The sequence below is a fragment of the Sinorhizobium sp. B11 genome (assembly GCA_039725955.1).
Lineage (GTDB): Bacteria > Pseudomonadota > Alphaproteobacteria > Rhizobiales > Rhizobiaceae > Rhizobium.
Map to the genome: position 1 here is coordinate 341,322 of CP091035.1, position 113,147 is coordinate 454,468.

General features: G+C 58.8%; 109 protein-coding genes and 10 pseudogenes (1 of these 119 only partly in view). 65 read left to right on the plus strand and 54 right to left on the minus strand.

Annotated elements, in window-relative coordinates; all coding sequences use genetic code 11:
• A protein-coding gene (locus LVY75_34785; GenBank protein ID XAZ25958.1) for an SDR family oxidoreductase crosses the window boundary here: on the plus strand, window positions 1-364 show its 3' end. It extends 503 nt beyond the left edge of the window; the window shows 364 of its 867 coding nt (coding positions 504-867); its start codon lies beyond the left edge, outside the window; its stop codon occupies window positions 362-364.
• Window positions 365-600: 236 nt separating this feature from the next.
• Window positions 601-876, plus strand: a complete 276-nt coding sequence (locus tag LVY75_34790; GenBank protein ID XAZ25959.1) for a hypothetical protein — start codon at window positions 601-603, stop codon at window positions 874-876.
• Window positions 877-1,040: 164 nt separating this feature from the next.
• Here LVY75_34790 and LVY75_34795 read toward each other — a convergent pair whose 3' ends face one another.
• From LVY75_34795 to LVY75_34805, 3 genes are all read right to left on the minus strand, one after another.
• Entirely contained in the window at window positions 1,041-1,190 is a 150-nt protein-coding gene (locus LVY75_34795; protein XAZ25960.1) for a hypothetical protein, read from the minus strand.
• A 151-nt stretch (window positions 1,191-1,341) separates the two neighbouring features.
• Window positions 1,342-1,548 (minus strand): hypothetical protein, encoded by a 207-nt coding sequence (locus LVY75_34800; protein XAZ25961.1) that lies wholly within the window; start codon window positions 1,546-1,548, stop codon window positions 1,342-1,344.
• A gap of 1 nt (window position 1,549) precedes the next feature.
• A complete protein-coding gene (locus LVY75_34805) occupies window positions 1,550-1,750 on the minus strand; it encodes a hypothetical protein (GenBank protein ID XAZ25962.1) in 201 nt (66 codons plus the stop codon).
• Window positions 1,751-1,841: 91 nt separating this feature from the next.
• Here LVY75_34805 and LVY75_34810 point away from each other — a divergent pair.
• Window positions 1,842-1,979, plus strand: a pseudogene (locus LVY75_34810) (NADH-quinone oxidoreductase subunit B).
• A gap of 250 nt (window positions 1,980-2,229) precedes the next feature.
• Here LVY75_34810 and LVY75_34815 read toward each other — a convergent pair.
• Window positions 2,230-2,712 carry a DUF2243 domain-containing protein gene (locus tag LVY75_34815; GenBank protein ID XAZ25963.1) on the minus strand — a complete coding sequence of 161 codons (483 nt, stop codon included), beginning with the start codon at window positions 2,710-2,712 and terminating at the stop codon, window positions 2,230-2,232.
• Window positions 2,709-2,912, minus strand: a complete 204-nt coding sequence (locus LVY75_34820; protein ID XAZ25964.1) for a hypothetical protein — start codon at window positions 2,910-2,912, stop codon at window positions 2,709-2,711. Before LVY75_34820 ends, LVY75_34815 begins: the two co-directional genes overlap by 4 nt.
• A gap of 331 nt (window positions 2,913-3,243) precedes the next feature.
• On the opposite strand from LVY75_34820, the gene treY reads away from it, so the two are divergent.
• The 4 genes from treY to LVY75_34840 all read left to right on the plus strand — a co-directional run bounded on the left by treY (window position 3,244) and on the right by LVY75_34840 (window position 8,774).
• The gene (gene treY, locus LVY75_34825; protein XAZ25965.1) at window positions 3,244-5,781 is read left to right on the plus strand and encodes a malto-oligosyltrehalose synthase; all 2,538 of its coding nucleotides are present in this window, start codon (window positions 3,244-3,246) and stop codon (window positions 5,779-5,781) included.
• Window positions 5,782-6,034: 253 nt separating this feature from the next.
• A complete protein-coding gene (locus tag LVY75_34830) occupies window positions 6,035-6,856 on the plus strand; it encodes a mechanosensitive ion channel (GenBank protein XAZ25966.1) in 822 nt (273 codons plus the stop codon).
• Window positions 6,857-7,164: 308 nt separating this feature from the next.
• Window positions 7,165-7,548: a succinate dehydrogenase, hydrophobic membrane anchor protein gene (sdhD, locus tag LVY75_34835; protein XAZ25967.1), complete on the plus strand. Its 384-nt coding sequence runs from the start codon at window positions 7,165-7,167 to the stop codon at window positions 7,546-7,548.
• Between the two features lie 464 nt (window positions 7,549-8,012).
• Window positions 8,013-8,774, plus strand: coding sequence for an alpha/beta hydrolase (locus LVY75_34840; protein ID XAZ25968.1), 762 nt, complete (start codon window positions 8,013-8,015; stop codon window positions 8,772-8,774).
• Window positions 8,775-9,092: 318 nt separating this feature from the next.
• Here the strand turns inward: LVY75_34840 and malQ are convergent, their stop codons facing one another.
• Together malQ and LVY75_34850 are read right to left on the minus strand one after the other, a co-directional pair.
• Window positions 9,093-10,922: a 4-alpha-glucanotransferase gene (gene malQ, locus LVY75_34845; protein ID XAZ25969.1), complete on the minus strand. Its 1,830-nt coding sequence runs from the start codon at window positions 10,920-10,922 to the stop codon at window positions 9,093-9,095.
• Window positions 10,923-11,002: 80 nt separating this feature from the next.
• The gene (locus tag LVY75_34850) at window positions 11,003-11,194 is read right to left on the minus strand and encodes a hypothetical protein (GenBank protein XAZ25970.1); all 192 of its coding nucleotides are present in this window, start codon (window positions 11,192-11,194) and stop codon (window positions 11,003-11,005) included.
• A 195-nt stretch (window positions 11,195-11,389) separates the two neighbouring features.
• Between LVY75_34850 and LVY75_34855 the strand changes: the two genes are divergently transcribed.
• Together LVY75_34855 and LVY75_34860 are read left to right on the plus strand one after the other, a co-directional pair.
• Window positions 11,390-11,662: a hypothetical protein gene (locus LVY75_34855; GenBank protein ID XAZ25971.1), complete on the plus strand. Its 273-nt coding sequence runs from the start codon at window positions 11,390-11,392 to the stop codon at window positions 11,660-11,662.
• 375 nt (window positions 11,663-12,037) lie between these two features.
• Window positions 12,038-12,226, plus strand: coding sequence for a hypothetical protein (locus LVY75_34860; GenBank protein ID XAZ25972.1), 189 nt, complete (start codon window positions 12,038-12,040; stop codon window positions 12,224-12,226).
• 143 nt (window positions 12,227-12,369) lie between these two features.
• On the opposite strand, the gene LVY75_34865 is transcribed toward LVY75_34860, so the two are convergent.
• Entirely contained in the window at window positions 12,370-12,987 is a 618-nt protein-coding gene (locus LVY75_34865; protein ID XAZ25973.1) for a prolyl oligopeptidase family serine peptidase, read from the minus strand.
• Between the two features lie 868 nt (window positions 12,988-13,855).
• Here LVY75_34865 and LVY75_34870 point away from each other — a divergent pair.
• The gene (locus tag LVY75_34870) at window positions 13,856-14,176 is read left to right on the plus strand and encodes a low affinity iron permease family protein (GenBank protein XAZ25974.1); all 321 of its coding nucleotides are present in this window, start codon (window positions 13,856-13,858) and stop codon (window positions 14,174-14,176) included.
• 717 nt (window positions 14,177-14,893) lie between these two features.
• Here the strand turns inward: LVY75_34870 and LVY75_34875 are convergent.
• Complete coding sequence (locus LVY75_34875; protein ID XAZ25975.1) at window positions 14,894-15,097, minus strand: hypothetical protein; 204 nt, start codon at window positions 15,095-15,097, stop codon at window positions 14,894-14,896.
• 340 nt (window positions 15,098-15,437) lie between these two features.
• Between LVY75_34875 and LVY75_34880 the strand changes: the two genes are divergently transcribed.
• Window positions 15,438-16,256, plus strand: coding sequence for a manganese catalase family protein (locus tag LVY75_34880; GenBank protein ID XAZ25976.1), 819 nt, complete (start codon window positions 15,438-15,440; stop codon window positions 16,254-16,256).
• Window positions 16,257-17,201: 945 nt separating this feature from the next.
• On the opposite strand, the gene LVY75_34885 is transcribed toward LVY75_34880, so the two are convergent.
• Together LVY75_34885 and LVY75_34890 are read right to left on the minus strand one after the other, a co-directional pair.
• Entirely contained in the window at window positions 17,202-18,275 is a 1,074-nt protein-coding gene (locus LVY75_34885; GenBank protein XAZ25977.1) for a DNA topoisomerase IB, read from the minus strand.
• Window positions 18,276-18,947: 672 nt separating this feature from the next.
• Window positions 18,948-19,133 carry a hypothetical protein gene (locus tag LVY75_34890; GenBank protein ID XAZ25978.1) on the minus strand — a complete coding sequence of 62 codons (186 nt, stop codon included), beginning with the start codon at window positions 19,131-19,133 and terminating at the stop codon, window positions 18,948-18,950.
• Window positions 19,134-19,376: 243 nt separating this feature from the next.
• Between LVY75_34890 and LVY75_34895 the strand changes: the two genes are divergently transcribed.
• From LVY75_34895 to LVY75_34905, 3 genes are all read left to right on the plus strand, one after another.
• Window positions 19,377-19,628: a hypothetical protein gene (locus LVY75_34895; GenBank protein XAZ25979.1), complete on the plus strand. Its 252-nt coding sequence runs from the start codon at window positions 19,377-19,379 to the stop codon at window positions 19,626-19,628.
• A gap of 220 nt (window positions 19,629-19,848) precedes the next feature.
• On the plus strand, window positions 19,849-20,091 hold the full coding sequence (locus LVY75_34900) for a hypothetical protein (GenBank protein ID XAZ25980.1): 243 nt from the start codon (window positions 19,849-19,851) through the stop codon (window positions 20,089-20,091).
• 46 nt (window positions 20,092-20,137) lie between these two features.
• Window positions 20,138-20,362: a hypothetical protein gene (locus LVY75_34905; GenBank protein ID XAZ25981.1), complete on the plus strand. Its 225-nt coding sequence runs from the start codon at window positions 20,138-20,140 to the stop codon at window positions 20,360-20,362.
• Between the two features lie 146 nt (window positions 20,363-20,508).
• Here LVY75_34905 and htpG read toward each other — a convergent pair whose 3' ends face one another.
• Window positions 20,509-22,410: a molecular chaperone HtpG gene (htpG, locus tag LVY75_34910; GenBank protein XAZ25982.1), complete on the minus strand. Its 1,902-nt coding sequence runs from the start codon at window positions 22,408-22,410 to the stop codon at window positions 20,509-20,511.
• A gap of 110 nt (window positions 22,411-22,520) precedes the next feature.
• Window positions 22,521-23,666: an MFS transporter gene (locus LVY75_34915; protein XAZ25983.1), complete on the minus strand. Its 1,146-nt coding sequence runs from the start codon at window positions 23,664-23,666 to the stop codon at window positions 22,521-22,523.
• A 518-nt stretch (window positions 23,667-24,184) separates the two neighbouring features.
• On the opposite strand from LVY75_34915, the gene LVY75_34920 reads away from it, so the two are divergent.
• The gene (locus tag LVY75_34920) at window positions 24,185-25,033 is read left to right on the plus strand and encodes a DUF1206 domain-containing protein (protein XAZ26386.1); all 849 of its coding nucleotides are present in this window, start codon (window positions 24,185-24,187) and stop codon (window positions 25,031-25,033) included.
• Window positions 25,034-25,154: 121 nt separating this feature from the next.
• On the opposite strand, the gene LVY75_34925 is transcribed toward LVY75_34920, so the two are convergent.
• Window positions 25,155-25,316: a hypothetical protein gene (locus LVY75_34925; protein ID XAZ25984.1), complete on the minus strand. Its 162-nt coding sequence runs from the start codon at window positions 25,314-25,316 to the stop codon at window positions 25,155-25,157.
• Between the two features lie 279 nt (window positions 25,317-25,595).
• On the opposite strand from LVY75_34925, the gene LVY75_34930 reads away from it, so the two are divergent.
• Window positions 25,596-25,943, plus strand: a complete 348-nt coding sequence (locus LVY75_34930; protein ID XAZ25985.1) for a hypothetical protein — start codon at window positions 25,596-25,598, stop codon at window positions 25,941-25,943.
• A gap of 58 nt (window positions 25,944-26,001) precedes the next feature.
• On the opposite strand, the gene LVY75_34935 is transcribed toward LVY75_34930, so the two are convergent.
• Together LVY75_34935 and LVY75_34940 are read right to left on the minus strand one after the other, a co-directional pair.
• Window positions 26,002-26,514, minus strand: a complete 513-nt coding sequence (locus LVY75_34935) for an acyloxyacyl hydrolase (protein ID XAZ26387.1) — start codon at window positions 26,512-26,514, stop codon at window positions 26,002-26,004.
• Window positions 26,515-27,180: 666 nt separating this feature from the next.
• Entirely contained in the window at window positions 27,181-27,378 is a 198-nt protein-coding gene (locus tag LVY75_34940) for an SDR family NAD(P)-dependent oxidoreductase (protein XAZ25986.1), read from the minus strand.
• Between the two features lie 383 nt (window positions 27,379-27,761).
• On the opposite strand from LVY75_34940, the gene LVY75_34945 reads away from it, so the two are divergent.
• Genes LVY75_34945 through LVY75_34955 form a run of 3 tightly spaced genes read left to right on the plus strand, consistent with a single transcriptional unit; the run spans window position 27,762 to window position 29,172 of the window.
• Window positions 27,762-28,316, plus strand: coding sequence for a hypothetical protein (locus LVY75_34945; GenBank protein ID XAZ25987.1), 555 nt, complete (start codon window positions 27,762-27,764; stop codon window positions 28,314-28,316).
• A 55-nt stretch (window positions 28,317-28,371) separates the two neighbouring features.
• Window positions 28,372-28,719 (plus strand): hypothetical protein, encoded by a 348-nt coding sequence (locus LVY75_34950; protein ID XAZ25988.1) that lies wholly within the window; start codon window positions 28,372-28,374, stop codon window positions 28,717-28,719.
• Between the two features lie 9 nt (window positions 28,720-28,728).
• The gene (locus LVY75_34955; protein ID XAZ25989.1) at window positions 28,729-29,172 is read left to right on the plus strand and encodes a hypothetical protein; all 444 of its coding nucleotides are present in this window, start codon (window positions 28,729-28,731) and stop codon (window positions 29,170-29,172) included.
• 816 nt (window positions 29,173-29,988) lie between these two features.
• Here LVY75_34955 and LVY75_34960 read toward each other — a convergent pair.
• On the minus strand, window positions 29,989-31,476 hold the full coding sequence (locus tag LVY75_34960) for an SDR family NAD(P)-dependent oxidoreductase (GenBank protein XAZ25990.1): 1,488 nt from the start codon (window positions 31,474-31,476) through the stop codon (window positions 29,989-29,991).
• A gap of 1,036 nt (window positions 31,477-32,512) precedes the next feature.
• The gene (locus tag LVY75_34965) at window positions 32,513-32,953 is read right to left on the minus strand and encodes a hypothetical protein (GenBank protein ID XAZ25991.1); all 441 of its coding nucleotides are present in this window, start codon (window positions 32,951-32,953) and stop codon (window positions 32,513-32,515) included.
• 409 nt (window positions 32,954-33,362) lie between these two features.
• Here LVY75_34965 and LVY75_34970 point away from each other — a divergent pair, with 409 nt between their 5' ends.
• Complete coding sequence (locus LVY75_34970) at window positions 33,363-33,641, plus strand: hypothetical protein (protein XAZ25992.1); 279 nt, start codon at window positions 33,363-33,365, stop codon at window positions 33,639-33,641.
• A gap of 445 nt (window positions 33,642-34,086) precedes the next feature.
• Here LVY75_34970 and LVY75_34975 read toward each other — a convergent pair whose 3' ends face one another.
• Window positions 34,087-36,321, minus strand: a complete 2,235-nt coding sequence (locus tag LVY75_34975; GenBank protein ID XAZ25993.1) for a cation:proton antiporter — start codon at window positions 36,319-36,321, stop codon at window positions 34,087-34,089.
• Window positions 36,322-36,538: 217 nt separating this feature from the next.
• Between LVY75_34975 and LVY75_34980 the strand changes: the two genes are divergently transcribed.
• The 3 genes from LVY75_34980 (at window position 36,539) to LVY75_34990 (ending at window position 37,848) form a co-directional block, all read left to right on the plus strand.
• A complete protein-coding gene (locus LVY75_34980) occupies window positions 36,539-36,733 on the plus strand; it encodes a hypothetical protein (GenBank protein XAZ25994.1) in 195 nt (64 codons plus the stop codon).
• A 16-nt stretch (window positions 36,734-36,749) separates the two neighbouring features.
• Complete coding sequence (locus LVY75_34985) at window positions 36,750-37,190, plus strand: DUF202 domain-containing protein (protein XAZ25995.1); 441 nt, start codon at window positions 36,750-36,752, stop codon at window positions 37,188-37,190.
• Between the two features lie 544 nt (window positions 37,191-37,734).
• Entirely contained in the window at window positions 37,735-37,848 is a 114-nt protein-coding gene (locus LVY75_34990) for a hypothetical protein (GenBank protein XAZ26388.1), read from the plus strand.
• A 322-nt stretch (window positions 37,849-38,170) separates the two neighbouring features.
• Here the strand turns inward: LVY75_34990 and LVY75_34995 are convergent, their stop codons facing one another.
• On the minus strand, window positions 38,171-38,644 hold the full coding sequence (locus LVY75_34995) for an Hsp20 family protein (protein XAZ25996.1): 474 nt from the start codon (window positions 38,642-38,644) through the stop codon (window positions 38,171-38,173).
• A 245-nt stretch (window positions 38,645-38,889) separates the two neighbouring features.
• Here LVY75_34995 and LVY75_35000 point away from each other — a divergent pair, with 245 nt between their 5' ends.
• Complete coding sequence (locus LVY75_35000) at window positions 38,890-39,213, plus strand: hypothetical protein (protein ID XAZ25997.1); 324 nt, start codon at window positions 38,890-38,892, stop codon at window positions 39,211-39,213.
• Window positions 39,213-39,515, plus strand: coding sequence for a hypothetical protein (locus LVY75_35005; protein ID XAZ25998.1), 303 nt, complete (start codon window positions 39,213-39,215; stop codon window positions 39,513-39,515). Before LVY75_35000 ends, LVY75_35005 begins: the two co-directional genes overlap by 1 nt.
• A gap of 231 nt (window positions 39,516-39,746) precedes the next feature.
• Here LVY75_35005 and LVY75_35010 read toward each other — a convergent pair whose 3' ends face one another.
• Window positions 39,747-40,031 (minus strand): zinc ribbon-containing protein, encoded by a 285-nt coding sequence (locus tag LVY75_35010; GenBank protein ID XAZ25999.1) that lies wholly within the window; start codon window positions 40,029-40,031, stop codon window positions 39,747-39,749.
• A 226-nt stretch (window positions 40,032-40,257) separates the two neighbouring features.
• On the opposite strand from LVY75_35010, the gene LVY75_35015 reads away from it, so the two are divergent.
• Window positions 40,258-40,494, plus strand: coding sequence for a hypothetical protein (locus LVY75_35015; GenBank protein ID XAZ26000.1), 237 nt, complete (start codon window positions 40,258-40,260; stop codon window positions 40,492-40,494).
• Here LVY75_35015 and LVY75_35020 read toward each other — a convergent pair.
• Window positions 40,478-40,792, minus strand: a complete 315-nt coding sequence (locus tag LVY75_35020) for a DUF982 domain-containing protein (GenBank protein XAZ26001.1) — start codon at window positions 40,790-40,792, stop codon at window positions 40,478-40,480. The genes LVY75_35015 and LVY75_35020 overlap by 17 nt on opposite strands.
• Window positions 40,793-41,344: 552 nt before the next feature.
• Between LVY75_35020 and LVY75_35025 the strand changes: the two genes are divergently transcribed.
• From LVY75_35025 to LVY75_35035, 3 genes are all read left to right on the plus strand, one after another.
• A complete protein-coding gene (locus LVY75_35025) occupies window positions 41,345-41,644 on the plus strand; it encodes a hypothetical protein (GenBank protein ID XAZ26002.1) in 300 nt (99 codons plus the stop codon).
• A gap of 630 nt (window positions 41,645-42,274) precedes the next feature.
• A complete protein-coding gene (locus tag LVY75_35030) occupies window positions 42,275-42,907 on the plus strand; it encodes a hypothetical protein (GenBank protein ID XAZ26003.1) in 633 nt (210 codons plus the stop codon).
• Between the two features lie 418 nt (window positions 42,908-43,325).
• On the plus strand, window positions 43,326-43,931 hold the full coding sequence (locus LVY75_35035) for a L,D-transpeptidase (GenBank protein ID XAZ26004.1): 606 nt from the start codon (window positions 43,326-43,328) through the stop codon (window positions 43,929-43,931).
• 1,006 nt (window positions 43,932-44,937) lie between these two features.
• On the opposite strand, the gene LVY75_35040 is transcribed toward LVY75_35035, so the two are convergent.
• Window positions 44,938-45,390, minus strand: a complete 453-nt coding sequence (locus tag LVY75_35040) for a ferritin-like domain-containing protein (GenBank protein ID XAZ26005.1) — start codon at window positions 45,388-45,390, stop codon at window positions 44,938-44,940.
• A gap of 898 nt (window positions 45,391-46,288) precedes the next feature.
• Between LVY75_35040 and LVY75_35045 the strand changes: the two genes are divergently transcribed.
• Window positions 46,289-46,663, plus strand: coding sequence for a hypothetical protein (locus LVY75_35045; protein XAZ26006.1), 375 nt, complete (start codon window positions 46,289-46,291; stop codon window positions 46,661-46,663).
• A gap of 149 nt (window positions 46,664-46,812) precedes the next feature.
• Complete coding sequence (locus LVY75_35050) at window positions 46,813-48,666, plus strand: glycoside hydrolase family 15 protein (GenBank protein ID XAZ26389.1); 1,854 nt, start codon at window positions 46,813-46,815, stop codon at window positions 48,664-48,666.
• 290 nt (window positions 48,667-48,956) lie between these two features.
• Here LVY75_35050 and LVY75_35055 read toward each other — a convergent pair whose 3' ends face one another.
• Window positions 48,957-49,352 (minus strand): low affinity iron permease family protein, encoded by a 396-nt coding sequence (locus tag LVY75_35055; protein ID XAZ26007.1) that lies wholly within the window; start codon window positions 49,350-49,352, stop codon window positions 48,957-48,959.
• A 473-nt stretch (window positions 49,353-49,825) separates the two neighbouring features.
• Between LVY75_35055 and LVY75_35060 the strand changes: the two are divergent.
• A pseudogene (locus LVY75_35060) lies at window positions 49,826-50,446 on the plus strand (SDR family NAD(P)-dependent oxidoreductase).
• Between the two features lie 566 nt (window positions 50,447-51,012).
• Here the strand turns inward: LVY75_35060 and LVY75_35065 are convergent.
• Window positions 51,013-51,783: pseudogene (locus tag LVY75_35065) on the minus strand (SDR family oxidoreductase).
• Window positions 51,784-52,258: 475 nt separating this feature from the next.
• Here LVY75_35065 and LVY75_35070 point away from each other — a divergent pair.
• The 6 genes from LVY75_35070 to LVY75_35095 all read left to right on the plus strand — a co-directional run bounded on the left by LVY75_35070 (window position 52,259) and on the right by LVY75_35095 (window position 58,878).
• On the plus strand, window positions 52,259-52,714 hold the full coding sequence (locus LVY75_35070; protein ID XAZ26008.1) for a hypothetical protein: 456 nt from the start codon (window positions 52,259-52,261) through the stop codon (window positions 52,712-52,714).
• 9 nt (window positions 52,715-52,723) lie between these two features.
• A complete protein-coding gene (locus LVY75_35075) occupies window positions 52,724-53,047 on the plus strand; it encodes a hypothetical protein (GenBank protein ID XAZ26009.1) in 324 nt (107 codons plus the stop codon).
• On the plus strand, window positions 53,047-53,244 hold the full coding sequence (locus LVY75_35080; protein ID XAZ26010.1) for a DUF2934 domain-containing protein: 198 nt from the start codon (window positions 53,047-53,049) through the stop codon (window positions 53,242-53,244). The genes LVY75_35075 and LVY75_35080 overlap by 1 nt, the downstream gene beginning before the upstream one ends.
• A 1,388-nt stretch (window positions 53,245-54,632) precedes the next feature.
• Window positions 54,633-54,824, plus strand: coding sequence for a hypothetical protein (locus LVY75_35085; protein XAZ26390.1), 192 nt, complete (start codon window positions 54,633-54,635; stop codon window positions 54,822-54,824).
• Window positions 54,825-55,775: 951 nt separating this feature from the next.
• Complete coding sequence (ligD, locus tag LVY75_35090; protein XAZ26011.1) at window positions 55,776-58,454, plus strand: DNA ligase D; 2,679 nt, start codon at window positions 55,776-55,778, stop codon at window positions 58,452-58,454.
• A gap of 37 nt (window positions 58,455-58,491) precedes the next feature.
• On the plus strand, window positions 58,492-58,878 hold the full coding sequence (locus LVY75_35095) for a hypothetical protein (protein XAZ26012.1): 387 nt from the start codon (window positions 58,492-58,494) through the stop codon (window positions 58,876-58,878).
• 343 nt (window positions 58,879-59,221) lie between these two features.
• On the opposite strand, the gene LVY75_35100 is transcribed toward LVY75_35095, so the two are convergent.
• Window positions 59,222-59,653: a hypothetical protein gene (locus tag LVY75_35100; GenBank protein XAZ26013.1), complete on the minus strand. Its 432-nt coding sequence runs from the start codon at window positions 59,651-59,653 to the stop codon at window positions 59,222-59,224.
• A 179-nt stretch (window positions 59,654-59,832) separates the two neighbouring features.
• On the opposite strand from LVY75_35100, the gene LVY75_35105 reads away from it, so the two are divergent.
• The 4 genes from LVY75_35105 (at window position 59,833) to LVY75_35120 (ending at window position 64,133) form a co-directional block, all read left to right on the plus strand.
• A complete protein-coding gene (locus tag LVY75_35105) occupies window positions 59,833-59,967 on the plus strand; it encodes an entericidin (GenBank protein ID XAZ26391.1) in 135 nt (44 codons plus the stop codon).
• A 2,125-nt stretch (window positions 59,968-62,092) separates the two neighbouring features.
• Window positions 62,093-62,284, plus strand: a complete 192-nt coding sequence (locus tag LVY75_35110) for an XRE family transcriptional regulator (protein XAZ26014.1) — start codon at window positions 62,093-62,095, stop codon at window positions 62,282-62,284.
• A 24-nt stretch (window positions 62,285-62,308) separates the two neighbouring features.
• On the plus strand, window positions 62,309-62,707 hold the full coding sequence (locus LVY75_35115) for a helix-turn-helix domain-containing protein (protein XAZ26015.1): 399 nt from the start codon (window positions 62,309-62,311) through the stop codon (window positions 62,705-62,707).
• A 1,204-nt stretch (window positions 62,708-63,911) separates the two neighbouring features.
• On the plus strand, window positions 63,912-64,133 hold the full coding sequence (locus LVY75_35120; GenBank protein XAZ26016.1) for a hypothetical protein: 222 nt from the start codon (window positions 63,912-63,914) through the stop codon (window positions 64,131-64,133).
• 367 nt (window positions 64,134-64,500) lie between these two features.
• Here the strand turns inward: LVY75_35120 and LVY75_35125 are convergent, their stop codons facing one another.
• The 3 genes from LVY75_35125 to LVY75_35135 form a co-directional block, all read right to left on the minus strand.
• Entirely contained in the window at window positions 64,501-66,174 is a 1,674-nt protein-coding gene (locus LVY75_35125) for a response regulator (protein XAZ26017.1), read from the minus strand.
• 10 nt (window positions 66,175-66,184) lie between these two features.
• Window positions 66,185-72,409, minus strand: coding sequence for a HAMP domain-containing protein (locus LVY75_35130; GenBank protein ID XAZ26392.1), 6,225 nt, complete (start codon window positions 72,407-72,409; stop codon window positions 66,185-66,187).
• 526 nt (window positions 72,410-72,935) lie between these two features.
• Entirely contained in the window at window positions 72,936-73,220 is a 285-nt protein-coding gene (locus LVY75_35135) for a hypothetical protein (GenBank protein ID XAZ26393.1), read from the minus strand.
• Between the two features lie 16 nt (window positions 73,221-73,236).
• On the opposite strand from LVY75_35135, the gene LVY75_35140 reads away from it, so the two are divergent.
• Window positions 73,237-73,620, plus strand: a complete 384-nt coding sequence (locus tag LVY75_35140; GenBank protein ID XAZ26018.1) for a hypothetical protein — start codon at window positions 73,237-73,239, stop codon at window positions 73,618-73,620.
• On the opposite strand, the gene LVY75_35145 is transcribed toward LVY75_35140, so the two are convergent.
• The 8 genes from LVY75_35145 to LVY75_35180 form a co-directional block, all read right to left on the minus strand.
• On the minus strand, window positions 73,590-74,165 hold the full coding sequence (locus LVY75_35145; protein ID XAZ26019.1) for an alpha-ketoglutarate-dependent dioxygenase AlkB: 576 nt from the start codon (window positions 74,163-74,165) through the stop codon (window positions 73,590-73,592). The genes LVY75_35140 and LVY75_35145 overlap by 31 nt on opposite strands.
• A gap of 13 nt (window positions 74,166-74,178) precedes the next feature.
• Window positions 74,179-74,355 carry a hypothetical protein gene (locus tag LVY75_35150; GenBank protein XAZ26020.1) on the minus strand — a complete coding sequence of 59 codons (177 nt, stop codon included), beginning with the start codon at window positions 74,353-74,355 and terminating at the stop codon, window positions 74,179-74,181.
• 528 nt (window positions 74,356-74,883) lie between these two features.
• On the minus strand, window positions 74,884-75,183 hold the full coding sequence (locus LVY75_35155; protein ID XAZ26021.1) for a DUF982 domain-containing protein: 300 nt from the start codon (window positions 75,181-75,183) through the stop codon (window positions 74,884-74,886).
• A gap of 461 nt (window positions 75,184-75,644) precedes the next feature.
• On the minus strand, window positions 75,645-76,718 hold the full coding sequence (locus LVY75_35160; protein ID XAZ26022.1) for an ROK family protein: 1,074 nt from the start codon (window positions 76,716-76,718) through the stop codon (window positions 75,645-75,647).
• 132 nt (window positions 76,719-76,850) lie between these two features.
• Window positions 76,851-77,261, minus strand: coding sequence for a hypothetical protein (locus tag LVY75_35165; GenBank protein XAZ26023.1), 411 nt, complete (start codon window positions 77,259-77,261; stop codon window positions 76,851-76,853).
• A 70-nt stretch (window positions 77,262-77,331) separates the two neighbouring features.
• A complete protein-coding gene (locus LVY75_35170; GenBank protein XAZ26024.1) occupies window positions 77,332-77,742 on the minus strand; it encodes a hypothetical protein in 411 nt (136 codons plus the stop codon).
• 348 nt (window positions 77,743-78,090) lie between these two features.
• Complete coding sequence (locus tag LVY75_35175) at window positions 78,091-78,951, minus strand: DUF72 domain-containing protein (GenBank protein ID XAZ26394.1); 861 nt, start codon at window positions 78,949-78,951, stop codon at window positions 78,091-78,093.
• A gap of 377 nt (window positions 78,952-79,328) precedes the next feature.
• Window positions 79,329-79,610, minus strand: a complete 282-nt coding sequence (locus tag LVY75_35180) for a hypothetical protein (GenBank protein XAZ26395.1) — start codon at window positions 79,608-79,610, stop codon at window positions 79,329-79,331.
• 591 nt (window positions 79,611-80,201) lie between these two features.
• Here LVY75_35180 and dinB point away from each other — a divergent pair.
• A pseudogene (gene dinB / locus LVY75_35185) lies at window positions 80,202-81,292 on the plus strand (DNA polymerase IV).
• A gap of 39 nt (window positions 81,293-81,331) precedes the next feature.
• Window positions 81,332-82,076, plus strand: a pseudogene (locus LVY75_35190) (DNA polymerase III subunit epsilon).
• 404 nt (window positions 82,077-82,480) lie between these two features.
• Here the strand turns inward: LVY75_35190 and LVY75_35195 are convergent.
• The 4 genes and pseudogenes from LVY75_35195 to LVY75_35210 form a co-directional block, all read right to left on the minus strand.
• A pseudogene (locus tag LVY75_35195) lies at window positions 82,481-82,968 on the minus strand (DUF1003 domain-containing protein).
• Window positions 82,969-83,222: 254 nt separating this feature from the next.
• On the minus strand, window positions 83,223-84,113 hold the full coding sequence (locus LVY75_35200; protein ID XAZ26025.1) for a Hint domain-containing protein: 891 nt from the start codon (window positions 84,111-84,113) through the stop codon (window positions 83,223-83,225).
• A gap of 477 nt (window positions 84,114-84,590) precedes the next feature.
• Window positions 84,591-85,022 carry a CREG family protein gene (locus LVY75_35205; GenBank protein XAZ26026.1) on the minus strand — a complete coding sequence of 144 codons (432 nt, stop codon included), beginning with the start codon at window positions 85,020-85,022 and terminating at the stop codon, window positions 84,591-84,593.
• Window positions 85,023-85,578: 556 nt separating this feature from the next.
• Window positions 85,579-85,815 carry a hypothetical protein gene (locus tag LVY75_35210; GenBank protein ID XAZ26027.1) on the minus strand — a complete coding sequence of 79 codons (237 nt, stop codon included), beginning with the start codon at window positions 85,813-85,815 and terminating at the stop codon, window positions 85,579-85,581.
• Window positions 85,816-85,817: 2 nt separating this feature from the next.
• Here LVY75_35210 and LVY75_35215 point away from each other — a divergent pair, with 2 nt between their 5' ends.
• Together LVY75_35215 and LVY75_35220 are read left to right on the plus strand one after the other, a co-directional pair.
• Complete coding sequence (locus LVY75_35215) at window positions 85,818-86,315, plus strand: metallophosphoesterase family protein (GenBank protein ID XAZ26028.1); 498 nt, start codon at window positions 85,818-85,820, stop codon at window positions 86,313-86,315.
• Window positions 86,316-88,073: 1,758 nt separating this feature from the next.
• Window positions 88,074-88,277, plus strand: coding sequence for a cold-shock protein (locus LVY75_35220; protein XAZ26029.1), 204 nt, complete (start codon window positions 88,074-88,076; stop codon window positions 88,275-88,277).
• A gap of 607 nt (window positions 88,278-88,884) precedes the next feature.
• On the opposite strand, the pseudogene LVY75_35225 reads toward LVY75_35220, so the two are convergent.
• Window positions 88,885-89,124 (minus strand): annotated as a pseudogene (locus LVY75_35225) (usg protein).
• Between the two features lie 163 nt (window positions 89,125-89,287).
• Between LVY75_35225 and groES the strand changes: the two are divergent.
• From groES to LVY75_35255, 6 genes are all read left to right on the plus strand, one after another.
• On the plus strand, window positions 89,288-89,602 hold the full coding sequence (gene groES, locus LVY75_35230) for a co-chaperone GroES (protein XAZ26030.1): 315 nt from the start codon (window positions 89,288-89,290) through the stop codon (window positions 89,600-89,602).
• 62 nt (window positions 89,603-89,664) lie between these two features.
• The gene (groL, locus tag LVY75_35235; GenBank protein ID XAZ26031.1) at window positions 89,665-91,293 is read left to right on the plus strand and encodes a chaperonin GroEL; all 1,629 of its coding nucleotides are present in this window, start codon (window positions 89,665-89,667) and stop codon (window positions 91,291-91,293) included.
• A 58-nt stretch (window positions 91,294-91,351) separates the two neighbouring features.
• On the plus strand, window positions 91,352-91,654 hold the full coding sequence (locus tag LVY75_35240) for a hypothetical protein (GenBank protein ID XAZ26032.1): 303 nt from the start codon (window positions 91,352-91,354) through the stop codon (window positions 91,652-91,654).
• A 290-nt stretch (window positions 91,655-91,944) separates the two neighbouring features.
• Window positions 91,945-93,732, plus strand: coding sequence for a PAS domain S-box protein (locus LVY75_35245; GenBank protein XAZ26033.1), 1,788 nt, complete (start codon window positions 91,945-91,947; stop codon window positions 93,730-93,732).
• 239 nt (window positions 93,733-93,971) lie between these two features.
• On the plus strand, window positions 93,972-95,099 hold the full coding sequence (locus LVY75_35250; protein ID XAZ26396.1) for a PAS domain-containing protein: 1,128 nt from the start codon (window positions 93,972-93,974) through the stop codon (window positions 95,097-95,099).
• Complete coding sequence (locus tag LVY75_35255; GenBank protein XAZ26034.1) at window positions 95,096-95,527, plus strand: response regulator; 432 nt, start codon at window positions 95,096-95,098, stop codon at window positions 95,525-95,527. Before LVY75_35250 ends, LVY75_35255 begins: the two co-directional genes overlap by 4 nt.
• A gap of 179 nt (window positions 95,528-95,706) precedes the next feature.
• Here LVY75_35255 and LVY75_35260 read toward each other — a convergent pair whose 3' ends face one another.
• Entirely contained in the window at window positions 95,707-95,958 is a 252-nt protein-coding gene (locus tag LVY75_35260) for a hypothetical protein (GenBank protein ID XAZ26035.1), read from the minus strand.
• A gap of 75 nt (window positions 95,959-96,033) precedes the next feature.
• On the opposite strand from LVY75_35260, the gene LVY75_35265 reads away from it, so the two are divergent.
• From LVY75_35265 to catE, 6 genes are all read left to right on the plus strand, one after another.
• Window positions 96,034-96,912 (plus strand): Ku protein, encoded by an 879-nt coding sequence (locus LVY75_35265; GenBank protein XAZ26036.1) that lies wholly within the window; start codon window positions 96,034-96,036, stop codon window positions 96,910-96,912.
• Between the two features lie 10 nt (window positions 96,913-96,922).
• Window positions 96,923-97,741: a Ku protein gene (locus tag LVY75_35270; protein XAZ26037.1), complete on the plus strand. Its 819-nt coding sequence runs from the start codon at window positions 96,923-96,925 to the stop codon at window positions 97,739-97,741.
• Window positions 97,742-97,973: 232 nt separating this feature from the next.
• A complete protein-coding gene (locus tag LVY75_35275) occupies window positions 97,974-99,179 on the plus strand; it encodes an MFS transporter (GenBank protein ID XAZ26038.1) in 1,206 nt (401 codons plus the stop codon).
• Window positions 99,180-99,239: 60 nt separating this feature from the next.
• Window positions 99,240-99,491: a GlsB/YeaQ/YmgE family stress response membrane protein gene (locus tag LVY75_35280; protein ID XAZ26039.1), complete on the plus strand. Its 252-nt coding sequence runs from the start codon at window positions 99,240-99,242 to the stop codon at window positions 99,489-99,491.
• 714 nt (window positions 99,492-100,205) lie between these two features.
• Window positions 100,206-100,703 carry a ferritin-like domain-containing protein gene (locus LVY75_35285; GenBank protein XAZ26040.1) on the plus strand — a complete coding sequence of 166 codons (498 nt, stop codon included), beginning with the start codon at window positions 100,206-100,208 and terminating at the stop codon, window positions 100,701-100,703.
• A gap of 74 nt (window positions 100,704-100,777) precedes the next feature.
• Window positions 100,778-102,928 (plus strand): catalase C, encoded by a 2,151-nt coding sequence (gene catE / locus LVY75_35290; protein ID XAZ26041.1) that lies wholly within the window; start codon window positions 100,778-100,780, stop codon window positions 102,926-102,928.
• Between the two features lie 187 nt (window positions 102,929-103,115).
• Here the strand turns inward: catE and LVY75_35295 are convergent, their stop codons facing one another.
• From LVY75_35295 to LVY75_35305, 3 genes are all read right to left on the minus strand, one after another.
• Entirely contained in the window at window positions 103,116-103,361 is a 246-nt protein-coding gene (locus LVY75_35295; protein XAZ26042.1) for a hypothetical protein, read from the minus strand.
• 550 nt (window positions 103,362-103,911) lie between these two features.
• Window positions 103,912-104,259 carry a hypothetical protein gene (locus LVY75_35300; GenBank protein XAZ26043.1) on the minus strand — a complete coding sequence of 116 codons (348 nt, stop codon included), beginning with the start codon at window positions 104,257-104,259 and terminating at the stop codon, window positions 103,912-103,914.
• Window positions 104,260-104,610: 351 nt separating this feature from the next.
• Window positions 104,611-105,204 (minus strand): SDR family NAD(P)-dependent oxidoreductase, encoded by a 594-nt coding sequence (locus LVY75_35305; protein ID XAZ26044.1) that lies wholly within the window; start codon window positions 105,202-105,204, stop codon window positions 104,611-104,613.
• A 114-nt stretch (window positions 105,205-105,318) separates the two neighbouring features.
• On the opposite strand from LVY75_35305, the pseudogene LVY75_35310 reads away from it, so the two are divergent.
• Window positions 105,319-105,444, plus strand: a pseudogene (locus tag LVY75_35310) (LysR family transcriptional regulator).
• Between the two features lie 44 nt (window positions 105,445-105,488).
• On the plus strand, window positions 105,489-105,650 hold the full coding sequence (locus LVY75_35315) for a hypothetical protein (GenBank protein XAZ26045.1): 162 nt from the start codon (window positions 105,489-105,491) through the stop codon (window positions 105,648-105,650).
• Here the strand turns inward: LVY75_35315 and LVY75_35320 are convergent.
• Window positions 105,640-105,933 carry a DUF982 domain-containing protein gene (locus tag LVY75_35320; GenBank protein XAZ26046.1) on the minus strand — a complete coding sequence of 98 codons (294 nt, stop codon included), beginning with the start codon at window positions 105,931-105,933 and terminating at the stop codon, window positions 105,640-105,642. The two genes, LVY75_35315 and LVY75_35320, sit on opposite strands and share 11 nt — an antisense overlap.
• Before the next feature lie 350 nt (window positions 105,934-106,283).
• Here LVY75_35320 and LVY75_35325 point away from each other — a divergent pair, with 350 nt between their 5' ends.
• Window positions 106,284-106,472, plus strand: a complete 189-nt coding sequence (locus LVY75_35325) for a hypothetical protein (GenBank protein XAZ26047.1) — start codon at window positions 106,284-106,286, stop codon at window positions 106,470-106,472.
• Between the two features lie 290 nt (window positions 106,473-106,762).
• On the opposite strand, the gene LVY75_35330 is transcribed toward LVY75_35325, so the two are convergent.
• From LVY75_35330 to LVY75_35345, 4 genes and pseudogenes are all read right to left on the minus strand, one after another.
• Window positions 106,763-107,017 (minus strand): SDR family NAD(P)-dependent oxidoreductase, encoded by a 255-nt coding sequence (locus LVY75_35330; GenBank protein XAZ26048.1) that lies wholly within the window; start codon window positions 107,015-107,017, stop codon window positions 106,763-106,765.
• A gap of 56 nt (window positions 107,018-107,073) precedes the next feature.
• Window positions 107,074-107,193: pseudogene (locus tag LVY75_35335) on the minus strand (SDR family NAD(P)-dependent oxidoreductase).
• Window positions 107,194-107,556: 363 nt separating this feature from the next.
• Complete coding sequence (locus LVY75_35340; protein ID XAZ26049.1) at window positions 107,557-107,724, minus strand: hypothetical protein; 168 nt, start codon at window positions 107,722-107,724, stop codon at window positions 107,557-107,559.
• A gap of 154 nt (window positions 107,725-107,878) precedes the next feature.
• Window positions 107,879-108,130 (minus strand): annotated as a pseudogene (locus LVY75_35345) (MgtC/SapB family protein).
• 77 nt (window positions 108,131-108,207) lie between these two features.
• On the opposite strand from LVY75_35345, the gene LVY75_35350 reads away from it, so the two are divergent.
• The 3 genes from LVY75_35350 to LVY75_35360 are packed head-to-tail and all read left to right on the plus strand — an operon-like array spanning window position 108,208 to window position 109,581.
• The gene (locus LVY75_35350) at window positions 108,208-108,759 is read left to right on the plus strand and encodes a response regulator (protein XAZ26050.1); all 552 of its coding nucleotides are present in this window, start codon (window positions 108,208-108,210) and stop codon (window positions 108,757-108,759) included.
• The gene (locus LVY75_35355) at window positions 108,756-108,989 is read left to right on the plus strand and encodes a hypothetical protein (GenBank protein ID XAZ26051.1); all 234 of its coding nucleotides are present in this window, start codon (window positions 108,756-108,758) and stop codon (window positions 108,987-108,989) included. Before LVY75_35350 ends, LVY75_35355 begins: the two co-directional genes overlap by 4 nt.
• Window positions 108,990-109,047: 58 nt before the next feature.
• Window positions 109,048-109,581 (plus strand): YidB family protein, encoded by a 534-nt coding sequence (locus LVY75_35360; protein XAZ26052.1) that lies wholly within the window; start codon window positions 109,048-109,050, stop codon window positions 109,579-109,581.
• Between the two features lie 1,632 nt (window positions 109,582-111,213).
• Here LVY75_35360 and LVY75_35365 read toward each other — a convergent pair.
• The 3 genes from LVY75_35365 to LVY75_35375 all read right to left on the minus strand — a co-directional run bounded on the left by LVY75_35365 (window position 111,214) and on the right by LVY75_35375 (window position 112,982).
• A complete protein-coding gene (locus LVY75_35365) occupies window positions 111,214-111,414 on the minus strand; it encodes a hypothetical protein (protein XAZ26053.1) in 201 nt (66 codons plus the stop codon).
• Window positions 111,415-111,546: 132 nt separating this feature from the next.
• Window positions 111,547-112,539: a PHB depolymerase family esterase gene (locus LVY75_35370; GenBank protein XAZ26054.1), complete on the minus strand. Its 993-nt coding sequence runs from the start codon at window positions 112,537-112,539 to the stop codon at window positions 111,547-111,549.
• The gene (locus tag LVY75_35375; GenBank protein ID XAZ26055.1) at window positions 112,536-112,982 is read right to left on the minus strand and encodes an NUDIX hydrolase; all 447 of its coding nucleotides are present in this window, start codon (window positions 112,980-112,982) and stop codon (window positions 112,536-112,538) included. Before LVY75_35375 ends, LVY75_35370 begins: the two co-directional genes overlap by 4 nt.
• Window positions 112,983-113,147 lie beyond the last annotated feature (165 nt).

A 113,147-nucleotide genomic window follows, 5' to 3' on the forward strand; every position in this document is an offset into this window, starting at 1 on the left:
GCACATGCGGCCAGGAAGCGCCATCATCAACACGACCTCGATCCAGTCGCGCCAGCCCTCGCCGCAACTCCTCGCCTATGCATCCACGAAAGGCGCGGTGCTGAATTTCACCGCCGGCCTGGCTGAAATGGTCGCCGACAAAGGGATCCGGGTAAATGCCGTAGCACCCGGTCCAATCTGGACGCCTCTCATCCCTTCGACAATGCCGGCGGAAAAGGCGGCCAAGTTCGGTGAGCAAACGCTGATCGGCCGCGCCGGCCAGCCTGCCGAACTGGCAGGTGCCTACGTGCTTCTGGCAAGCGACCTCGGCAGCTATATGACGGGTGCCGTCATCCCGGTTACGGGCGGCGAAGTGATGATCTAGCAATAAGGGCCGCAGGTAGGATAATCTGCGGCCCTTCCTGCATCTGAAGGTCCTCTGTTTCCCCTCAGGCCGAGGCGCCTGTCGTAAAAGAGGTCGGGGCCTGAAACGACGCCGTGTCTGGGATAAAACATCGGTCCCACCGCCAACCGCGAGCCGAAACAGGATGGTTGCCCTTTCCGCGATGCACGGCTGCCCTTACGTCTCGCCAGCCAGTCATATTCACACCGGAAGTCATCATGAAAATTATCGCGACCACCATCCTGTGCCTTGGTTGGCTGACTGGGTGCGCCTCGAACCTAAACGGCGAGGGGCTCTCTCCTATTGTCGGCAGCATCACCTACAGGGGCCAGCCCCACGCCAGATTGATCCGTTCCCCGATCGGGTCCACTTTTCCCCACGACTTTACAGACGAATGGGGACGGCGGGTCGAGGAGACCTATGTCATTCGCCGCGACCGGACACTGGCAATCATCGACCGTCATTACCTGCCCGACGTTTTTAGAAACGACTAGGATCTAGCGTGGTCGCATATCGTCAGCGACGAAAAAAGCAGGGAGGGTGTGGCGCATTTCACGCCCGCTCGTGGCTTGCGCGTCGGAATTCCACCTCTCCAGCCGATCTCAAGCCGACCATGGTCTGATCGAAGCTTAAGCTGCTGCTTTCGTGCAGCAGAGGATCATGTGGATGACAAAACCAGCCACATGACCGTTCCAAATATCACGATGAAGCCAAGAGGAAGAGCCAAAAACCGTGCCATTCCAAGGTTGGTGTTGGTCGCTCCGACCCAGGCGAACCACCATTCAGGTCCCTGATTGCCGTCTGACATGAAATGCTCCTGAAAATCCCGCCGAGCCTTGTTTCATAAGTAAAAAGGGATAGCCAAGGCCTGGTGGCAAATCGGTCCAGCCTTGGTGCACAGGACGCTATCGATCTCGGCGCGCATCAGGCCCGCGGCGAGCTGGAAATGGATGTCCGACCTAGCGCATGTCGCCTTCATTCGAACTCGACGGATCGTGATTGACATCCCACTCCTTCACCGGCTTATCGCCCGGCGGGGTCTTGTGGGCGGTCGCGTCCTCGGAGCCGGTGATCACAGTCGGCTTGGCACTGGCAACGCCTGTTGCCCTGCGATCGGCCTGCGATGGTGCGAACTGGCCCTGGGCATCTTTCCTGACATCGGACATATCATTCGCCCTTTTGCTTGTATCCATCCGAGATCTTCTTCACCTCGGGATCTGCATTGGTTTCGCCGTTGGCATCTTCAGACAGGTCCGGATTGTCCTTGGCGGGCAGATAGCCTTTCGGGGTGTTTTCCTGCGGACCTTCCCAGCGCGGCGACTGATCCGTCGTGCCGGGGGCACCATCCTTTGGCTTGTTCATTCCCATGATCGGTCTCCTTTCATCTAGTCATAACATTTATGGACAGGTGATGTTCCCCGCCTCTTCATTGTCTTAACCGCAGCATCTGATCCTGCCGACATTGGTGCGCGGCTGCGACCGCGTCGTGCCCATCGATATCTACGTGCCGGGCTGTCCTCCCACCGCTGAAGCGCTGCTTTACGGCATACTCCTTCTACAAAGAAAGATACGGAGAAACGGCACGATCGAGCGATAACCAACGGCGGGCGGCGCTGCCTGCCTCATGTTCGATGACCCCAGGCGCCTGGGCTGACGCTCGTGATGCGGGCAAGTGGCTGCATTCACCGCTTAAAAGCCGAGACAGCGAAGGGAAAGCCGGTCGGCAAGCGACGGTTTCTGCGAACAGAAAATGGGACCAGACCGGCCGCGTGGCGGCAAGGACCCCGAGGCCGAAGGATGCCCAGATCGACGCTGTCAGCGCCTCTTTCAAAAGGACGGCTCCGATTTCACGCATGGATGTGCCTCCACGACAACAGGCCTATCAGCATCATGGCTCCGCCCCAGGCCAGGAAGGCGATATCCCAGTACAGCCAGTTCGTACGGAGAACGGTCTCATTGACGTGGTGGATGCCCAACATCTGGTGGTCGACAAGGCCTTCGATGAGATTGAAGGTGCCAAATCCGGTCAAGATGGAGGCCGTCAGGCACCGGGTCGACCACCTGAAGTGAACAAGACGCGCCGCGCGCCACAGGCGAAAAAGGCCAGCCAGGATGAACAGATAGGTGACCGAGTGGAACGCGCCGTCCCAGAATGTGTTGAACTGCAGGTCCTCGACCGACGCGATCGGATACCAGGAACTGAAGAGATGGTGCCATTGCAGGAGTTGGTGAAACACGACGCCATCGAAATATCCGCCGAGACCGACACCAAGACAGAATCCTGCGGAGAAGGGAAAGACCGGCGGAATACGGGGGCTGACACTTGTCACGACAGCGCCGAGAGCAGAATGATCATCGTGACGGAGGTTGCGCCAATGAGCATGAAACCTGCCATCAGCCATTCAGCGGCATGGGTTGCGGCCGGATGCCTAACCTCCTTGTGAACGCCGAAGATCGCCGTCGCCCCGGCAGCCATCCAGCTCGCCAGCGTGATAGCTGAAAAGATCGTCATCCAGTATGCCGAATGCATCGTCGTTCTCCTGTCACCTCATCACCGAACCTGAGTGCCCGTGACTGGTTCCCAAAGGCTAACGATCGTTCGCTAGCGTACGCAGCGGCACTTGGCTGGCGAGGCTATGGCGAGCGCGAGGAAGCTTGGCCGCGCGACGGACGACGCCAAAAGCCTCTTCTTAAGGTGCCAACGCCGTCATGCTGATAGCCGGATTGCGACCTGCGACCCACCGCTGCGCGTCGACGTTTCGGCTTTCGCCTGGAAACACCAGGATCGGGAACAAGAGCACGCGCCGAGGGTTTCCTGCGACAGGTTTCAAACCTTCTTCATTCTCATCCGAAGGCCTTCCATGACCATTCCGACAGCTACCTATCGAGTTCAATTTCGCAACGGCATGACGTTTGATCGCGCGGGTGCGCTTGCGCCCTATCTCAGACGCCTTGGCATCAGCCATCTTTACGCCTCGCCGATCTTCAAGGCCGCGTCCGGCTCCACGCATGGTTACGACGTGACCGATGCCAATGAAATCGACCCGGCGATCGGCGGCCGCGACGGATTTGACCGCATGATCGGGGCGCTCAAGGCAGAGGGGCTTGGGCTCATTCTCGACATCGTGCCGAACCATATGGCAGCGTCATTGGAGAATACCTGGTGGCGCGACGTCATCGAGTTTGGCGAGAAGAGCCGGTTTGCCCGCCACTTCGACATTGACTGGTCGCGCCGCCTGACCTTGCCATCTCTAGGCGACAGTTTCGAAAGGGTCATTGCGGCGGGTGATTTGTCGGTAAAAGCCGATCCTCGAAGCGGCAAGCCGGCGCTCGCCTATTTCGACAGCTTCTATCCAATCATCCCGGACAGCTATGCCGGCCGCGAAAGTGCCGTCCTGCAGACATCGGACAAGGCGGGCATCGCCCGGCTCCACGATCAGCAACCCTATCGGCTGATGTCCTGGCGGGATGCGGCTAGCGACCTGTCCTATCGCCGCTTCTTCGAGATCACCGGGCTTGTCGGGCTCCGGGTTGAAGACGAAATGGTCTTTGACGATGCCCATCGCCTCGTCCTGGAGCTGGTTCGTGACGGGGTGGTGGACGGCTTGCGCGTCGATCACATCGACGGACTGGCGGATCCAGCCTCCTATCTGCGCCGATTGCGATCGAAGACGGGGCCCGCCTGCTATATCACCGTCGAAAAGATCCTCGGCCATGGCGAGCGTCTTCCGCGAGACTGGCCGGTCGCCGGCACCACCGGTTATGAATTCATTTCATCCGTCAGTCAGGCGCTGGTCGACGCCATCGGCCTTAGCGAGCTGCGTGACGCTTATGCCCATTCGACGGGCGCGTTGGTGGACCTCAAGCAGGAATTGCGCGAGGCGAAACTGCTGATGGTGGACAAGAATTTCGCCGGCGAGTTCTCCACCCTCCTTGCTCTCGTGCTGGAAATCAGCGCGAAGGAGCCGCCTCATCCGTCTCTATCCGACAGCGCGCTACGGAGGGGACTGCGCGAGCTGCTGGTTGCTTTTCCCGTTTATCGAACTTATGGCAGCTCCCGTGGATTGCCGCCGGAAAGTCGTTCCATGCTCGACCAGGTGCTGGGCGCGGTTCGACGCGAGCCCGGCGATGCCGATCTCGAGACCGTCGCCTTCATCGCACGCATCCTGAAGGAAGATGACGCCCGATTTGCATCGGCTGCAGCTGTGGAGTTTCGCACGCGATTCCAGCAGCTGACCGGACCGTTGATGGCCAAATCGCTGGAAGACACACTGTTTTACCGGCACAGTGCGGTGTTGGCGCTCAACGAGGTGGGTGCGGAGCCGATGCCGCGCAGCTTCTCAGTTGAACGCTTCCATGCTGAGATGTCCGAACGGCTCGCCACCCAACCCGACGGCCTGTCCGCGACGTCGACGCATGACACCAAGCGCGGCGAAGACGCCCGCGCGCGCCTTTACAGCCTCGCCGAGGCTCCCGGCATCTGGGTGGAGGCGCTTGACCGCTGGCGCGGCATGAGCCGGGCCAACGTCCAGCATCTACCCGACGGCCCGGCGCCGGAGCCGGCAGTCGAATGGATGATCTACCAGGCACTCGCCGGGGTCTGGCCTGTCGGCCTTGTCGCGGATGACGACGAAGGCATCCAGGAGCTTCAAGAACGCTTCCTGCCCTATCTTGAAAAGGCGTTGCGGGAGGCCAAACTGCGCACGAACTGGGGTGAGGTGAACGACGCCTACGAGGCAGCCGTCCTCGACTACGCCCGCGCACTCCTGTCCCCCGACAACAGAGGGTTCAGGACCGATTTCGTGGATACGCTGCAACCCTTTATTCGCGCGGGCCTCGCAAACAGCCTCACCCAGACGCTAATCAAACTGGCGGCACCAGGTGTCGCCGACATCTACCAGGGAAGCGAGGGCCACGATTTCAGCCTCGTCGACCCCGATAACCGCCGCGAGCCGGAATTCGAGGCGTTAGAAGAGCAGCTCCCGTCTCACGTTGTCGGATCAGACGGCGGCAATACCGATTGGCAGACAGCCGGTTTCAAGCAGCAACTCGTCTCGGCGCTGCTTGGCCTTCGACATCAGGCGCCCGGCCTCTTCAGAAAAGGTGACTATCTGCCCTTGGCTGCCACTGGGGATGGCGCGCATCGGATAGTGGCCTTCGCGCGGGCCGATTCAGATCATGCCCTGATCGTCGTCGCACCCCGGCTTGTCGTCAACGTGCTGCATGCGCCCGCAACGTCGCAGGTGCTGCGTCTGGCCCAGCCGGAGATTGCTCTGCCGCCGGTCCTTGCGGACCGTACCTATCGCAACCTGTGGAGCGGCGCCAGGGTTCCACTCGCGAAGACCATTACGGTCGATCTGCGGGAGGATGAGCCCTTTATGATTCTATGGGCAGAGTAGCTCCTGCATAGGACGCGCCAACCGGCTTGCGACGGGGTTCTGGAGGCCGTCGAACCCACCTGGTGGGCAGCGGCATTAGCGCTCGAAAACGACCTGCACGCGCAGGCGCTCGGGGTTTCGGGCCGGAACTTTTCGGCGGGCCTTCAAGTTTCTGGCGAGGCATCCGCGCCCTTCATGAAGTTTATCGCAGGGGCGCGCGGCCCTGTTGAGATTAGCGGCAACGCGGCCGCCACGCGAGGGCTGCGTCACGCAGATGGAAAGGCAGATTATGGAAACAACAGCGGAATCAATTGCCGCCACGCCGACCGCGATCGCCCAGTTGGGCACGCTTGCCATACACTATGGTCTGTCACTTGCGGGTGCCCTGGTGCTGCTCGTGGGCGGATGGATACTTTCGGGATTCGTGAGCCGGTGGGCCTACAAGGGCCTCTCACGCATTCACGGCATTGACGAGACCTTGGCCCGCTTCTTTGAAAATGTCCTGCATTACGGCCTCCTGATCCTCGTCTTCGTGATGGTCCTGGGACAATTCGGCGTTCATACCGCCTCTATCGTCGCCGCGCTCGGCGCTGCCGGCCTTGCCATTGGTCTTGCTCTTCAGGGCACGCTGCAGAACATCGCAGCCGGGATCATGCTTCTCGTCCTGCGTCCTTTTCGGGTTGGGGAATATATCGAAACTTCGAACATCAAGGGCAAGATTATCGAAGTGGGGCTGTTTGCCACCGAGCTGCGGACAGCCGATGGTCTATATCTGCTCGCTCCCAACTCGACCTTGTGGAACACGCCGATCGTCAACCACAGCCGGGAGCCGGAAAGGAGGCAGGAACTGTCTATCGCCGTCGGCAACGATGCCGATGTCGATCTCGCGAAACGGACGCTGCTCGACATCATCGCCTCCGACACTCGTGTTCGCCGCGAGCCGTTGCCACGCGTCTATTCCGATGACCTGTCAGCCGAAAAGACGACCCTCAAGGTTGAATATTGGGCGGCAACCGGGGAATGGACGGAAACCCGCCATGACCTGATCGACAGGCTCAAGTCAGGCCTGAAGGATAGGGAGATCGCAATCAAATAGACGTCGGACCTGTCCTGTCGCCATTTGAACGTGCTCAGCCAAGGCACTCGCTGCCGGTTCAGCAACGTCCGGACATATTTCATCCTTGTAGGAGAGCGTCAGTCGCCTTCCTGAGTATTGCTGCGGGATGAGGATACGGACCGAAGGGCGACGTTTATTCGGCCGGCCGCCTGGGAGAATGCTCAGTCTCTCGCTTTGTCGGTCACCTTACGGAAGCGGCGAGGTCATAAAAGAAGGCTTGACGCCTCAGGTGAAGGCGTTTGTCATGCCCACTCCCCAGATTGCGCGGGACGCAAGGGGAGGAGGCGATGACAACACCCCTCGGACGGGTGAGGGGTCTGGGCTCTGCGAAAGGCGGGACGCGATCCTATGTGCTCAAACAGGCGTCCGGGCTCGCCCTTGGCCTTCTGACGCCGTATATGATCGGCGTTGGGATTTTCCTCTTCGGGCGTGACCGAGAGCTCGTGATCGCATCCATGGGCAGTTTCTGGATTGCGCCTACCCTCACAGGCTTCATCGTACTCAGCGCGATCCATATGGATATCGGCATGCGCGCAATCATCGAGGATTATATCCATAGTCACATGCGCAAGCTCGCGCTACTCTTCCTCAACTCCTTCTTTACCTGGTCGGTATGCATCGTCTGCGTGATCGCGATCCTTCGAATGACGTTGCAGAGCGTCCAGGTATGAGGGATATCATGGCCTCCTGCCATCATCTGTGACACCTGATCAGCGTCGAGGATATTGCCGACTTAGATCACGCCGGTGCGGAGCCGACGGCGTGCCTCAGGCACAGACTTTTGCGCGACAACCGTCCAGCCAGCCTTCGCGATTTTCTTGATCCCGCTCTCGCTGGTCGGCACGACCAGGTCGATCGCACGTATGAGCTTTTGCCACCGCATCAGGAACAATCGTAAGACCTCCAGGTTCCGAGAGCGAAACGCCAAGCTGCAGGAGACCGCGTGGACTGCCCCCTTGACCTATCGCAAGAGGATCTGCGACAGGCGCGCCGGTTCAACCGGCTTCTGTCGTGGTTGCCCCGGTTCAAAACGGGCCGCCGCTGGAATGCGCGCCTCGTTGAGATTGCGACGAGAACCTGGCATACACTGACCCCCGATGTCAGGCGCCTACGCTCGCAGGTGTCGGTCCTCACAATGCCGGACCGCCCGCTGTCCATCCGTGTTACCCATCCTTCTGGTCGGGCGCGCGCGCTTGTTGTCCATTTCCATGGTGGCGCCTGGGTCATGGGTGATGCGCGGCTGGAAGATCGGTTGGCGAGCCAGATCGCCGCCGACTGTGGTGCCGCCGTTGCCGTCATCGATTTCCGCAATGCGACGGATGATAATCTTGCGAGAACGCTTGAGGACGCCCTGGCAGCCACTCAGTGGCTAGCGACGGACATTGCTCGTTTCGGCGTTCCACATATCGTGCTTTCGGGTGAGTCATCGGGCGCTCATCTCGCAATGGAAGCCATGTTCCATCTCCGTGCCGTCGGTTGCGGGCATGTGGTCAAGGGATTTTATGCCATATGCGGGGCGTTCGATCTAAAGGGTGCGCCTAGCCTTCGACAAAGCACCCCCGAAAGCCTGCTCATCGATGGACCTTCAGCCCTTGAAAATCTGCGCCGCTTGACGCCATCACTGCCCGAGGAAAAGCGGCGCGGACCGGCTGAGGGCAATTTCGAGGGACTTCCCCAGGCCCTCCTGATCGCAGGCTGCCTCGATCCAATCGCCGATGACAGTATCGAGGTCTTCCGACACTGGAGGCGCGCCGGAGGAGATGTTCGTTGTATCCTCGTTCCTGAAGCGGTGCACGGTTTTAATAGAATGCCGACCGCTCTCGCCGGCAAGACCAACAGGTTCGCCCGTCAATGGATGCGAACGATCATTGCGCCGGTCCCGGAGAAGCCGCCGTGATCGGGACATGGCACGCCTGAGGCGATGGACGGCTCAACATCGCGACCCAGACCCCTGAGACAGCCTCCAGCGCACAAGGAAATTGGCTCTCGCGGAACCAAACGCAAGAGTCATGAGGAGGCGTGCATTCGATGATCCCCTACGACGGAGGCCTTAAGGTCCGGCCGCTAAGGCGCCGGCAGGGTAGCCAGAAGCAAGGCTTCGATATTCCGCTCAGGTATCTCGCTCGGGATCACGCCAGGGTGATGGCAGCGCGTCCGCAAATCCGGCCGACAATCCACCCTCCTCTACTGGCGAGCGCGAGACGATACGAGAGCATCAAATCAGTGTAGGCTCGCCCTTGGATCTCCTGGCATGGCGTGGACGATACCGGTTCATGATTGCGGCGACACGTCGAACGCGCGGATGTTTTTCCAGATCCTCTAGGTCGACCGAGAGCTTCGGCCTCCAGTTCGGATAAGTCCTGTCGGTGCCGGGAATATTGGTCGGTGAGGGTTCATCCGTCAGATCCGCCAGACGAACGGAGGCCAGCATTGAGGGCGTCATGGCGATGAATTCATGCGCGGCCATGGCGAGCTGTTCCAGCTCGCTGGCCCGTGGACCTGCATCTGAGCCGACAAGACCCAAAGCTGAAAAAGCCTCCAGCACCCGTTTGCGCTCTTCGATGCGGTTGTCTTGATGTTGAATGGTCGTTTCTTCCGACACAAGCTCATGTTCCAGTCGAAGCGCGATGTCGGCGCCCTTCCACCATCCGGCGAAGGTCTGATGATCGTGCGTGGAGACGCAGGCAAGTGCGAGCTGCGGGTAGTGTTCCGGAAGAACGAAGCCTTCCTCTGTCTGCTCGTAGGACAGGATGCGATAGGAAAGGACGCCGGCCAAGGCGAGGTCCTCGCGAAGCCCACTTGCAATCTCGCCGAGGTCTTCGCCGATGACCAGGCACTTGTAATGGCGCGAGATGTTCGCCAGCTCTTCCAGCATGTCATCGACGGGATAACGGACATAGGCGCCGTCTGCCGGGGTGGCATTGGTGGGAACGAGATACAGCCTAGCGAAGGCGGCGGCATGATCGATCCTGATGGCGCCAGCATACCGCATCGGAGCTCTCATCAGGCGGGTAAAGGCGGAGGGTTCACCGGCCGTGATCCTATCAGGGTGCAAGGCCGCCAGTTTCCAGTCCTGCCCCTGCGTTGCGAAGGGCTCGGGCGGATTGCCCACAGCTGCCCCAGCCACATAGGAGGTTTCCTCGCTCCAGGTGGCCGATCCGTCCAGTGCTTCGCCAACTGCGATATCAAGATAGAGGCCGATCCGCATATTGGCCTTGCGGCAGCATTCCTGGGCCTCGCATAGCTGCACATGGGCGAGCCACTGCAGCCATTGATGGAACTCGATATCAGCCTGATGCTCCCTTTCGAAAGCAACGACGGCTCTGGTGTGGGGCGATCGATATTCCGATGGCCACGAGGCCCAGCCGGCGCCTGAACCGCGCGCGGACTGAACTAATGACAACGTCTCGAACAGGGCATGAAGACGCAGGCTTTCACCGCCCTTGCTGACGAACTCCTCGAATGCGACGTTAGGGCTTTTTCGACCCGCTTCAAAAATCGTGCGAAGGACGCCGAGCTTCAGGCGTGCCACGGCTTCATAATCGACGAGCGATCTCGCGCGTAATTCTGAAAGCTGCGCCTCGATGGCAGGGTCGTTGACGAAACCGCCTACCTCGTCCACGGCGATATAAAGGGGATTGAGAAACCTGCGATTGGAGGGCTCATAAGGGCTGCACCGAGCGGCATCGTAAAGGAAACCGGCATGCAGCGGATTGAGGCCAACAAAATCCGCGCCGAGCATGCCGGCCATGCCACAGACAGTCCAAAGATCCTTGAAGTCACCAATGCCCCAATTGCGGCCGGAAAGCAGCTCGTAAAGCTGCAAACTGAGCCCCCACGCGGGCTGTTCGACAAGATCAGCAGGCGCATGACACCGGCTATCTGCCCCAGAAGGGACGCCGTCAACAGTTTCGCCGAGCGCAACAAGCATCGTACGCAGATTGTCGTCAGAAACCCGCACTGCACGCCCCTCGGGTGAGGGACGAACGAGCTCGATGCCTTTTTCCCTCGCCAGACGTCGGATCGAGGTGACGGCTTCTCTCATGCTGGACCTCCGATCAGTACATGCGCCTAGCGTTAAAGCCGAATTTCATAAGCAGGAACGGCCGGCAGTGCGCAGCACCATTAAGCACGGCCCTCAAGGGCTTGTTTCATCAAAAGCGTGTAGTCAGGCAGTGACGATTGTCTGCGATCTTGCGCGACTGCGGCATCGGCGACCGCTTGATAGTCGGGATGGCCTCCTTCGGCATATTGCGTCTGAGGTCCTTTGCGCCGTTCTTGCGCTTGGCGGCTCGGCAGCTGATCTTCAACCATCATGGCACTCCGTTATTGGCTCGCAGCTCAACTTCGGGCGACCAAATTCGTTCCGTGTCGATCGGGTGTTACTGCCGCTGAGTTCCGCTGCTCGGTCCGTGAGCTCCTTGGGACGTAGCTTTCGATCCTGATTAACGCACGCTCTGGAACAAGCCCGCCTCACCCATGTTTTGAGCCGGTAACAACTGGAGGGTGGACATGAACTATATCTGGCTTTTCGTCGTGGCAGGAGGCGCAGCCTTGCTTGGGCTTGCCTTGGCCTTTGGCATGATCAGACAGGATCCACGACGATCGGTCGGCGCGATGATCGGGGCCTTCCTTATTGCGATTCTGGCCGTGATTGGCGGGCTCTATGTCTCCAGGGCACCAACCGCGCCGATCGTACCGCCCGATCGTGAAGGCACGGACAACGCACTTCCTGCTGCGCCCGCACAGCCCGGGGCGTTACCGGGGCACCAAAACAGCCAATAGTGTTCATGCTGGCGTCGCGCGCGGCCGGCGCGCTCGACCGCAGCAGCGCTCGCAAGGAGCGCGACTAAGGTGAACCAGCCTCCATCTGACGCATTGTTCTTGCGCAGCGTCCCGAAAACGCGTTCGATGCTCCGCTGTGTCGCTTCGCCGCGAAAGCAATGACTGTCGATCATCGTCGCGGGCTGGCGAGTGCTGCTCCGTTTGGCCAATGGCAATCGGAGCAAACGCACTGTCACTTCCGCCTATCTCGGGTCCGGACGAACCCTCACCTTGGACAGCCGCGGCAGGCAGGGATCTAGGAAGTTGGCGGCATGGCGGCCGGAACGATTTGTTGTCTTCCGCGTTCTCGTGGCGCAGTGCGGAGATCCTATCAAGATGAGTACCCATTTCCATCCCAAGACCATTTTTGCAGGTCGGGCCAACGAGGTTTTGGACGTCAAGCAATTTGCAAGCGACCACAAGCTCGACGACAAACAGACACGTGACCTCCTCCGCCTGTTTGGCGCCTTCGCGACCCGTCATGAGCTGCTCGCCAACTGCGTCTTGCCACGCACTACGGGTTAAGAGCAAGTCGGCTCCGAAATCTCGCCCGCCGATTAGGCGCGGGCCGACGGTAGAGCGAGGCGGTGCCCGTGCAAGTTTCCAGGCGCCTTGGCACGGATCGGAAAAATTGCTGCTTGGTGGACAGTCACAAAGATCGGAACAGTCTAGCGCTTTTGAGCACCCACAGGGAGGAGTGACTTGCGAAGAAAGCTTAACGCTTTTGCAGCTCCCCGCGTGGAAATCGTATGTCCGACACCCTCCTCTACCTCGAGCTCGACCTTAAATCCGGCGGCTCCGAGACGCGCTGCAGCCATCGTCGAGGCAAAAGCCGGTATCGTCTGGTCGGCCTCTCCGTGAACCAAGAGAACCGGCGTCTCGTTGCGCTTGGAAGAGACGGGCGTGGGCGGAAGAAGACCCGAAAACGAAACGAGAGCGCCAATCGTCCAGCGGCCACTGGCAACCGCGTCGAGGGCGACGATCGCGCCTTGCGAGACGCCAACGAATGCGACGCGATGGTGGGCGTTACGAAATCCTTCTCTGTCAATGATCTCGCCAACGACTGTGTCGAAGGCGGCCCGCACAGCCTCGATCCGTTCCGGCTGGAGCTGATAGGCGTCGACGTTGAACCACTGATGGCCACGCGGGTGGGGAAAGGGCGCGTCGAGAGCAACGAAACGCGCGTCTGGAAGAGACGAGCGCCAGGACGAGGCAAGCGGCATCATCTGAGCCCCTGACGCACCGATACCATGGAAGAAAATGACGAGAATATCCCGCGAAGTCATAGGATCCTTGAGAAAGTGCGATGGAAGGTGACTCGGCGCGTGCCGGAACAGATAAGTCCGAGCGAGTCCGCCACTTTACAGCGGCGGGCCATGCCAACCGCTTTTTTTCGGCCACGCCAGTAGATGTGTCTCTACCGCGGTGGCCGCAAGCACCCGGTGTTGCTGCGTACGCTGGGGGACAGAGCACTTCCGTCCCGGTCGCTTTTCTCTCCGCTCTTCAGTAAAGCGTCGGCGCAAGCACATAATCGCTGCAAGTGCGGTAGATTTCCACACGCGGCAGTAGCGCTGGCCGTGCCTCTCTGCGATCGCCTCTCCTGCGGCCAAGCATCGGCCTCCTAAATTTATCGGCCGGTCCAGAGCCCGCGAGAGCACCAAAGCGCGCATAGTCTCCGAAACCTTCAAGGTCGTGCGGCGACCTCGAGGTACCGCGGCGGACCGAGATTGCCGCCGCCGCTCTAAAGCTCCCGGGACACGGGAACCGAGGTCTCGATCAGCATCCCGGGATTAGCGGAGAATGAAATGTGTGAGCGCAATTCAGCGAGTCAGCGAGATGGTCTCGCGTAGACGCGAATCGCTATGGTAGATGGCAGATCAATCTCATTGGCGATGATGGTGGCGCGGTCACCGTTCATTGGGCTGGAGCGAAATCACCGCCGAGCAGCTTCTCGAACGCGGGCGTGCGGAATGGTCCGACTGAACGCCTTCGGCACGCGTGGCGGCCGAAGGTGCCTCAACGCAGATGATGTCGCCAGGAATGGGAATTTCGACCCGGAGCTTCTGCTGGTGAAGTGGCGTTGAGTGTAAACTTGCCGGCTGCAGGAAACTCGTGCTGCTCTTGGAAGTTTCATCCAGAAGAGGAGGACCCCCGATGCGATGGCGATCATGGCTGACAGATCTCGGATCATGGACCGCAAGCCCATATGCGTTTGCCATCGTCGCCGTCTACGGGCTGTCATGGTTATTCTTCAGCCCTGAGACGTTGGAGTGGCACGGCTTTGCCACCCTCGCGACATGGCTGATGACCCTGTTCATCCAACGTGCTGAACATCGTGATACGCAAGCGATACATGCTAAACTTGATGAATTGCTGCACGCTCATGGAGACGCCGACAACGAAATCTCCCGTCTCGACGAGAAGGAACCAGAACAAATCGAGCAATTTCGACAGAACCATACTACTTCGGACTAGGATTCTGCAGGCATCTGGAATTCTTCATCAACTGTTTCGTGCCAAGCCATACGGCTCGCCCGTCTCCATCCGCGCACCCTACCGACGCAAGAGCAAAACAGGCGGGCAAGAGACATTCACACGGCCTCGGTAGGATCTGGAGCATTGCCAAATGCGCTCAAACATGTCAGCGGTAGGTCCTGCGGGAACCGACGACAAAGTCGAGCGGCCTGTCTTTCGACATTATTTTAACCTGTCGCATGTCTACAGTGTCGCCTTGACCAAATGATCTCGGACCACGTCTTCCTATCTCTTGAAACTTCACGCCGGCTCCGGCTTAGGTTCGTCCGGACCATTCCTGGAATGTCGATAGGAGGAAGCGGTCATTGCCTGTCGAATTCACGGACCTTGACGGATGCCCAGCCGAAAATGGGCTTTGCGAAGGTGCTCCGACGCAGCCGCTCGCGACGCCTTCTAATGTTGCGGACGAGTACGCAGGTCGTCGAGCAGTCTTTGCGGCGGCAGAGGCCCTCTCGGATAGGGAAGCCCGACGTGCCGCTCAGTTCGCCCACAGTCTTCGAACAATCTTTGAACGCATGCGGCGCTTCGGGATCGATCAAATTGCAGGTTCAGCTGTAGTAACCTGCGGGCCGTTTCGCATTCCGATCGTCCTTGGCCGGCCCGTGGGACTGCATCATGGCGAGCCGGCCGACCTCGCGTCGGGTGCCTAAGGCCTGGTCACCGCCGTTTTTCTGTCGCTGCAGGTCGCGCCTTGCTGACAGAACTACCAGCCATGCCTTTTGAGACGAGAACGTCACCTTGTCTGCCGGATTTGTCCATATTCAGACTTTTAAGATCCAACCATTCTTCTGCCTTTCTCAACCTGGTGACAGAAGGGGCGGGCAAGTTGGCTTCAGTTTCGGTTTCATTTTCGTTGTCCATCAAATCCGTTCTCCTAAAACACTCAATCAAGCGACCTTCGATCTGGAAGCCGCAGGCAAGTCTCGGTGCTCCGAAGGGCCGCCACTGGCTCGGCGATTGGCGGCTTCGACGGCGAGTGTCGACGTCGTCATCGATCGACGAAATCGCCAAGGTTCGTACGCCGTTCAAACCATGAGGTCTGCCGGAAGTTTCAATGTGGATGCGGATGATGTGTTGGCTGGCGTCCATCTTGAAAGGCCAAAGGCCGGCTGGCATCGATTGTTGGCCAAAGCTCCGATCTGGCGGGAACAATCGCGTGATGGGGTGGTTAAGCGGGCCTCGCCAACCCAAGGAAAAATCAATGTTCTATACAGACAATAAGCTGCAATTTCCCGTGCGTGTCGAAACGCCGGATCCGCAGTTCGCCCGCGCCCTGCAGCAGGCAATTGGCGGCGTCGAGGGCGAAATCCGTGTCGCCATGCAATATTTTTTCCAGGCCTGTGGCGCGCGCGGCAATCCGAAGTTTCGCGATCTTCTCATGAACACTGCCACAGAAGAGCTCGGCCATATCGAGATGCTTGCGACGGCGGTTGCTCTCAACCTTGAAGGTGCTCCGGTTTCGGTCAAGGACGAAGTGGCTGCCGATCAAGTCGCAAGCGCGGTCCTCGGTGGCATCAACTCGAAGAATCTGCTGTTTGCTGGTCTGTCGGCAATGCCGGTGGATTCTGACGGTGTTCCGTTCGACATGTCGCACATTTACGCGAGCGGCAACATCGCCGCAGACATGACGGCTAATGTCGCAGCGGAGTCGACCGGCCGCGTACTGGCAACGCGACTTTACAACTTGACCAACGAACGCGGCATGAAGGAGATGCTGTCCTTCCTGATCGCCCGCGACACGATGCACCAGAACCAGTGGCTGGCAGCCCTCGAGGAGCTTGGCGGATCCACGGGCGTCTTTCCAATCCCCAACAGCTTCCCTCAGGAGCAGGAAAACCAGGAATTCAGCTACGCCTATCTCGGATTTCATCAGGACGGCAGCGCGCCCGCTGCAGGCCGGTGGTCGCAGGGACCCTCCATCGATGGCAAGGGCGAGTTCGTGACCGCCCTTATGAAGCCGCTTGGTCCTGAACCGGCGCTCGGTCCAGCCAATAGCGGTGCACAAAGCGAACAGATGTAACCTTAATGGCGGGCTTCGGCCCGCCATGTCTAGCTGCAGGGCGGGTGGTCGTCCTTGTCTTCTCCGTCTACCATTCAATCACGGCCTCCAGCAATAGCCCCAACGGCATCAAGACAGAGGGGACCAGTCCCAGCCCAGCAGCGGGGGTGAAGGAGCACCAGCGTCGCTGCTGAGGAAGGGCGGCAGATCTAGGTACTCGTCATATGCTTCCTTGCCTATCGTCATCTTCCACGTCTCGTCGAAGATTAGTGCTCGACGAGAGCGCCGCCGGTTTCTCCATAGTGGTGTCGCTTACATGTGGCCTTGAGGTCTTCTGGTCGGACAGTCTGCCAGTCCGCGGCGTTTTGCTCTTTGCTGCGTCACCCGTCCGGCCACGGGCTGGCAGTTTCGGTACGATTGCATACCACCTTACCTCTGCCTGTTGATTTCAGGCGAGAATTGATCAACCTTCGTGCTCCAGTGAGGGAGGGGCGCAGCGCCGGGGGACGACGCCCAAGAGGCGGGGTGGTTCGTGAAGGAACTGCCCCGTCTTTGATTCGGAGCGATGGTTGTTATGTCGACGCCAGTTAATGTCGCTCGCGGACCCGACCAGATCATGTGCTACATGAACCTCAGGGAATTACTGCCCGTTCGCGGTGCTTGCGCCTTCGCATCTCCGCATCGTTCGAGGTCGCGCCCCTACGCGCGGAACAGGCAGCAAGGGACCACAACGTCGTCCGCCTGGCCGGCGCTCTTCCACCGGATCGATCCGCTCCGTGGGTGATGCCGGTCACCCCCCAAACCGTTCTCGTCAACTTGATCCTGGATCGATGTCCCCGGATCGGCGGCGCCAAAACTGTCTGCCGTCGGAGGAGATCTCGATGTCTCGGCGAGCTGGTTCTCAGTCACAGGTCCTTCCTTAAACAAACCGCCGGGCACCATAGACATTTCCGGAAGCAGGCTCGTTTAGCATGTCGGTACAGCCGACCGCTTACCTAGCCATTTCAGCACTCGGATTTCGTCCAAGTCCATCCAATCAAGAAGCCGAGTGCTCCGCGTCCTCAGCTTGAGGACATCGCTCAACGACCCGGCCTCGAAGTCCTCGAAAACCCCGGGATGAATGTAGGACGAGCGGCAGACGGATCGCGTGTTGACGAGTGTTGCGGCGACCCCGTCTATGGCTTGGTTCAGCTGACGCGAGAGCTCGCGTTTGGTAGACGCCGCCTTGATCGACGCAAGCGCGTCAACCGCCAAGCATGTGGCACCCCAGGTTCGAAATTGTCTCGAACTGAAATCCTCTCCGGTAATGTCCTTGATATAGCAGTTCACATCATGTGACGTGATCTGGCGGCATGCACCGTCCTCGCATATATACTGGAACAGGTTTTGCCCCGGCAGTTCCTGAAGTTTGCGCACCACATTGGCGATCCGGCGGTCGCTGTGCGAAAGGTTCCACTCCTTGCCGGATTTGCCTTTGAAGCGGAACCTGACGCTACCCCCTTCGACGACGACGTGACGACTGCGTAGCGTGGTCAGTCCATAGGATTTGTTCGTCTTGGCGTAGGCAGCGTTGCCAATTCGAATGTAAAGATTGTCCAGCATCCACACGACCGTCGCCAATGCCTTGTCCATGGTAAAGCCGCGTGAACGAAGATCGCTATCAACCCTCTCGCGCAGGTCGGGAAGTCGGCGGGCAAACTCGCCGAGGCGATCAAACTTTGCCTTGCCGCGTTCGGCATGCCATTCGGGATGATAGCGATACTGCCGCCTTCCGCGGGCATCGGTTCCGACGGCCTGCAGGTGGGAAAATGGGTTGGTCGAGATGATGACATTTTCATAGGCGGGCGGAATCGCGAGGGCGTTGAGCCGCTCGATCTCCGACGGTTCCGTGATGCGCCTGCCGTCCGGCCTGTAATAGTCGAAGAAATCCCCCCGCTTCTCCCGGGTGATGCCTGTTTCAAGACCGGGGACGTAGACGAGGCCGGAGGCAAGCTTTGCCTCCGCGGTCATGATATCGAAGTCGGTGGCGATCTGGTTCATCTGCCGGTAACTTGAAGACGTCGATTCGGTTCCCTCAGGACGACGCGCCGGTACGGTTCGCTTCGGCTGACGACGTGTAATCTTTGAAATGGCAGGCGAAGTTTTGCCTCTTCGCGAGGCGGTGAGATATCGCGGCATGTCCTTCTCGTTCTGGCACAGTACCGCGTCTTCATCGACAACGCAGCCAGGTACCACCGAAGCAAAACGAAACAAGGATCGTAATTGATCAGCCCTTCTTGATGATTACCGCCCGTGCCTACCAGACCGCGGCTTCAAAACCGGCTCTGCCACGGTGGTGCGAACCCAGGCGAGCGCTCTTGTTCGGACGATAAATTTTCGGCACCGGCAGGGGGCAATATCGCCACCCTTCTCAATCACAGAGCAAATCTCGACGAGCAGCACGACTTGCTCCGGATAAGGCGGTTAAGCTCGCCACCTTTTGGGTGGCGGCACCGCGCGTCAGGCGAAGTCAAACGGGTCGGAACGGACGGTCGAGCGTGCGAGCAAGACAACGGCAAGCCAAGCCATCGCGCGCCAAGGGGCCTTGGCAGAGCCGACTGAACCAGCGGCAATATCGAACCGAAACAGACGGGTGGCGCGTGGTGCGAGTTCGGGGTCAATGGCTGATTGCGGAGTTGGCCGAAAGCACGAAAACGCTGGGCCCGCTTGCTCTCAGAGCTGGCGGGATTGCGCTGCAGCCTGCATACGCGCGAGCCGAAGGCGGGCGGTCTTGGCGTCGCGCTGCCGACGCTCTTCTTCAAGTGCCTCCCGTGCCGCTTGGTTCGTCCGCTCCAGAACATCCATCCTCTGCTCTGCATTCATGGTGTTTCGCTTCCGCACGATGTCAGTGTCTGGCATGGTCGCCTCCTTCTCCAGAGAAGGCTGAATGCGCTTTTGGCGCAGAGGATGCGGTACGCTAGCGGACGCAAGACCAGAGCCTTCCGTCCTGAGCGGGACTTATAGATGGGCGCGCGGCGCGAGTTTGCTTGATGGTGACCGGCGGCCGAATCTGGGACAGGTCTGCACAAGCTTAGACAGGATTGTCACAGGCTTCTTGCCTCCTCGGCAACGGGACCTAAATGGCAATTGATAGGACGGGAGATGATAATGGCAATTCTAAACGACTGGCTGGATGATCGCGTTCAGGAAATCATCGGCACGCCGGGCTTCCACCACCAGAAATCTGATTTCCGGGATCAGGCGAAGCATCTGGTCGACAGAGGCAAGGCAGAAGGCTTCAGCGTTGCAGAGATAAAGGAAGCTTGTGGCGGAGACGTCGAACGTTTCTTGCTGGAGCATCAAAACGCGATGACTGACGTCGAAGCGCAACAGGTCAATCTGGCGAGGCACTAGGCTTACCCGGTCTGCCGGCAGGAGGTTTCAACCGCTCGGCAATGCCGCGTGCTACTGCTCCTATCGGGGACATGGACTAGCGTGTAAGCCGGCGGCCGCTCGCCGCTGTGCAGGTCGCGGCGCGATCCCGTGTTTTTCGCTCGTTCCTGCCGGGCTGTCCGGGCTTTAGGGGAACTCCCTTTCTCTCTGATCGTTCTCGCTAGAAGAAAGGGAGAATGCAATGCCTGTGATTTATCATGTCGCAGAATACGATGAGGGATTTGCCTATCGGATGGAGGACGTCTGGTCGGAGACCTTCGCGTCTCACGAAGAGGCTCTGCAGGCGGCGCGCGCAGCGGCGAGCCGGCAGCGCCTCAGCGGGGAACCAACCGAAATCACCTTTCAGGATGAAACCGGCGCGTGGGAGACCCAGGAGGTCAGCGGCGAGGATCGTCCGTCGACGGATGTCATTGATGACACTTGAGGAGAAAAAGCTCTGCCAGTGTCAGGATCATGATAGGAGGCTTTCGATGTCGAAGATCGAAGCAGAAAAATCCGGTTGGTTGCGAAGCTTCATGACGGAGCTCGGAATTGTCGAGCCCGCGTCGGTCGCCGAGCTTGAAGAGGACCACCGGGAAGTGATCGACGCCTATCGGAACGGGAAGATTACGCAGGCCATGCTGAGAGGCAGCTTGATGAACGACGAACGTGTCAGCGCACAGGTCGAGGCGTCGGCCGCCGAAAGGCAATTCTAGTTCTCCATGGATCGGCCTCGCCGACCGCATCGCGGTTCGCATTGCCCCCCACAGCAACCAACAAAAGGATGCGCTGGTCGCAGGACGTAGCGCTAGCGTAGAAATCATCAGCGCGTCGAAACCTCCTGGCCAGCACTGATCTTGTCTCAGTTGCCGCCCTTTGAGCGCCGTCCCATCGCTAGCGAAAACAGCCGCGCCTGCCTGGTGGCAAAGGCTCGGGGATCGATTGGCCTGTCGCCATCGAGGATGCGGGCCTCATCGAGCAAAAGCCATGCTGCATCCTGCCGGAACACCTTATCCTTCATCGCCGCGATTTCTCGCACCAGTTCGTTTCCAGCATTGATCTCCAGGATCGGCTTTGAAGCGGTCTGCAGCCTGCCGGCACCCTGAAGGATCTTTTCGAGCTGCCGGTCGGGGCCATGTTCAGAGGCAACGAGGCAGACCGCGCTTTCCGTTAAGCGGGCGGAAACACGGACATCGGCCACAGCCTCGGCCAGAGTGGCTCGCGCAGAATCGATAAAGGCGGCGACGTCCGCGGACGACTCGGAACCATTGCCGCGATCATCCCGCGCATCGTCCAGGCCGTCCAGATCGGCTGCTCCTTGAGTTATCGATTTAAAGGTCTTGCCTTCATAGTCAGGGGCGTTTGTTGGCCAGAAGCTGTCGACGGAATCGGTCAGAAGCAGCACTTCAATATTCTTTGCTCGAAAACCTTCCAGCTGGGGCGACGCTTTCAGCTGATCAATCGAGGACCCACTGATATAGTAGATCGCGGCCTGTCCATCTCTCATGTCGGCGAGGTACTCCGCCAGGCTGCGTGTCTCCTGACCGGAAAAGGTGGTGCGGAAGCGTGCGAGCTTGAGCAGCTGCGCGCGCCGTTCGAAATCCTCGTAGATCCCCTCCTTGACGATCGCGCCGAACAGGTCCCAGAACGTCTTGAAGGTCTGGGCGTCATTCTCGGCCATCTTCTCCAGTGCGGCGAGAACACGCCCGGTCACACCCTTTCTGATCGCGGCGACAATCGGGCTTTCCTGGATCATCTCGCGGGAGATGTTCAACGGCATATCCGCCGTGTCGACGATGCCCCGCACAAACCGCAGATAGCGCGGCAGCAACTCGGCCTCGTCCGTAATGAAAACCCGCTTGACGTAGAGCTTCATCCGACCGTGCCGGTCGGGGTCGAAGAGATCGAAAGGCTGCGAGCCCGGGATGAAGGCGAGCGCGGTATAATCCTGGCGCCCTTCGGCGCGGAAGTGCACGGTGTGAAGGGGCTCGTCGTATTGGCCCGACACGCCTCGATAAAAATCGTCATATTCCTGTTTCGAAATTTCGGTCTTGGGCTTGGTCCAAAGCGCCAGGCCGTCCGTGACCTGCTGCGGATCGCTTCCCTCCTTTTCGACCAGGCGGATGGGCACGGGGACATGGCCGGACTGCTCGCGGATGATGTTCTCCACCGTCCACCGCGCGGTATATTTCTGTGCCTCGGCCATCAGGTGAAGCACGACGCGGGTTCCTCTCGTCGGTGCATTACTACCATCGACGCCGACAATATCGTAGCTGCCCTTGCCGTCGGACGACCACCTCCATGCCTCCTTACTGCCGGCCCGCCTAGAAATGACATCGACGCGGTCGGCAACCATGAAGGAGGAGTAGAACCCGACGCCGAACTGGCCTATCAGCTCGGCCTTTTCCCCGCCTTTCGCGGCCTCGATCCGTTCCATGAAGGCGCGGGTGCCCGATCGCGCGATCGTGCCCAGCGCATCGATCATCTCCTCACGGCTCATGCCAATGCCGTTGTCCTCCACACTCAGTGTCTGTTTGTCTTCATCGAGGCGTACGAGGATTTGCAGCTGCGCGCCGTCTGCGCTGAGTTTGGGCTGGGAAATCGACTCGTAGCGGAGTTTTTCGCAGGCATCGGCAGCGTTCGAGATCAACTCACGCAAAAAAACGTCCTTGTCCGAATAGACCGAATGCACCATCATGTGTAGGAGGCGGCTGACATCGGCTTCGAATGGGTGTTGTTCAGGCTGCCGTTCGTCTGCTCTCATCGATCTTCCCTCATGTCTTTCGTCGCACCTCCGGTCTGGCGCAGATTCGATCGAACAACTTAGTTCACCATGCGCAACAGGCAAGATCCTGAGTTTTTTTCCCTCAGCGCTCAGGCCACCGGAACCCGGCTTCTTGCGAGTGCCCTGCTCGATATCAACGCGGCAACGACGACCGGCACGACTGTCCAGTAAGAACAGCGCACGCCGAAATACTCGGCGACGAAGCCGAGCAGCGGCGGCCCTGCGAAAAAAACCAGAAATGTCGTTTGTCCCAGAGCTGCCACATTGACAGACGGCGCTCGATCACCCCTCCCCGCCGCTGCGGAAATTGCCAGCGGATAGACAGCCGAACATCCGATGCCGGTCAATGCGAACCCGGCGAGTGCAACCACAGCATGCGGGGCCGTTGCCACCATGACCAGCCCGGTGGCGGTGATGAGAAGCAGGCTCCTGGCGACGCCAAGCGCATCAAACCGGTCAACGAACCTGTCCATGACGAGCCTGCCAATCGCGATCGTGAGTGAGAATATCGTGACGCCAAGGCCCCCGAGGAAGGGAGATGCCACGAACACGTCGCGCATATAAATCGCCGACCAATCCACGCTTGCCCCTTCGGCGAGCAAGGGTGCGGCGCCGATCAAGCAAAGAGGTAGGAGGCCGATGGTCGGCCGCGCGATCAGGTATTTGCCGATTGTGGCTGTGTTGTCTCGGCGAGGCGCGGTTTGGATCTTCATGAAGATGATCGTTCCACTGATCAGGATCAGCGCTAGCGCTAGCGCCATGTGAATCTCGACTGGTACCGTCGCTTGACGCATGATCGCGCCCACGAGAGCCGTAATGAAGAAACCGGTGCTCCACATGCCATGCGCGCGGCTCATAATCCTTCGCCCGAGCAGGGCTTCGTGGCGATCCGTTTCGATGTTCGCGTTGATCTCGAAGGCGCCGGTCAGGATACCAGCCACAAACAGGACCGGAGCGGCGGCGACCGCTGAAGGCATCCAAGGAACAAGGGCAAATCCGGTGCTTGCTCCGAATACTGTCAGGAAGGCCATGGTGCGGGCGCCGAACCTTTCGATCACGGGAACGGAGAAGGTCAGGCCGAACAGAACCCCTGAGGACATCGACACCAGCAGGATGCCGAGCTGGCCCTCGGAGAGGGCAAATCGGGCCTGGAGGTCGGGGAGGCGTGACAACAAACCTCCGAGCATGAAGGCGACCGCGAACTGGATGAAGAAGATGCGTTGATGTGGCTGCATGAGCGGGTCAAAGCGTCGGGTTGGAGCGATCGAAACGCGGCTGTCAACGAGAAGTGGAAACTCAAGGGACCTCATTCTTGTTCCGGCTCCCCGGCAAGAGGAAGCAGAGATTTGGTCCATCTGCTCGCTACGGGATGGTGGTGCTGACACAACGCTTGCCTGCCGCCTCGGTGAGAGAATATCCTCGCAGCAGGGCCACGATGCCATCTGCTTGCCTCTTATCGGCATCGCAACCTCGTAGAGGCCGGAAACAATCTCCGTGGGCGGCAGCAAAAAGCCCCCGCGATAAGCGAGGGCTCTTTTCCGGTCTTTCTGAACCGGTCACCCGATAGCGGGTTGGGGGCGTGCAATCGAGTGACGCCTTTGAAACCTGCAGCATGACAGAAAGTTCCCACCCGCTTATTCTTTTGAGGAACGGCTCAGCCAAAATCTATCGTTGAAGAACGCCCGGCCGATGATGTGCGTGCTCGGCCGGTGAAACGAAGATGAGGCACAACTTTTTCACGTTCTGTGCGTTGATGTGGCGACTTGGCAATGGAGCACGTCTGGTGACTAGAGTGAATGTTGGAACTTTGGCAAAAGCCGGCTATGCCGCGAGAGGCGTCGTCTTCCTGCTCGTTGCCGCGATGGCCCTCTTCTCGGGGTTGGCCGGCGGCAGGCCAGATACAAAATCAGCTTTGTCGACCCTCCTTGATCAGCCCCTCGGACGGGTCTGGGTCGGCACCATTGGCCTCGGTCTGCTCGGCTTCGTGGCCTGGCGACTTGCGCAGTCGCTTGCAGACAGCGATGGACATGGATCAGGCAGCAAGGCACTGGCCATCAGGGCCGCCCTCCTTGGTAGCGCCTTGGCCTATATCGGGCTGGCGAGTTTTGCGATCAGTCACGCCCTGTCGGCGGGCGGTGGCGGACAGTCCTCAGGCGAGCAAAGTCTTGCGCGTTGGATCATGTCCCAACCCTACGGCGCCTATCTAGCGGTTGTGGTGGGGCTTGGCTTCATCATCGGCGGGGTGATGACGTCGATGAAGGGGCTGACGCGCAAATTCGAGAAATATCTCCACTTGCCGGATAGGAAAGGGTTCATCCGTCTCGTGTGCATTTATGGCCTTGTCGCTCGCGGTATTGTGTTCGCCCTTACGGGCCTGCTTTTCGCGTACGCGGGCATTACGGTAGACCCCGATCAGGCAGGCAGCATGTCGGATGCGCTGACATGGTTGCGACAGCTCCCCTTCGGTGCGCTCCTCTACATTTTGGTTTCTCTAGGCCTTGCCGCATTCGGGCTCTACAATCTCGTCGAGGCGCGTTACCGCGTCGTGCATGGCCCCTCCCTCAACGACGTGAAGAAGGCCGTCGTAATCCCACGGCCGTGACGGCGATCGTCGGCGGCCATCCGGAGCCGTCGTCTGGAGAACAACATGTGGCGCCTCTTTCAGACTGTTTGCGCCTCAAAGAGCTTGGCGTGACCGATCCTGCTCGCGCATCGCGTCCCGATCAGCGGAGCGTCGGCGAGACCCGGTCGGGCTGCGCCGTCTTCATGAAGATGGCAGGTGTGGCGATTGCCAGCGATCTCTGCTCGCCCAGCGGCAGGTTGGACGAAGCGATGAGTTGTTCCAAGCCCCGCATCACCGAGCTCATGAATTGTTCGAAGCGCATGCGCGGATCGCCTGTCTTGCTGACGGGAAAGGTGCTGCTGGGCGATAGGCGCGCTGCCTCAGGGGAACAGGGACAAAGACCTCAAACTGCATGACGCGCGTAATGACCCATCGACGACGTGCGAACAAGCCGGTGCCGAGCGCCTTCCTAGACGCCATAAGCGCGGCGGTTCCTTTACCTTTTCCTAACATCTAAAATACATCATCGGCATGCCGCAGGAGACAATCGCTCGCAAGCTTGAACGCGTAGCGCCAAGACGGCACCTAGACAGGTGAAATCATGAACCGCGTTTTGGCCGCCCTCTCGCTAGCTTTGCTGACCAGTTGCTCCCATACGGATCCGCTCGAAGTAGGAAGCGTGACGTTGGCGCCCCGAGCCGCACCCTCTAGCGACCAAGCGGTCATCGCCGCTGTCGTGGGCACCGGAGAGGTCGGTACTTACGCTCTTGCATGGGCCAACCCGGAAACCGGCAGCGCCGGTGTGATTGAGCGTATCGATCCTGCCAATGGAGTTGCAAACGGGTGTCGGAAATTCGTGACCAGCCGGCAGTCGCTCGAGGGCGAGACACGTTTCGACGGAATCGTTTGCCCCGCCGGCAATGCCTGGAAACTTTCGTCTGGCACATGAAGATTACCGAAACGTCGCCACCTTGCGAGCGCCGGGCGATAAGATCGAGCAGAAAGATTTAGAACTTGTAACCGACCTGCAGGCCGGCCCGTGTCATCCCGTCATTCGGGCTGCACAGGTTGGCGTTTGAAGAGTGCGCGATCTGCGCCGAAAGGTTCCAGTGCTCTGTAAGGCGATAGCCGCCTCCGACATATTCGTGGAACAGAACCCGGCAGCCGAGGTTGGGGCCGCCGTCGTTTCCGTCAAGATCGCCCGTATGGATGACACCGCCAAAGCCCGCTTCGGCGAAGACCTTGTCGCTGAAATCAACCGTCCAGGTAAAACCTGTGAAGAATTGCGTTGCTTCGCCGCTCGACCCGATCGAAGTTCCAAGATGGACTCGCGGAAGCAGAAGCTGCTCTCTCCAGCTGCCGGCAGCTTCGTATCCGAACGGATCAAAAAGCACTGTCAATTCCGGAAAAGCCCCGTCTTCCCCTGACCGGCCGCCTTGAACCGATGTCGAAACGCCGAAACGAAACTCGTCAAAGAGCTGATCTTGAGCTCGTGCGGGAGAACTCTCGAGGCTCCCCATTGCAACAGCCAGGATAAGCAAAAAGCATTTATCTATGCAGGATTTCCGATCCATGCGAATCGACGTCTCCGGGAACCGACAGGAACTGGTAGCACAGCTGTCTTCAATGGAAAGCCCGCCTTTTGAGAACGGCAGGTTTTTTGCGAGGTGCAGCTCAGGCACCGCGCTTTCGACAGGCGGTTCATGAAGAAAGCTCTTGGGGAACCCTCAAGCAAGGCGCACGAGGTGCGGCGCGAAAGACGCTGTGCGCAACGACTAAGGTCCAGCCGACGATTGTATCGAACGCCGGCGTCTGGTCGGCAACCTCCGGGCCGCGGCCAAGGGCAATGATCTTGCCTTCGCAGCAAGCGCGATTGCGAAAACTGCAGCAAGTCCCAAAACGAGCGGACCCGATGCTTGATGGCGCGACCTGAACCTCCCTTCTATATGAGCAGCATCTGTCGAGGGATAGTGAAGACTGCCATCGCTTTTTGCCTTTGCCGGCGACGCCCGCATCACATAGATCGCCATACTTGAGCAGGCGCGCGGCCAAGTTGGGTGCAAGGAGTTGGGAAAGTCTCATCACCCTCGTCATGGATCCGACCATAGTGGTTGGTCGCGGCGATCTTGCGACATGGACGATGGCGTCGGCAACGCGGCGCGCATCAAGGGCGGGCGGTGGGGCGCTCAGCCGCCTGCCAACGAATTGGCGCCATGTCCCAATCCCGGCGTATCGACGAAGGCTGTATAGATGTCGCAGATGTGGATCGACGGTCGGTCAGCTAGCTCAGCGCTCAACGCCTCCGAAAATCCGCGCAGCCCGAACTTGCCGGCGCTATATGCGGTCGCGAAGGGAGCGGCCGCAAAGGCGCCAAGTAAGATCATGTTGATAAAGACCCCCTGCCCTGCCTGAGATAGATCGGCATGGTGGCCTCGTGCTCATTTCACTCAATGCAAACATGCAGTCCCAGGAAGTAGCGAGACAGGATGTTCGCAATCTTCTCCATCTCACTTGCTCGCACCGAGAAAGACAGTTGGAGCCGGAATGATACGCGCCGCAAACGAGCGTAACGACGATTGCAATTTAACAAATCGGGGCCTGAACCCGCATCCCTCTTTTTCGAACCCGCCGGGATCGGACCAAGGTCCGGCATAGCTCCGACTGAAGTCCGTAGTCAGGAACAGCCTGCGCCAACCGTCGTTCGTCTAACAGCCCTGAGGTCGTATCGACCGGGCCATAGCTCAATATTCGATGGAGGAATATTCCCATGTTCAAGGCAACCGGCATCGCCTTCGCCGCAGCTCTTCTTGCCAGCACCGCATTTGCCCAGTCGTCCAGTTCGCTCGGGACGGGCGGCTCATCGGCTGGCGGCGGAACCTCCAGCAGCACAGTCGGAACTGGTGGAAGCTCTGCCGGCGGCGATTGCACCGCGGGTGCTACCAACTGTCCGTCAGGCAGCGCGTCGACCGTTGGCACCGGCGGCTCCTCAGCTGGCGGCGGTACCTCCAGCAGCACAGTCGGCACGGGCGGTTCTTCGGCCGGCTCCGGTTCGGGCTCGTCTTCCACGCTTGGAACGGGGGGCTCATCGGCTGGCGGCGGCACCTCCGGCAGCTCCGTCGGCACCGGCGGCTCCGCTGCAGGCTCCGGTGATGCCGGTTCGGCTTCCTCGATCGGGACAGGCGGATCGTCAGCAGGCGACGGCAAGAGCGCTAGCTCCGTCGGTACAGGCGCAAGCCAGGCAGGCTCCGCGCACGAGAACAACGGAAAGAAGGGCTGCGCTCCCGGCCAAGCCAAGAAGAGCGGCTCCACCCAATCCTGCTAGCTTGTCGTGGCCGGCGCTTTTCAACGCCGGCCATTTTGCCTTCGGAGGCCAGATAATGTCAAACACAGTGAAAGCTTTAATCTACGGGGCCGCTCTTTTGGCCGCGACCCAGGCACGAGCAGAGGACATCAAACTCGACGATGGAACGAGCTGTACCCTGGTTGAGAAGCAGCTCGATACCGGGGGCACGTCCACCACGGTAACGGCCGGAAACGGCAAGGTGACCTCATCAACAACGACGGGAAGCGGATCATCGAGTTCGGCCTCGTCATCCGCGTCAGGCTCGGTGAACGGATCGGGAAGCGTCGACAGCTTCTCGACGGCCAGCATGACGCGGCCGGACGGAACTGTTGTCACCAAGCGATCCGACGGCACCTGTTCGGTAACCAAGCCCAAGAAGTAGGAGAAAACCATGAAGACCACGACATTGGTCAGCGCGATGACACTCGCGCTCCTCTCTCTGACCACCGCCGTGTCGGCGCAGGAGTGTAAGGCTGCCGGAACCATCGGGACGGCAGGAAGTGCGTCGGCGGGTGGCACCTCGGCAAGCTCGGTTGGAACCGCCGGGGCGTGTCAGACCGACGATGGGACGACCTCCTCCATTGGATCTGGCGGCAGTGCCGCAACAGACGACGGCAAGGCGATGAGCAAGACGCACCTCAACGACAATGACGACAGGCTGAAGGCACAGACGAACGCCCAAGCGGTCGACAAGGGCACGTTCAGCAAGTCGAGGACGAAGACCAGCACCGACGGACAGTCGCTGGAGAGCACGACGCGCACCATGTCGCACGTGCCCGGCCAGAAGCCCGTCAAGAGCACAACCGAGCAGAATGTCATCCTGCCCCAGCAGTGAGCAATTAAAGGAAAAACGATGAACAATCTCATCTGGCTTGTCGGCGCTATCGTCATCATCGTGGCAGTGCTGAGCTTCTTCGGCTTTCGATAAGGAGAGCTTCTCAAGTGGCTCTTGAGGCAGACAATGACGTCGGCAGAACGACCGGATCGGCCGCCCGAGGAGGCAGGGTAGAGGCTTCCCGTCCTCTTGATTGAGTCGCAATACATCGACCCCAGAAGTGGAGAATTCAAGAAAGGCTCCGCTCGTGCAGCGCGGGGCTTTTAGATACGCCGACACCGCCGTTGAAGAATGGGGCTCACGCCCAATATGACCGCATCCTGGGCGATCCGCCGACGGCGGTTCACGAACGAGAAAGGGTGGACCGCACGTCCTTGGGGGCCTGGTGCGTTACGGGACAACATAAGCCGGGAGCGCGGTCCGACATCCAGACTTTGAAGCCGCCGGATCGTTCCCGCCGTAACAAGCAATTTTCTGCGGGCCCGGGAAGGCCAGCCCGAACCTTCTGATCCTGTCGAGCCGCTCGCGCCCATCTGCCGCCAATATGACGCGCACAAGCCGAAAGCGCGTTCAGTGCATGGACGGGATGACCGTCTCAAGGCGCTCAACACTGAGGCTGAACACGACCCAGAGGGAGATAGGCACGGGCTTCTGAAAAAGGAGACGACGGCGGCTGGCTCAAAGCGCGCGCCACTCGGTTCGAACGTCCGGATCGCGGGTATCCTTTTGCCGGCCGTCAACCTACCCTGCGCAAACGATTTCACGGCTCCGTCGGCACAACACTTCCATGGCGAGGCGGTAATTGGCGTCTGTCGATCATGGCCGATTTTCCTGGAGCGAATAGATGGCATGCAGAAGGGCGAGGTGGCTCAAGCCTTGCGGCAGATTGCCAAGACCTGCGCCGGTTGCGGGATCAACCATCTCATTAAGTATGCCGAAATTGTTGCCAAGCCGCTCCAGCAGGGTCTTCAGCATCGCCTCGGCCAGATCGACCTCGCCCAGGAAGGCATAAGCTTCGACGAGCCAGCAGGAGCAGGCAACAAATGCACCTTCCTCCTTGTCGACCCCATTGTAGCGGTAGACGAGCGGGCCGACCGCCAGTTCGCGCTCGATGGCATCACGGGTCCGTTTCAGCCGATCATCATGTTCAAAGCCGAACCGGGTCGTCAGCAGCAGCGCCGCGTCGAGCCTGTCGCTGCCGGCATAGAATGTATAGGCCTGTTTCTCCTGCGACCAGCAATGGCTGTCGATCCAGTTGCGAATGCGGCGGCTCTCGGAGAGCCAACGGTTTGCATCGCCGCCGATATGGCCTTCCTTCGTAAGATCAGCCGCATTCGTCAGCGCAAGCCAGCAGCCGATCTTGGAGAAAGTGTAGTGCTGCTTGTCTTGAAGTTCCCAGATGCCACAATCCTTTTTACGCCAGCGGCGGACGCACTGCTCGGCAAGGTTTTCGAGGAGGCGCGCGGCCTGAGGATCGAGGACGTGACCTGACCGCGCAAAAAGTGCCGCCGTTTCGAGCACGTCTCCATAGCAGCTGAGCTGCGTCTGCGCACGGGCACGGTTACCGATCCGCACGGGAGTCGAACCCTTGTAGCCGGGAACGTTGACCATACGCTCCCGCGGTACCTCGCCACCGGACAAAGTGTAGACGACCTTCGGTTCTGGACCGTCGCCGGCAATCGTTCGCACCAACCAGCCGAATGCGCCCATCGGCTCCTGGAGGGCGCCTGCCCGAAGCAGTGCCTTGATCGTGTAGGCTGCGTCACGGACCCAGGCGTAACGATAGTCGTAGTTCTTGTCGCCGCCGATCCGCTCGGGAACACCTGATGTGGCGGCCGCGGCAATTGTCCCGGTCTTTGAATAAACCAAAAATTTCAAGGACAAGGCACACCGCACCAGGTCGCCCTTGAACGGCCCGTCATAGGTCAGTTCATTGGCCCAGCGCCGCCATTCCTCATCGCTTAGCTCGATCCGACGATCAATGATCGCTCTGCGACCCTCAGCTTCGATCAAACTGATGACCTCGTCGGCGTCGCTCTGTTCTTGCGGCAGGTAGTTAATCACGACGTCGGCGCCTTCGCGGGCAAAAGCGATGGCGGCAGCCCGACCAATGCCGGAGTCGCCTCCAGTGACCAGAGCCTTGCGCCCCGCAAGCCGACCGCTGCCCTTATAGGACGTCTCGCCGTGGTCGGGAACAGGCTGCATCTTGCTTGCCAGACCGGGAACCGGCTGCGGCTGCTGGGGAAACTCCGGTTGTGGATACTGGTCGAGCGGGTTTCGCATGTCGAATTGGTTGTTGGCCATTTCTCTGTCCTTTTTTCTCCTGGGACTTTCGAAATCTTGCCGCACCGCAGTTGTTCCGCAACGGACCTCAAAACGCCCAGCAAGGGATCGCAGAAGTTGCAATGGGCAACCTCAGTGCCGTCCAGGCAAGATTCTCGCCAAGCCAGGAACTCCTCCTTCGGCCCGAGGTTGGTCACGTCACACAGAAGGACCGACGACAAGGGCGCGCCATAGGCGGGTTCATCGACCGCCCGCCGGATTCGACGAGCGCCATGAGCGGTCTGTCCTTCTCGATGCTGGGGCGGATCAAGGCGGCGCAAGAGCAAGCTGAAGGTCGAAATCGAAGCGATGGCGCGTGCCAGGTCGAACGGGCGAGGCTCAGCAGGCGCGCTTGAGATGGAAGGAAGGTTAAATATGAACAAGCACAATCGGCGAGGATCGCAATGGAACCCTGATGTCCGGCTGACACGCAGCGGCCTCGAAAATGCGATCGAGCATCATGGGGAAGATCAAGCCTTGCTGGATGGAGGCGTCGCCGTTGTATCGCGAAGAGCGGATCGGAGGCCGTGGAATTGGAGGCGAAGTCGGCGTCGATTGGCGTCAGCGGAGGCCATAGCGACCGTCACCAGCAAGATTAAGCCGGATTGACAACATGGTCTGGCCATGGATCGGTGGGCGCCTTGAAACAGAAAGCGAACGGCCTTAGTCAAACACAACTGAGAGCACAGGTTTTCCCCAGCTTGTCCACAGCTCAATCCCTTGAAAATAAACCCAGATCGGTCGAACGAGAACGTTTGAAGCCCAGCTCTCGCGTCTTCTTTTCTGCCCTCGTTAAATTGATCCAGCCGCGCTGCCAGCTTATGGTGGCCTTCACCCACGCATCGGCGGCGCGACGCCCGGAGACGAGGGAGCGGCCGGTATTTCATCGGCTGCTCCTCTTTCCGATCCGATAATTTTCGGCAAGCGACTTCAGCATATGCTGGCACGGCAGTTGAGCGCGCCACAAGGCCTGCGCGTGGCAAAAGAACAATTTCGGGCAGCAGCGAACACTTACACGCTATCGGTGGTTCGCCCGCCTCTTGCCCTGCAGCCCGGTCCGATATGGCTCGAGTTCTAGAACTACACTTTTCCGATTGATCACATTGTGGCGCAGAAGTATCTGGAAAACAGGATCGCTCTTGGACCGCCCTTCCTGCGTCCGCAGAACCTCCTCAAGCTCTCTCGCCGCGCCGGCACACAGCTCTAGCAGAGTGCCCCGCCAGCCAAAGTCAAAAAGGCTCATCGGCTCCCAAGCCCTGCTTCGAGAGATCACGATAAGCCGACTGGTCAGCTCGTCCCAAGCCGCCTCGGGAATGTTTTCGGTGCGGGCGCCGGCTTTCCTGGCCTGCCGCTTCAGGTCCGCCTTTGCCCAAGCACGCGGATTGGTGAATAGCCGGGCGATGTACTTTCTGCAGGCCCAGGCGCCTGCGAATGCTGACAATATCGTAATCCAAAACATTTTAGGATCCGGCCAAGGCCCGCGCGGGTCGCCAGCCGTTTGAGCTGATGGCGCGGGGTTGAGCGAGGAAGATGGTCCGCGCCAACGGGATTTCAACAATCCAGGGCAATCATTGTTGCTTGAAACGGTCCGCACTTGGACGCTCCAGTCAGAGGTCCCGACGAGCAGAATGGGGCTGCGAGGCTCACCTGCTGTGTGCAAGCAAGCTGTCATCTCGCCAGCCTGGGTGGTTCGACGGGGGGCGCATCCCGGAAGATCGGGACGAAAAGAGGGGCAGACGGAATATTCTGCGTTGCCAAAACCGATCATCATTGCCGGGCGCGACATTTAGGCGTCACGTGTCGCCTCTGGTGGAACCGATCTCCAATCACCAATTTACAAGCTTACTGTCAGCAGAAATGGACGGTCCATGCACAACAACGTACCGAAGTCCTTGTCCAGAGCGAAACTTGACGCTCTTAGGGCGATTGCGAGATATCGCCGACAGCGGCGCGTCGGCAAGGGCTGGATCGTCGGCGACAAGCGCCTCTCGGCCTCGCTCATCGCTCGGCTGGAAGCGGACACCATGGTGAAGGAAATTAGCCTGTCCGGCACGCCTGTTCTCGTCGTGACGGAAGGCGGCAGACATGAACTCAAAGGCTCCCGATTGGCGGACGGCCCGCGTTCTTCGCGACGCCCCTCACGGTGATATTGATCGTCGCTGGCCAGCCGTCGACACGCCTGCGGGTTCTTGGGCGCCCTCGATCGCGATGACGCGATGCGTCACATAAAGCACGACGAGTTGGTTGGACCACTGGTCTTAGACTATGCTCCCGCCGCAAGGGTAATGCGGTCATCAACTCTCCACCACACGCCCGTTGCTTCGTCGCGAATGCCTAGTCCACGGACATTTCGGCACGTTTCTCACTAAAATTTTCGTCGCTATCGCCCGAACCTGGTCCTGCCACGGGATTCACCCGGTCCTAGGCGACCGAGACGATCCTCGAAATCTCGCATTGTCGGGCACCTTAGATCTCGCGGCCGAGTTAAAGATGCGCACGCAGAATGCGGAAGATCACGGTCTCCTGGGTCGCTCGTTGATGCTCCTGCCGGAAGCCCAGGGCCTCAAGAACCGATTAGCCCAACCGGTGGACTTATGTTTCGACGAAGACGAATGAGCGATCGGCCGTTCCGGCCAGCGTATCAGCAACAGATCCGTAGGAAACCTCCTTGCCTGCACGACGGCTCACGCCGAGAATGATGAGGTCGAAACGTCCGCTGCGGGCGTGCCTGAGAATGGCGAGTTCCGGTACGGAAGCCTGTGGGGCAACCTTCTCTACCTCGACCTCATAGAAGGACGCAATCCGATCCAGCTGCTGGAAAGCGGCCCTGTGGGCATTGCCGAGGTCACTGACACGGGAGGGCGAGGCGGCTTCCTTCGGGTCGCGGAAATAAACCGCAGTTGTCGCGGCGCCCGTGGCTTTTGCGATGACGAGCGCGAATTCCGCAGCACGGAGGGAGCGTTCGGTGCCGCTGATCGGCACGAGAATGCGCAAGTTTCGATCCTCTCTTGCGATCATGCCGCGCGACGTGACGATCACCGTCGTGCCGCTGAAGGCATCAATCATCGCCGACAGTTTTTCACTATATTGGGCGCTTTCGCCGCTCGTTGGCTGGATGCCGACAAACATGATGTCATGCCCCTTGTCGGCACTGTCGGCGAGAACGTCTGCCAGCTTGCCGTCCCTGTCGCGGACAGAGACATGGATTGGGTCGTCCTGACCCAGTTCTGCACCCTTATCCTGCGTCTCGACAGCCGTCTCGGCGGTTTCCTTCACGCGCTCGCTGATCTGCTGCGCACGCGGAGTGGCTGCTCGTTCCCGTTCCTGTAAATCGGCCGCAGTCTCCTCCTCCTCCCCGATATCGAGAACCGTCACCGGCATTTTGCGCAGCGCCGCGAAATACCCGCATATGCGTGCCGCCAGATCGCCGCTTGCGGAGTGGTCGGTTGCAAGCAGGATCCGCTCGAATTGCGATACAAAGCTTCGCTCTTCGAACGCTTCGAGTTCGAGGCGCTCCTTTTCTTCCTCGCGCATAGGAAGGCGCGCGAGCGCCCAGCGCAGCGTTGGCGGCATAGCCATCGTCGTTACCACTGCCATCGCGACGATCACGGAAAAAAGCCGCTCGTCGAGCACACCGACGGAAAGTCCAATCGACGCGACGATGACTTCGGTGGAACCCCGAGCATTCATGCCACATCCTAGCGCGACAGCCTCGGCATTGGAAAAGCCTCCGAATTTGGCCCCGACAAAGGCGCCTCCAAATTTTCCGAGGCTCGCGATCACAATCAGCCCGACCGCCAGAACCATTATCGATGGATCGGTAAGAACACTGAGATCGGTGTGGAGGCCAGTGAGGCCAAAAAAGACCGGCATGAAGAGAGCCGTTGTCAGTGCCCTGAGCTGCCCCTCGATCTGACGGGTCAGAATGGGCGACTGGCCGACCAAAATGCCCGCGACGAAAGCGCCGAGCACCGTGTGGACCCCGATGGCGTCGGTGACGATCGCCATTGCCCCCATGATTGCGATAATTGCGCTCAAGACAGGAAGATCACTTTTGAACCTGTCATTGGTCCAGCGGATAATCTCGAAGACCACGCGTCGGCCAATGGTGAAGGAGAAGGCCATGAACAGGATCGTGCCGATGACGCCCTTGGCCAACGTGGCGAGATCGACGGCACCTTCTTTCGCAAGGCTGAAGGTCACGGCGATGATCACCCAACCGATTGTGTCGTCAATGATGGCGGAGGCGACAATCAGCTGACCGACATTGCGGCGCATGAAGTCCATCTCTCGAACGACGGTCGCGACGATCTTGACCGAGGAGATCGATAACGCCGTACCAAGGAAAAGCGATGTGACAAGTCTTGCGTCCGGGTCGGGCAACAAGCTTGCAGGCAGGAGTTCGCCGAGGCCGAAGCCAAGCGTGAACGGCACGACGATGCCTGTCAGCGAAACGCCGGCTGCCGCACGGCGCAGCCGGAGCGCCAGCGAAAGGTCGGTCTCCATGCCGGCGAGCAGGAGGAGAAACAGAATGCCGAGCTGTGCCACCGCATCGGTCATGGCCTTTTGCGTGTCGATCTCAGGAAAGATTGCCGACTGGGCGCCGGGGAGCAGAATGCCGAATACCGAGGGGCCGAGCAGGATACCACCGATGATCTGTCCCATGATCGAAGGCTGACCGATGCGCACCATCGCCTCGCCGAACAATCTACCGACGACGACCAGGACGATGATCTGGACAAGAAAGAGAGCTTCTGAGGGACCTGAAGACTGGCCTTCGGCTGCACAGGCCGGAAGAGACCAGCCGATGAGAAGCCAGGCCGTCATTACCGGCAGCTTCCGGGACGGGAGCTGCGCGGAGTTTGCGTTGATTGTCATGCGTGAGAATTCCGATGATGGCTGTCGCTTGGAAACAAACATGGCGCCTTTGTGTTCCCTCTAGGGGAGGCTTTGCCCACAGGTTGATAACGAAACGTGCCGGGAAGGCGCTGTTCCAGGGAACCCATTCAACCGGGAGGAAGTTTCTCAACGAAGGAGAAGCGCTATGAATGAAAATGAATATGCGGCCGAGGAGCTTGCTGAGAAGTATCAGATAAGCCGGGAGCAGGCTGTCCGTTACATCGCCCGCTTCGGCGCCAATCGCGTCGATCTCGATCATTTCCTCGCTGCCGCGTCGCGAACAGCCCGCCATCGACCGGGGGACGTAAGGCGAACCGCGTCGCAAGTAGCTCTTGGATAGAGGCTCCGCCGGAGCCATGAGCGAAGAAGACACTGAGGGTCCAGACAGGCGTACCGTGCTTGCGGCAGATCGTACGGTCTACGCTGCGGAGCGAACATATGCAGCCTGGATGAGAACGGGACTGACGGCGCTCGCCAGTGGAATTGGTGCAAAAGCCCTTCTCGCCAAGGTCGTACCGGAATTTCTCATAGTGACGACGGGCACTATTCTCGTCCTGTTCAGCGCCTTCTGCTTCATCGTCGCTGTGATCAGGGAGTTCCGCCCTGGCCCGCCACCGCCAGAACCAGATGTCAGGAAGATCCCGAGCCCTGTGCTTCTGGTCGTCAGTGGCTTTCTGGTCATCGTATCGCTTGCCGCATTGGTGTGCGGTTCGGACGGTCCGGGGCGATCAGCCATTAGCAAGCCCGGTATTTCGGAAGCTTTCGCGGCCGGAAGTTGCCGCGAGCCGTCCCCTTGAGCCACAGCCAGGTATAGTGGATCTTGAAAGATCTGCATTTTCGCGACGAGCTCGTGGACGTATGTCGACTTCGCGTCATCGGGTACCGACGGACTCGGTTTTCGCCCTTTGAGCAACAGAGGACCCCTCCCCGAAAACGGGCCGAACGCCCTGCACCTTTTCCTCAAGCAGTGTGCGTCCGGCAGCGCCAGCACCTGCTATATGACGATAAACCGAGTCCACAGTAATGAGTCGGATCGAGAGGACGACGCACTGCGGTGAGAGTCTCGACGACAAAACAGAACACTGCCGAGAAACCGGGTCCCATGAAACCGGAGATCGAGAAACTCCAGATGGAAGAGCTGTGACGACGGGAGCAGGAGTAAAGCCGACGTGATGCACCAGCCGGCGCCACCCCGCACCGTTCTCCTCCCTGATCCGACAGAATGACAGTCGCTAGGCTTGTTTGGATGATCGTCCGGCCCCAACTTCATAGGCAAAACCTCGGTAGGCTCGCCGCGATGAAGGATAAGTCATAAAGATTGGAATAATCGGTGGCGGTCACATTGGCGCTTCTCTCACCCGTCGGCTGGCACGGACCACACGGTCTCCGTTTCAAATTGACGAGGCCCGGAAAGCCTGGCAGATCTTGCCCGCGAAACCGGCGCCAAGGCAGTAACGGTCCGTGACCCGGCCGATGATATTATCGACTTTGGTTTGCGCAGCCCCGTGACACGCCAGTAATACGATTGCGTTGCGCAGCTCCCGCTTGAGACCATTATCCGATCAATATCCCCACAAGCATGGTCCAGCCGAGCTAAGGTTGAAGATGTGGATCGATCTATCGCAAGATTTCTCTTTAATCCGCGCGCCAAGGCCGAAATCATGCCCGTTTAGGGACTCGCACGGCAATTGCAGCGCATTGGGATCTACACTGTATTGCCCACAAACATTTGAGGAGCCTCGGGAAGAAGGGGCGCCTCGATGCGCCCCTTCTAATATCATGCTGCGTTCTTTTCACCCTCGATCTGGAGGGGCGCCTGCGTATTTTCACCGCCTCCGATCGCGATCTTTCGCGGCTTCATAGCTTCTGGAACCTCCCGCTTCAGCTCGATGGTAAGCAGGCCGTTCTTGAGGCCAGCGCTTTCCACGCGCACGTGATCGGCAAGTTCGAACCGACGATCGAAGGCACGTCCGGCGATGCCGCGGTGAAGATATTCGCCTTGATCAGCTTCCTCCGCCTTCTGGGCTTTCACGACCAAGACATTACGCTCCTGCATGATATCGAGATCTTCCGTTCCGAAGCCCGCGACCGCCATCTGAATGCGATAGCTGTCCTCACCGCTCTTGACGATATCGTAAGGCGGCCAGGTTTCGATGGACTGCAAACGCTGGGAGTTTGCCAGAAGATTGAAGACCCGGTCGAAGCCGATGCTGGACCGGAACAAGGGTGCGAAGTCGAATTCGTTTCTCATGACCAAAACCTCCGTAAAGCGAGTTGGAACAAAGGAGCCGATTCCGTCGGCTCCGCCCTGTCGACCCCTCATCAGGCGGCCAACGCAAATTGATCTGGTTTGCCCGATTTTCTGATTCAAGACCGCTGGCCGAAAAAATTTCTGCTGGCTGACTTGACCCTCTTGAACGGAGAAATAGGTGCAACAATCTCATTTGCACCTGGAGATTTTCACTCCCCTGCTGAAGGTTTTTAGGAGGCAAAAATATGCCAATCGAAAGGAACAGATCTCGAAAAGCATCAACATGCGACGCGGTATCTGCGCGCCGCCTCAACACGCAGCAGCGCTACGACCACCCGCGTGACGTGCTCGCCACAGCTCTTGATAAGAGCGAGAAGCGAGCCATTCTGGCGTCCTGGGCGTCAGATCTCTTCGCGGTGGATTCGCGGCCCGACCTTCGGCAGCCACCGGGCGTCAGAGAGCCTATCCGCTGCCAGGATATCCTCGACGCGCTGATGGCTTTAGACGACCGTATGTGCGGCCAGGCCGGCGCGGCTCATGTCAGCCGCAAACATCCATGGAGGCCGTGATGACCGCAAGGCACAAAGGTAGGCTGGCAGCCAGTTCCGAAGGCGCCTGCCAGATAGGCGCACGTATGATGGTGGCCTCCAGATATGTCGAATGTCTTCATCGCCTCGCACGTCAGGCCCAACGCGCCGAGCTGCCTGAGCTGGCGGAGAAGCTTGGCGACGTGGCGCACACCATCGAAGCGATATCGCAAGAGATCGCGTTCGGCGATCAAGGCGCGCTTGTTTTAGGAAGGGCTGGTCGTTTGATCGGGACCGCCGAGGCGCTGGTGGAGAAGTCGGCTCGCCAAGGTCTTTTTCACTGAGATTGCTGACGCGACGCGGACGCTGGCAGGCAGTTCGCCTACGTGATGGCAGTCAGTGTTCCTGGCCTCCTAAGCCCTTCGAGAGTCGTGGATTAGTGGGATCGATACGATGCGGAAACTCCGACATTTCTCGGCTCGGGGGAGCACGGCAGGCGACGATCGTTTGAGCGCGATCGCGCCAAACTGATCGGATCTAGAAGCTTGCGCCGACTTGAGTTCCAAAGGCAGGCGCTAACGCAGGACGTCTTCCGACCATACCGGGACAATGAGAGTGCGCACGCGCGTCAGGCGCCGGATCTTCATGGAGCCGAATTCGCTGCCATGCGGGATGTGAAGGGTCATTCGCAGATGGATCTTCTTGCCGCAGCCTTCGCATTTGAACCTGCCGAGCAGCCGGTCGAGGGACAGGTTTCCACACAGCGTCTCAAGATCACCTGGTAGGTAATTGTAAGTGACCCGGCAGAAGTCGCAGGTGACGACAATGATTTGTCCCTGGGCGGCCGCAGCTCTTACCATCCAAGACCGTAGCCTTTTGAGCGGATGAATCTCAGGCATCGCCGGCCTTCACCGCGGTGTGCTTCCAGCCAGCCCTTGGCGGTATTCCTCCGCCCGCGGCGACCCGAAAATTCAGTTCGATCTGAGCAGCCTTGCGCGCTTCCCTCATGGTCGACGCCCAGATTGACACCAGAAATTTGCGGATCTTGAACGTGTATTTCGTTTTTGGCGGGCGGGCGCCAACCTGATGTCCGACGCGAAAGCAGCGCCGCGCGAAATCGACATCATTATTTTGGCGACGCTTGAGGGGTTGAAGCTCCCACTATGCGTCAAACGCCGTCTTTCTCTTGGCGCGCTGTTGGGTTTTGTTGAGGATCGCGGCCTCCTTCGGTCATCTTGTTTCCTATTTGTTCTACGTCCGGGCAAGTGTCAACAACTCGATAAAGCGGCGATAGCCGAAAGGGCTATCAGCCTTGCACACTAAGACGGTCGCCGGAAAAGGCTTCTTCCAGATTTCTGTCGTGGACCAGAGCGAACGCGGAGATATCGGCTTCCTTGGCCGCTAGAAGCAGCGCCTGTCTCAGTTCCTCCGGGCTCGTTGCGCCGATAAGAGCATCGGCGCAGGCTTTGACGGCGACAACATAGTCCTCGCCGTCGTCCAGGGGCCAGCCCTGCATGAGAATACGCGCCACATCGGCCAGTGTGCGAAGGACAACGAAGGGTCGCTCGTCGCGGAACTTCAATCCGACCGGCGCAAAGGCCGAATTTTTATTCGCTGCCATGCCTTCACCCATGTATTGAAAGTAACTTTATACACGAGGATACGAGCGGCGTATGTCACATAGTTAAAACAACGTTAATTTGCTGAGAGAGTTACAGGAAACCCGTTGGAGCGTCTGACGCAACCTTGCGATCAAGTTCTGGATGTCTCGATGCCGGTCAACCGATCGTCGCGGCTATTCCGAACCTGATCCGCGTCGGCCCCTGATCCGAAGCCAAGAGGACACGGGGCCCCGTCGTTGCAGTTGGCCACCGCTGAGCATCACTTAGTCTCCGGATTGAGGCGTAGGGCTGGTCACCGCGGAAAGCCGGTTCTTCAGCAAAGCCGTTGATCCTCGCCGTAACATCAAGTCCATCGGGGACATGTTGTCGACGGGGATAACTGTCCGTTGCCCACCGCCTGCTCAAGCGTTCAGCGCCAAGACCAAAAAACGAAACCCTGCTCTTCCCTCGCCTGCCCAGACGGCATTTGCCCGCGCCAGCGTTGGCTTCGTCCTTGAGGTTTCAGGTGCCAGCGGCCGGGAACCACGGGCTTGCGTCGTGGTTGGGAAATCATGCCCTATTTGATCGAGATCCTGCTGCCCATCATACGCTCGCGTCGAAGCCGCACAAATCTTCAGACGGTGCGCGACGAACTTACCGAGAGGTTTGGTGGAGCGACGCTCCATGTTAACGCCCCGGCTGAAGGCATCTGGGAGAATGATGGCTACCTTGAACGCGACCATATCGTTGTCGTTGAGTTCATGACAAGCGACATCGATCACGCGTGGTGGCATTCATACCGCAAGGATTTGGAACTTCGCTTTCGCCAACAGGAGATCGTCCTCAGAGCAACGCATATAGACCGCCTCTAGGGCGATATCCCGAAGGAAAGGGAAGAGAGGAGTTCACCTCCTCGCACCTGCGCGGCATAGGATGGCTTTAGTACAAGACACCACCATCGTTGCCGGACCTCGAGCGTCTCGAAATTTTCCGAGGGCGCTCGACCTCGAGGAAGGGAGCGGCCCTCTCACCCCGCGCAGACCGTCACCGCAGAGGCCGGCGGATGCCGCTGCGGAGGTTCGCGTGATGTGGGGTGGCAAGCCTTAGATGGAAGGTCCGACCTCATACCACAAGCCGTGGATCCGGGGCAGTACGATAGCGGACGAATAATCTCGATGCCCCGAAACGGCAATTCCTCCCCATACCAGCTGTCTGAAAGACAAACTTACCGAGGCCGGCGCGGTTAACGCATCGTCAATACCCGGCTTTCCCTCACGTGCGCGGCCGACCATTCACGAGATTGAAGAAACACTTGCGCAGAATATCGAGTTCACGGCGGGTGTTTCGGGCATGTCAACAGACGCGCACCTCCCATCGTCTTAACACCGCGGCAATAACTGCCACGAGTGGTTGGCGCGACGTGACAGAGGCCACGAGATTTTGACAAGGGTAGTTTTGCAATGGCAGTCAATCGTTGGCTCGGCGTCTCCAAGAAGCCCCTTGTGATCGCGCATCGGGGCGGCGCCCTGCTGGCGCAGGAAAACAGCAAGGCAGCTTTTCGCGCCGCCGCGAAGGCAAAAGCCGATGCGATCGAAACCGATGTCCGCATCACCCGAGACGGAATCCTCGTGAACTTTCACGACGCTGACCTGCAACGGCTCTGTGGCGATCGACGAAGTGTGGCCGAGCTCGATCTCCGCACGCTAAAATCCCTCGTTCCGGCGATCATGACATTGGCGGAGGCGATAGCTTCTTCCGCGCCACTTGGATTGTTGCTGGATGTGAAGCTGATGGACAGGACGTATCTGCCTTTAATCCTCGCTGAAATCTCTCGCGCCGACGCGACTGGGCGCACTCTTCTTGGACTTCGTGACATCGCTCTTATCGAAGCAGCCCGAGACATCGCAGCCGACATTGCGATACTCGCGCTTGCAAGCGATCCGGAGCTGCACCAACGCGCCGCGCAGGCGGGCGCCAATTGGTTTCGTCTGTGGCAGGGCGAGCTGCTCGGGGACGTGCGGCTTCGATCAGAGGCGCCGGCATGCGGCTTGCGGTCATGGTGGGGCAGCCGCGTGATGTGCCCTTGCCGGAATATCCGCGCTACCCCGTCGGCCTGGTCGATGCGGAGGGGTTGAAGGAAATCGCCATCGCAGACCCGGACGCGATCATGCTCGACGACCCTTATCTCCTCACCCGACCATGAGCACACATCCGCGAGTGTCAGCGTCAATCTGGCCGACCAGGGGCGGTGAGCGTCGACAAAGCGTCGGTCAAACGTCCCACCGGCTTTTTGTACTAAGGTCGTCGCGAAATCAGAGGAACGAAGGCGCCAAATGGGCCAGCCGCGCCAGACCGCTCCCTCTGGCAGAGCCTCCGCGCGCCTCGCCGCCTGTTGATCCTATCCCACCAACGTGACGTGACCTGACCAGGCGTAGCTGACCGATTCATGTCAATCTTGTCGCCCGGCAACGGCCCAGAAGGCTGCAAGGCGCTGACATAGTCCCGCCACAGAGCTCGTCCTATTAACGCTTGTTTGACAAGTGGATGAGAATTATGAGGCTCCTTGCTATTCTGATCGCTACTCTCTTGCTGAGCGTCGTTCAGTCTGACGCTCAGGTGTATGCGCCTTACGACGGATATGATGACTATGGCGGCTACGGTTACGACGAGCCGTACAGCCCCTACCCACCGCCGCCGATATACGAGCCACGTCCCCGCTACCGAAACCCGCCACCACACCGGGCGCCCATTACCAGATCGGCAGGATCGATCGCGATCGTTACAGGGGAACACGCTCTCTATTACACCACGCCGTGGGGAGAGCAGTACGTCTATCCCATCGCCGTGGGTCGTGAAGGCAAACAATGGTACGGAGTGACCCGGGTAATCTCGAAGAAAGAACATCCGGAGTGGCGACCGACTGCGAGCATGCGTCAGAAGAATCCAAGGCTGCCTGCCGTCGTCAAACCTGGCCCGAACAATCCTCTTGGCACACGGGCGATATATCTTGCCGATGGGCTGCTACGCATCCACGGAACCAACGACCCCTCGTCCATTGGGACCAATGCGTCGAGCGGTTGCTTTCGAATGTATCGCCAAGACGTAGAGGAACTTTACGATATGGTGCAGCCGGGGACACAGGTTATCGTTCACCGTTGACCTTAACCAACGCAACGTTGCCGTGATCGAATAGGCTCCCACTCCGACCGACCTTGCAGACATCGCCGATGCAACCCTCTCGGCGGACATGCCGGTGGAAGCCTGTAGAATTTCTCCCGGGACCAATCCAGCCGGTTCCGCTTGAGTGGAACGAAGATGAATTTCTTTGACAACGACATTGGGTGACCCAGGAACCTTAGTTTGAGTAACGTTTGCTAAGTGCTTCGATCCACTCGTCCAGTTCGCACCCGTTGAACGTATCGAGAGCGAAGGGGGGCGATCCAGCGCAAGCGCCTCCAGTTGGAGAATGCAAGCTGGCGTTAATCTGTGGCATTTAAGCCGCCCATAGCGATCCCCGGGAAAGACCTGACCTTTTTACCAGTTCGGGGCCTGGCGTTGGAGCGGGCTTGCCGAAATTGACGAGTGTCGCATTGACCTGAGTGTTGGCATTATCAGCCGCCTGCCCGGAGCGGTCATCGATTTCTTCAAAGACAATCCTGTCATCGCGTTTTATAGAGGACAAAATGTGCGTCTGGGACAAATTACGTCCGAACTTTCAATGTTGCGACCATCCCGGAGGTCCTCCTCGTTGAGATCATAACCCATCAGGACGCTCAAGGGCCGATGCCTTCATCCTTGACTCGACTTGCCTTAGCAGGGTTTGAAGACGGCGTCCTAGGATCGCTAGCAGCAAACAGCCTTGGGACGTCAAACGAAGACGATGTCGTTCATCCCTGTTGGTGTCGCGATAGATACATTGCTCGGTAGTGGCAGCGGCCGAACTGTTTTTCTGCCGCTGAACCAGAGCACGAAACACTCAAACCGGGCAAGCCGTCTATCCTGCTCACGCAGCGCACGGGTGGGGCCAGGCTCGGCTCCCATGGCAAAGGCAACCCCTACATGATGCTCGCAGCCATTCTGCCCGTGCGTCCCGCAACTAGGCGACCGCGGTCGATCAGGTCGCCGTGCTCGAGCTCGATAAGGGCGTAGTTCAAAAATGGGCCAGTCAAGATAGTCTGTCCGCCGTCGTGCTCATCCATGCCCTATGACGTTCCTCATCCAAGTGTGCACTCATGAAAAACGCCTTCGTGGCCGGGATGGCATCCTCGTGCCGGATTGCACGCTCATACGCCGTGACGGTATCGTCCTCGTTCGTTTTCATCGCCTTAAGGATGGCGGCATCGCCCATAATTTCCGCTAGAGCGATCTTGCCAGTCGTCAGCACCTTCTTCAAATCGCCTCCGGGCGGCGCCTGCAAACCCAATTCGCGGGCCATCGCGGTAAGCACCTTAAGGTGTTGTAGATGGTCCTGTTTGAAGATTGCGAGTTGTGCGCTGAGCTCCTTGTTGTCGAGCCGATCCATGCAGGACTCGTAGGCGGCGATCGCGTCGTGCTCAAGAAAGATCAGATCCGCTACCAGCTCTTCGATACTGGATCCCTCGCCGACCATCGTGACCATGTTGCTTCCTCTCTGCGATGTTTCCCAGCACCAATGGTCGAGGGGCATCGATGTTCCCCAGGCTCGGGGAACTGTTCGCTACCGTACGCAGATCACTGCGCGCGACGTGACAATCAGGTTCAGGCTGCTCGCCACTCCCAGCGATCATTAAGGCGACCGACAGGCGGAAACGCGCAGGGGAACAATTACGCGCAGCAGCCATTAGAGTGTTGGGGAGAGGAGGCTGGATGTTCGTTCTGCTGACAATCTTGAGCGCCCTGATTGCCACATTGTTCGTGGCCTCGGTTGTGGCGACCATTCATGAACTGAAAAGGGAAAGTGCCGACAAAAGTACATCGCGTGGCGCACTTCCATGGTAAAATCGGCAGCAGCCTGCCAAGCGTATAAACAGCTGCACTGAAGAAGGTTTAGTCCTTCTCACACACCGACTTCTGCGAAATCGACCATCAAGCGTGGTTACTGCTCGTTGGTGCTCACGCACCCGTTTGACCATCGGCCACCTTCACCGATTCACTCTGGCAACATCTTACCCCAGGGCCCTCATCGACGACCATGTTGCGAAATCGATCGACGTTCCGGAACAAACTGATCGTATGCAAGTCATTACGATGGGATCGCGTGGCGGGCCTGTTCTCGCCCTTTCCTCTGTTCGCGCTGAGGCCGCGCGGTCCCACCAAGCACTTCCAGCTCAACTAGGCTGAAACGCGTTTTTCAAGCCACATATGGTAATCATTGGCTACTTCTCGTTCAGGCGTTCTGCGGATCTATCGCGTGGGTATTGGGTCATGGACATTCGACACCCTCACCGGAACTTGGTTAAGTCATCGTCATCTTCAAAGATTGCCGACGACTATTGTCGTCGGTTAGTCACAAGCCCTGGCATGAATAGTGACATGCAATGCAGAAGGCGAAACGGTTTATTCAGCAGGTGAATCCGAAGTATTTCATCACGGCCATGGGTGTCGCGGCTCTGGCAGCATGTTCACAATTTGAGCTTCTTGAGACGCCGCTCGCACGGGTGCCGCTGGTTGCGCCGGTGACCGACCAAGCAGTGATCGCAGATACCGTCGGACGTGGTCCTGTCGGCGCAACTGCGCTGGCCTGGGCCAATCCATCAACGGGCAGCGTGGGTGTCATTGAAGAGATCGCTTTCAGCATCGACGGTCCGAATGGATGCCGCCGTTTTGTGACCAGCCGGCAATCGGTCGACGGGACAACGCGCTTCAGCGGCGTTCCCGGCCCGTCCGGTGACAGTTGGAAACCCACTGCCTAACAAGGGTTGATTTCAGCTTAACCCAATCTCTGTGGTCACTCTATGACTGCCTGCTTGGTCAGGTCGTTCTTTCAAATCCGGAATCCAGCCACGATCCCGGGACCCATTTGGTCTATCATGCGTTTTCTCGTGGTTTGCATGGAGCGCTCATGGACCCGCGAACAAAGTCCGATCGGCTGTCGCCGCAATCGCTTAGAGAGGCCACTGTGCCGAGGCCGATTTCGGATCACGGTGTTATCGGCGATCTCGCCACTATGGCGTTGGTTGCCAAGGACGGTGCAATCGATTTCATGTGCTGGCCGAATTTCGATAGCCCTACGATTTTTGCGGGCCTTCTCGACCCTGAGCGCGGCGGCGTCTTTGAGCTTCGCCCCGAAATCGACGACGCGCGGGTCACGCAGCAGTATCTCCCGGATACGAACGTCTTGCTCACGCGGTGGATGGGCAAGGATGCAAGTGCCGAATTGACCGATTTCATGGCGGTAAGGGACAGCGACAGCGATAGACCAACGACGGTTGGGCGCCGGCTTCGGGCAACACGTGGCGAAGTTCTCTTTACGATGCAATGTGCACCGCGTTTCAACTACGCCCGCGAATTGGTGACGCCCGATGTCGACAAAACCGTCGCGTTGTGGCGGCCGTCGCAAGCTCAAGGTTTTCGTCTCTCTGCGAACTTGGCGCTCACAGCCGACGCTACCGCCGTCCGTGCCAGCGGGAGGCTTGTGGCCGGTGAAACGGCCGATTTCATTCTTTCGAGCATCGATGACGAGCAAATCGCAATCCCGGAGATCGATGACTTCGAAAATGCCACCATCGCCTTTTGGCAGGATTGGGCAGCGAAATCCACGTATCGCGGCCGCTGGCGGGAGATGGTCACCAGATCCGCCCTGTCGCTGAAATTGATGACGTCGCGGCGTCACGGCTCTATCGTCGCTGCCGGAACGTTCGGCTTGCCGGAAGCGCCCGGCGGCACTCGAAACTGGGACTACCGCGCAACCTGGATCCGCGATGCTTCCTTCACCGTCTATGCCTTAATGCGGCTCGGCTATAGGCAGGAGGCAGAAGCCTTTAATTCCTGGATCGGCAAGCGCGCCATGAAATGTGGCGCCGGTGGCAAACTCGACATCATGTATGCCGTCGACGGCAGCCGAGTGCCTGACGAGATCAGCTTGGATAGCCTGTCGGGTTATGACGGGTCACGTCCTGTGCGGATCGGCAACGGGGCAGCAGAGCAGTTCCAGCTCGATATTTATGGCGAGTTGATGGATGCGATCTACCTGAGCAACAAATATGGCCACGCTATCTCGCACGATGGGTGGAAAGGCGTGCGCGAAGTCATCGACTACGTCTGCCAACATTGGCAAGACGCGGACGCCGGCATCTGGGAAATGCGGCGCGAGCCGCAGCACTTTCTCCATTCCCGGCTAATGTGCTGGGTTGCCGTTGATCGCGCAATCCGTCTTGCGAGCAAACGATCTCTTGCCGCGCCATTCAGCAGGTGGATCGATGTCCGCAACGATATATACGAGGATATCTGGGCGGGCTTCTGGAACGAGGAGAAAGGGCACTTTGTCCAAACCAGGGGTGGAGACAGTCTCGATGCTTCCCTGCTGCTGATGCCGCTGGTGCGTTTTGTCAGCGCCACGGATCCTCGTTGGCTCGCGACCCTTGATGCCATTGGAAAAACCTTGGCCGATGACGGCGTGGTTTATCGCTACAAAAATGCAGATGGGTTGAGAGGCAGGGAAGGCGCATTCTCAGCTTGCTCTTTCTGGTATGCTGAATGCCTTGCGCGCGCCGGAGACCTGAAGAAGGCCCGCCGCGTGTTTGAATCCGTGCTCAATTACGCCAATGATCTCGGACTCTACGCAGAGGAATTCGATGTTCGCGGAGATCTGCTTGGCAATTTCCCGCAGGCGTTCACGCATTTGGCCCTGATCAGTGCAGCCTATTATCTCGACCGCGAACTTGACCGGCGCAACGATCAGGAATGGCGACCGTAAGATGCACTGGTTCGCCGCTCTAACAGTGCTTCAATCAAGGCAGCTACGCGAGGGTGTCTTGGTTTGTCTCCGACCTGGGCCTTCGTGTTTCCGTCAGGAACCGCCCGGCTTGTTGGCGGCGACGGCTTTTACGATGTCACCTGAGGGAGGAGGGCCTCCGTCGTGCCTGCCATGAAATCGCGGCTGACGAGGTGGTGGCAGGCGATTGGCGCGGAGCGAAATGAAATGTCGTCGCTCTGAGAGGTCTTGCGCGGCCGGGCGTGAACAGGGAGAAACCTTCCACGGGACCGTCAGGCGGGCGTTTGACTGCGTCGGCTTTCTTCAGCCTTGTCATCGGCGGCGTCACCGACGCACTCGGCCCTTTCGGCAAGCTTCTTGCTCATCTCCCGCAGCTGCTGCTCGTCGAGCTTCTCAATGCCAACGAACTTGTTCTGCGCCTGCGAGGTGAGGATGAGCTCGTCAAGCTTCGCCTGCAAGGCTTCCCCGTCACGGTTCTGTGAGTTCTGAAGAACGAAGACCATGAGAAAGGTGACGATCGTGGTGCTCGTATTAATGACCAGCTGCCACGTTTCGCTGAAGCCGACGAACGGCCCGGACACCGCCCACGCAAGGACCGAGCCGACTGCCAATCCGAACGTAGCAGGCCGACCAGACCATTGTTCTCGCAGACGGTTCGGAGACGGCACAGCAACGGCCCGTCGGGCGCAAGGCCCGGTGGGAGCATATGGAGAGCGCGGAGTCCCTGCTTCATCACACAAGCAGGATTGCACGGGGGGAGCACTAACCGGAGCGGTCACAAATGCATTGGAACTTTTGCTGATAGTCGAGGTTCGACGCGCGGATCGTGCGGCGAAGCTGTCTTACCTCAGACCCTCATGGCTGCCTTGCTGCGCGATCCACCCTGTTGTTGTGCTCCTCAACATCTCGCTCCAAAATGAGAAGGATCTCGTGGACAACATCGGCGTCATCGAACACTCCGGATGGCTAGTAGCCGAGGCGTGCAAAGGGCTTGGGCCAGCCAGCATCAGCTCAAGCCTCTCGGGGCCTTGAGTTAGATGAGCGCGACCTCAGAAGACCACCGAGTGATCGTCATTACCGGCGCATCCAGCAGTAAAGGCCGTGCGACGGCCGTCGCATTGCCGCTTGCGGGGATCGACTGATCCTTGCGGCGCGCGATTGTTCGACACTTGAAACTGTCGCCGCTGTATGCACCGAACTGGGCGCGAGCGTCGAGTTCCTATCGACAGATGTCTCGGACGAGAGACAAGTCGATGATCTCGCGTCCCTTGCTCTCACCGCGTTCGGCAGGATTGACTTGTGGATAAATTGCGCGGCAGTCTTGGCGTTCTGACCCTTCGCGGAACTGCCGGCGGATATATTTCGTCGGATCATCGACGTCAACCTCACGGGAACCGTCCATGGATCGCGCGCCGCGATCAAAACGTTTCAGAAGCAGAATAACCAAGGCACGCCCATCAATGTCGGCTCGATGCTGTCAATGTTTGCGGAACCCTATCTCAGCGCCTATGTCGCCAGCAAATTTGCCATCTGCGGGTTTTCGGCAGGCCTGCGCCAGGAGCTCGCGCACCATCCTGATATTCGTGTCTGTACGGTGCTTCCGGTCGCTATTGACACGCCCATCTACCAGAAAGCCGCAAATGTTGCTGTTCAGCCAAGGGCAGAAACGATAGCCGGGGGTACGGATACCTGCTCGATACCGCATGTCGCCTCATCTGGTGTCTTGTGTGAGCACTTGGCTGGCGCCAAAAATGCAGTTTGAACAAGGCTCTGCGACCGCAGGCAACGTGTTCATAAGTCATGGCCCTCGCACCATCGATGGTGGATGGTGGCATTATTGGAAAGAACGGCTGCGGGTCTGCCGGTAAGCGAGATGTTTTTTTTGACGTGGAGCGAGAAGGACAACCATGCCCCGCGCGGGATGAGCGCCGAATTTACGTTCAGACGCTATAGGTGGCATTCGTTGCGTTACTATTAGATGTCGGCACATGGGTGGCCAGCCTCGCATCTTTGGTACGGCCAAGGCCGTTCAATGCGTCACAGCCGTGCTGATGCGGATGGTTTCGATTGCCTCTCATGATGCCGTGACGCGTACCAGTGGCCGTTTTCTTGGCCTCCCGGGCTACTTGATCGGCACTATTCGTTAGATCGCGAAGCTCAGGCCTGCGATCTATAACACCCGGTTTTTGTACACGCAGCGTGCTTCCTGTGAAGGGTGGAGCATGAACCTCGGAATAAGGCATTTTTTGCCGTCGCGCCCTGTCGGGGCTGAGCCGTCAACAAAGCAGCGCGAACCGCGGTCGGAAATCGCGTAGCGAGGACACCTAACTTATCGCAAGCCTGGCCGCCATCGACCCAGACCGGCGAACCGGTCATGTGGCGGGCATCATCTGACGCAAGAAAGGCGATCACGGCGGCGACATCCCTGCTTCTGCCGGGCCTTCCCCCTGTAATCGGGACTTGTCCTTCGGGCCAGACAACCGGTATCGCCATCTCCTCCTCCTTGCGAAGGTCCGTATTGCTTTCGATGTTCGTCTCGATTTCACCGGGACAGACGGCGTTGATCCTGATGTGATGGCGGGCTAGTTCAAGTGCGAGTTGCTGCACCATCGCCACCTGCCCTGCCTTGGTCGCCGTATAGGCCGTTGCGCCGGGCGTCGTAAATGTTCGCGTTCCATTGATCGAGGACACGACGACGATTGCGCCACCCCCCGCACGCTTCAAGTGAGGCACCGTCGTGTGGATCGTCAGGAAGGTGCCTGTGAGGTTGATCGCGATGGTGCGGTTCCATTCCTCGAGCGTCAGATCATCGATCGGCGCCCACACGCCATTGATGCCGGCGTTGGCGACAACAGCATCGAGCCTGCCGGCCTGTGCGACGAGACCGTCGATTGCCTTCCTCATCTCCTGTTCGTTGGAGATGTCGGCCCTTAGCAATATGGCTTCACCCCCGCGTGCGCTGATTTCACGCGTGGTGACAGCGATTTCGGCCTCTGTGTGGCCAAGCACGCCAACCTTATATCCGCGAGAAGCCAGCAGAACGGCTGTCGCCTTGCCAATACCCGATCCTGCTCCCGTCACCAGCGCGACTTTCGTCATTTCCGATCTCCTGCATTCGCCGGGGGGCGCGCCCCGACCTTGATGATGATGCCCTCGTCATGTCTTGAGTGATATCGCCACCGGTTATGCCTTCGCGATCAAGGTCGGCAGAAAGGACCAGATCTCCGCCACACCATTCGCTCATTCAGGATCCAGCCAAGAGATTGAAGCTACAAGAGCGGTGGCCGGTTCCGGTACGAGAACGTACGGTCGCCCGCGAGAGCGCTACACCTTCCTTGAAAGCAGTTATCGTGTCGGATAATTCGATTGAGCATGCTGTCTTTCGTGACGGCTGCGACCCATACCTTTTGCCGGTGCCGTGGATGATGTGACCATCATCTTTGCCGCTCCCGCGGCCTGTTCCATCTCTATGCTCTTCAGCTTCTTTGGAACTCCGCATCGTCAAGGGTGTTCATGACGATGGTGGGACGGCGCTTTTCAACTGCGCCGTCACCGAGCAAGCCAGGAGACACATATGGTCAAAGTTCCAGCGGTCGTTGACTTGGAGCAGGAGGGTACCGAGCAGCGTGCGACACCTGTCGATAAACCTGAAAAAGGCCCGGAAGAGAGTTCCCCGCCATCTGAACCACGATCGCCGAAGGTTCCGTTCCAAGCTGAACCTTTTCAATTCGCACCCCCCGGCAACCTTACCCGCGACGATGACGCTCCCCTCGTCGATCTTGCTCTTGCGAGCGTACGAGATCATGATCGGGTGTCGGCGAGCGTATCGCCGGACGAAGAACTGGAAGCTCTCCGCGCCGAGGTAAGCAGGCTGCGGGAGAGCGTTGCCGAGATCGGTTCCGCGTCCGCCCGCGTCCTGCGCGCAAGAAGCGAAGGCCTGGTGGATGATGCCCGCGCCCGGATTAGGCGACATCCTTTCGGCGCTGTGGGCTGCGCCCTCATCGTTGCTTATTTATTCGGTAGAATATGAGGTTTTGCCGTGTATGAAGACCGCGACCGCTACAATCGAGCTTGGTTGCCGCACAAGAGGCGATCCCAAGGCGTCCGTCGATTGGTCGTTCGAGCGTGCGCCAAGGGCAGGCTCTGGAAGTTTGGAAAAGATATTTCAACACCCGACAAACAGTTGGTGGAGATCGCGGTGAACAAGTCAAAATCGATCGGAGACAAGCCGGAAGAGCATACCAGCCTCGTGCCCCCCATCGAGGAATCGAGCAAGCAACAGGAATTGGCTTCGCGGCCTGACGAGAAGGAGAAGCTCTTGCCGATCGGGAGTCCCGAGATAAAAAAGAAGAACAGGGGTTGATGGCGTTGGTCAACCAGGATCGTGACGACTGGATCGCTAGACGGGCATACGAGTTATGGGAACACGCGGGGCGGCCCTTTGGCCACGAAGCCGATCATTGGGATGAAGCTTCAATCGAATATGACCTGGCCAATCCCTTGCCCGCCAAGAAAGCAGTGACCGATGAAGGGTCGCGCCAACCGACGATCTTTCGTTGACTTTGTTTATTCGCCACGCGAAAGCTGAACGGCGGGCGAGCAAGAGCTCTCGCAAATCCAGAAAGCGAGCGTGCTGCAGCAGACAACAAGGTGCGGGTGGGCCGATCGGGGCGACTGCGCGCAGAAACGAACCAGGTCTGAGGGGATCGTCGTCCGTCCAATGTGGTTTCCAGCCTCAGTTCTGAGCCCCTCCTCCCTCCATCGGGATCCCAGATTGAGAAGGTCCTGCAGGCGCAGGGTCGGTTAGCTGACCCTGTAGCAACGCAACGCAAGCAAACATGGCTCCCACAAAAATGGCCGCGATTGCGACTGCCCAGAGCGAGCGGGCTGTCCCGGCTCGCCCCCCGCGCTTTCCTTGAGCTTCATATTCGGTTGACCTCTCTGTTGATCCGTAAGGGTCATTGTCCGTCACATCACTCTCCTGAAAATCAATGCCGGCAAGAGGATCAATAGGACGAGCGGCTGGTGTTCCCGAGAATCGGCTCTCTAGTAATCCTCCGCTTGCATCTTTGCCTCGTCTTGCGCGCTGATCCGTTGCCAGCCAAGCCGCTTGAATGAGGCGATCCGCACATCCCTGCTTTAGGCAGCCCATCCAGCTTCTGTTTTTCGGGCCGAGCATTTCCATCGATGCTCGCGGCCGACAACGAGAAGGAAACTCGCCGTGCCTCAAAAGGATGCAGTACGGCTCCGTACAGTGCTGGCGGGCCAAGCTTGAAGAGCGACAAGGCCGAACAGCTTGTCAGCTTCGGGGATGGACACCGATGCGCAGGCACGATACGCGGGCTCATTGGCGAGAACCGATCTGGGACAGGATGGTGGAGGGAGGACCGGACGCCACGAGAGAACGCTGTCTTTGCAATTCGAGACACTGGTCCTGGGAAATAAACAGATCAGCGGCGTCTAGTCCCCGCCTCAGTGAAGTTGTACTGGCCGCTCGGCATATTCGTTTCGAGGAACGCGGTCCACTTGTTGATCTGCCCTCACCGCTTTGTGTGCGCGATCGCGCTGCCGGTGGTGGAGCGTACCGCGACTGGCAGCACTTGAGGTGAAGCATGCGGAGCCAAAGTCGAAGCATCGTAACGGGAACTCATCCTCATGCTTCTTGTTCGTGCCGGACGAGGGCGAAGGAGACGATCGACAAGCCGTGCCGTTCGGCGTGGTAGAAACACATGCGGCGTCAGCCTGGGACGACGACCGTCACGGCAGCTCGCCGATGCGAAACCGGACGATCGCCGCGTTTGAGTCGTTAATTGTAAGGCAATCGCCGGTGTAAACGAGAGATGGGAGTAACCGATGTTGAAAGACATACGCTTATCTGGCGGGATCGCAGCGATCATAATCAGCCTTGCGCCTGCGCTGCACAGCCGACGACAAGCTCGTCTGCTGGCATACGACCGCTCCCCGGGAGCCTTACCTACGGGGGCAAGGCTGTCCACTCCCGCTATAAACCTGGAACCGTGGTGAAGAATTCCTTCCTGGGTGAATTTGGATATCGCGTATTCGAACGCTACGTCGTACAGCCTGACGGAACTCTGAAACTCACATACCAGATGATCGGACCCGATTTCCTATGGGACTAATTCCGTTCCTGGCGCGCCCCTGATAGCGACGCATCGCCCAAGCGGCGCTGGGCCTGTCTTTAGTGCCTGACTCGCCTACCCGCGAAACATGCATTTGCCACTCTGAAGATTGGCGTGGTAGCCACATCCTCGCCCGCGCCGTCCCCTGGGCATCCATTCATTCGAACTATTCCAGGATCTCTGAACCGCCGCGACCATTTGGTCATTTTTGGGTTGGGCAGCAGTGGTGGATCAGTCCACTGGTCCGTGCCGTTCCCAACCCCAACTCGGAATGACCAGATTCGCGGAACTTTTCGGCCTTGGCGGGATGCTTAGAAAAGCGAGCGCAGATTGTGGCCAGCCAAGGGAACGGGAGGACGACCTTGCCGGTCGTTGTTGGTCGGTTCATCAACGACCTGCGGCAGCCATTCACGCCGCTCCAGCGCCATGAGATCCGCCGCCCTCTTCCGCCAAGAAAAGGGCGGCAGAGATATCCACGGTTACCGAAAGGCAGGATCATCTCGCTTCTCGTTCCCCTGGAAATCAGGGCGTCGCCTGTCTACGAGCTCGATAACTCCCCATTCAAGTCGAGGCCGCCAGTTGATCATCATCATGGACGAAGAACGCGCTCTTTCGTGCGACGGGACGACGACAGGCCGCTCTTCGAGAGGCTGGAGCTGTTGTGAAAAGCCCGTATCTCACGAATATGCCTTGAGGACTACAATACGAACGGATCGGGGAACAAAGCGAGCCTCGATCGCGAGGTGCGGCCTGTAGCGGAACAAAATCAACCTTTGCACGCTTCTGATAGCGAGGTCGCCGGCCGGGCAGCAGGAACGGACAGGGATGACACGACGCTGCTCAAGGCTTCGTCGCCACCAAGCGCTAGTTGAAATCCTGCCTGTCCTATCCGATCCGCGCCGATCTCTCCTCTACTTTAGAGGCGGACGACGAATTCGTAAGGGAACTACAATGGCCAGCGACAAGCTCTCGACCTACAAGCAGAAGCGAGACTTCAAGAAGACGCAGGAGCCGAGCGGCCAGGCCAAGCTGAGAGCATCAAACCGGAGGCGCTTCGTGATCCAGAAGCACGATGCCACGCGTCTGCATTACGACCTTCGCCTCGAGCTGGACGGGGTCTTCAAATCCTGGGCAATAACGAAGGGCCCATCTCTCGATCCGCAAGACAAGCGGCTGGCTGTCGAGGTAGAGGACCATCCTCTCGACTACGGAGACTTCGAGGGAACCATACCCAAAGGCCAGTATGGCGGCGGCACGGTGATGCTATGGGATCGTGGCTATTGGGAGCCGGAGGGCAACAAGAGCCCGCAACAGGCTCTGGCCAGAGGTGATTTCAAGTTTTCCCTGGAGGGCGAACGTCTTCGTGGCAGCTTCGTCTTGGTGCGCATGCGCAACGACCGTGACGGCGGCAAACGAACCAACTGGCTGCTGATCAAGCATCATGACGATTTGTCTGTCGAGGAGAACGGCGCCGCCGTGCTCGAGGACAATGAGACCTCGGTCGCCTCTGGCCGGACAATGGCAGCGATTGCTGCCGGCAAGGGAAGAAAACCGAAGCCGTTCATGGCGGAAAGCGTTGACGTGCAGGCGGATGCCATCTGGGACAGCGACCGGGGTCTGGCGGCCGAGGAGCGCACCACGGGCGCTAAAGGCAAACGGCAAAAAAAGGCGAAAGAGGCAGCAAAGTCATCCATTTCACCAAAGTCAAACATGCCCGACTTCATTTCGCCGCAGCTATGCGAAACACGCGAGCGCCCGCCTGGCGCTGCCGGGTGGATCCACGAAATCAAGTTCGACGGCTACCGCATCCAGATGCGGGTCAATGACGGAAACGTCACGTTAAAGACACGCAAGGGGCTGGACTGGACAGCAAAGTACTCGGCGATCGCCGGATCCGCCTCTGCTCTTCCAGATGCGATAATCGACGGTGAAATCTGCGCTCTCGATGAAAATGGTGCACCCGATTTCGCCGCGCTTCAGGCAGCGCTGTCTGAGGAAAGAACAGACGAACTGGCGTTCTTTGCCTTTGACATGATGTTTGAGGGCGAGGAGGATCTGCGAGAGCGTCCTTTGGGTGAGCGGAAGAGCCGCCTGCAGAGAATGCTCATCGATGCCGGCGATCCGCGGCTGCGTTTCGTCGAACATTTTGAGACTGGTGGGGACGCGGTCTTAAGATCGGCATGCAAGCTATCCCTTGAAGGCATTGTCTCGAAACAGGCGGGTGCTTTCTATCAGTCGGGACGCACCGAGACCTGGGTCAAGTCAAAATGCCGCGCCGGTCACGAGGTGGTCATCGGCGCCTATGCAAAGACAAACGGCAAATTCCGCTCGCTGCTCGTCGGTGTCAATCGGGGCGACCATTTTGTCTATGTGGGACGTGTAGGGACGGGATATGGTGCAGGCAAGCTCGAGACGCTTCTGCCCAAGCTACGCGCATTGGAAACGACCCGATCACCATTTACCGGGATGGGCGCGCCGAAGAAGGACAAGGAGATCGTCTGGGTGAAGCCGGAGTTGGTGGCCGAGATTGAGTTTGCCGGCTGGACTGCCGACGGGCTTGTACGGCAGGCGGCTTTCAAGGGTCTTCGTGAAGACAAGCCTGCGACGGAGGTCGTCGCCGAGAAGCCCGCCGCGCCCGAGAAGGCAGACACTCCCGATCCGGGGGCGTCTGCGGGACCAAAGCGAGAGCCCGGGCCCCTCCGCAAAGGTGGCAAGGAAGATGTCATGGGCGTCTTGATCTCCAACCCCGACAAGTCCCTCTGGCCGGACGCCAGCGACGGCGAGCCGGTGTCGAAGGCGGATCTCGCCCGCTTTTACGAAGCGGTCGGCTCCTGGATGATCGACCATATCAAGGGACGACCGTGCTCGATCATCCGTGCGCCCGATGGCATTGGTGGCGGGCAATTTTTCCAGCGCCACGCGATGCTCGGCACCTCGAATCTTCTGGAGCTGGTCAAGGTGTTCGGCGACAAGAAGCCCTATCTCCAGGTCGATCGGATCGAGGGCCTGGCTGCCATTGCCCAGATCGGCGGGGTCGAGCTGCATCCATGGAATTGCGAACCTGGCCAACCGGAAGTACCGGGCCGGCTTGTCTTTGACCTCGATCCAGGTCCTGATGTACCCTTCGCGAGGGTTGTCAAGGCAGCTCGCGAAATGCGCGACAGACTAGAAGAACTCGGGCTCGTCAGCTTCTGCAAGACAACCGGGGGCAAGGGATTGCACGTCGTCACGCCGCTTGCCGTACCGAAAGGCAAGAAGCTGATCTGGGCCGAGGCGAAGGGATTTGCCCATGACGTCTGCCTGCAGATGGCTCGCGACAATCCTGAACTTTACCTGATCAAGATGGCGAAAAACCAGCGCAACGGCCGCATCTTCCTCGACTATTTGCGAAATGACCGGATGGCGACCGCGGTCGCGCCTCTGTCGCCACGGGCCCGGCCGGGCGCTACGGTGTCGATGCCGCTGACCTGGAGCCAGGTCAAAACCGATCTCGATCCGAAACGTTTTACCATCCGTACCGTGCCGACGCTGCTTGCCAAGACGAATGCCTGGCAGAACTATTGCGATGGGCAGCGATCTCTCGAGCAGGCGATCAAGCGTCTGGCAAAGGCGACGAGACAGGCCGCGTGACTAGCGGCCTCGTCGCGGACCGGCAGGAGGATCTCAATTGCTGGCGAACATCATGCAACGATCGAGCTGCTGGAGACTTCTGGTGCGGGCACTCGGCCTCGCGTTGCTCGGTCTCGGCATCCTCATTCTCGTCGAACCGTCGATAGGCGCGTTGCTTTTTGCCGCGCCCATGGCCGGAATTGCTGACCCGCTCTTCCTGCGCGCGCTCGCGGCCCGAGATCTTGCAACCGGCTCCTGGCTGTTGGCTTCCCCATCGATCTCGATGCCCGCCGCCACGGTTTCTCTTTTCGCGATCGCCCTGATACCGTTTGCGGACCTGTTGCTGGTCCTGTCAGAGTGCGGATGGACCCTGGCGCTGGTGCCGCACGCAGCAAGCCTCTTTGCCGTCATGATGCTCGCGCTTTGGGGCCGCCATCTCGCCTAGCCAACGGATACAGCATTTGACCGCCCGTGCACCGGCCGATTTTCAAAATGTCGCCTTCCCAGGCTGTTGCCTGACTAGTGTAAACGTGCTCCGGAAAAGGCAGCCCAGTCGTCAGAAACTACCCGCGTTCGACCCGCTTGCAGCTCTCGTGTTCGAGCTCGGCTGCACAAGATCCTACTGTCCGCGGCAATGCCACAAAGCAAACGAGTTTGCTCCGAGACGCATTGACGTAAGCTATACGACAAATAGCTTTGGACGTTGCAGCGACGGCGTCGAGCAAAGCGCGTCTGTTTCGATGCTGAAATCAGGTGCGATTGGCGCCTCGAATAGGTCTGATTTTACGTCAATGGAGGGAACGTTTCACCACGGCCAGAAAGAGATCCCCAAGCCGGACTCGTTCTTCCGCCACCATGAACAGGATGTTTTCCAGGCGGCGAGCAGACAACCTCGATCGCTCAACGCGGCAATGATCCTGTGCCTCTAAAGAGATACGGGGGCCAATTCCCGGTTGATACTGGGCAAGAGCGAGGCCCGCCCTGATCAGGAGCGCGCGCGTATCGGGGCGGTGTTCGGCGGCAATAGCGACGCAAAAGGCCTTCACAAGCCTCAGCTTTGAGATGGGTAATTCAATTTCATCGACCACCTGCTTGCGAATATCGTTGGCTTTGACGAATCGGAGGTAATCATCGACAAGAGCATTAGCCCGCTCGAGTTCATCAAGGGCGTCGATATCGCCAACGGAGCGATGATAGTCCCCTTCGAGCGTCAGCCGCATAGCGTTCTCCTTTTGAACGGAAACGCTGAAAACTGCCGTTGGTTCATTCGAGCTCGCGCCGGGATATCTATCGAGGTACGCGCTCTGATATCGACCAGTCGTTGGAACCTTGAATCCTCCAGACGGTTATAGTGTGATTACAACGAAACCGGGGTCTTTCCATGAAAATCGCTTGTGCAATGATCGCAACACTTATCCTTGCTATAACCCTCTCATCCTGCGGCAACACCATTCGCGGGATGGGCCAGGACACAGCCAACACAGTGAACGCCACGCAAAACGCCGGACATCGCGTCGCCAACGCAGCTAAATAGGATCCATTGGCCCGTCGCCTCGTCAGGCCGACGGGCTAATGCCGGACCGGGAACGCATCCGCTTGTTGCTAGGAAGTTATTGTCGCCACCAGGGCTCATTGGATAGGCACCCAGGACGCATTTTTCACCCGCCCATCAGATATCGCCGATGGCACTCTCCTTTTTCAGACGTTCAGGCCGACCAAAGAAAAGATCATCAGCGTCAGAAACATCCCCCTGCCGCAATTCGGTTTGCTCTTATCCAGCCTAGCTTCGCTTCGCCACGCAGACGCGACCATGTTGACGACGGCGAATTCCGTTCGGACGAACAGGTGCGGCTGCGGGGAAATCCCTTTCTCGATTGTGAAACAGGCAGGCCGCGAGTTTCGCCGCAATGACCACCGCTTCCGCTCGCGCAATGAGTGCGGAATACATCAGGCATTTGCTGTCAGGGTGTTGCACATCCGCACTCGACTCCCGCAATGCCCGGTGCTTCAATTTTCTGCGGCTGGGAGGGAGAATGCACATGTCCTATGAGTGGAGCGAGGCCAAGTCACGCCGGCGATACCTTATAAAGTTCGCTTCTGTTTGGTTAGTTGCTATTGCACTGGCCTGTCTGCCAGTTTGGTGGTTGGTGCAGGAGACCGCGCTCAAAGCTGCTAACATGTAACCTGAAGGCCGTTCGTCCAGGTTAAAAATGCCTCCGGCTGGAGGAGATCGAGCCGAAGGCATTCTTCACGAGGTAACGCAGCGATCGAGAGGGGCGATCTTGCCTCTGGGGAGGTCTAGGCGGCCGCGTCTTTTTACGAACCTCTACCATTTGCTTTGGTTCCAGATAATTCTCAAGAAAATCGCCGACCAGCTGAACGGATCTCAAGGGGGGCGCCAATCGACCTCAGCGACCGGATGCGGATCGAGCATACTGACCGCTGCCGCTCGAACGACGGCTCAGGGACGAGTGCCGGAGGAGGCGGGAACCAACGGACAAAAATCTCGCTTCCGTCACCTTTCCCATTGAACCAGAGTTGATAGATTCAATCCAGCGGTGGGGACCGTCCCGGCGCGCTTTGGCGCGGGGCGTGAGATGGTCCGGCAAGCCGGCCATCCTCTTGCGCCGGTCATATGCGCTCCTTCGTTAGGCGACGGCGACCATAAGCGAAGTAGGAAAGCGATCGCGCCCCCTACCCCGCAGCACTGTCTGCGTGCCATCCGTTGCTGTCCTTGAGATTCTCTACCGAGGCGTCCGTGGAAACCTGCCGTCGGATCATAGCGAGGTCACAACAAGTGAGCTGTCAAGATCGCATATTCGCGGACAGCTGGATTGCTGGTCGTGGGTTTAGTCGTGCTCACGGAACCGCAGTTCGCCTGCCAACCGGGAGGCAGCTTTCATTCTGGTCGGCTGCGCGACGCTTGGCCGTCGCAGTCAAGCCGCGGCGCGATTCCGATCCTGCCGACGCAGTCACCGTTTGCTCGCCCTGCCGTGCCGCCGTCGCTTTCGCCGGTAGGTGCTCCAAGCGGCTCTCAGTCAGGTCCTCCCCAAACCGCCGCAGGGACGCGATATCGGGCGAATGAATCGACAGGAGGCGGACAGCAAGCGCTAACGCTGCGAGAATTTTGACGAACATTCAGCATTTCCTGCGTTCGAAGCCGGCCCGAGCGAACAAGAGCGGAACCCCAAGGTTCCAGAGCAGCCGCTGCAAGCGTCGCCGTCGTCGCAGATTTTGTAATTGTCCCGTGCTCAAGACGGATGCAGCGGTTTTCCCCGCCAGCGATCACGCGAGGGCTTCAGGACGTCGCTGCTGACGTTTTTTGAGGGGCTCGGCATCCTTGGGAAAAGCAGTACGCTAGCGGACAGGGGTGCTCAAGACGTTGATGCGGCAGGGCAATCCGCCCATATAGAGAGTAACCCTCAAGGATGATTGTCATGGTGAGCAGGCTCAGAAAAACGCTGACCGTGCAGCAAAGCGCGTCAGCTTTCGAACATACGAACAAGATCGCGACCGAGGCCGCAGAAGAAGAGCGTCGTCTTCGCGAAGACTGATGGCTGAGGAGACTGCGGCTCTCCAGTGGCGACGAACCTCCTGCTAGCTGTGGAACACAGCCTGCGGTCGGACATTCCTAATGAGCTCGAACTTGGAGTAGACACATGGACCAGCTGAATTTATCAAGGCCAACAAGCCCTGCAGAAACTCGTCGTGCAAAGCGGATCGCCAAGGGATACACGATTGAGGAACTGGCAATCGCCACCGGATTGACAGCTGCTGAGATCTCAGTCTCCGAGCAGAGCGACGCGGCTCCAGAGCACCACATCGAACGCATCCAACACGTTCAGGCATAGGCTTCAGTCATACGGAGAGGAAAATTGGCACGCACAGGCAAAAGCACCGTCGATCTCATTATTGGTGAAAATCTCGCCCGCGTAAGAAAAGCGAGAGGGCTGAGCCAGTCGTCGATCGCCGAGCTCCTGGGTATCACGTTCCAACAAGTCCAGAAGTATGAAAAGGGCACCAACCGCGTAAGTGCCAGCGTTCTGTTCGAACTGGCACAGGCGCTCTCGGTGCCAATGGATGACTTCTTTCATGGAGCCGAGCCGACGATCCACAATGATCTAAGAAGATCCCTCCGTGCCCCTTCTCTAAGCGGCGATCTCAGTACCGTTAAAAGCGCTGCCGTCAAGAAGGCGCTCTTGAGTTTGATCAGGGAGGTTTCCGCAGAACCGGACGAGGACGATCCTTCCCGAACCCGCAACAGGCCGCATTGACTGGCCGCCGCTTTCGTTGGATGCTCGCCTCGAGCGATGCAATGAGGAACTGCTTGAGCGTCCGACGAGCGAGTGTTTCAGCAGAGCCCAAAGACGACGCCTTGTGACATGCCTCACGTTACACTGGATAGGCTTCTACCCCCCTTCAAAGGCGCGATATTTTCTGCCGCTGCTTCAGGATTCCGATCAATTGGCCCACGCCCATTAGGTGCGGAAATACAGTGCCTACAAGGGGACCGCTTGTGGCGAAGCTGCGCCACAATTGAGCGACAGGGATGCTACCTTTGATCGACTGGGCGGGTGTTGACGAGAGCGGCCTTGCCGATCTCGTGAGGGTCATGTCGTCACTCGCCGGCTGGGCAGCCTGGCTAAGCGCAGCGACCATGATGAGCAAGGCTGTGTCGGCAGCGGAAATATAGGACCGCCGGCCATGGGAATTCCAACACCTTCATACGCTCACTTTTTGCCGCGGCACCAGTGTTGCCTTGTAGGCAAGTGCGTGACGGATCTTCCGTTCAACCTGCACGCATGGAATAAGTTCCGTCCCCCACCGTACGTTCTGGGGATATACATAAGATGGACTTGTATTGATCCCCGCGAGCCTCAAAATGGTTATTGACTTACGTGGTTAACATTGCCGCCGAAGAGTGTCCGTTCTGCAAAGCAGCGCGAAGGAAGTGCCGTGTGAGGTGCTGGGCTTCGAGCGCGGCGAGCACGTCGGTCAAAAACCGGCCGATATCTTGCGGCGGCCTATACTGGTCTTGCTTATATCTACCTCAAACGCGCCTCGGATGGCGACATCGGTATTCCGCGGGATGGTGACGAAAACCGGATCAAGTCCCTGCGCGCAGTCGAGCCAGCTTTCGCGCTCGATCCGAGCGATCCGCGGGTGCAGAGCACATCGTGCTATACATGCTTGACCTGGAGACACTCAGAAGGGCTGAGCACCATCTCGATCTGGCAAAAGACATGAACCCAAACGATGCGACAATCCTTGATCCTTCGGGCGTCTATGCAAGGTTTGCTCGGTCGGCCAGAAGAAGGTCTTGCTGGCGCCGAGATGGCCTGTCGGCTGAACCCGCTCTATTCCAGCTGGTATAACTATTACAAAGCTCGCCTGCTCTTCCTTTCAGGCAGGTACGGTGAAGCATCGATTCTGCTCGAACAAAGAACATTCGCGACGCCGGACCGAGAGCCGCGGGACATGGCCTGGCGCGCTGCATCCTATGGACATCTCGATCTGATCGCGGATGCCGAAAGATGCGCCGCAATCTTTCTCAATGCCGTCGGCGCGCGGTGGCGAGGGGACAAGGCCGCAAGCGCCGCCGACTACGTCAACTGGCTGGTGGACGTCTCCTATCTCAGCGAAGAGCGCGATGTCTCGCGACTGCGCGAAGGACTTAGGCGCGCGGGCCTACCAACCTAGCGATTTCATAGCTGCGGTGCCGGGCACCGGCCGTGCTGGCTAGCAACCATTTTCCTCTAGATCAGCCATCATGCAAGCGAGCGATATAGCGGGTGATGTCGCGGTGCTTCTTGCGCAGAAGCGAGCTTTCCGTGCCATTGATCGGATCAAGATCCGGCCCCATCATCAGCCAGTCGAAAAGTTCGAGACGCCGCTGAAACCTGCTTGCTAAAAAGATCCGACAATACTTGGCCGAATCTCAGATATTAGCGCAGCGAGCAACGCCAACCCGCCCCTCGGTTTCGGCGCCAGTCGATTTCGTAAAGCCTGCCCCGGTTGCGCAATAGGCGATCACGGCGCACAAAAGGCGACAAGTTGATCGCGATCTTCAAGCGGCCGTCACCCGATTGGCTGCCACACGCTGTATAGCCGTTTGAAGCTGTTCCTGCGTGAAGGGCTTGGTCATTCTCAACAGGTTCAGGACGGCCGGATCGTCCGGAAGCTCGGCGTAGCCCGAAGCCAGGATCACAGGCATGCTTTTGTATTGGGTCGATATGGAACGGGCAAGTTCGGCTCCCGTCATCCCAGGCATTGCATGATCGGTGATCACAATATCGCAGATTTGACCGGCCGAGAGAATTTCCAGCGCGACTTTAGCAGACGATGCCTCTACCGGAATATGTCCCAGATCTTCCAGCATCGCCAAGGTGCCCAGCCGCACGAGGGGATCATCGTCCACGACAAGGATCCTCAAGGCGTGGCTCATCGCTGCGGTGGTTTCAATCGTCTCGCTCTTCTTCACGTCTGCTGTATCATAGACTTGTGCCACCGGTAGCCAGAGCGATACGGTAGTCCCTGTGCCTTTGATGCTCGACAGTTCGAGCATCCCGCCGGACTGTGCCGCAAGACCATGAACCATCGACAGACCGAGCCCGGTGCCTTTTCCAGGACCCTTCGTGGTAAAGAACGGCTCGGTGGCCCGGGCGGCAACGGCCTCGTCCATGCCTTCGCCGTGGTCGGTGACCGCTAGTTTCACGTAGCGGCCGGGTTTGAGCCCGACGGGGCGAACCGAATGATTTTCTTGCGCAGTCACCAGGATCGTGCCGCCCTCACCCATCGCATCGCGCGCATTGACCGACAAATTGAGCAGAGCGAGTTCGAGTTGATTGCCGTCAACGAGCACACGCGGCAGGTCCGGTTGGATCTCGCTCCGTATATCGAGGCCTGGGCCGACCGCCTTTTTAAGAAGATCCTCAACATTCTCGAACAACTCCCGGAAATCGACGGCCTGCGGCTTGAGTTCCTGTCGTCGCGCGAAAGCCAGAAGACGTTGCGTCAACGCCGCCCCTCTTTCCGCCGCTTGCACGGCATTCGCCATGAGGCGCTCACTCTTATCGTCGGGTGGTAGGCGCTTCTTCAGAAGGTTCAGGCTTCCCATAATTGCCATGAGCAAATTATTGAAGTCGTGCGCGACGCCCCCGGTCAGCTGACCGATCGTGTCGAGCTTTTGCGCCTCGAACAGCTGGGCGAGGGCCTCCTCCCGCTCGCGCGTCCTCTGATCAATGCGCTGCTCGAGTTCTTCATTGAGCAGGCGCAGCGCCCTTGAGGAGGATTCCAGCTCGGCCGTGCGCTCCCGAACCCGGTTTTCGAGTTCCGCATTCAGCAGCTCAAGCTCCCTCGTCTTCCGATAGAGCTCGGTGAAAACCCGCACCTTGGCCCGAAGCACGTCAGGAACAATCGGCACCGATACATAGTCGACCGCTCCGGCCTCATATCCGCGCAGGCGGTCCGGCTCAGCCATCATGATCGCCGAGATGAAAATGATTGCCGTATTCTGATAGCGTGGATGTTCCCTGATCATGCTGACGAGTTCGAAGCCATCCTGTTCAGGCATGCAGACATCGACCAGAATGACGGCTATTTCGTTACGCAGAAGATGTTCCAGCGCCTCGCGCCCCGACTGGGCCTTGATGAGGTTTTCTCCAAGATCCTGGAGGATCACCTCGTAGCTGAGAAGTTTCGCAGGCTGGTCATCAACTAGAAGGATATTGACGGGTTTCACGACCGGCTCCTCAGCGATGCAGCCACATGCGCAGCGCCGACAGGAGCTGCTCGGTGTTGACCGGCTTTGCCAGATAATCCGAAGCCCCAGCTTCGAGACATTTCTCTCGATCGCCCTTCATCGCCTTCGCCGTCAGTGCCACGATCGGCAGGCGACGGAAATTCGGATCGGAGCGGATGACCTGCATCGTCTCGTAACCGTCCATGCCCGGCATCATGATATCCATCAAGACGATCGCCACTTTAGGCTCGTTGTTGATCACCTCGATCGCCTCGGTGCCGGTGGTGGCCGTCAGGACTTTCATGCCGCGGCGCTCCAGAACGCTGCTGAGCGCGAAGATGTTACGTGCATCATCATCGACGAGCAAAACCGTCTCGCCAACAAGGTCCTCATCCGAACTGTGCAGCTCCTCCAACATCGCCTGCTTGGCGGCGGGCAAGTCGGCAACGACACGATGCAGGAAAAGCGCCGTTTCATCGAGCAAGCGTTCAGGTGACTCGACGCCCTTGACCACGACGCTACGGGCCATGCTGTGAAGCTGGGCGTCTTCTTCGGGCGAAAGTTCGCGGCCCGTGAACACAACGACAGGCACTTCACCGATCTCAGCGTCGTCACGCATCCGTTCCAACACGTCGAAACCCGACATATCGGGGAGCGAGAGATCTAGCACGACGCAGTCGGCAGGATCTCTTCTGAGGGCCGCAAGCGCTTCCGATCCCGAGCCGACGCTCGATATATCGATGTCGTCGTGGCCGAGGAGAGCGGAAACGCTCATCCGCTCCGCCTCGTTGTCCTCTACCAGGAGAAGACGCTTGCGTCTCGGCTCGGCGTAGGCCTTCAGGCGTGAAAGCGCCTTGCCGAGGCTATCGGGCGTCGTCGGCTTGCTCATGAAAGCGAAGGCCCCGCGCGTCAGTCCGTGTTGACGGTCTTCGTCGAGGCTGATGATCTGCACCGGAATATGGCGCGTCAATGCATTCTGCTTGAGCTGGCTCAAGACCGTCCATCCCAACATGTCTGGAAGATAGATGTCGAGGGAGATCGCCGCTGGCTTGTATTCCTGCGCAAGCGCCAGAGCCTCACTGCCGCGCATCGCCACCAGAACCTTAAAGCCGCCATCACGGGCCAGGTCGAGCAGAACCCGCGCATAATGGGCGTCATCCTCCACGACGAGAAGCACCGTATCGGCGGCCGTGATGTTCTCCCGGTCGTCTTCGACCTGTTCACCGGGCTTGTCTGGCCGCCGTCCGGCCATGGCCTCCGAAAGCTGAACAATATTGCTGGGTGCGGTAAGAACCTTCGGCGCCACGGCGGCCGCACCAACGTAAGTCAATGGCAGGTAAAGTGCGAATGTGCTACCCACTCCGGGGCTGCTGCGAAGCTGGATCTCGCCGCCGAGCAGATTTGCAAGCTCGCGGCTGATGGCAAGGCCAAGCCCCGTGCCGCCATATTTGCGGCTGGTCGAGGCGTCAGCCTGTTGGAATGCCTCGAAGATTATGCGCTGTTTTTCCGGCGGGATGCCGATGCCGGAATCAACAACCTCGAAGGCGAGGACGGACGGGGCGTGTTTGAGCGAAGGATGGTCGGATGACCAGCCGCTCGCCACCGCCGAAACGCGGAGCGTAACGCCGCCCTGTGCGGTAAACTTGAAAGCATTCGAAAGCAGGTTCTTGAGGATCTGCTGGAGCCGCTTGGCGTCCGTGAGGATGCTTCTGGGCGCATCCGTGCCGACTTCGACCGCAAAGGCGAGACCGCGATTGTCCGCCTCGTGGCGGAATGGCCGGGCGATCACGTCCAGAAGGTTGTTGATGAAAATTTCCTCGGCGTCGACCGATACGGTTCCGGATTCGATCTTGGAAAGGTCAAGGATGTCACTGATGAGGTTGAGGAGGTCTGTGCCCGCGCCGTGGATGGTCTTTGCAAACTCCACCTGCTTTCCGGAAAGATTACCTTCCGGGTTTTCCCCTAGCTGCTGTCCCAGGATGAGGATGGAATTGAGAGGGGTACGCAATTCGTGCGACATGTTTGCAAGAAATTCCGACTTGTATTTCGACGTCAGCGCCAGTTCGGTCGCCTTTTCCTCGAGTGCGCGGCGGGCCTGTTCGATTTCCTGGTTCTTGGCCTCGACCTCGACATTTCGCTCCGCGAGCTGCTGGGCCTTCTGTTCGAGCTGCTCGTTGGTCTGCTGAAGCTCGCCCTGCTGGGTCTGAAGCTCGGCGGCGAGCTGCTGCGACTGCTTGAGCAAGCCTTCCGTCTGCATCGTCGCTGCAATCGAGTTGAGGACGATGCCGATCGACGTAGTGAGCTGGTCGAGGAAAGAGAGCTGCAATTCGGTAAAATTGCCGGCCGATGCAAGCTCAATGACCGCCTTGACCTGCCCCTCGAAATGCACGGGAAGGACGATTGCGCTTCTCGGAAGCGCCGAGAAGACGCCGGAACTGATCGGAACGACATTGCTCGGAAGATCTGTGATCAGGATACGCCGGGCATCGCTGGCGCACTGGCCGACAAGGCCCTGCCCGAATTCGAGCCTGGTCGGATGAGACGTCTCCATGCCCTGCGCGTAGACCGACAGGAGCGATAGCACCGGCTGGGGGCCGTCATCGACCTGGTAGATCACGCCCTGGTGAGCACCGACCAGAGGCGCCAGTTCCGACAAGAGCATTTTGCCGACAAGCGTCAGGTCGCGCTGCCCCTGCAGCATGTTGGTGAAGCGTGCGAGATTTGTCTTCAGCCAGTCCTGCTCGGTATTGCGCTCCGTCGTCAGGCGCAGGTTATCGATCATCGTGTTGATATTGTCCTTCAGCTCCGCCACTTCGCCGCGTGCCTCGACCTGGATCGAGCGGGTGAGGTCGCCTTTCGTAACGGCGGTTGCGACCTCGGCGATTGCGCGCACCTGGGTGGTAAGGTTGGCGGCAAGCAGGTTGACGTTGCCTGTCAGGTCCTTCCACGTACCGGCTGTTCCTGGAACATTCGCCTGGCCACCCAACCGGCCCTCGACACCCACTTCGCGGGCCACGCTCGTGACCTGATCGGCAAACGTGGCGAGCGTGTTGGTCATGTTGTTGATCGTCTCGGCGAGGGCGGCCACCTCGCCCTTCGAGGCGACGGTGAGGTTCTGCTTCAGGTCGCCATTCGCGACGGCCGTAACCACCTTGACGATGCCTCGCACCTGCTCGGTCAGATTGGCGGCCATGACGTTGACAGTGTCGGTCAGATCTTTCCACGTGCCGGCAACGCCCGGCACCTGCGCCTGTCCACCGAGCTTGCCATCGGTTCCCACTTCGCGCGCAACACGCGTCACTTCACCGGCAAAGGCGTTGAGCTGATCGACCATCGTGTTGATGGTGTTCTTGAGTTCGAGGATTTCACCTTTCACATCGACGGTGATCTTTCGCGACAGGTCCCCGCGCGCCACCGCCGTCGTCACTTCGGCGATATTGCGAACCTGGGTCGTCAGGTTGGCGGCAAGGAGGTTGACGTTGTCGGTCAAGTCCTTCCACGTGCCGGCAACGCCTGGAACAACAGCCTGGCCTCCCAGACGCCCGTCGGTGCCCACTTCACGCGCGACACGCGTCACTTCGCCAGCAAACGAGCGCAGCTGGTCCACCATCGTGTTCAGCGTGTCCTTCAGGAGCAGGATTTCGCCGCGTACGTCGACGGTGATCTTGCGGCTGAGGTCGCCATTGGCGATCGCTGTCGCCACTTCGGCGATGTTGCGCACCTGGGCCGTCAGGTTGCCCGCCATGGAGTTGACACTGTCGGTCAGGTCCTTCCAGGTACCGGCCACGCCGGAGACCTGCGCCTGTCCGCCGAGCTTGCCTTCCGTTCCCACTTCGCGAGCCACGCGCGTGACTTCGCCGGCGAAGGCATTGAGCTGGTCAACCATCGTGTTGATGGTGTTCTTAAGCTCCAGGATCTCGCCCTTCACGTCGACGGTGATCTTTCGCGAAAGGTCGCCACGCGCAACCGCCGTCGTCACTTCGGCGATGTTGCGCACCTGGCCGGTAAGGTTCGACGCCATCGAGTTGACGTTCTCCGTCAGGTCCTTCCAGGTGCCGGCGACGCCCGGCACCTGCGCCTGCCCGCCGAGCTTGCCTTCGGTGCCGACCTCACGGGCAACGCGCGTCACTTCGGAAGCAAACCGGTTGAGCTGATCGACCATCGTGTTCAGGGTCTCCTTCAGCTCAAGGATTTCGCCCGACACCGAAACGGTGATCTTCTTGGACAGGTCGCCATTGGCGATTGCCGTCGAAACTTCGGCGATATTGCGCACCTGCGCCGTCAGATTGCCAGCCATCGAATTGACATTGTCGGTCAGATCCTTCCAGGTACCGGCAACGCCGCGAACGTTCGCTTGCCCGCCCAGGCGCCCTTCCGTTCCGACTTCGCGCGCGACACGCGTTACCTCGCCCGCAAAGCCGTTGAGCTGGTCGACCATCGTGTTGATCGTTTCCTTCAGCTCCAGAATTTCGCCAGAAACCGTCACCGTGATCTTTTTCGACAGGTCCCCCTGGGCGACGGCGGTCGCAACCTCCGCGATGTTGCGCACCTGACCTGTGAGGTTGGAGGCCATGGAATTGACGGAATCGGTCAGGTCCTTCCAGGTCCCGGCAACGCCGCGCACGTTTGCCTGACCGCCCAACTGCCCTTCGGTGCCGACCTCACGGGCGACGCGCGTAACCTCTGAAGCAAAGGCGTTGAGCTGGTCGACCATCGTATTGATCGTTTCCTTCAGCTCCAGGATCTCGCCCTTCACGTCGACCGTGATTTTCTTCGACAGATCGCCACTGGCAATCGCGGTCGAGACCTCTGCGATGTTGCGTACCTGAGCGGTAAGGTTGCCCGCCATCGAATTGACATTGTCCGTCAGGTCCTTCCAAGTGCCCGCGACACCGGGCACCTGCGCCTGCCCGCCGAGGCGGCCTTCGGTGCCCACCTCGCGAGCGACGCGGGTCACTTCTCCTGCAAATCCGTTCAACTGGTCGACCATCGTATTGATGGTCTCCTTCAGCTCCAGGATTTCGCCAGAAACCGTGACGGTGATCTTTTTAGACAGGTCGCCGTTGGCGATCGCGGTCGAGACGTCCGCGATGTTTCGCACCTGAGCGGTCAGGTTCGAGGCCATCGAGTTGACGTTGTCGGTCAAATCCTTCCATGTCCCTGCGACGCCGGGTACCTGCGCCTGCCCGCCAAGGCGGCCTTCGGTGCCCACCTCGCGGGCGACGCGCGTCACCTCGCCGGCAAACCCGTTCAGCTGGTCGACCATCGTGTTGATGGTCTCCTTGAGCTCCAGGATTTCGCCGGAGACATCCACGGTGATCTTGCGCGACAGGTCGCCCCGCGCAACGGCCGTCGTGACCTGAGCGATATTGCGCACCTGTGCCGTCAGGTTGCCGCACATGGCGTTGACGGAGTCCGTCAGATCCTTCCACGTGCCAGCGACGCCGGGTACCAGTGCCTGTCCGCCGAGTTTGCCCTCGGTGCCGACTTCGCGCGCCACGCGCGTGACTTCTGAGGCGAAGGCGCGAAGCTGGTCCACCATCGTATTGATTGCTTCTTTTAGCTGCAGGATCTCACCCCGCACGTCGACCGTGATTTTCTTTGAAAGGTCCCCGTTGGCGACCGCTATCGTGACGTCGGCGATGTTTCGCACCTGCGCCGTCAGGTTCGAAGCCATCGAATTGACGCTCTCGGTAAGGTCCTTCCAGACACCCGTGACTTCCGGCACCTGCGCCTGGCCGCCGAGCTTGCCGTCCGTGCCGACCTCGCGCGCAACGCGGGTCACCTCCGAAGTGAATACGCCGAGCTGCTTGATCATCGTATTGACGATATCAGCTGAGCGGAGAAACTCCCCTTTCAGTGGCCGACCGTCCACATCGAGAGGTACGGTCTGGAGGAGGTCGCCTTTGGCAACCGCGGTGATCGTGCGGGTAACGGCCGTCGTCGGCCACAGGAGATCGTCGATGAGGGTGTTGATCGAGCTTTCCATGTCCGCCCATGCCCCGTCGGGCAAGCCAAATCGAACGCGGGTGCTGGTGCGGCCGTCCCGCCCGACGACCTGGCCGACATTCTCAAGTTGCGCCGCCATTTTTTGATTTGCGGCGATAATATCGTTGAGCGTATCGGCAATTTTGCCGGTCACTCCGGTCAAGTCAGAGCGCATCCTGACAGAGAAGTCGCCTCTCTTCATGACCAGGAGGACGTCCAGGAGCGCGCGCGCATCAGTGCTCGCCATCACCGTTGGATCACCATCCGGACGAATTTGCGCAGCCGTCTCGTCAAGTCCGACCGGATTATTGTGTTTTCCCACCATGTACCCTCCGTGAAAGTGGAGCTGAATCTAGAGCTCCAGGCAGAAATTGCCATGGCGGCCCACGCGCGGAGGCGCCGGGAACGACGACTAGAGCAATTCCGTTCCAGGACGCGGAGGGGCGAGCACCCCAAAGGGTTGAACGAGCGCTTCCTCAAGCCGGCATGCCCTGCTGGCCGTACCCCTGTTCAGACATCGTCCGGGAGGTTTTGCCGACCGTACGAAAACCGCCCAAAGGGCTTCGCCGTCGTCAATCGGGCCTGATATTGGCCCATAGTCCGTCATATGGACGAGGCGGTTTTCTCGTCGAGCAACATGCCGGTCGTCGTTCTCCCACCAACCAGTGCCAGGATCAGTTGGGAAATTCTCGAGCTCCCTCAGGAAGCGCACTGCAGCCAGTCTCTACCGACGAGGGGAAGGCCGCGCCTTCAATGCGCCGTCAAGCCCTTCATCAGTGGAGCGCCGGCCCTACGGGATATTCCGGGTGAATCGAATGGAATGTTGCAATGAGGCTGATCGCGCGCAAGACGACGTCTTGGGCAAGCCTAAGATCGTTCGCCGCCAGGTCGTTGGCGACCAAAAGCAGCGCCTTTCCCACGGATGCCATCACCATTTCAAGGGCATCATCTCCCTCGTCTGCGGCCCACCTGGCGTTGCGCTCAAGGGTGACTGCCAGCCGCTCGAGCATGGCCTGTCGTTCAGGCAGGGCCAACTCCTCGAAATTCTGAAAAACCATCTCCAATGAATACTCCATGATCGATGACGTCGCGCCCGCCGATCATGAACGTCGGTTGGTGCAAAAAGATGCAGTACGGATGAGATGTCTTCTCGCGATATTCCGAAGGAACTCGGCTGCGATGATCGAAGCAGCCATGCTGGTCTATCGATCAGCTTTGTCTGGTTTGGCCGTCGGTAGCTTGGTCTGCGACACCCATAGCGAAGAGACCGCTCATTTTGCCCTCGGCCTGTCGCCGACTTCGCCACGATTATCGCCTCACAGCGGAAACGAAGAAGGCCGGGGCACGCTCCTCAATGTCGTGTTCTTTCGGAACGGCAAATCCTGGATCGAACTCCAGCCGATGTACAGCTTGAAAAAAATGGCGGGTCAGCCGATTTCGCGGAAGGTGATGGAATAGCGCGTTTGTTCAACGGGCGGGATGGAGTGCTCCCATTCGCTGCGTGCAGGACCGGAAAGGAGGTAGGCAGAACCAGGTTCGATCCTCACCGAAGCGCGTTCCCACTTATTGCCGACGCGACGCCTCAGCCTGAACGTGCAGTTCGATAGCAATGAGACGCCGACGACCCTGCCGAAAACCTTCTTGTCCTTATGCCAGCCGATCGGAGCTCCTTGGGCATATTCGGTAACAAGGGCCTGCTGCAGCCTCTCTGGATCAATGCCGGCAAATGTTGCCGCAAGCTTGCGCACCGGGAGGAGAAATGGTGGGATGTCGGTGACGCGGCTTACCTCGTGGGTGTCGAAGTCGTATTTCCAGCCATAGGAGGTGACTCTCCGCTTGCCTTCGAAACCGTGAAATTCAAAAGGCTTCAGCGGCAATAGCGCGATTTCGCGAAGAAGGTCTGACTGCACGTCCGCCGGGACGACATCGGGCTGATAGCGAAACCCCTCCGGTAATGCGTTTGCAACGACCGCAAACAGATCTGGCTGTGCAAAGTCGGCCATCGTCGCTTCTCCTCTAATGGACGCTTGGGGTTGTGAAGACTGCGGTGAATTCACCACCACCGTGCTGGAATGTGATCGCCTCTTCCTCGGCAGAAAGACTGGAGGCAATCGCGCGGCGCAGCTCAACGATCTTACGGCAATCTTCAATTCGTTCGGTCGGTACCGTAATGCTGCGCAGTACTTCCGTCATTGCGCATTTCGATCTGCGGGCGACCTCAGGGTTCAGCCGAGTTGCTTGGCGATAATCGCCTTCAGTTCGGCGCGGGTGAGCAGGCAGGGATATGGCTTCTGATTCTTGGCTGGCTTATCAGCGCGAGGGGCGCCCTTTCGGGGCGTTGAAGCCGCCGGGGCGGCGGTAGTGGGTATCTTGTTCAATTCGATTCCTTTGAAGGCCACGCAGCCGAGACCAGTCGAGCGATCAAAACGCTCCCGACCGGCGTCCTCCAGGACGACTGGCGTGGCAAAATGCGATGTTCTCAGCGATATAAGGGAGATAAGGAGTGGAGTGGCGGATTACAAGACGACCGCCCTGCCAGCAACGGGCACCGAAGCCGAGGGGCGCCGAAGCGATGTCAGCAGTGCTCCTTTCGGCTGCGGGGACGAACTCCAACGCGGTGAGCAGTCTTCACATCGAACAGTCACGAAGGCTGACGCCGCCGGCTTTGTGACACCAAGGATGGCCCGCCTCCTGAGGAGGCCGGCCTACCGTCTGAGACCATCAAGTTGCAAATCTCCGCGCGGCGCGGTTCGGCTTCGGTTTCCAATGCGCCATAACGGCCGGCATTCCAGCCTCGAGGCAAGCGGCCAGGAATGCCTCCCGTGCGACGAAAGCGGGCACCACCCCGTTCAGTGCGGCGCGGCAGGTCTTCACGGCTCGGTTATGACGCTCTCCGTGCCGCAACGGCCATTCGTTTTCGAGAAAGTCGAGCGCGTCGTAAATTCCGGCGAAAGTCCTTTCCAAACCGCATTGCAATCGGATCGTCACCGGCCGGGTCCATTGAACATCGTTGAGCGGCATGTTCTTCCTCCTTCCAATGCCACTGATTGTCTCCTCACGATGATATTGTGAACCGGTGGTGCCGCTTCAAGAGGTGACTTGCCTATACACCGCGTCTGCGTGAGCATGGCCGGAGCATAAGGGACGGAGCACGCTGTTCGCAACGGCTGTCATGGCGCCGCGCCCGCGCCAGCCCGGTGCCAGGTCGCCGTCATCTTATCGGGACGGCCGCTTGCAAGCGTCTTCGCATTCTAGGTTTGCAGTAGCCGCGGGCTTTTGTCCCGGGGCTTCCTTGCCGATCTGCCCGCAAATGCGTGCCAACGGGCAATGGGCGAAGACCATTGTTTGCCGGCCAGCCGGATCGATGGCATATGCTGTCCGCGGACAACCACCGCCATCGGTCGATCTTGACCACGTGCGACGTCTCGCCGGCTCCACCACGCAACGAGCGTGTGAGATCGGCCTTGAGCTGATTGTTCGATTCACGGCTGAGAACGATTGGTGAAATGCGCGTTCCCAAGTCCGGTTCCGATCGTCAGGATCGCCCAGCTGGACACATCGGTCATCAGCGGAATCTGCGAAAGCCCCTGAACGACGCCGTCATTGTGCATCATAACGAAAGTCTCCCCCTCGTTTATCTTGGGGATGCTTTTGACGAGAGCCGCAGGCAGGTTGAAATGATCGCTCTCCCAGTTTCCACCTGGGAGGTTCTGCCCGCCCCGCACGATGGCACCATCGGCTTCGATCACTCCCGGACAGCCGATCCCGATCAATGGCGCAAGGTTGAGCTGCGCGTCGGCCGCTTTGGCCACCAGTTCTTCAAGCATTTCAGATAGCTTGGCAACGGTGGCAGTCCGGCTAGGGTTTTCCTCCGCATGCTTCCAGATGAGCGACGCCGCCACAGCGGCGTCTTTGCTTGTGCTTCTCTTATCCTTGCCGAACCGAACCACTCCTGCCCTGACGTTGGTCCCGCCAATGTCCACGGCGAGTATTGCATCATGGCCCTTCAGCATCCATTCGGGCATCAGATGCACCGAACCGATCAGGCCGGCATCGTCTGGATGATGCGCAATCGGAACCAGTTCGATCTCGACACCATCACCGCGCAAGAGCATCATCGTGCGCGCGATGACAAGTTCGCCAACCCTTCGCTGGCGGAAACCGCCGCCGACAGCAATTCGCTCGGTTTTTTTCCATGATTTTTCGTCCAAAAACTTTCGTATTACGGCGGCAAAGTCCCGAGAAAACTCCTCCACCGCACCGAATATCATGGCTGCGGCCTCTGCATCCTCTCCGCAAAGCAGCGCGTCGATATCCTTCTTCTTCAACTCCTTGGTCGCGACCTTTCCAAAGGGGTCGCGTCCGAGCTCTCGCAAGAGCTTTCTCTGCTGGTCGACCTTGGCGCGAAAAGACTTCTTGTTTGCGCCGTCACCGATGAAACCTTTCCGATCCCGCGCCTCGTTGTTGTAGTCATCAATAACCACTGAGGGCAATGTTGCCGCGCCGTGAACGAGTGGTGTCGTATCGTTGGCGGGCTTGCGGTTTGTTTTGGTCATGAAAGCTCGCAGGGGCAGTGGGTCGGGACCGCAGCAACGCACGAGTGACGTTTGATGTTCCAAGGAGGACACAACGGAGTTACCAAACAACGCTGCCGCGCGATGAATGTCAGGCTCAAGCCGGCTGCGCGATCACCGTCGACGTGCCGTGGAATGCGTCATTAAGTGGGAGACCGAGCTTACGCTTGGCAACGGGCGTGAAAAGACGTCGGTGCGGTCTGCCTCGAACGCATCGGTATTGGGCTTGTCGCGATATTTGTTGTCAAACAAGATCACCGGCGCCCTCGACCTCGATGGCGAGTAAACCGCCGACGCAGGTCGACTACTGGAGCGTCGCGTGGATAAGCCCACGAGCAACTTCCGGCCTTCGCACGCTCTTCGAAGGACGTCCACGGCGTCCCCAAGGAGATAGAGGGTATCTCGTAGAAGATCGAGTTCGGTCTGGACGGTCGGATCGTTGGGGGCCTCGCGGCGAGCGCGTGCGATCAGGCTATCCGTCGTCGCCACAATGCCCAGAGCGGAATTGATGATGATGTCCAGCATGTTTCCCCCTTTACTGGCTCCTCTGACGAGCTTGAGGGGAAACATGCTCGGCGGCAATCCCGAGATTTAGCTAGAAGCGGCCGCGTACGTTTTCGTACAGATCCCGCAAATCCTCGAGCCCTCGGTCGTAGCGCGTTCGCCTCGGCGACGCCCGAAACCCGGCAATCGCGAGAGCAACAACTGCTGCGGCCGTGGCAACGGCGCCGAGGGTGGATAGCGGGTAAAGCTTTACCGTGGCTTCCGTCTGCCGGACCACCTGACGAGCCCCACCTTTAACGGCGACGGAGGCGTCGGCCACTTGCTGGCGAAGCGCTTCCAATTGTTTCCGAAGGACGCCGATCTCCTTTTCGGCATTGAACTCGGGCTGCGGGGGAATACCGACTGACGCCGTGTTGGTGTCTACAATGGCACGTGGCACAGGTTCGCCAATCCTCGCTCCTTCGGACACCAGCGGTTTCGTGATAATCTTCTTTGCAGGCATGATCGTCCTCCTTCATGAAGCGCCGAGCGCGCATCCAACGATTATGCCTCACGGGCGATTTTTGTTCCGGAAAGCGTGAGAACCACGTTGCGCAACGAATTGGATTGCACAACCCCGCCGCGTTGCTTTGGGCGACCGGCTGGGATTAATGGTTTCCTGTGATGTTGCCCGGAAACTGTGCCGTTGTCGGTGCGATGACTATCGTCAAGTCTTCCTCAGTTCTTGCCTCAACGGGAGCAGAGCACGCCCACCCGATTGAAGCAGGACGTTCTGTGAGGCCCTGCGTGGGCTCGGTTCGCCTCTAGTTCGACCCCAGGCTCCAGCACCTGAAGCCCCTGTCGCAGCGCCTCATTCGCCCAAGCGCTGAGGCTTCAGCATCTCAGCCATCCGTTTAGCGTTCTTGATTGAGTTGCCGTCGCGGTCGTTGTTGAAATAGACCCATATGGTCTTGGCGCCACTTTGGCCTATGCGCTCTGCCCACAGCTCGAGCTCGGCGTCGCTGTAGTCGTGGCGATACCATTTTTCGATCCCGTGGAAACGGACGTAGACGTCATCCCCGGTGCACACGAGTTCGTCTGGCAACCGAGGTCCACTGCAGGCGCAAAATATCGTCCCAGCCGCTTTGAACGCAGCATAAACCTCCGGGTTCCACCAGCTTTTGTGACGGAATTCGATGACGTTTCGACGTCGGTGATCGAGCTGCGACAAGATCGATTGCAGCATTTCCGGCGAGTATCGTATGCTCGGCGGCAGCTGAAACAGGAAACATCCCATTCTCGGTCCAAGCAGGTCGGCAATATAGCCGAAATCGTCGATGAGAATTTGTGTCTGCTGAAAACGCTGGACATGGGTGATGAGCTCACACACCTTGACCGTGTAGACGAAACCGGGAAGCGCCTGTCGTATCCAGGTCTTGACCGCGCCAACCGTTGGCCAGGAATAAAACGGGGCATTGAGTTCCACTGTCTTGAAGCTGGCCTGGTAGATCGAAAACAACTCGTTCGACGGGGTATCGGTTGGATAAAAAGACCCTTTCCAGTGCCAGTAGTACCATCCGGAACAACCAACATGGATGCGGCCCGTAACATCGCGATTCGGTACTATCGGGGACGGATCTCCGGCAAGACGGGCGAGGTGCATCTTGGCAGCCCGCGTGACATTGGCATCGCGCTGCTTCTGCCGACGTTCCGCGCGCCTGGCCCGCCTCATGGCGATCTCTTCGGCGGTGCGCTCCACCTTTTCAACCCAAGTGACGAAAGCGTTGGGGCGTCATTTGCTCAACCTTGTGCTGGTCGCTCGAAATCCATCCTTGGTGTAACCCAAACGAAGGAGGCAGGTTCCACCCGCGGGTGCGCAGTCGTGCGACGTCAACCGGTGCACCGGCACCCGTATGGCAGGCAATCTCGAGAATCTCCGTGCGGTTTCGCCGGGCCGAATCATTGCGTTAGGCTCCGTTTAGCGGGCTGGCCAAGCACCTGATTAGGAGAATGCGTCTTGCCTAGTTTCAGTGAAGAGACTTCGCCCTTGATTTCAGGCATATGGCAATGACGATGACGCTGCCTCAGGCTCAGCAGCGGGCACAGGCATCAGTGCAGCGCTACTTTTTCAGGCTTCCGATTTGAGAACTGGTATACCATCACAATTCCCTGCTCGAGCAGCAGTTCGGCAACTTCGAGGTCGCGCGATCCGAGATCGCAACACATCCCGCGAATGGTGTTCATGACGGACAAAGAATTTTCCACGAACCGAGCGTCTCCCTCACCCTTGGCTTTGTCGGCAGATGCTTCAAGCGCGTCTGCCACTGTCTCGAGCAGGTTGGTGCGTTCGAGAAGCGTCATTGCAGTCAAGGTTTTCGATATTCCGTGCATGTTGTTCTCCCGGCGCGGGCGAGGATCGCGGCGCAGCAAATGTGAGGGTCTATCAACAGTCGCAGTCATGTGGCGATGCGTCGCGTGCGCTGCAAGTCATGGCTGCCCCGCGTATGTTGTATGGTATTTGTCCTGGCCTTACCGGCTTACACTGCGGCGAACCCCGGGAGCGTCTGCAATGACCCGCCCAATTTGCCCCACCTGCACAGAACGTTTTTGAGAGATCTCTCACATGAAAGCGCGCCCCATAAACATGCGGTGGCGATGAAAAGAACGAATGTTTCGCGCGGCGGAAACAGACCGTCGGACCCCTTGCGACCGAAGACTGCATCAAGCAGCCTTGTTGTGGCGACGGGACTGACGGCATAGCCATGGAGGACGTTGGTCTCCCCAGTGGAAGCTGCCGAGTTCGAAGAAGGCTCTGTGATTGCGCTGCCGTCAGCATTGTTCTCTCTCGATCTTCGCTTTTGCTTCCAACCCGCGATGGCAAGGAAATCCGCTCGTTGATCCGCCAGATGTGAGCCGCATCTGGACGCCGCGTCGGAAGCTGCTATGTTCTGCTTTCGTTTCAACGGACCGGCCTTCTGACCAATGGACGCTACTGCCTTGCCTGTGAGGAAAATCATCCGTGTGGATATGGATGCCTTCTATGCATCGGTCGAGCAGCGCGACAATCCGGAGCTTCGCGGCAAACCGGTGGCTGTTGGCGGAGGAGCCGCCCGTGGCGTCGTTGCAGCGGCTACGAGGCGCGGGAATTCGGGGTTCGCTCTGCAATGGCGTCGGTCACTGCGGCAAGGAAGTGCCCGGACCTGATTTTCGTGAAGCCGCGGTTCGAAGTCTATCGTGCCATCTCGCAGCAGATCCGCGAGATCTTTGCGGAGTACACGCCGGTGATCGAGCCTCTGTCGCTCGACGAAGCCTATCTCGACGTCACCGAAAATCTCAAAGACATGCCGGTCGCCACCGAGATTGCGCTGGAGATCCGTGCAAAGATCAAAGCGGTAACCGGGCTGAACGCTTCGGCAGGCATCTCCTACAACAAGTTTCTCGCGAAAATGGCCTCGGACTTGAACAAGCCGAACGGCCAGGCGGTTATCACGCCGAAGAAAGGAGCGGCGTTCGTGGAGCAACTCGCGGTCAACAAATTCCATGGCGTCGGCCCGGCCACGGCAGAGAAGATGCGCCGGCTCGGCATCGAGACCGGTGCGGATCTGAAGGCAAAGCCCCTGATGTTCCTCGTCGACCATTTCGGGAAATCCGGCCCTTACTTCCATGGCATTGCGCGAGGCATCGATGCGCGCCAGGTCCGGCCAGATCGGGTGCGCAAATCAGTCGGAGCGGAAGATACATTTACCGTCGACATCAGCGATCTCGATCTCGCGACCAGCGAGCTGCGGCCACTTGCCCAAAAGATCTGGTCTTACTGCGAAGCCAAGGGTTTCAGCGGCAAGACGGTGACGGTGAAGGTCAAGTATTCCGACTTCACCCAGGCGACCCGGAGCCGGACAAACCCCCTTCCCTATGCAGGCGTCGATGATATTCTTCGGGTCGCCAACGCCTTGCTTGCGGCTGTCTATCCGTTCAAGCGGCCGGTTCGGCTTCTCGGTGTGACACTGTCGTCCCTCACCAATGACAAGGACGCCCACGATTTGGAACAACCGCAACTCGGGCTGGGTTTATAAGTCAAGGAGTCTGGAGCGGAACCAGCAGTGAAAGCCGAAATGTTCCCACCCTGCATTCGCGTCATCGACCTTGAAACTGCCGGCAATGGGCCGGCCGACGTCTGCGAGATTGGCTGGCAGGACGTCTTTCAGGGCGAGGATGGGCGGTGGCAGATCTCGGCGGAGCGCGGGCTCGGTGCTTGTGAATCCTGGCCGGCCCATTTCAGCAGAGACCATGGCGATCCATCATATTCGGGATTGCGAAGTCTCAGGCGCACCGTTCTGGAGAGAGGTGGCGTCGAGCATTCTGCGGCCACCTCATCCGATAGTCGCCCTTGCCGCTCACCGGGCCGCTTTCTAGCAGCGCTACTGCACACCGAGACTGGCTGGGGCCACGCCTTGGATTTGCACCTGGAAATGTGCCTTGCGTGTATGGCCGGAGCTTCCGAAGTTCTCCAACCAGATGTTGCGATATCAGCGTGCGCCGGGAGGTCTGATCCACGAGATCGGCCTTCCTGCCCATCGTGCCATGCCCGACGCCTATGTCAGCGCCCACCATCTGCGTGACGAGTTGAATTCCGCTTCTCTGGACGAGCTCCTGTTGTGGAGTTCTGAACCTGGCCTGCTTCCGCGGGTCCCGGCCGGTCCTGACCGCGGGAAAAACTGGGACCGTCTGACTATCGATGCACTCACCACCTTTCTAAGCGACCGCGACGTGGACGTTCGCTTCAGCGCTAAGACGGAGCTTCTGCAGCGAGGAGAAACGAAAAAAACGGCTATTCCCGTCCAGCAGACACTTTTTTAGTCACGTCGCGCGACTAGCCCGGCCCTCGATCTGACATCGTCCGATGGTCTGACAGCGGTCTGCTACAACCGCCAAAAACGCGACTCGGTCTCGGCGGTATCGCGTTTTCGATCGATGATCGCCGAGCCGAACCTCAACCCGCGGTTTCTCGCACGGCAGACCTCGTCCATCGACTGCTCATCGTCAGCACGTCCTCGGCTTCGTTCGCATCTCTTCAGAGCGTCGGATGTCTACCAGGGGCGCCTCCTTGTCGGAATGGAGGCTCATATGCGCGATATCTTGGTTGCTCGACGCCGAGGGCAACGAGTATCCGGAGCTTACCGTCTACCGAAAGGACGGAAACGAACTCTGCGTGTTCTATAATACGGCTTCGCCGTCATGCTCGCATTGAGCGCGGGAGAAAGTCAGTTCCTAAGATCGACGCCCTCATCCTTCGAGAACTTCTCCATTGTGTCGAGTACTTCCTCTGGCGTGACGTCCTCCTGGAGCTCCTCTATCTCCGCCTTCTGTTCAAGGTCGACACCGATCTTTTCGGCGATGGCAGCGACAATTGTGAGGAGTTGCGTCGTCTCGTGCTCGGAAAGCAACGAGATCTGCAAGTTGAGGTCGGCCCGCTTGTCGTCGGCCTCGGCCATGCGATTCTGGCTGATCATGACGAAGGTGGAGATGAAGATCGCTTCCACCGACGCGACCATCGCCAGGATGACGAGCGAAGGGTCGAATGCCGGAAGACGAAGGTCATTGAGCCGGCGAAGCGGGTGATTGCGGCCGCAGCCCGATCCTGCCTCGACGCCTTTCGAGCTTCGTCGCGCCGTCGTTGAAGAAGTGCGTCGATATTGCGATCGAGGCGGTTGGCAAGGCCTGGTTCCTGGTGAGTGGAGATGGGCGACATGAGAAAGCTCCGAGTTTACCCTGGAACTTGGCGCCCGCCATCAAGTTCCGCCTCGGGCGCAGGCAGAGGCGACCAACAAAACGTTTTGTCGACGCCCCAAACGCAGCCTCTTGCATCATATGGAACCGTGGTGTCCGCGATGCGCGCCACGCTTTTCTTTCTTCTATGCATGTCGTCTGCAAGACCGCTGCACGGTCTGCGCGACTGAGCTCTCCGGTTTCGAGATGCGCCCCGGCGAGCAAGCCGGCTGCAGATCAGAGCGACAGTTCCCTGGCCAGCGCGTCGATCTTCCTGCAGGCATCCCCGAACGGGTCGCGCGCCGGCACCAGGGGCGAAACCCCAAGGAGGAGGAGCGCTTTCAGGTGCTTCCAGCCACCTTCCTCGCCCAGCACCGGGGCATAGGATGTCATCACGCCGGGCCTTTCGCCATAGAGGCGCTTGAACTCCGCGAAATTGGAGAAGGCCTCGTGGTTGTTGTCCACGAGATGGAAGCTCTCGGCCGCCGCACCTTCGGCCAGGATGGCCTCATGCGTATCGAGCAGAACGGCATAATATTCGAGCGGCATGTCGTCGGCCGGAGTGACCGGTGCAATGGTCGTGCCGTTGACGAGATCCTTCACGCGGATCAGGACGCCGTTCAGAAACAGCGCATGGCCGGATGACAGGTAGAGATCGGAGTGCGGGGTGCGGCCGTCGAGCGCATGGCGGCGAATGCGGACCGGCACGACGGCTTCCTGCCAGCGTGCGCCGTTCTTCCTGAAGGCCTGGCGGCCGACCCATCTGATCGGACGAGTGCTTCCATCCGGAAGGGCAACGCGATCGCCGACACGCAGATCCTCGACAGGCCTTTCACCACAATCCGTGAGGATACCCGTTCCCCGCAGGAAGCACTGCGGACCGCCGCCGCCACCGCCTCCGCCGGAACCACCGCTCCCCCCGGAGCCACCGTGCCCGCCGGAGCCGCCGTGTCCACCCGAGCCACCGTGCCCCCAACGGCGTCCCAATGCACTCGCGGGAGATGTGGAAATTGCCGTGGCCAATGCCGCCACGCCCGCGAGCCGAACACCGGCGGCAGCAGCGACACCTAGAAAATGTCTGCGCGCAGTATTGTGCGGCAGAAGTTTCGGATCTTCCGTGGATGACATGGTGATCTCCTTTCTGAAGCGGTCTCTGGGCCCTCCAAGTGGCATGAAGACCGGCAGTGTGAGGTTCTTCGTAAACAGGCAGAAATGAAGATAGGACTGCCGCGACAACCGGCCTCGGACCAAGGTCCTACCCGGGGACGATCAAAACAGCGTAAGCGGATCGTCCCTATTGAGTACTGGATTTAGTCATATCTGCATCTACGGATCATCTTCAGCTACGGCGGCGGGTCAGAAACCTGGTCACCCTACCGATCTTCAGATGTCTCTTGCGCAGGCTTTCGGACCAACGCGCAGAGCGCCTCATCGATGTTTGACAGATCTGGAGATGAAGGATCCGCAGCGGTGATCTGCATCGCTGGCTCGGCAAGCTGAACCGCTCGATCCGAGGCAACAAGCGAGACGCCATCTTCTCAAGAGTTAGAAGGCTCGACCCGTCGATCAATGCGAGGCTCCCGTGTTTGTCGTCAGGTCCAGACATCAGCCGCTATCGCGGAGACGTTCGTTGGAGAGGCACGACCGGAGGTACTCCTCCAGCTCAATACATACGCTCTCATAATGGGCGAGAATCAATTCGTGTTCGCCACCGTCGGTCTGGTATTTCGCTCTGGACTGCAATGCCTCGCCATAGGTCTCGATCAGTTCCGTCAACTGGTGCGCCGTTGACGCATATGGCTGAAGGTCGGGATGCTTCTTCAGAAGTGCCTTCAGACCGAACTGGAAACTGTCAGGGTTAACTTCGTTCACTATTGATACCAAGAATACTGCAACGAGCGCTGGATTTTGCGAAGTCGCACCTGAATGGGACATGAAGATCCCGAGCGATGATGCCGGCCCCGCGTCGCCGCCAACAGCGATGGCGTTATGGTTGGGAGATCGGGGCCGGTAGCGATTTTGTGAAATCGTCAGCAATAGGATGTAATCGCTCGCCCTACGAGTACCGCGCACCAGAACGACGCAAGGACCGACGTATACTGTCCTCGTCGCCTTCGACCTGTTCGCCGCCGTCTCGAAGCTTCGAGATTCCCAGCTGAACGACCTTGATCATATCGGTCATCCGCTGACCGTGGCTATCCTGGTATTGTTCCAGCGTAGGGGCATGAAGCGTAACATCGAGCAGCGCAGAAATGTGATCGTCTTTGACCGCTTTGGCGCCGACAGCCCAAACGCGGCTGAACAAAAGTCGATCCGATTCAGTTATTGGCATGACGACCCGCTTGCGCGCCCCCGCGTCGTGTAAAGTGGTGAAGCTAGCGGGCTGCCTGCGGTCATCAACCGGACTAAAGTCCGATTCTGCGCCGCAACCACGCGTTGGTACGGTAGCGTACAAGCGACTTGCCCTGGCTCCAATGTGCCTGCTTCAGCTGGTCAGTTTGCCTTCAACTTCAGGCGGTGTGACGCCTTGCCCGCAGAATGCGCCCATCCCTGCCACGGCGTTAACCCCGCCGTACCAGATGCGGCCAACGTTTCATCGCCGCCATTGCAGCTGAAATGCTGATTGTCTTTTCAGGCCAGCCAACTTGCCGGCTCTGAGCTGCCATTGGTCGGATAACGCAGACCGCGCGTCCAGGCTGTTGAAATAAGGGAGGAGGTCGTCGGTCTGGAATAGCACTGTTTTCGGCGTCCCGGCGAAAATGAGGAAATGCGACTTCTTTTCGAAGCGCCACAATATCTTGGTGACGGACGCTCCGGCCCCATGTTCCATCAATGATCTTCTTTACCAGCGATACCCATTTTGGCGATCCACGTGTCCTCAGGATTGACCGACGTCCTTTCCCAGACATGGCCGCCCACGATGTGGCGCTGATCCAAAACTGGAATGGCCTTGTCGGCGAAGATGACGATGTCTGGCATCTCGGCGATTTCATGTCGGCCCGCGCAGGCGATTGCGACCAGCTTCTATCGCGCTTGAAGGGGCGCAAACACCTGGTAGTTGGTAATAACGATCCAACAACGACCACTGAAGCGAAGGGTTGGGCGAGCGTCCAACACTATGCCGAAATACGCACTGACGATCATCACCTGATCCTCTGCCATTACGCTTTCAGGACGTGGAACCAAATGGGCAAGAAATCGATCAATCTGCACGGCCACTCGCACGGGCGTCTAAAACCGCTGCCTCGCCAATTCGACGTCGGCGTGGATGCGCAGGAATTGCGCCCGATGAGGTTGGAGCAGATCGTGAAACGCGGGCGCGCTAGCTGATCTTCGTTACCAAGCCTTTTGTGGGTGCCGCCAGCGTCAGGCGCCTCGACGCGGACCCTGCCTTGAAAACGCCCGCTTGGGCGTTTGGCCGGTGCATGGTTTGGACGGAGACGGCGATGTCGAGGGGGACGTAAGTCGGTGAGTTACGTGCGAAAGCTGCTTGGCCAACCTCGGCGATTGGAACTCGTCACTGGTGACATCGACTTTTTCGCGATGGAAACGTTAGGCTCATTTCACCGCCTAGCGATACTCCCGGCAGCCAGTCACGCATGGTTCACCTGGCCGCAATCGTGCCTGGATTGACTTGAGTGGATTCGCCGGCCGCCCGGCGGGCATTCGTGCTAATGTGTCGTGCCGACGCACTGCTCAACTGGTATAACAAGCAGGGCGAACTCCGCTTGCCTTCCCCGGCCGATCTGCAAGCGCGCAACCGGACGGGCATCTTCTGGCAGGCAGGATACGGTCGTCCCGCTTCCTCGCTGGCGACGATGACAAGGCCCTGCCTGCTGGATAGACGTGGATCTGACCTTGTACCAAATCCGCGCTTGTCACTTCCGAGCACCAGTACGGGCGCGATTTCCCCCACCGCGGCATCCAGCTTTCCGGCTTCGGCCCAGTTCAACCCCGCTACTGCGGGTCCATCCGGCACTCCAATCTCCAACCGCGCGAGGACTTCCAAAACCGGAGACCAGTCAACCAAATCCTGAGTCGGATCATGGACGTTGATATTCAACCGCTGAAGCGCTCCCGAGGCTCCGAACGCCGCCGCCACTGTCAATAGCATGAGCGTCAAGGATGAGGTTGCGATGGCATAGCGAATGGTCGGCCAGGCGCAGCCGCCGCACCGAGCGCCCAGCAATGGGAAGACGAACAACCATCCTGGCATCGGCCAATGCGGAAATCCTGTTCCGCTCCCGAGCGCCTGAAGCGTCGTGTAACCGATCGTCGGAACTGCGAGGGCAAGGCAAAACAACTCTCCTTCCGTTCGCCCCGTGCGAAATGCGTGAAGCAAGGCCCGTATCAGTGGGAGTGCTATCCACGGCCCCAACCAAACGATCTGGCCGAGAACCATGCAAGCCAAGGCCCAAGGGGAAAACTGCAAGGCGCCTCGCCCGGCCTGGAAACGCAATGACGCCCAATCATGCTGACCATTCCAGACCAGCACCGGTAGAACCATTCGCTCCGGATCGCTTTTGGATGAGGATGGCGAGTGCGTCCCGCCGGACATCGGCTGGAATGAAAAAAGGGCGCTCGACCCAATGGGGAGCGCCCGAACCATCCCGGCAACGTTTGCGGCGGAGGCCGAGGAGTGGTTGGAACGAATGTCGACCGAGTCGGTGCAGTTTGGCAAGCAGGTGGTGAACGGACAGGAAACACGTCGATCGGCCAATAACTGTCACCCACACGTTATCCACAGCCTGTTCACAATGTAACCTCATGCAAGCGTTTGCTTTTTGCCGCTAGGATGAACTTTCAGGTGCTGCATTGTGGCACCGTCCACGCAGAGTTTTTCCATACCGGTACCGAGACTTGCCGACAGAGCGTATGTTGCCGGTCTCTCGAGCGCCAGGCGGCGGATCGCTCGGGGTCGGGAAGCGACCGGCGGGCCTCGATGGTCGCTTCCCGAAAATCGCGGGTATCGCCCGCTACGCCACCAAGCGCCGGTCTCCGGTAGGCGAGGCCGGCAAGGGCACACCATTGCGGCGGAGACGTCGAGCGGTTATGAATCTCCCCTCAATCCAAATCGGGGAATTCGAAGTGGCGAACGGCACAGTCAAGTTTTTCAATCAGGACAAGGGCTTCGGCTTCATTACGCCGAACGATGGCGGCCAGGACGTCTTCGTTCATGTGAGTGCAGTCCAGGGCTCCACGCTGCTGCGCGAAGGGCAGAACGTCTCTTACGACCTGGGTCAGGATCGTAAGACCGGCAAGTCGAAAGCGGAAAACGTCCGCGCGATCTGAGCGCTCGCGGGCGGGGCTTTCTGGATGAGGATCAGGACGGCCACCCTTTCCGGGAGACCGGCAAGACGCGCACCTATGGCGAAGTCAGCCAAACAGCCGTCGAACTTGCCCGTCCGCAAACCGTCGCGACGCGACGATTGCAGCTGCCTATGGCTATGGCGCTTCAGGCGACTTTGCTCAGTTCCCCCGAGGCAAAATCGACCAGCAGGCGCAGTCGCGCCGCTGTAGCCAGTGAGCAACGGTGCGTGCAGGGGCACCGACAAGGTCATCGAGGAGCACGACGCGCGCGTCCTAAGTTACAAGGATGCTTGATGCTGCCAAGATTTTGGCGATCATCACATTGTTATCAACCGGAGATGAAGCATGCGATTTGCGTCCGATTTGGAACGCCAGCTGAATGGCTACGGCCCGCTGGGCTGTCGATCCAGTTGCTGGGTGTTGCCACGTCGCCTCTAACCGCTATTGCGGCCAGCTCGCCCGGCTTGAAGCTTCCGGGTTTACCGCCCTGCGAAGGGATCGCATTAGAGGTGGTCTGATCGTGACCGTCCGGAACATTCACTGCACTATGATGTGCGGGGGGCGAAGACGTCTGTGGAAGTTCGCTAACACGCCATTCGTTCGGCCCGATCAGCCGCTGGTGTGTATAGCGCACGGAATGGAGAGGGCCGTCGAGGCTTGTCTGCCAGAAGTTCAGGAACTTGCGCATTTCGGGAAAATCCGGAGCAAGATCGTAGTCCTGCCAGACATAGGTCTGCAGGACGGATTCAAAGTTGGGAATGCGGTAGAGGATGTGTGCGGTGGTGAGGGGCACCCTTTTATTGTTCCGGAACAGACGTTTAGCAGCCACGTCTTACGAGTGCTAATTTTTATTTGGCAGCCTCTTGAAATCGGAAAAACCCGAAAATAAATTTTGCACGCGAACGCTCGACGAGGTTCGCACCCGCCCGGACTGGTCATCCGGTCCGGCCAGGGGATTTCGAAACATCATCGTTTGTCCACGGAGGAAAAACATGTCGTTCCGACCGCTCCATGATCGCATTCTCGTACGCCGGGTCGAATCCCAGGAGAAGACCAGAGGCGGCATCATCATTCCCGACACCGCCAAGGAAAAACCGCAGGAGGGCGAGGTCGTCGCCGTAGGCCCCGGCGCGCGTGACGAGGCCGGCCAGACCCAGGCGCTCGACGTCAAGGCCGGTGATCGCATCCTGTTCGGCAAATGGTCCGGAACCGAGATCAAGATCGACGGTGAAGATCTGCTGATCATGAAGGAATCCGACGTTCTGGGCGTCATTGAAGCTCAGGGCGAGCAGAGACAAGCCGCCTGAGGCGGCTCGTCCCCCAAATCCAACACCATCAGTCAGTAGCTGCCTATTGAGGAGTTAGACAAATGGCTGCGAAAGAAGTCAAATTCCATAGCGACGCCCGTGAACGCATGCTGCGTGGGGTCGATGTGCTGGCAAATGCCGTCAAAGTCACGCTCGGCCCGAAGGGTCGTAACGTGGTGATCGACAAGTCCTTCGGTGCTCCGCGCATCACCAAGGACGGGGTATCGGTCGCCAAGGAAATCGAACTCGAAGACAAGTTTGAGAATATGGGCGCCCAGATGCTGCGCGAAGTGGCGTCGAAAACCAACGATCTTGCCGGTGACGGAACGACCACCGCGACAGTACTCGCGCAGGCCATCGTCAAGGAAGGTGCAAAGGCCGTCGCATCGGGCATGAATCCGATGGACCTGAAGCGCGGCATCGACATCGCCGTCGACGCCGTTGTCAAGCAACTCAAGACCAATGCCCGCAAGATCACCAGCAACTCGGAGATCGCCCAGGTGGGCACCGTCTCTGCCAACGGTGATTCCGAGATCGGCCGCTACCTTGCCGAGGCGATGGAAAAGGTTGGCAATGAAGGCGTCATAACCGTCGAGGAAGCCAAGACCGCCGAGACCGAACTCGAAGTCGTCGAGGGCATGCAGTTCGACCGTGGTTACCTGTCTCCTTATTTCGTGACCAACCAGGACAAGATGCGCGTTGAGTTTGAAGACCCATATATCCTGATCCACGAAAAGAAACTGTCGAACCTGCAGGCGATGTTGCCTGTCCTCGAAGCAGTCGTGCAGTCGAGCAAACCGCTCCTCATTATCGCCGAAGACGTCGAAGGCGAAGCTCTTGCCACACTCGTCGTCAACAAGCTGCGCGGCGGCCTGAAGATTGCTGCAGTCAAGGCTCCGGGCTTTGGCGATCGTCGCAAGGCCATGCTCGAAGACATCGCCATCCTGACGGGAGGCACCGTCATCTCCGAAGACCTCGGCATCAAGCTCGAGAACGTCACGCTGAACATGCTCGGCCGTGCCAAGAAGGTGGCGATCGAAAAGGAAAACACCACCATCATCGACGGCGTCGGCTCCAAGGCCGAGATCGATGGTCGCGTTGCGCAAATCCGCGCGCAGATCGAGGAGACGACGTCTGACTACGATCGCGAAAAACTGCAGGAACGTCTCGCCAAGCTCGCTGGCGGCGTTGCCGTCATCCGGGTGGGCGGTTCGACGGAAGTGGAAGTGAAGGAAAAGAAGGACCGCGTCGATGACGCGCTTCATGCAACGCGTGCCGCCGTCGAGGAGGGTATTCTGCCAGGTGGCGGTGTGGCGCTGCTTCGCGCAGTCAAGGCGCTCGACAATCTCGACACCGCCAACCGGGACCAAAAGGTCGGCATCGACATCGTGCGCCGCGCGATTGAGGCCCCTGTTCGTCAGATCGCGGAAAACGCCGGCGCCGAAGGTTCGGTCATCGTCGGCAAGCTGCGGGAGAAGGCCGAGTTCTCCTTCGGCTGGAATGCCCAGACCGGGGAATACGGCGATCTCTACGCTCAAGGCGTTATCGACCCGGCCAAGGTCGTGCGCACCGCACTCGAGGATGCGGCATCGGTCGCAGGTCTCTTGGTGACCACCGAGGCAATGATTGCCGAGAAGCCCAGGAAGGAAGCCGCTCCGACAATGCCCGCCGGCGCCGGAATGGACTTCTAAAGGTCATAGGGAAGGCTCGCCCCAGCCGCCGTGGGGCGAGCCACTTGCGGAGGAAACCATGAACCTGCCATCGAAGGAAGACGCGCGCCTCTGCGCCAGCGTCGTCAAAGAGGTTGCCCGAGCCAAAGGGATGTCGGGCGACCCATCCTCCATCGGCCGGCTGACGGCGACAGTCGCCAGACTGTTCAACAAGGGCATGCGAGACCGCGACAGGCTTCTGTCGGAAGCGATGGCAGTCGCTGACATGCCGGTGGCGCAGGAGGAGCACCGTCCGCTCCTCGCTGAGCTTCTGAACAACACTCCGGGTGCCATCGGTTTATCTATGGAGCCGGAAAATGAGAGAGGACATCAACAACAGTAGAACGAACCACAGACCGGAAGCGGCCGTAAGCGTCGCGCATGTGCTGCATACGGATAATATCCGTCACCGGCGGGATGTGCTCGCATCCGATGAGATCTCCCCTTAGGAAAAGCGCTCCATTCTCGCATCAAAATCCGACTTCTTAAAAGACCGCCCAGGTGTTGGTTGTCCCCTTGTTATCGCGTTCAATCGGCTTAACTTCGCATCTCCAACTGCTTGTTTCTTCAGGGCCGCATAAAGTGTCTGCACTCGGATTGAACGATAAAACTGCGTGCGCCGGAATAGCGCACATGATCGAGCGCGGGCTTTGGGATGATTCCATCCTCGGACCGCCGTCGGAGTGGCCCGCCTGTCTGATGGCTGCCATGGACATCATGCTTCCGTCACATGCCCAGATCGTGATGTTCTGGGGCGACCAGTATGTGGCCCTTTATAATGATGCCTACGCTCCCACAATCGGCCTTAGGCATCCGCGCGCATTCGGAAGACCGGCAAAGGAGAACTGGAGCGAGCTCTGGGACGACCTCCAACCTTTGCTGGATCGCGTCCTTCATGGTGGTGAAACTGTCTCAGCCAGCGACCGCCAGTTTTACATTGAACGCCATGGACATCCAGAAACCGTCTATTTCGACATTTCCTATTCGCCGATCAAGGACGAAACCGGTCGCGTCCGCGGCGTGTTTTGCATCGTCAGCGAGACCACAGAAAGGGTGCGTTCGCAGCAAGCGCTCAAGGAAAGCGAGGAACGTCTACGAGCGTTATTTTCGCAATCCGCTGCGGGTATCGGGCAGACCGATCTTGCGGGACGCCTGACACTCGCCAACCAACGCCTTTGTGAGATGCTTGGCTATCAGAGAGCGGAGCTTGTGGGCATCCGCTTCCAGGATTTGACCTTTGCGGACGATCGTCCGGAAGCCGAGCGGCTTTTCCAGTACCTGATCGAAACCGGCGAACCTTTCGATATGGAAAAGCGATGCTTGCGGAAGGACGGAAGTGTCTTATGGACAGCAGTTTCAGTATTTGCCCTCAAAGGTGAGGATGGGTCAATCCTGCAGGTTGGCTTCATCGCCATCGACATCTCGGCAAGGAAGAGCGCCCAGGAAGCGGAGCGTCTTCTTGCATCCATTATCGCTTCTTCGAATGATGCCATTCTCGCCATCGATCTGAACATGACGATCACCAACTGGAATGCAGCTGCCGAGAGGCTTTATGGATACTCGCGCGAAGAGGCGGTGGGAAAGTCAGTTCTGATGCTGGTCCCGGAGGAACGTCGCGACGAGGAGCCGGAAATTCTTAGGAAGGTCAGCGACGGAAAGATCGTGGAGCCGTACGAAACGCAGCGTCGAAGGAAGGATGGAAGCCTAGTCGACGTTCAGCTCAGTGTTTCTCCTATCTACGACAGCACTGGAAATACGATCGGCGCTTCCAAGATGTCCCAGGACATCACGGCCAAAAAGGAGGCCGAACGTCTGCAAAAAGTCCTGACAAGCGAGCTCAACCATCGCGTCAAGAATGCGTTTGCGACTGTCATTGCCATTGCCAGACAAACTCTTGACCGGAACGAAACCGGCCGGGATCAGGTCACCGCTTTCCAGGACAGGCTTATGTCAATGGCAAAGGCCCATGATCTGCTCACGCATCGGGACTGGCAGCGTGCTGACCTTGGCAAGTTGGTCAGTCAGGTGCTGGAACCCTATCCGCCTGAACGCTTCGAGATCGGAGGCTGCGCCGTGCTTTTGCCTCAAAAGGCCGTCGTCTCTTTCTCCCTAGCTATCCACGAACTTGCGACGAACGCCGCTAAATATGGCGCACTGTCGGTCGCTCAAGGCAAAGTTGCGATCTCCTGGGATTATGAAGAACAGATCGGCAGGCTACGGTTCAAATGGGTCGAACGCGGCGGGCCCGCCGTCACGCCGCCAACCCGAAAGGGCTTTGGCTCGCGTCTCGTTGAGAGGCTTCTGGCAGCCGAGCTAAACGGGCGCTCGATTATCAGCTACAACCCTACCGGCGTCATCTGCGAGATCGATGCGATCCTGGATCTGGATGGCTGGTCGGGAAGGCCTGGATCGGACCGATAGCAAACTTTTCGCCGTCGGGTATCATGATGTCGTCTCGCCTTGCGCGGCAAGCATCAATCTTGCGCATCGTCGCTGCTGAGTGAATTCTTGAAGCGGGGTCCAAAGCAACTGCTTCGCACCTCTCATCCATAGCAGATGGCGGTCGCTCGAGCGCCCCTGTCTGCAGCGCTACCGGGCAAGAGCGGGAACTCGAAGAACCCGTCATGCATTACGCCGAGACCATAAACGATCAGGTCATCATGAAGGAAACCGACAGAAAGCAAGCCGAAGCGGCGCAAGATGCCGGAGATCGCCTTGTGGCACGACACGTGCGCGAAGACCCCTTCGCCGCGGCGTTCAAAGCCACGCGCATGCCGATGATCGTCACCGACCCCAATCAGGCCGACAATCCCATCATCTTTTGCAATGTCGCCTTCGAGAGGCTGACGGGCTATTCGAGCAGCGAAGTAGTCGGCCGCAACTGCCGCTTCCTCCAAGGCCCGGAGACGAATGCGGCAACGGTGGCGCGCATCCGCGCGGCGATCAGCGCAGGTTCCGATATCGCCATCGACATCTTAAACTACAAGAAAGATGGCGAGCCTTTCTGGAACGCTTTGTTTTTATCTCCGGTGCGCGACGATAGCGACAGAATCGTCTATTTCTTCGCTTCCCAGCTGGATTTCACCAACGTTAAATCGAGAGAGGCTGATCTCGCTTTCGCACGTCATCGCGCCGAAGAGGAAGTCGCTGCCCACACCGAGAAACTTGAGGCTGCGTTGAAAATCAGCTCTCTTCTGGTCCACGAGGTTGACCACCGTGTCAAGAACAACCTCCTGACCATGGCCTCCATTGTAAAGCTTCAGACGCGTATTACCAAGGATGAGGGACAGAAACGCGTTTTGCGGTCCGTGCTGAACCGCGTGGAGGCCTTGAGCACAGTTCAAAGAAAGCTGTTCACGCTGGAGGATGTCTCACGGTTCGACGTCGCCGACTTCACGGAGGAACTTGTCAGAGATCTTGTCGAAGCTGTCGGACGAAAGGATATCCGCCTGACGCTCGATCTGCATCCGCTCCATGTGCCGGCTGTGAAGGCGACCCCTGTGTCTTTGATCGTCAACGAGCTTGTCGGGGACGCCGTCCGGCGGGGGTTGAGCGACGGCGGCGGCGACATCCATGTCGTCGTCAAGCGCTTGAACGCACATTTTCTTATCAGGGTGGAGGACACCTCTATACCGGTTGAGGTCGAAGAGGATGCGACCGAGATCGGTCGTATTCTACTTGAAACATCCGCCAAGCAGGTTGACGCAAAGATCGAGAAGCGGATCGACGGATATCGGACAACCGTTGATGTCACGCTGCCGGTCGACACAGAGGAGAGCGCGCATTGAAGGTGATGATTGTCGAGGACGAGATGCTGCTGGCCATGGAGCTCGAAAGCGAGGTCGAAATGGCCGGTCATGAAGTGATCGGGACCGCGATGAACCGCAAGCAAGCAAGCGACCTCATGAAAGGGCATCACCCGGATTTTGCATTCGTCGATATTCACCTGCAGGACGGCCCAACCGGCATCGACGTCGGCCGCGATCTGGCATTCGAAAGGATCCCATACGTATTCGTCAGCGGCAACATCAAGAAGCTGCCCGAAGATTTCGCGGGCGCTCTCGGCGCTATCGAAAAGCCCTACACTGCGAACGGCATGAGGAACGCCATTTCCTACATCTCCGCTGTCGTGGTGGGCGAAGAAGACGTCATTCCACCAGCGAGCCTTGTACTCGCCGACGATATAAGGCCCTTGCTGTTCCGCAGGCATTCCTAATCGGAGTCATCCTCGCAATTTCGGCGTAAGCTGCGTAAGGTAAAAGCGAGCAATCCTGGGATTGATGACCGGCGTGTTCAAAGGATGTCGACCAAGTGTCCTTGGAAGCATTCTGTTCGTGGACGCCAAAAGCTCCGAAGAGCGCCGGTCCATCAAGAGCTTCATGAGATGCTTCATTGTCAATGATACGCCGATGACGACGGTGCCGTCGCGCGGATTGCCATAGGTCCGTTATAGGTCTGAATGAGATAGTCGGTGATTTGTCGCCCCCCGAGCCCGCTAGAATGCAACGAGATAGCCACATTACAAAGCACATCGGCCACCGTCTGGTCAAACGGGACCTGATAGAGGCGAAACCAAGCTACGACTGCGTGCAATAAGATCGAGCTGTCCACGGTGTCATCCGCATCGTCCTCGTAGTGCTGCGCCATATCCCTCTCCTTTGTCCTGCTCGGAACGAAAGCCGGAACAGGGAGTTGAGCGAAAGGTTCCGGATGGAGTTACACATGGCTGCACATCGCGCTCAATGGAAAGGCCACATCAAGATCGGTGAGATCAGCTGTGGCGTCGGTCTCTATACGACGGCCTCCACGTCAGATCGCATCGCCTTCCACATCATCAACAAAGCCACGGGCAACCGGGTCCGCCGGGAATTTGTTGACAGCGAAACCGAAGAAACGGTCGACCGCGACGAGCAGATCAAAGGCTTCGACATCGGCGACGGCCAGTACATCATGATCGATCCGCAAGAGGTCACCGCCGTCATTCCGGATTCCGACAAGATGTTGGAAATCGAAGCTTTTCTTTCCTGCTCCGATGTAGACGATCTCTATTTCGACAAGCCGTATTACCTCTTGCCGACTGATGACGTCTCGGAAGACGCGTTCGCCGGACTGCGCGACGCACTCAAGGAAGCCGACGTAACGGCAATCGCCAGGACCGTTCTGTTCCGCCGGATGCGTACCGTTCTGATCCGGCCGCACGGGCGTGGTCTCATCGCCACCACGCTCAACTTCGACTATGAAATCCGATCATCGGAAGAAGCCTTCAAGGAAATGCCGGAGATCAAGGTCGAAGGCGAGATGCTCGATCTGGCCAAGCATATCATCGGCACCAAGAAGGGCGAGTTCGATCCGGCGAAATTCGATGACCGCTACGAAAACGCGCTGGCAGAACTGGTTAAGGCCAAAGCCGAGGGCAAGACGCTTCCCAAACCCAAGCCCGTCAAGGTTTCCAAACCCAACGACCTGCTCAAGGCGTTGCGCGAGAGTGCGGGCGTAGGCGAGGCAAAAGCAAAGACGGCCGCCAATGCAAACGCCCGGAAGCCCAGGAAGACGACTAGTCGAAAGTCGACCACCAGGACCGCACACAAGAAAGCCAGCTAGGAGGATCACCATGGCCCCGCGTCGTCCCTACTGGAGAGGCTATCTCAAACTTTCGCTCGTCACCTGCCCGGTTGCCATGAGCCCGGCGACCTCGGAAAGCGAAAAGGTTCGCTTCCATACTCTCAACAAGGCTACCGGAAACCGTGTCGTCTCGCGGTACGTGGACGCAGTGACGGGAAAGGCCGTGAAGGAAGAAAACGAGGCGAAAGGCTACGAGCGCGGCGAGAACGACTTAGTGCTGTTGACCGATGACGAGCTGGAATCGGTCGCGCTGGAAACGGTTCGAACGATCGATATCGAGACGTTCGTGCCCCGGGAAAGCATCGAATGGGTTTACCTTGAGGCCCCACACTACCTCATGCCGAACGACAAGATCGGCAACGAGGCATACGCGGTCATCCGTGAGGCAATGAAGGCCGAAAAAGTCCTCGGGATATCGCGTGTGGTCATTGGCAGGCGCGAACGTGCTGTCGTGCTGGAGCCGCGTGGCGAAGGCATCGTGGTCTGGACCCTGCGTTTCGGCGACGAGGTCCGTCCTGAGAAAGAGTACTTCCAGGAAATCGAGACGAAGTCCGACCCCAAGACCGTCATGACCATCAAAAGGATGATCAGGCCACGGCTGGAGAAATGGTCGCCCTCAATGGTCACAGACCCCATCCAGGAAAGCCTGCTCAAGCTCATTGCCTCGAAGAAGAAAGCTTTGAAGCCAGCCGATAAGGCTAAGGGCAAGAAAGACGCATCCGATCAGCCTTCCAATGTCATCAACATCATGGATGCATTGAAAAAGAGCCTGCAAGCCGATCTTAAGGGCCGAAAGAAGGCTGGCTGACAATGCGGCGAATGGGACGGTTGCCAATTGTAGATCGGGTTGCATCGAGATTGGTCTGGTCGCGAGGTTCCGCGATCATCTTGAACAGGACGTCGGCAGGTGCGCCCCGGCGCAGACGGGCTATAGCGAATCGCAGAATAGCCAGGGCCAGACCCTCCGCCGAGACCGCGCTCACCAGAGCAGCAATAATCCCCGCTCAATCGCCGCGGCGGGCCCTTGCTGTGGAACAAAGATGACCGCGCTAACACTGCCCGTTTTGGCCGTTGCCTTTCTGCTGAGCATGTACTTCCGCAGTTATTTTGGTGTCGTGGGTCCAGCTCTGTCCGCAGATTTGTCGCTGTCTCCCGAACAATTCGGCTGGCTTGCCTCGACTTTCTTCGCTTCTTTCTCGATCCTGCAGATCCCTGTTGGAATGTCCTTCGACAAATGGGGCGTGCGTGGTCCGATGGCGGCAATGATGAGTATCGGAGCCGCGGGGTCGGCGATCGTGGCCCTCTCGCCGGGCTACTGGGTCGCGATCACCGGCCAAACCTTGGTCGGGATCGGCTGTGCGCCAATTTTTATGGGCGTCCTTTATTATCTCGGACGTACCAACGAGCCCGAGAAGGCGGGGCGGCTTTCCGCGACCGTCAGTGCCGTCGGCTCGGCAGGTGCCTTGCTTTCGGCCTCTCCACTGTCGTGGTTCGTTGAGGTATTCGGTTGGCAATCCGCTTGCTGGTTGGCGGCGGCAGCAATGGCTGTCAGCGCTGCGGCCGTCGCTCTCGTGCTCGGACCGACACCGGCGAGCATTGAAGAAAGCGACCGGGATCAACGCCCCTGGTCGCTGGTATCGCTGTTCTATCTCGTCCCAGTGTGCTTCACCCTCTCGCTTGGTGGCACCTTTCGCAACGCATGGGCGGTGCCCTACGTCACGTCCGTATTCGGCGAGCATGCGGCGGTGGGCGCGATGCTCACGACGATCAGTGTCGTCGGCATCGTCACCAGCTTCATGCTGCCAATTGTTCTCATGCGGGTCCCCGGACGAACAATCGTGATATCCGCCTACGGCGCCGGAGTGACCTCTGCCATCCTCCTCTCCTCTGCGCCGGGCTTCGCGCTTCTTTCGGCCTGTGCCGGCTTGTCCGTTCTCTATGCCATGGGGAACGTGCATCCGCTCGTGATGACCGAGGCGCAAACCCTGATCCCACCGCGCGTGCGCGGCCTAGCGCTTGGAGGACTCAACACGCTCGTCTTCCTTGGTGTCTCAGTGGCGTCAGCCGTTTATGGCGAGATCGCGGGGCTGTCGCTGTCGGTGCTGTCCTCTTACCGCGTAATCTTTGCTGTGAGCGCGGCAATCATCGCCATGGCCATGTCTTGCTACATCGTGTTCAGGGGTAGAAATCCTTTGGTTTGCACAGACAGAGAGTTTGCAGACAACCGAGGTACCAAACGAGATTGACGATCCAGAACACAGCGCTACTTCCTCTTTATCATCAGGGACTTCATCAGGAGACTACGTATGGAACAGGCAGGTATCGGCTGGATCGCGGCAATCATCATCGGCGGCATCGCGGGGTGGCTCGCAGAGCAGTTCATGAAGTCCAACATGGGCGTCCTCATGAACATCATTCTCGGGATCGTCGGCGCGATCGTCGCAAATGCAATCCTGTCTGTGTTCGGCGTGGTTCTCGGCGGCTGGCTCGGCTATCTGATTGCCGGCTTCATCGGCGCCTGCATTTTGATTGCGATCGCGCGGATGTTCCGGCGATGAAGCCATAGCCAGATAAGAAATAGAGTCGAAACGATCACGCCATCTCCTGGACCGCACCTGAGAAGGAGCGTCGTCGCGTTACGCCTGACGGAACAAGCGCACCACTGGGCGTGACAGCGGTGGGCGGCGACCTTCTAGATCGTTCGATGCCAGGTCAGGCGAATTGCTTTTAGCGGTCTATTCGACGGCCGCATCGTTAATATTTCCGTTGAGGCGCCGAGCTCGATCTACGAGCTCGCGCGCGGGCCGGCGAAAAGCCGAAGCCTTCCGATGATCCAACTTAAAACCCTTGGCGCTTGCGCGCATGGTTAACCGTCCTCACGCTCGCTCGAAAGCCGAGGCCTGGCCTTGCCAGAACAAATTATGTGAATAGGGGGCGCTGGGCACTCGCTTATTCAGAGCAACCTCGGGCGGGCGTTTTGCTTTGCTTCAAAGGTTTCCTCGGCTCGCCTGTGGGCGCAGGATCGCCGGATACACCGTCAATCGGACTTCTTCCTTCCTAGCGGATGCATTTGAGCCATAAGATAATGACGGATGGCCAGGGTTCATCTCGCCGGAGCCGCGTGCGCTGCGAGTTCAGAATGTCCGCCCGATACGGGAACAATGTCCTGTTGCGTTGGTTCTTTTCACGCGCTGCCGCTTGGCGACGGCGCCTGAACGCTCGTTCTTGCGGACGACCGCCAGAAACCCGCCAGAGCCAGACAGGAGGACATCATGGCCAGCACCAAGACACTCGACGACCTATTTCTCGACACTTTGAAGGACATCTATTTTGCCGAGAAGCAGATCCTGAAGGCCTTGCCGAAGATGGCGCGCGCCGCCGACTCCGAAGAAGGCAAGGCAGGATTTCTGCGCCATCGCGACGAAACGCAGGGTCAGATCGACCGAATCGAGCAGGTGTTCGAACTGCTCGGCAAGCCTGCCCGCGGCAAGACCTGTGAGGCTATCCAGGGCATCATCGCCGAGGGCGAGGAGATCATGGAAGAATTCAAGGGTTCTTCAGCTCTCGACGCCGGGCTGATTTCATCGGCGCAGGCGGTCGAGCATTACGAAATCGCCCGCTATGGCACGCTCATCGCCTGGGCCAAGCAGCTCGGCCTGAATGACGCGGTGGCGCTGCTCCAGGAAAACCTCGCCGAGGAAGAAGCCACCGACAAAAAACTGACGCAGCTTGCCATGGCGCAGGCGAACGCCAAAGGCAAGGCCGCTTAGGCCGGGCGTCGAAGGGGCCGTCCTAGTGGGCGGCCCTTTTGATATTCAACATCCTAAATCCCAGGGGACATCCGATGGCCAAGCGAACGGCGAAAACACCGACTATAACTTCAGCCAGGGACACAGTGACAATTCATGACCAGCAGCTTCATCGCGGAAATGGCGGCGAGCTTCACCAGATCGCCGAAGACGGACACGACATACTGACGACCGCCCAAGGCGGTCCGATCGCCGACGACCAGAACATGCTGAGGGTTGGTGCCCGCGGTCCAGCCCTGATCGACGATTTCCACTTCCGCGAAAAGATCTTCCACTTCGATCATGAGCGCATTCCCGAGCGGGTGGTACATGCACGTGGCTACGGTGCCCATGGATTCTTCGAAACCTATGAATCCCTGTCGGACATCACGCGCGCAGACGTTTTCCAGCGACCGGGTGAGAAGACACCTGTCTTCGTGCGCTTCTCGACGGTTGCGGGCAACAAGGGCTCTGCTGATCTTGCTCGCGACGTGCGCGGTTTTGCCGTCAAGATGTACACCAAGGAGGGGAATTGGGATCTAGTCGGCAACAATATTCCGGTCTTCTTCATCCAGGATGCCATCAAGTTTCCGGACGTGGTGCATGCTGCCAAGCAGGAGCCGGACCGTGCCTTTCCGCAGGCACAGACCGCGCACGACAACTTCTGGGACTTTATCAGTCTGACGCCCGAAAGCATGCACATGGTCATGTGGATCATGTCGGACCGGACTATTCCGCGATCCTTCCGGTTCATGGAAGGGTTCGGCGTGCACACCTTCCGTTTTGTCAATGCCAACGACGAATCTACTTTCGTGAAATTTCACTGGAAGCCCAAGCTTGGCCTGCAATCTGTTGCGTGGAACGAGGCGGTCAAGATCAATGGCGCCGACCCGGACTTCCACCGACGCGATCTGTGGCAATCGATCCAGTCCGGAAACTTCCCGGAATGGGAATTGTGCGTGCAACTGTTCGACCAGGATTTTGCGGACAATTTCGATTTCGACATCCTCGATCCGACCAAGATTATTCCGGAGGAAGTGCTTCCGGTTCGTCCGATCGGCCGTCTCGTGCTTGACCGCATGCCCGACAATTTTTTTGCCGAGACGGAGCAGGTCGCGTTCATGACCCAGAACGTCCCGCCAGGTATTGATTTCTCGAACGATCCGCTGCTGCAGGGCCGCAACTTCTCCTATCTCGATACTCAGCTAAAACGTCTGGGTGGGCCGAACTTCACACATCTGCCGATCAATGCACCCAAGTGTCCCTTCGCGCATTTCCAGCAGGATGGGCATATGGCGATGCGCAATCCGACCGGACGGATCAATTACCAGCCCAATTCATTCGGGGAAGGGCCGCGTGAGTCTCCGACACGGGGCTATCGTCATTTCCCTGCCGAGGAAAATGGCCATAAGGTTCGCCTTCGTCCGGAAAGCTTTGCCGACCACTATAGTCAGGCGCGGCAATTCTTCATCAGCCAGACAGGAGCCGAGCAACGACATATCGCCATGGCGCTGACCTTCGAGCTCAGTAAGGTCGAAACGCCTGTGATCCGCGAGCGAATGGTGTCGCATCTCATGAACATCGATGAGACGCTTGCGACCACGGTGGCTCAAAAGCTCGGGTTCCGATCAATGCCGAAACCCGCCGACGCTGCCATGCCGACCAGGCAGGATCTCGACCCCTCGCCGGCGCTCAGCATCGTCGAGCGGGGTCCCAACCGCTTCGAAGGCCGAAAGCTCGGGATCCTTGTCGCCGACGGCGCCGATGCAAAACTGCTGAAGGCCCTGACTGCGGCTGTGACAAAGGAAAAGGCGGTCTTCGAGATTATCGCCCCGAAAGTCGGTGGTGTGACCGCGGCGGACGGAAGCTTCATTGAAGCGCAGCACATGATCGACGGCGGCCCGTCGGTGCTCTTCGATGCGGTCGTGCTACTGACCTCTCATCAGGCAATCGAAGACCTGGTCAAGGAAGCGACAGCACGTGATTTCGTCGCCGACGCGTTCCAGCACTGCAAGTATATCGGCTACGACCAATCCGCTCTGCCGCTGCTTGACAAGGCAGGTATCGCCAATGCACTCGACGAAGGCACGATTGCGCTTTCGAGCGGTAAGGATGTCGCCAGTTTCGTTGAGGAACTTGGCAAATTGCGGGTATGGGGGCGAGAACCCTCCGTCAAGCTCGGGAAGGCCTCCGCGCAGATTTCCTGATGCAAAAGGGCGCGGATCAGTTCCGCGCCCTTAAAGTTCTCTTGGCTGCGCAGCGGCGATCAGGGGTGCGTCTCAATACGATCGCCGCACTACAGCGCGTGTAAGCGCGTTGTGGTCATCCCGTTGTCGCTCAAAAAACAGGATGTCTGTCCGGGCTTTCACACCATGCTCGCAAGAGTTTGAACCACTAATGCACCGACTTCGACGTTGGTGCATTCACTCGTGTAGCCGAGATTCCGACATAGGTTCCGATAAGCATGGTCGAGACGTCATCAAGGGTACAATATCCTTCGTTGAAGAATTCGAGCGCTGCCGAACATAAGACATGCGAAGCCTGCTCGTCGGGACGAAGTTCGTAATAGCGATACCACGCCTGGACCGCCTCGGAGAGCATGCGGAATTCTTGGTCGCTGTGCATATCGACGTGATCCATGGAAAGGTCTCTGAGTAGCGAGATAGGGCCGGCACTCTTCGCGTCAACCGACTGACCATGGGAGACCGCGGTCGATTTTCGTTTTCAAACGCCGATCCGTTCGTCGACCAGACTGTAAATGGGGGATTGTCCCAATACATGTGAAGCAGACGGCGCGATCCCAACGCGAGCGCAGACCATAAGCTTCATAATTTGCGGGCACCCAGCTTAAGAGTCGACCTTTGCAACCGCTGCAGACACGCGATCCCCGTTGACGTGCGGCGTCTGGCCGCCGCCGTTCTCAAAGCTGGACCCATGCCCAAGCGGCCAACCTTCGGTTCGGCAATGATGTTGGTAGATGTCGTCATAGAGGCTCGCCGAAAGCTGAATTCGAAAGAAACGATGTTCTTGGCAATAACATCGCCGCGCTGAAAAATCCGCCGCTCATCATCATTCTCGTTGCACCAATACTCTCTAGGTGCACGGGCGGCCAAAGCCGACTGATGGTAGCCGGAGCGATCTGACGCAGACAAGATAGCACAAACGTCGCCTTGGCTCTGGGTCCGCTGTGTCACTGCGGACATGGGAAAGCTTTGACAAAAGCATCCGCCAGGAGGCTCTCGGCCGGTTCCGGAAGCTTGTCTGGGTGTTCGGCCAAATAGCGGCAGTAGGTCGTCGTTAACCGAGTGGCGGATGGATTGCTGCTCATGCAGACCTTGGGGCTTCCGCCATCGCCTGCGTCCCCGGAATGATTTTGACTGTCGATTAGCCGCTTGTCGGCCCACCCGGTAACGTAGCCGGTTACAAAACTTGGAGTTCGCTGACATGCATCCCGGAGATCGTAACCGGTCCAATAACTTGCTTCAGCATTTGTCACTGCGGCGATGAGCGCGACACCGGTGCCCAGATAAGGCTTCATCAGATTCCTTTGCCTATCTTGTTGATATGATTCAACGTCATAGCTAGGATGCATGGCCGTTGTGTCCAACCCTTTCGTATTCGAAAAATCGCTCTTTTGTCCAGATCCAGGACGGATGGGCTGCGCTCGGCGCCGCCAGAGCCAACACCTCCCGGCGGCACTGACCTTGCGGTCGACTAAGGCACTTCAGGGATCGCTGCGGCGAGGTCGTCGATGAAGTGGCCGAATAGAGGGGAAGAAGCCCGCCTACTGAGTACCGCTTCGGACGATGGCAGCCTTACGCTTCGCATGTGAAGAAGACTAGATTGGGTGACGACCCGCGCTGCAAGCAGCTTTGGATCATCCGGTTGGTTACCAATGGCCCCATCCACGACGGCGCGATAACGCGGTCGCCTCGGCATAGTCTGGGATGTCGATGCTACCGAAGCTTGGTGATTTGCCATCCATGAAATCTGTTCGCAGCATCCCCGGTTCGACCACAAGAGAGCGGATGCCATGCGGGGCCAACTCCTGCGCAAAGCCCCCCATCCAACCCTCGAGCGCAAATTTCGACGGCGAGTACTCCGCCCCCCGGCGCTTGAGACCAATCCACTGACCGACGAGACAGTGATGACGAGGCCTGACCGTTCCGAACAGGTTGACTTCAAACCGACGCCGCACGGCGGCATCAGTAAAGGTCTCGAAAAAGCCCAGTTCGCCGTAGCCGGCATTGTTGACTAAAATTTCGATCGCTCCGAACCGCGCCGCGGTCTCGGCGGCAACCAAGTGCGCAGCTTCGGCGTCGGTGATATCGGGCGCGAGGGTATGCAGGCGATCACGTTCGTCCCCCAGGCCTCTCGCAGCGCCGTATCGGAGCGCGCTGTCGCCACGACCGTTTCGCCCGCATCGAGTGCCGCGCGCGTTATCTCGGACCCCAGACCGCGACTTGCGCGCGTCACCAGCCATACCTTTGCCATCACGTGTTCCTCGTTATTTCAAACTGCGTTGGACAAGGGAGCTATGCTAATTAATTCAGATAAGCGCCGAATTGGTAGTAGGCCCTAATAGCGGGAGTTATGAATGCGCCCGGATCACTTCGCGGACCTCGCCATCTTCGCGGCAGTCGCCTTCGACCGCAGCTTCACCCGTGCCGCCAAGCGGCTCGGCGTCACGCAGTCGGCATTGAGCCGGACGATGATGTCTTTATAGTGCCATCTGGGCTTGCGCCAGAGAACCACCTGGCGGGTGCCATGACCGGCGAGCCGCAGGATGCCCTTGGCTATGCACGCGAAAGCGATGCCGAACAGGACAGTAATGCCGGCTCCCTTCAACGCGCCTTTCAAAGGAAAACCCGCCGCGCCAAACGTGGCGGGTTGAAATATTCTGCCGCGCCGACTGCGCTCACGAATTGATGTTGCGATCAGTCGGGCGCTTAGTGACGACTGGAACCTCTTCGACGTTGGCCAGCATGTGGCGCTTTATCAGGAACCGCCGGAGGTTTTCCCGGATCGCTGGCAGAGGGAAGATTCCTTGCGCTGCCATGCGACAAGCCTTTTCAAGGGCCTCATAGGTGGTATCTTTCTCTTGCTCCGGCCAGTCGTCAAGCATGTCGAAGACGTCTTCGAGGCTAGCGAGTTCCTGAATGTAATGCCGCTTCTTCAGGAACAGTGGAACGTCAAACAGGGTGTTCGCCATAGCCATCTCCTTTCCTCAGCGCGTTTGACGGCGAAAAATTTAGGAGCAAACGCCAAGATTTCAAGTCCTTTTCTAGCGCACCAACGGGTCGCGTCTGATCATCCTCCGACGCATCTTTTAGGTCGCATTTCTTCGATCGGGCGGATTGCTGTGCCCTGAGCAATGGCACGAACCTTCTACTTCCTTGCTTGTTGCATCGATATGAACGACACCGAACGAAAAGCCAGCAAAGCCATGATCCGGTACGTGCTGATGATATTCGTCATCGCGATTATCATTGCCGTAGCTTACCTGGCTTTGTTCACGCCCGGAAAGGCTGAAACGGTGTCGCCTTTGATCGGAGGAGTCCGATGCGATACTATATCTACGAGGTCCATACTGACCAGTCGCGTAACCGGCTGCTGAACGTGTTCAAAGACGAAGCTGAAGCCGGCGTCATGGACGCTGGAACTCCAAAGCAATGCTCTGGAAACCGAAAAGTTTTTTATCAAGATGTTTCCGGCACAGAATGTGGAGGAGGCACGGATCAACGCCGATGAGATGCGGCCAATACCCTTGATGCACCACTGATGCCAACGGCGCTGTCGAATTGGAGGGCGTCCGGCTGCGTAGATACCTCCTAAAATCATACCGAAGCCAACGGCGGCTAGAGCCGCGCGCGCATTCGATCCTGACACGGATCCGACCGTCTGCTTCGCCTCCCTGACAAAGCGACCACCGATAACCTGCTTCGGATCGACTGGATCGAAGAGATTATCGGGTTGTCGCTAACGCTTCGGCTCGGCACCAAGCTGGCCTTTGAACGCGGTTGCGGCTACCAGCCGGTCTGTCACACCGGGAAATAGGAGTCGATTGTTCCTCGACCAGCGCGACGCATGTGCTTCAAGGCGGTCTGCGTTCCATGCACCTGCCCGAGGTAGGCAACTTCGGTCACGCGCCTGAATTCATCTGGAGCTATTGTTTCGACGGTCCCGAACACGGTGACCATCGCGTTGTTGATCCAAACGTCAATTTTTCCCCACGCGCCGAGCACCGTTTCTGCCGCGGCTTCGATGGGGGCGGCATCTGCAACGTCGGCGGACACACGAGCGTCTCGCCTCCCGCCGCCTGGATCTCGGCTGCGGCCGATTTGAGGCGCGCCTTCCCGCGCGCCATCAATGCGACACGCCATCCATGCCGCGCAAAGTGGAGCGCCACCGCTCGACCGACCCCAGCAGATGCACCCGTGACTACAACGACGGGCTTTTCCTTGACGATCATGAGAACCAAGCTCCTCACCTCGTGTGAGGCTTGAACGCTAGTAAACGCGTTTGGTTCAAAATGCGATGCCTGGTAAGATATCAGGAAGACCTGGTTAAGGGTACGTTTACAACGCCGGCCCTGTTGCCTCTCAAACCCTCGGGATCGTAGGCTTGGTCAAGATGAACCAATTCGCAGGTCTCCCCGCCAAGCGCTACGCCATGCCGGCGAAGCTAATCCGGGCTACATTCACAGGAGCTTGCTAATAGTTGCACGAATTCGAAGTCGCTCAAGCTTTCGCAAGGTGCGGAGCTCGTGACGCAAAAAAGGCGCGGATCGGTTCCGCGCCCGCCCTTGTAATGTGTTCCGGCCGTAGTGAACGGGTTACTTGGAATTCTTGTGGCTCTGTTCGCCAGCCTTGACGTGCTGTTCGTGCGTGCCGCCCTGCTTGCCGGCCGAGCTGGAGCTCTTGTCAGATGACGATGACGCACTCTTGCTGCCGCCCGACTTTGCGCCGCCGCCTTTTGATTGTGAACCACTTGTCGATGCCATGATGTACTTCTCCTTTGCGAGATCGGATTGATCCCGCCTTCTCAACTTAGCTTAACCTATTCTGTTCCTCAGGGTATGAACGCCAATTAGTCTTCGACGCTCGCTGAAGCACGATTCTCGCCCTTTCAGAAACCCTCACGCTTTCCTCGCGCGTTCACTGTGGATGGAGCAAAGGCACCAGGGGAAGCCACTCCCGAAGACCTTGCGGCGCCTCAAGAACCGTCTCCGTCTTCTCGACCTTGAAGTTCGTCATTACCCGCAGCGTGACGAAAGTGGCGATCGATAGGACGAGTGCAGTCTCGTAGGCTCCGAGACCAACCGCCGCGCCGATCGCACCCGTAGACCAGAGGCTGGCAGCCGTCGAAGTTCCTCGAATGCTGGCTTTGCCGACGAGAATCGCACCGCCCTCTCGTCCGACTATGTAAGAAAAGGCGCAGGAACCGTCTCGTTCTGCCGGCGTTGTGCTTTCGACGGAGACGATAGATGGATCAGGAAGAGTATAACTGGGTAAGCCGCCGGGCGCATGAAATCTGGCAGAGCGAAGGCTGTCCGGACGGGCGGGATCGCGAGCACTGGTCGCAGGCGGCCGCAGACTGGCAAGGGAGAGGCCATAGCGAGCCGCCTCCTGGCTCCGACGCGGAGGCTTCTCCCATCCGCAGGGTCCTCGTTGTCGACGACGAACCGCTCATCAGATTTGCTACAGTTGACGCGCTGGAGGAGGCGGGATTCGAGGTCCTTGAAGCCGGCAACGCCGACGAAGCTCTTGTCGTATTCGAAGCAACCCACATCGACGCCATCTTCACCGACGTTAACATGCCGGGTTCAACCGACGGCCTCGGGCTGATGACACGCGTTCGCGCGCGCGCGCCACAAACGCGTGTCATCGTTACCTCGGGCCATGTCCGTCTTGGTGCGTTCGACCTTGCGAGCGGCGTCTCGTTCATTCCCAAGCCGTACAATCACAGTGCGATTGTCGACATGCTGAAGGCGTCGTTCGGGTCTTCTCCCGGTCCCGTTCAAGAAAGGTATAGATGAGATTTTTCTTTCACCTCCGCGACGAGGACTCCTATGAAGAGGACCAAGAGGGCATCGAATTTCCTTCGCTTGCGCAGGCCGTCGCCGAGGCAAGACGGTCCGCCCGGGAAATGGTTGCTGAACTTGTTTTGCACGACGACGTGATCGATGGCCGATCCCTCGAAATTGCGGGAGACGACGGGTCAGTGTTGGCAACCGTGGCGTTCAAGGACGCTGTTCGTATGCAATGAAATCGAATTACAAATTGCGGCCGCATCGGGCGCCGCTGTGTTGCGAAGGAGAAAAGCTATGATGAGTGGTCCTTTGAAGGCCTTGCTGGGCGTGATAGCGGTGGCTGGTTACCAGAACCGTGACAAGATTGGTGAATTGCTGCGTGGCATCCAAAATCCGCAACGTAGACAGGATGCCCGACCAACAACTTCAGGTGAAGCGCCAGGGGGCCTCGACGGAATTTTTGGTGGTCCTGGTGGATTTGGCGATCTCCTTGGTGGATTGTCGACTGGCGGAATTCTAAGCGGTGGTCTCGGCGAGCTGCTGAAGACGTTCCAGCAAAATGGCCACGGAGAAAAAGCAGAAAGCTGGGTCAGTCCGGGCTCCAACTCTCCGATTGATGGCGGCCAACTCAGTGAAGCTCTCGGTCCCGACATTCTCAGCGAACTTGCGGCGAAGACCGGACTTTCCCACCAAGAGATCTTAGAGCGGTTAAGCCGAGATCTACCGAAGGCTGTTGACGATCTGACGCCTAATGGAAAACTGCCAGAGGGGGAAGACGACTTGCCCTCGTCCGGCAGTAACCCGGCCGGTTTCGACACGAAGGTTTGATGAGAAGGCCGGGCCGTTGGCAGCGAGACAGCCTGCGGACCTGTTCTTGCCAAGCGACCCGGATAAATTACGCAAGTGGTCGCATAGGTGCCAACAAATCCTGACATCCGGAGATCTGGACAGCAGCCACCTGCACTGAGGAAGCCATCGGCTGCCTTTTAACTGCCCCTTTCAACAAACAGCCGATGTCACAGCAAAACCCGAGATCAAGCGCCTAGGTTGCGCGGAAAGCTTGAGACCTGCGGTCCCTCTCGCCGACCACCGCCGTGATCGCCCGCAGTTGCTCTTATGCCTGCACGACACCTCAGGCAGAAAAAGCCCCGCCCGAAGGCGGGGCTGACAGTGATCAAATCTTGGGAGGCAGTATGCTCTCTGCCTAACTCGCTTTGATTGCGCGAAGCTGATGCGGGATTTCCCACGAAATAAATCGCTACGCATCGACGGCGCACGCGTTCGTCCCCTGCTTTTCCGTCGTTCCTCGGAGGCTCCATACCTGCTGTATCTAATCGGGTAGCCCTCGAATCGTGTGGGAGGTGGTGGTGTCCAATAGGTCACCTGCCTCGAACCTGGGCGATCCCGCTGACCCTCTCAGAAATTTACCCGAAGCGGGCATTTTTTCGAGTAGCGGGAACAAACCCACACGTGCCCGGTAAGGAGCCGGGATCGTGCTGTGGGTCCGTCCCTTTCTGGCACCGTTATCTATCAGCCTGCGCGGTTCCACAGAATGCAGCTTAAACTAGCCCGCGCCGGCGGGCCTTTTTTGTTCTGTACGGCGGGAACAAAACATAGCTTTTCAGGTATAGGCTTGGGACCGCGCGGGGGCTAGCTCGTCTACCCTTCCCTTCAAAGAAACCGTGCGGTCCCACCATACACGTCTTTACGACTGTAGCACAATGCTTGACCTGCCTTGGGCTCCTCATCACCTTGATGACCGAACTCCAGCCCGCGACCGTCGACGAGGAAGACCCCGACCGCTTTTTATGGTGCCAGGATGACTGCGCGATGAGCAGGACCTGGTCGACCGTGCGGTGGTGGCGGGAGGCCTCAAGAGGTACTCGTCGAGATGATCGAGCTTGCGGATAATCAGGCATTGATCATAAAAGCGAATGCCAGCGTGAGGCAGTTCTGAAAGTGCTGCAGCGAACGGCTTCCTTTTGATTGTTGACCTCTAATGTTGAGGGTATAGCGTCCGATCTGCCTAGGCTGACAAAGCTGGAGCCGAGGAGCTCCGGGAAGCGCTGCTTGTGACAGGTTTTGGAGCAAGCTCAAATCTGACCTGAGGTGCGAGGCTCTTGAAGAAATTCAAACAAGATACCCCCTCCCTGACGGGCGGCTCGTCTAAGTCGCACAGAAAGCAGCCATCGGAACTCCTCTCGAGCGATGCAATCCGGATCAATTGCAGATTTCCTCGACTGGATCGTCACGGTTTGGCGCTACGCCTTAAGCAGATCGCATAGAGTGTCCGACGTCCGTGCGAAAGCTCTATCTTTGACCGGTTATCTAGGTCCGTTCGCCGCGTCGCCAGTAGCTGTCGATGATATGCTGGCCATTGTTGATAATCCGCTGACCGAGGTCGGGATCGCCGCCTTGCAGCGTATCCGGATCGCCGCCGCAAAAACGGACGAAAGTCACCTACTGGGTCGTGAACATGAAATAGTCTCTGCTGGTCGGCTCGAAATCGAGACCCGCCTCCGCAAATTTTTCTGCGACTTCGGCGGCCACGTCGTCGATTGCCTTGAAGATCTTGTCTAACATCGAGCGCTCTGCCGCCTCCCGGATCTCGAGGAAACGGCGCTGCTCGGACGTCGGCACGGAGCAGGTCTTATCTGTCATATCTTCTCCTTAAAGTCATAGTTGGCGCCCATGGATGCGCTATCTCAAGTGGAGACGCAGCAGGTCGCGGATGAAAGTCCAGAAGTTCAGCATTCTTGACGCTGAACTCGACAAATGACCAGGAAACGTCGATTACGATAGCCCCCACAAGCGCATCAGTTCGAGAGGAGCTGAAACATCGGATGCAAGTACGAAAGGGTCCTTCGGGTTCGACCGGTCACTCGCGCGCGGCTTGACGGGCAGTCCGTGGGCCAGGTTCGCGACGGAATAAAAAGTTAATGAGGATCCATGTGCAGTGCGCCAGGAGTGCAGTTCTCCCCAGGCCTTTTTCTGAATATGACTCGATTCCCGATTGATGTTCATCGCTTCCAGCCACTGGTCGACGCTTGCGTTTGCGTTCTTTGGATTTACGACGCTGTCGGCCGTACCGTGCCAGATGCTGATCGAAGGCCATGAGCGCCGCTCGGGAGAGATGCCGGCGATGCGGCTGCCCCATCCTTCGGCGGGCGTCGGAGCACCCGACCTCATCGCGCGAAGAGCCGACATCGCCTCGCGAGCAGCACCGACCGGCATTCCGGCAACGATCGCTGCGCCAGCAAAAAGATCGGGATAGGTAGCCACCAGGACTGCGGTCATTGCTCCGCCTGCCGAAAGGCCGACGACGAAGACCCGCTTCCGATCGACACCATAACGCTTGCCCGCGTGTTCGATCATCTGCCTTACGGAGAGCAGCTCGCCACGATCGCGGCTGACAGAGCTCGGCCGAAACCAGTTGAAGCAGCCTTGCGGATTGTTGCTCTTCGACTGTTCCGGATAGACGACGACGAAGCCCCTTTCTCTTGCGAGGCGTGAAAAGCCGCTCGCAGCGTCCAGGCTCTCGGGCGTCTGGCCGCACCCATGAAGCACGACCACCATCGAAGGGCGCTCAGGCAGCTTTGGGGGCGCGAAGAATTTCATCACGAGCCGTCCCGGATTGCTGCCGAAGCTCATGGTCATCTCGAGCCGTGGCGGCCCCTTGCGCGTTCGCCTCCGGCGCGGCGGCTGCAGAACGGCCTCGACGAGCCTGACAAATTTCTTTTGTGACCGTAACGCCCTTGACAGCGATCTGGAAAAACCGATCTTCAAGAGGCGACCGCTTCCAGTTTTGCGAGCAAGGCGCGCAGGCCCGGCTGGCTGGCCTGGCGGACGGGGACATTAAGTGGGAACCATTTCTGCCTGCGCACCGTCTTCGCGGGGAATTCCGCAGAAAGTCCGGCAACCTCAAGGAGGTGAACAGCAACGTAATACGGCAGGCTTTCCATCGTGTAGGTGAAGGAGCCGAAGACGCCGCTAGTTACCTTGCCGGCGACACCTGTTGCCTCAAGGGCCTCGCGCCCGGCGGCGAGCTGGCTGGTTTGGCCCGGATCGGGATGGCCCTTGGGTATGTCCCCGCGACCATTTCTGCGGCTGCCAATCGAAAGGATGCGAAGCCGGCGCTTGCCGTTGCGATAATAACAGATGGCTCCAGCCTGCTGGACCCGGGACCCTGCCGTCGGTGTCGAGGAAGTGAGCGGGTCGTCGGCGAGCATGTTTTCGATTTCTCCTATGTTTCATCAAAACGATGTGGCACCGAACTATGACAGGAGATCGGCGTTTAACAGCTTCCACCATCAACCGGAGTTCATTTTTGTCGTCAGAAACCGAATTGAAGATCGACCTTTCGGAGGAAGCCCTCGACCGCCTTGTTGGTTCCC

Bases quoted from the DNA above. Each gene is read 5' to 3' on its own strand.
- LVY75_35315 (XAZ26045.1), top strand. From the start codon at position 105,489: ATGACCGGCGAGCCGCAGGATGCCCTTGGCTATGCACGCGAAAGCGAT.
- LVY75_34830 (XAZ25966.1), top strand. From the start codon at position 6,035: ATGGAAAGGCAGATTATGGAAACAACAGCGGAATCAATTGCCGCCACG.
- LVY75_35135 (XAZ26393.1), bottom strand. From the start codon at position 73,220: ATGGTTTTTCAGAATTTCGAGGAGTTGGCCCTGCCTGAACGACAGGCC.
- LVY75_35320 (XAZ26046.1), bottom strand. From the start codon at position 105,933: ATGGCGAACACCCTGTTTGACGTTCCACTGTTCCTGAAGAAGCGGCAT.
- LVY75_35015 (XAZ26000.1), top strand. From the start codon at position 40,258: ATGTCCGACGCGAAAGCAGCGCCGCGCGAAATCGACATCATTATTTTG.
- LVY75_35295 (XAZ26042.1), bottom strand. From the start codon at position 103,361: ATGGATCACGTCGATATGCACAGCGACCAAGAATTCCGCATGCTCTCC.
- treY (XAZ25965.1), top strand. From the start codon at position 3,244: ATGACCATTCCGACAGCTACCTATCGAGTTCAATTTCGCAACGGCATG.
- LVY75_35150 (XAZ26020.1), bottom strand. From the start codon at position 74,355: ATGACGGAAGTACTGCGCAGCATTACGGTACCGACCGAACGAATTGAA.
- LVY75_34955 (XAZ25989.1), top strand. From the start codon at position 28,729: ATGAAGACCACGACATTGGTCAGCGCGATGACACTCGCGCTCCTCTCT.
- LVY75_35260 (XAZ26035.1), bottom strand. From the start codon at position 95,958: ATGGCGCAGCACTACGAGGACGATGCGGATGACACCGTGGACAGCTCG.
- LVY75_35100 (XAZ26013.1), bottom strand. From the start codon at position 59,653: ATGCGGCTGACGCTCGAAGGGGACTATCATCGCTCCGTTGGCGATATC.
- LVY75_35175 (XAZ26394.1), bottom strand. From the start codon at position 78,951: ATGAGGCGGGCCAGGCGCGCGGAACGTCGGCAGAAGCAGCGCGATGCC.
- LVY75_34865 (XAZ25973.1), bottom strand. From the start codon at position 12,987: ATGACTTCGCGGGATATTCTCGTCATTTTCTTCCATGGTATCGGTGCG.
- ligD (XAZ26011.1), top strand. From the start codon at position 55,776: ATGGCCAGCGACAAGCTCTCGACCTACAAGCAGAAGCGAGACTTCAAG.
- LVY75_35105 (XAZ26391.1), top strand. From the start codon at position 59,833: ATGATCGCAACACTTATCCTTGCTATAACCCTCTCATCCTGCGGCAAC.
- LVY75_35140 (XAZ26018.1), top strand. From the start codon at position 73,237: ATGATCGATGACGTCGCGCCCGCCGATCATGAACGTCGGTTGGTGCAA.
- LVY75_35000 (XAZ25997.1), top strand. From the start codon at position 38,890: ATGCCAATCGAAAGGAACAGATCTCGAAAAGCATCAACATGCGACGCG.
- LVY75_34970 (XAZ25992.1), top strand. From the start codon at position 33,363: ATGCACAACAACGTACCGAAGTCCTTGTCCAGAGCGAAACTTGACGCT.
- LVY75_34840 (XAZ25968.1), top strand. From the start codon at position 8,013: ATGCCGGACCGCCCGCTGTCCATCCGTGTTACCCATCCTTCTGGTCGG.
- sdhD (XAZ25967.1), top strand. From the start codon at position 7,165: ATGACAACACCCCTCGGACGGGTGAGGGGTCTGGGCTCTGCGAAAGGC.
- LVY75_34805 (XAZ25962.1), bottom strand. From the start codon at position 1,750: ATGGGAATGAACAAGCCAAAGGATGGTGCCCCCGGCACGACGGATCAG.
- LVY75_35080 (XAZ26010.1), top strand. From the start codon at position 53,047: ATGGCGTTGGTCAACCAGGATCGTGACGACTGGATCGCTAGACGGGCA.
- LVY75_34925 (XAZ25984.1), bottom strand. From the start codon at position 25,316: ATGCGCTTCGAACAATTCATGAGCTCGGTGATGCGGGGCTTGGAACAA.
- LVY75_35365 (XAZ26053.1), bottom strand. From the start codon at position 111,414: ATGACAGATAAGACCTGCTCCGTGCCGACGTCCGAGCAGCGCCGTTTC.
- LVY75_35180 (XAZ26395.1), bottom strand. From the start codon at position 79,610: ATGCACGGAATATCGAAAACCTTGACTGCAATGACGCTTCTCGAACGC.
- LVY75_35210 (XAZ26027.1), bottom strand. From the start codon at position 85,815: ATGGAACATGGGGCCGGAGCGTCCGTCACCAAGATATTGTGGCGCTTC.
- LVY75_35355 (XAZ26051.1), top strand. From the start codon at position 108,756: ATGAGATTTTTCTTTCACCTCCGCGACGAGGACTCCTATGAAGAGGAC.
- LVY75_35250 (XAZ26396.1), top strand. From the start codon at position 93,972: ATGAAGGAAACCGACAGAAAGCAAGCCGAAGCGGCGCAAGATGCCGGA.
- LVY75_34905 (XAZ25981.1), top strand. From the start codon at position 20,138: ATGTCGAAGATCGAAGCAGAAAAATCCGGTTGGTTGCGAAGCTTCATG.
- LVY75_34795 (XAZ25960.1), bottom strand. From the start codon at position 1,190: ATGTCAGACGGCAATCAGGGACCTGAATGGTGGTTCGCCTGGGTCGGA.
- LVY75_35350 (XAZ26050.1), top strand. From the start codon at position 108,208: ATGGATCAGGAAGAGTATAACTGGGTAAGCCGCCGGGCGCATGAAATC.
- malQ (XAZ25969.1), bottom strand. From the start codon at position 10,922: ATGAGAGAAGCCGTCACCTCGATCCGACGTCTGGCGAGGGAAAAAGGC.
- LVY75_35045 (XAZ26006.1), top strand. From the start codon at position 46,289: ATGCAGAAGGCGAAACGGTTTATTCAGCAGGTGAATCCGAAGTATTTC.
- LVY75_35010 (XAZ25999.1), bottom strand. From the start codon at position 40,031: ATGGTAAGAGCTGCGGCCGCCCAGGGACAAATCATTGTCGTCACCTGC.
- groES (XAZ26030.1), top strand. From the start codon at position 89,288: ATGTCGTTCCGACCGCTCCATGATCGCATTCTCGTACGCCGGGTCGAA.
- LVY75_34790 (XAZ25959.1), top strand. From the start codon at position 601: ATGAAAATTATCGCGACCACCATCCTGTGCCTTGGTTGGCTGACTGGG.
- LVY75_34950 (XAZ25988.1), top strand. From the start codon at position 28,372: ATGTCAAACACAGTGAAAGCTTTAATCTACGGGGCCGCTCTTTTGGCC.
- LVY75_34940 (XAZ25986.1), bottom strand. From the start codon at position 27,378: ATGATCTTACTTGGCGCCTTTGCGGCCGCTCCCTTCGCGACCGCATAT.
- LVY75_34870 (XAZ25974.1), top strand. From the start codon at position 13,856: ATGCGATGGCGATCATGGCTGACAGATCTCGGATCATGGACCGCAAGC.
- LVY75_35145 (XAZ26019.1), bottom strand. From the start codon at position 74,165: ATGGCCGACTTTGCACAGCCAGATCTGTTTGCGGTCGTTGCAAACGCA.
- LVY75_35280 (XAZ26039.1), top strand. From the start codon at position 99,240: ATGGAACAGGCAGGTATCGGCTGGATCGCGGCAATCATCATCGGCGGC.
- htpG (XAZ25982.1), bottom strand. From the start codon at position 22,410: ATGAGAGCAGACGAACGGCAGCCTGAACAACACCCATTCGAAGCCGAT.
- LVY75_35305 (XAZ26044.1), bottom strand. From the start codon at position 105,204: ATGGCTGGTGACGCGCGCAAGTCGCGGTCTGGGGTCCGAGATAACGCG.
- LVY75_35340 (XAZ26049.1), bottom strand. From the start codon at position 107,724: ATGGCATCGACAAGTGGTTCACAATCAAAAGGCGGCGGCGCAAAGTCG.
- LVY75_34855 (XAZ25971.1), top strand. From the start codon at position 11,390: ATGAACTATATCTGGCTTTTCGTCGTGGCAGGAGGCGCAGCCTTGCTT.
- LVY75_35170 (XAZ26024.1), bottom strand. From the start codon at position 77,742: ATGCCTGCAAAGAAGATTATCACGAAACCGCTGGTGTCCGAAGGAGCG.
- LVY75_35120 (XAZ26016.1), top strand. From the start codon at position 63,912: ATGGCCTGGCGCGCTGCATCCTATGGACATCTCGATCTGATCGCGGAT.
- LVY75_35325 (XAZ26047.1), top strand. From the start codon at position 106,284: ATGCGATACTATATCTACGAGGTCCATACTGACCAGTCGCGTAACCGG.
- LVY75_34900 (XAZ25980.1), top strand. From the start codon at position 19,849: ATGCCTGTGATTTATCATGTCGCAGAATACGATGAGGGATTTGCCTAT.
- LVY75_35070 (XAZ26008.1), top strand. From the start codon at position 52,259: ATGGTCAAAGTTCCAGCGGTCGTTGACTTGGAGCAGGAGGGTACCGAG.
- LVY75_35165 (XAZ26023.1), bottom strand. From the start codon at position 77,261: ATGCTGGACATCATCATCAATTCCGCTCTGGGCATTGTGGCGACGACG.
- LVY75_35200 (XAZ26025.1), bottom strand. From the start codon at position 84,113: ATGTCATCCACGGAAGATCCGAAACTTCTGCCGCACAATACTGCGCGC.
- catE (XAZ26041.1), top strand. From the start codon at position 100,778: ATGGCCAAGCGAACGGCGAAAACACCGACTATAACTTCAGCCAGGGAC.
- LVY75_35040 (XAZ26005.1), bottom strand. From the start codon at position 45,390: ATGGTCACGATGGTCGGCGAGGGATCCAGTATCGAAGAGCTGGTAGCG.
- LVY75_34930 (XAZ25985.1), top strand. From the start codon at position 25,596: ATGAACCGCGTTTTGGCCGCCCTCTCGCTAGCTTTGCTGACCAGTTGC.
- LVY75_35245 (XAZ26033.1), top strand. From the start codon at position 91,945: ATGATCGAGCGCGGGCTTTGGGATGATTCCATCCTCGGACCGCCGTCG.
- LVY75_34800 (XAZ25961.1), bottom strand. From the start codon at position 1,548: ATGTCCGATGTCAGGAAAGATGCCCAGGGCCAGTTCGCACCATCGCAG.
- LVY75_34880 (XAZ25976.1), top strand. From the start codon at position 15,438: ATGTTCTATACAGACAATAAGCTGCAATTTCCCGTGCGTGTCGAAACG.
- LVY75_35005 (XAZ25998.1), top strand. From the start codon at position 39,213: ATGACCGCAAGGCACAAAGGTAGGCTGGCAGCCAGTTCCGAAGGCGCC.
- LVY75_35275 (XAZ26038.1), top strand. From the start codon at position 97,974: ATGACCGCGCTAACACTGCCCGTTTTGGCCGTTGCCTTTCTGCTGAGC.
- LVY75_34935 (XAZ26387.1), bottom strand. From the start codon at position 26,514: ATGGGGAGCCTCGAGAGTTCTCCCGCACGAGCTCAAGATCAGCTCTTT.
- LVY75_35130 (XAZ26392.1), bottom strand. From the start codon at position 72,409: ATGGCGAGCACTGATGCGCGCGCGCTCCTGGACGTCCTCCTGGTCATG.
- LVY75_35110 (XAZ26014.1), top strand. From the start codon at position 62,093: ATGGACCAGCTGAATTTATCAAGGCCAACAAGCCCTGCAGAAACTCGT.
- LVY75_34895 (XAZ25979.1), top strand. From the start codon at position 19,377: ATGATAATGGCAATTCTAAACGACTGGCTGGATGATCGCGTTCAGGAA.
- LVY75_35375 (XAZ26055.1), bottom strand. From the start codon at position 112,982: ATGCTCGCCGACGACCCGCTCACTTCCTCGACACCGACGGCAGGGTCC.
- LVY75_34995 (XAZ25996.1), bottom strand. From the start codon at position 38,644: ATGAGAAACGAATTCGACTTCGCACCCTTGTTCCGGTCCAGCATCGGC.
- LVY75_34875 (XAZ25975.1), bottom strand. From the start codon at position 15,097: ATGGACAACGAAAATGAAACCGAAACTGAAGCCAACTTGCCCGCCCCT.
- LVY75_34985 (XAZ25995.1), top strand. From the start codon at position 36,750: ATGAGCGAAGAAGACACTGAGGGTCCAGACAGGCGTACCGTGCTTGCG.
- LVY75_35215 (XAZ26028.1), top strand. From the start codon at position 85,818: ATGATCTTCTTTACCAGCGATACCCATTTTGGCGATCCACGTGTCCTC.
- LVY75_35035 (XAZ26004.1), top strand. From the start codon at position 43,326: ATGAGGCTCCTTGCTATTCTGATCGCTACTCTCTTGCTGAGCGTCGTT.
- LVY75_34820 (XAZ25964.1), bottom strand. From the start codon at position 2,912: ATGCATTCGGCATACTGGATGACGATCTTTTCAGCTATCACGCTGGCG.
- LVY75_34975 (XAZ25993.1), bottom strand. From the start codon at position 36,321: ATGACGGCCTGGCTTCTCATCGGCTGGTCTCTTCCGGCCTGTGCAGCC.
- LVY75_35360 (XAZ26052.1), top strand. From the start codon at position 109,048: ATGATGAGTGGTCCTTTGAAGGCCTTGCTGGGCGTGATAGCGGTGGCT.
- LVY75_35020 (XAZ26001.1), bottom strand. From the start codon at position 40,792: ATGGCAGCGAATAAAAATTCGGCCTTTGCGCCGGTCGGATTGAAGTTC.
- LVY75_35285 (XAZ26040.1), top strand. From the start codon at position 100,206: ATGGCCAGCACCAAGACACTCGACGACCTATTTCTCGACACTTTGAAG.
- LVY75_35025 (XAZ26002.1), top strand. From the start codon at position 41,345: ATGCCCTATTTGATCGAGATCCTGCTGCCCATCATACGCTCGCGTCGA.
- LVY75_34885 (XAZ25977.1), bottom strand. From the start codon at position 18,275: ATGAACCAGATCGCCACCGACTTCGATATCATGACCGCGGAGGCAAAG.
- LVY75_34980 (XAZ25994.1), top strand. From the start codon at position 36,539: ATGAATGAAAATGAATATGCGGCCGAGGAGCTTGCTGAGAAGTATCAG.
- LVY75_34960 (XAZ25990.1), bottom strand. From the start codon at position 31,476: ATGGCCAACAACCAATTCGACATGCGAAACCCGCTCGACCAGTATCCA.
- LVY75_35050 (XAZ26389.1), top strand. From the start codon at position 46,813: ATGGACCCGCGAACAAAGTCCGATCGGCTGTCGCCGCAATCGCTTAGA.
- LVY75_34890 (XAZ25978.1), bottom strand. From the start codon at position 19,133: ATGCCAGACACTGACATCGTGCGGAAGCGAAACACCATGAATGCAGAG.
- LVY75_35160 (XAZ26022.1), bottom strand. From the start codon at position 76,718: ATGACCAAAACAAACCGCAAGCCCGCCAACGATACGACACCACTCGTT.
- LVY75_34965 (XAZ25991.1), bottom strand. From the start codon at position 32,953: ATGTTTTGGATTACGATATTGTCAGCATTCGCAGGCGCCTGGGCCTGC.
- LVY75_34945 (XAZ25987.1), top strand. From the start codon at position 27,762: ATGTTCAAGGCAACCGGCATCGCCTTCGCCGCAGCTCTTCTTGCCAGC.
- LVY75_34915 (XAZ25983.1), bottom strand. From the start codon at position 23,666: ATGCAGCCACATCAACGCATCTTCTTCATCCAGTTCGCGGTCGCCTTC.
- LVY75_34860 (XAZ25972.1), top strand. From the start codon at position 12,038: ATGAGTACCCATTTCCATCCCAAGACCATTTTTGCAGGTCGGGCCAAC.
- groL (XAZ26031.1), top strand. From the start codon at position 89,665: ATGGCTGCGAAAGAAGTCAAATTCCATAGCGACGCCCGTGAACGCATG.
- LVY75_35155 (XAZ26021.1), bottom strand. From the start codon at position 75,183: ATGCCGCTCAACGATGTTCAATGGACCCGGCCGGTGACGATCCGATTG.
- LVY75_34920 (XAZ26386.1), top strand. From the start codon at position 24,185: ATGTGGCGACTTGGCAATGGAGCACGTCTGGTGACTAGAGTGAATGTT.
- LVY75_35265 (XAZ26036.1), top strand. From the start codon at position 96,034: ATGGCTGCACATCGCGCTCAATGGAAAGGCCACATCAAGATCGGTGAG.
- LVY75_34850 (XAZ25970.1), bottom strand. From the start codon at position 11,194: ATGATGGTTGAAGATCAGCTGCCGAGCCGCCAAGCGCAAGAACGGCGC.
- LVY75_35300 (XAZ26043.1), bottom strand. From the start codon at position 104,259: ATGAAGCCTTATCTGGGCACCGGTGTCGCGCTCATCGCCGCAGTGACA.
- LVY75_35240 (XAZ26032.1), top strand. From the start codon at position 91,352: ATGAACCTGCCATCGAAGGAAGACGCGCGCCTCTGCGCCAGCGTCGTC.
- LVY75_35270 (XAZ26037.1), top strand. From the start codon at position 96,923: ATGGCCCCGCGTCGTCCCTACTGGAGAGGCTATCTCAAACTTTCGCTC.